We start from the raw sequence: 115343 nt of genomic DNA, 5'->3' as shown, positions 1-115343 counted from the left end.
AGTAGGCAGGGTTCTATGATATAATGCATTACAGAGACTGAATGGTATTCGAACTAAAGTAGTCCGTCAACATCTGAGAATCTTATGAAATTAGTGATAGAAAGCAGGTTTCCATTTTAATGACGTCAAATGAAAGTCAACGTTTTCGTTACAGCGAAGCTCCAGTCTGGGATTGGCAGAGAGCTTATTATGAACAAAAGGGGCTAGAGGCTTGGACAGAGAATCAGGTCCCTCAATATATTACCAGTAATCCGATGATTGCCACGGCGTATGCAGAGATGATTTTTGGCTTTCTTCAGGACCTCGCGAATAAGGGACAGATCACCGAGACCGTGACTATTCTGGAACTTGGGGCGGGTGTAGGGCGTTTGGCACACCAAATCCTGCTTAAACTGATTGAATTAAAGGATTTTGCAGGAATAGATTTACCTCCTTTCAGATATGTATTGACAGATCTCGTAGCGGAGAATGTGCGGGGTTGGAGAGAGCATCCATCCATGCAATCCTTTATTCAACAAGGTATAGTGGATTTTGCGCGTTTTGACGCTGTAGCAGATACGGAGCTAAAACTGGTCGTTGCGGGTACAGTTATTCGGCCGGGTGATCTGAAACAACCGTTGTTGTTGATTGCCAATTACTTTTTTGACAGCATTCCGCAGGAATTAATCTATATTGGGGATGGCGAGATCTACGAGTGCGATCTGCTTGTCCAGTCTCCGGATCGTCGTCATGATCTTGAACCCGCTGAGATGCTGAAGAACATGACGCTGAGTTATGAGTATCGCCGAGCGCCGGAATACAGTGCAGATAACTATCCGTATTCGGAACTGATCACATTGTACAAGGCGGAGCTGGAGGATTCACACATCCTTTTTCCCGCAATTGGCTTGTCCTGTCTCGAACGGTTGAACAGGCTGTCTCAGTCAGGTTATGTGTTGATTACCGCTGATAAAGGGGATCATCGACTGGATAACTGGAAGTTCGCAGAGCCACCTGAATTCGTTCTGCACGGGAGTTTTTCTTTAACAGCCAACTACCATGCCATTCAGTATGTCTTGGAACAACAAGGTGCCCATACACGATTCACAACACATCATTATAAAGATCTGAATGTTGGGTGCATGTTAATGGTGGACGAACCGATCAGTTATGTGAATACACGTCTCGCCTACCATCGATTTGTTGAACGTTTTGGACCGGATGACTTTTTCAGCATGAAACAATGGGTAGACTCTCGAATAGAGAGTATGGAGTTGAAGCATATTTTACCGTTTTGGCGTCTGGGTGGATATGATGCAGAGTTCTTGATTCACAGTGCGACGCACATTTCCAGTCTTCTTCCCGATGCAAGTGATGAGGAAATGCTTGATATTCAGTCTGGTATTCATACGATGTGGTCGTCCTATTATGTGATGGAGCAGCAAGGAGGTCTCGCATTTCTGGCAGGGCAGCTATTATATGAGATGTATATGTATGAGGATGCAAAACGTTTTCTGGAGATATCATTGGTTGCAGATCCGAGTAACCATAATCCGGCAGTCTTGTATGACTTGGCTGTGTGCTGTTATGAACTTGAACTGGAAGAAGAAACCCTGTCATATACCCATAAAGTATTGGCTCTGGAACCTGATCATGAAGAGGCAGCAGCGTTGCTGCAGAGTTTCGAGTTGATCTGAACGAACAATTTTAGTTTGTCTCCTGTATGTAGGATGTAATTGGTAATATTTATATAGAAATTGAAACCTTTAATTGGACTTCATCGTATTAATGGGATATTCAACCAATTATTTCTATAGTACATAAAGGAGACAGAGCTATGAAGAAAATGTTATCCGTTGCATTATATCCATTTGCTTGGGTGTTGGGGGCACTGAGTATTTTATCTGGAAATGCAAACAGTGTCCTATTGGTGAAAGATATCGCTACAGATCGAAGCTATGATGGACAGGCTATCTATGATAGTATTGAACGTAGAAATGCCTAACTACATATCATTCAACTGTAAAGGTAATTGTTTCACCTAGCAATAACATGAGAACCAATTACTCTTGAAGCGAAGTACGGTGAGCAGGAGTTCTGTCCGTACAATCTTTAAGCCGGTTTCGTACCTTATTCAGGTATGAACCGGCTTTTATTTATGAATGGGGGATGCCAGATGAAGATTATCATTGGACAACCGAGGCTGGAACAGCATTTGCTGCAGCTTGAAGCCGAACTCAAGCAACACCCTGATGCAGATATATTGTTCTTTCCTGAAGGTTATCTGAACCAGAATGTTGAGGAAGCTTGCCGCTTGGCGGCAGAATATGGGACCATGATTGTATCAGGTCATCGCAGATTGGACGAACGTCCAAAGGACCGATCGATTATCTTCAGTAAGGCTGGAGAGATTGTATTGGAGAAAGCTAAATATACACCTGCTGAGACGGCTCAGGAACAGGGTTGGGTAATAAGCACTCTATTGTGTGATGAGCTGGTCCTGCAAGGATTTGGCAATGAGAATATAGGGAATGTGGACATTGTGATGCATTCCATTGGTGTGGGCATGTTCAGTGAAGAGCAGTACAGTGAGTGGGTCGAAGCGGCTCGGCAGATCGCCATCCAGCATCAATGTATTGTCATGGGGACAAGCCATGCGGATGGTTCGTACCGTGATAGCGAGATCTCCATTCCAATCGCCTATTGTATAACACCTGATGGAGAGGTTGTTCTGGCATCCCGTAGTGATACACGTACTCGTACAATCCTTCTGGATAGAGAAAATGCAGACCCATCACCTCAGGAGTCACAAGAAAAACAACTGAAAATCTCCATCGAACCATCCGGTTAAATCACCGGGTATGAATCCTTGATGAATGGGCTGATGAACTTGCCGATTCGCCCGGTCACTTGCGCGGAATACGCATATGTTATGGCATACCTTGAAATTCAAAGGAGGCCAATCAAATGAGTCAAGTTGGATACGGTTGTTGTAATGCTGGTGGCGGATGGACTTCCACAAGTGCAATTCTTGTGCTTTTCATCCTGCTGGTGATCATCACAAAATCTTTCTGGCTGTAAGTCACGTATAGAAACGTGCAAACAGTGGCTCCGCTGAGACTTCAGCGGGGCTTTTCCTATTTATAAGAAGCAACATAGCCATCCATGATATTTGACAACTGAAAACAATGTGCTTAAAATCACATAAGAGACTATTAACAGAGATTGAAGGGATAGCAATGCCGTTTATTCGCTTTAAAGGATTCACAGGTCCTCAGCTAGAGGAAGTTGTACCCCAAATTACAGAGCAGATGGCCCTAATTACTCATATTCCAAGGGAGAGAATGAAGGCAGAGCGTCATGATGTACAAGCGCTAACACCTTCTCCGGCTTCTATAGAGATTCTGATGTTTCAACGTGACCAGGAGATTCATAATCGGATTGCATCGTCGGTGCAAGCTATTTTGGAAGAAGCATACATGCCGGATGTGCATATTTTCTTCAATATATTGTCACCTACTTTGTATTATAAACAAGGCAAGCCGCTGACAGATTATCGATTGGATTGAGATTATGAGGGACGAGCAGAATGTTGCTCGTCTCTTTTGATTTACATATTTTTCGTACGTTTAGCAATGGGATGGTTCCTGTTAACCCTGCTCAACGATAATGAGCATAACGCAGACACAATAAACAAGGCTCCACCGATAAGGTATACCCATCGAACACCGAGTTGATCGGCGACTAGACCAAAGATGACTATGGATACACTCATAACCGTGGATATCAGGACGCCATGTGCGGCGTATACCTTGGTTAGGGATTCGACAGGTACACTGTTCTGAAGCGCTGTCCGCTGAGCCACGTCACGAATCTGATGAACTGGACCCATGAGTATGCATAACACCAGAGCGAGCCATGGCAGGTTGTTTAGACCATAAACGACGGTCAGCAGGCTGAAGAGAAGAGATCCCATGGTCATACTAGCGATTAGATGTTTCTGAATACGTTTGGCCAGTGCAAGAGCCAGAATACCTCCAAGCATGGTTCCAGCAGCATAACTCGAGTTCATGAGTCCCCACCAACCTTCTCCTCGTCCCAGAGCTTCTTTTGCAAAGGCTAGCGTAACAGCTCCGATCCAGATGGAACCCGCAAGCGCTTGGGCAATGTCCATAAGCGTAATCAGTCGTAATGATGGATTGTTCCAAAGTATACTCCAACCTTCCCTCAATACATTCCACGATACAGCAGATTTCTGGGGTTGTTCTACATTCCGTGTGAGCGAGCCCATGGCAATCATGAAGATCAGAACGGCCCAGGACAGGCTTGTAGCTGCCCAGAAGGTCTGTGACGCCCCCCAGTTCATCACGGCGAATCCCGTCATGGCGTAACCGACAATGGTTACAGTCTGACTGGAGAAAGATAGTAGGCTATTTGCTTTTATAAGGTCTTCACCTTGAACCAATCGTGGCGTTAAAGTCTTCAGTAACGGAGTTTCCCATCCGTCCAAGAAGGATAGTAGGACCACTCCGAGCAATAGAAGCGGCAGTTGTGAAGTCAAGTGATTCAACGAGATGGCTATACAGGTCATGATTAATGTTTTGGCTATGGAAATGCTGATCAATAGTCTGGAGAATAGGAAACGGTTCACAAGTAATGGCAAAGTGAGATCTGCTATCTTGCGTGCAATGATTTGAATAAGTGGAAACATTGCAGCAGAGAGTACCGATCCAGTGAGACCGTATATATACGTAGTAATGACCATGATATATATGACATTAATAAGCGAGAGCAGCGTTTTGGCGGCCCAGTACGGATAAAATGCGATGTTCATGCCAATGATGTCCTTTCCGAAACGATATATCTATATTACGGGCATTGTCATCATTGCACCACAAACAAAGTTATCATTTTCCCGTCATTTCACCACAAAAAAACTGCCCAACAGGGCAGTCATCTTCTAATGCCTATAGTTCATGCCATAGCGAGTGTGAAGGCGATAAGCAACATCAGCAGGCTGGTCGTTCTGACCATAGTCATATAAGGCCTGCTGGGTTCGGCTTCACCCCGGGAAATCCAGCCATAACGCAGATACCAGCCGAATTTTGGGAAACAGAGATTGATGATACAGAGTACCATGAATATAAAAAAGAGGGTTCTCATACCCATCTTCCTTTCTCACTTACATAACGGATCTCATCTTAACGTTTGCGTCTGGTAAAAAAGACTACAATCAAAATGATAATGATGATAATTAACAGAAATTTCATGTATGTTCCTCCTGATGAGTAGTTAGGTTATTGTGTAATGTTAGTTATCAACTATTACCCAAGAACCACATGACTTGAATAACTGTGTTACAATTAAAATATATTGATTTAATATCAACACATTCCGTTTGGTTAGTTTTCTCTCCTTATAATGTACGATTGCAGAATATATAAACATTAACGTGTGTGAGATGAAGGAGGAAGGCATGAGCCAACATAATCAACTCTCATTACAATGGGAATTTATCATCTCGAAAGTGAAATCCTCCGTGACCGTGGTCGATGCTACCTTGCCTGAGCTTCCGCTCATGTATGTAAACGAACACTTTACCCAACTGACAGGATATACGTATGAAGAGTCTGTCGGACACAATTGCCGATTTTTGCAAGGGCAGGATACAGACCCGGAAACGATAATGCAGATTCGTGATGCGTTAAAGAAACAACAGTCCATTAAGATTGATATTTTAAATTATACAAAAAGTGGTCAGAAGTTCTGGAACGAACTGAATATTGATCCGATCTTTAATGAATCCGGAGAGTGTTTATATTTTGTAGGCATTCAATACGATATTTCAGAACGGAAGTATGCTGAACAGCAGTTGAAGTTTGCAACTTCCATGGCTGAGATGAACAGCAGAGGGCAATTGGAATTCATCGGCAAGCTGAATCACGAGCTACGTACCCCGCTTAACGGTATTATGGGCATGATCGAACTTGCCAGTATGGGTGAAACTACGGATGAGCAGAAAGAATATCTGGAGCTTGCACGTCAATCAGGTGAGGCGCTGCTGAACATCATTAACAATAGCCTCGATATGGCGAAACTGGGCAGAGGCAAAATGGATGTTGAACACATTGAGTTTCAACCTCTGAAGCTGATTCAACAGATTGTGAAGACACATGAGCCTGCGGCACAGAATAAACACATACGTTTGCTCTGTCATGCTGATCTGAATGTTCCTGATGTGCTTATCGGTGATCCGCTAAGACTCCGGCAGGTTCTGGATAATTTGCTGAGTAATGCAATCAAGTTTACGGAACAGGGTAAAGTGCAGTTACAGGTGGATGTGAGGCAACAACTGACGGATACCGTTGTATTGGTATTCTCTGTGCGTGATACGGGAATTGGCATTCCTCAGCATCAGATCGAACAATTGTTTGATGCATTTACCCAGACCGACATCTCCCATGCGCGTCGATTTGGTGGAAGCGGTCTTGGTCTGACCATCTGCAAAGAACTGCTGGAACTAATGAATGGTCAGATTTCGGTGGAGAGTACAGAAGGGAAAGGCACACAGTTTGAGGTGACACTGCCCTTGCTGCGCCAAGAGGCCATTCCCAATGTAGGATAATCAATCAAGCAGGACAGCCGGGCGGTCTCGGCTGTTTTTTTATTTTATTGGATTGTTTTACGAACGGGCGTTCTGTTATAATGCAAGTGTTGAATGGGGGAGACACAGCATGAGTAAGAGACGCACAAGAAGAAAGCGTAAAGGTAAGCAAGGTTTCAAAAAGCAGGTACTGACGCTGGTAGCGATGCTGCTGGTAGCCCTCTACGCCTGGGCTGGGGGAGAATGGCCGGAGGAGATACCTAATCCATTCGGTGGGACTAATAAGAGTGTAGACCATACCATTATGTTCCCTTCAGAGCGTTATCCCGAAACAGCCAAACATATTAAAGCTGCTATCAAGGCAGGGCATTCGGATGTATGCACCATTGATCGTAATGGAGCCGAAGGCAATCGGGATTTATCACTTAAGGGTGTTCCGGTCAAAAAAGGTAAGGATCGTGACGAGTGGCCCATGGCGATGTGTGCTGAGGGAGGAACAGGTGCAGATATCCAGTACATTACCCCGAAGGATAATCGTGGTGCGGGTTCATGGGTAGGGAATCAGTTAACTACATATCCGGATGGAACACGAGTGAAGTTTGTAGTGAAGTAACAACAGGATATGGGTGGACAGAAACAAGAGTAGTAAGGCCTTTGTTGTGAGGCTAGTGGCAGCGTGGTACAGCATAAGTAGAAGAGAAAAACCAGACGTGCATGCGTCTGGTTTTTTGGTATGATGTGCTGGCATAAATAGATCCAGTTAACGTATCTATACGGGAACTGAGTTTCTAGGATTACAGATCCGACTATACGAGTTGCATTCCGCTTAAATGATGAGACCGGATGCTTAACAGACGCGTAACATGTTCAACCTCATCAAACGGTATCCACAGACTGCCGTGAACCGTACGTAAGGAAAGAATGGATGTATCAGCGGTACGCTCGGGAAATCCAGTTACCGTCTGACCGCTTGTATTACGAACCATGATCTGTTGTTTGCGCCGGATGGCAATTTCTACCTCTTTTTTCATAAGTCATTGCTCCTGATTATGAGATGTTAAATCCATATGTCAATGTTTTCAATGGTTAATTTGTCTTCTTTATCTAGTCTATCAGAACTAGGTATAGATTTCCAGAAGAGAAATCAACATTCTTCTAGGTGATTTGTCTTAGCTGTGGATGATCCGTTTTTGAATGGGCATTACGGGGTTATATTAGGGTAAAAGGAGGGGAACGGAATGACACAATTGATTATTGGGCTGGCCCGTACCGAAAACGAGGCTATATTGATGCTGAATCAGGTGAAAGAGGAAGGCATCAAGGATAAATATTTGGGAGCGGTGGCGAAGGAGCAGCTTAATCTGGAGCTGGTGAGCGAAAAGACGGGGCTGCCCAAACCTTTGAAGGGTGCCGGAACGGATGGTGCCTTTGGCGCTCTAAAAGGCATATTGGCTGGTCTGGGGAAGCGAATGGATCAGACGATGTCGATCGGAAATGCAGTGCGTAGACTCGCTGGTAATGAGATTGGGAGTGAGACCGATGATTTGGTACTCACACTGACTGAAGCGGGGATCTCGGAGGAGGATGCGCGGTATTACGAAGATTGGCTGTTAAAGGACCATATCTTGGTTATCGTGGAGTGCAGTGAGGAAGAAGCGGCTCGTGTTCGACCTATTTTACTTTTTTAGTTTAATTTAAGGCTGATTTTAGGTTTCTTTAATGTTGGGGAGGTATTCTTATCTCACACCTCCCTTAATATAGATTGGTTTACCGGAAGTCCGGGACCGCAACTCGGACTTTCTAGGCACTGTGAGCTGACGCTTACAGTGCCTGTTTCATTTTTTTATTATTTTTTATAAAAAGTGTTGCAAAGTTAATTAGTTCATGGTAAGATATTTCTTGTCGCCAAGAAATACATAATCCTGCCGGGGTGGCGGAATTGGCAGACGCACAGGACTTAAAATCCTGCGGTAGGTGACTACCGTACCGGTTCGATCCCGGTCCTCGGCATCAGTAGAACAAGGGTTTCAACTCGTTAGAGTTGGAACCCTTGTTTCTTTTTAAGATGGTTTGCTAACGTACTTTTTTTGTACGCTCGGAATGATGCTTGAACCGGCTTCACGGTGAACGATTCTATCTTATTCCTTTAATTCAAGGATTCTGTCACGCTCCATTATCAGTCGCAGGAGTTCTGCTCTAATGACTTCTTTATGACAGGTAAATTTGAGTTTTCGTTGTGGGTGAACGGAACTGTTGTGGACCATCTTCGTAAGTGCTTCTCGAGATTTCTCTGTATCTGATTTCTTCTCCGTTTCCCGTACTCGTCCTTAGGTTCAACAATGATGTACCAGTATTTATTGCGTTTGCATAAGCTGCCTTTCAAGTGCTTGGACCTTCTATGATTTAATTGGATATGAAAAAGACAGGAGTGTGGTTGCCTCTGTCTATTGTGAATCAAGTGAATTGATATTTCCTAACTGACTAGAATTTTGTTCATCGACAAATTAAAAATAATATAGGAAATAATATGGGAATGTGATATATTTCTGGTGTGAATTCATATTTTCATTTAATTTTGGATGGTTTATGAATACTGTGGAGGATGAGATAACATTAGAATATCTTTTTTGTCTTTTTGATGAGATATATACCGATGGTATATTCTGTGTTGATGAATTTGGGGATTTTAAAATGTTCACAGTAGGGAAAATGACTCCTCTGCGTCATTGTATTTTGATTCCGGTTGAGAACATAAATGTATTAGGCAAGCAAGGGGAGATATTAGATACATATTACAAATTTTATGCTTTATAAACAAGAAAACGTATCCTTGAATACGCATTGATCAGAAAATTCCCACGATCAACGATCATGATAAAATTGGCCGGCGGTTTTTTTGCATTCTGAGGGGAAGTTAGGTGCTCAAAGCAAGAGTGTAGAAAACTTTTGCAGATTTCAAGTTCCTGAAATAAGACTCTTTAAGCGAAGGACAATCATTCAAAGAGACTATAGAGATGTTAAATATCTATGATGATCACAGAGTTACATAATGAATCTTTTAAGGGGAACGTAAAAACATGAAAAATATTATCGCTTCTTTGGTGTGGGAAATATCGTTTTTTTTAAGAACAGCGTTTAAAAGACATATTAGAAGTGTTTTATTTAATGGAATTATATTAACAGTTATAGCGAGTTTTATTTATTTATCTAGAAGATTCAGCTTGAGTATTTTAGATAACATGAAATTATTAGATCAGATAACTTTAACTATTTATATACTTACCTTGTACGGGATATTTTTTGCTTTTTTGCAATTCATCCTTACTATTGTTAATAATAGCAAGAATGAATTTTGGGGTGTCAATAAATTAGCTTTTTCATTTTTTAAAAGACGTGTATACTTAGTGACAAATAGTTTTTTGACTAAGTTAATAATTATTATACTTGTTATTCTTCCTATAATGGGTGTTTTAGTTGAAAAGATCGCAATACAACTGAAATTTTATTTTCAATTTGAGGTATACTTACATAATTTATGGCAATTTTGCGTATGTTATTTAATTATTCTTTTTGGATTTTTACTAATTCAATCAATAAGCATGATGTTCATAATTTTTGATATAAGTCTAAATTATGATTATAGAATCAAATATAAAATCAAAGTGGAATTTTTTAGGAAATCGATTTATTATATTAAGAGAGATTCATTTTGGGAATATTTTAAATATAAAGCAAAATTAGTAGAATCAGATCAACTTTTTGATTTCACAAAATCTATTTTTGAAAAAGTACTTTCAATCCTTACTAAGGATATAAGCAAATGTCGATATAATTCAAAAAAAATGGATAAACGTATTGGATATTTTGTGAGATTTATGAATAATAAATGGAGAAATTTAAATCATTTAACCGTTATCGAAAAACTTAAGCTTCTAGATAATGAAGTTAATATTATTAATACATTTAAAAGATCTTGTATTGAAAACGAAGAAAGATTTAACCAAAGCTTAAAATGGGTTAAAGACGTACTTAGACCTTTTTATGATTTAGCAGCACAAATTGAATCAAGTGACGAAATTAGTGAATTTATGAGAATTTTAAATAAAACTCAATATTTCAATAATATTGATAATACAAGTAATAACTCTTTTAATGACAAGATTTCTTTAAATCAAGTTATATGTTCAATGATGGACTCTATTCACAAAAATATTGAGAACTTTAATAAAGATGAAATACAAAATATGAAGTTTGTTTATTACAATGGCATAGATAAATACCAAAAAGAAATATTTAAATATTCATATAATCATACCTTAGAAAATAACAACAAAAATAAAGAATTTTTAAAGTTTATATTTTCGTTGCTTAATACCAAATATCTTTATTCTTTTATATGTTACAAAATTTTACATACAGGGTCTGGATATGAAATAGAAATGCAAGAAGAAATATTATTTTTTAAAGAATTGACCCGAAATAGTCCTAGTATATTTGAAAATGATAACTCACTATCTGAAATAGGTGAGATTGTAGAATCAACCAATATTGGGCATAGAGTTAAGGCTGATTTGATTTATTGGATTTTGAAAAATATAAAAAATAACCTTACGAGTGACTTGGTTGCAGAAATTGACAAGTTTAATTATTTGAGCTACGTTAAATTTATCAAACTTAAATTTATATTATCAGAATGCTCCTTGAATGATGACTATTTTAAGAATGTGCAAACTTGTGACCGGTATCTAGAGATATTAATTAAACCGTACTTAGGATATGTCTCTTCAAAGTTATATCTACTTGAGAATCAGTTCTTTTACTATCATCACGAAATATTTATGGAAAAATTCAAAAATTTATTCATTCAGTTTATCGAAAAGGACTTCTTGTTAAATTATAAATATAGATTCAGAAATATTATTCTATATTTATTAAAAGACGTATCTGATGTGAAAAATTATTTCCTGGAAAAAAAGTACATAAAAACATTTGGTGAGTCCACTTGGATCGAAGATCATATTATTGATTTTATTATTCTTGTTTTTGACGAATATGAGTATCGTGCAGTTTTATCAAAAGACTCATTGGTTATAAGTTCTCTAAAAGCCAAGATTGATAGATTGCACAAAAAAAATGAGCTAAATAAATATTTTGAAAATTTACTCAACCCTATTAATCAGTGTTATAGATTAAATAGGTATTCTGAGTCAAAAAAATATCCTGAGTATGTGTCATATTTTTTGGAAAACTTCCAATCGATATTGTCGAACAGTAATCCTGAGGAAAGTTTTGTATTTCCCCAGTTTTCCCCATTTGTTTAGTAATCCGGTATGGTTACATTTACACAAAAAAAGAAGCAGAAGTATATTTCTTCTGAATTGCCATATACTTCCTGAAAGTAGCGTACTTGGAACATAAAGAAGAGTCTATAACCCATATGGTTAAAGAATTTTTGACCGAGTGTCCTACAATGTAGACGCACAGGACTTAAAATCCTGCGGTAGGTGACTACCGTACCGGTTCGATCCCGGTCCTCGGCATCTTAAAAAGAAAGATCGTATGACGCTTGTTAACCAAGCTGCATGCGATCTTTTTTTGTGTTCTTTAATATAAATGTCACTTCATTGCAGACCACATCACCATGCAGTTCATAAACATAAACGCTTCATAATACATATCAGAAGGTACATTTATCTGACTTTTATGAAGAGACGGAACAATGGTGTATACTATCCGTAGGCATATATTACCTTTACCTTGCTGAACGATATAGGTTCAACTACACATTTACACGATAACGGAGAGGACAGATGTTGTTCTGTCATCGGAGTGCCCGTGTAAATAACCATATTTGAACTTATGTAGAGTCACAAAACCAATAAAACAATCTCATGGACGGAGGACTCAAGTTTATGTTGAAACAGCTTAAGCCATACAAGGTGTTACAAGAGCGCAGAATCGAAGAATTGAAGTCGGATGCGTATCTGTTGGAACATCAGAAATCCGGAGCCAAAATTGTACTTTTGTCCAATCAGGACGACAACAAAGTATTCAGTATCGGTTTCCGTACACCTCCGGAAGATGATACAGGGGTAGCCCATATTCTCGAACACTCCGTGCTCTGTGGGTCCAAGAAATTTCCGGCCAAGGATTCTTTTGTTGAGTTGCTGAAAGGTTCATTGAATACATTCCTTAACGCCATGACGTATCCCGATAAGACGATCTACCCGATCGCGAGTCGTAATGATCATGACTTCCATAACCTGATGGATATTTACCTGGATGCAGTATTGAATACAAATATTTATGAGAATGAAAAGATATTTTTGCAAGAAGGCTGGAACTACAACCTGACCTCTGCTGACGATGAGTTAACTTACAACGGAGTTGTATATAACGAGATGAAGGGGGCCTTTTCTTCACCAGAACGAATGGTGCGCAGAGAAGTGCTGAACTCCCTTTTCCCGGATACCACATACTCCTCTGAGTCTGGCGGGTTCCCGGAAGCTATCCTGGATCTAACGTATCAGGGGCTGCTGGATTTCCACACGAGATACTACCATCCTTCCAACAGTTACATCTATCTCTACGGGGATATGGATATGGAAGAGAAGCTACAATGGCTGGATGAGAACTATCTGGGTGCATATGATCGCATCGATATTGATTCGGCCATTCAACTTCAACCTGCTTTTGCAGAACGGGTAGACACAGTTAAGACTTACTCTGCGGGAAGTACGGAATCGGAAGTGGATAACAGCTTTTTGACCTATAACGCGGTGATCGGCACAAGTCTGGACAAGGAACTGAACATTTCGTTCCAAATTCTGTTATACGCCCTTCTGAACGCTCCGGGAGCGGTATTGAAACAGGCTTTGCTGGATAAAGGAATCGCGAAGGACGTCTACGGTTCGTATGATGACAGCCTGTACCAGCCTGTGTTCACGGTGGGACTGAAGAAGAGCAATCTGGCGAGCAAAGAGGATTTCCTGGGAACGGTCAAAGAAGTGCTTGAGCGTGTGGTAAAAGAAGGTTTTGATCCTAAAGCGCTGCTTGCTGGAATTAACTCGTATGAGTTCAATCATAGAGAAGCGGACTATGGCAGAATGCCGAAGGGCCTGATCTACGGATTCTCTTCCCTGCAAAGCTGGTTGTACGATGAAGATGCACCTTTCACCCATTTGGAGGCCAATGACGTATTTGCTGAGCTGCGGACAAAAATGAACGAGGGTTACTTCGAACAATTGATCGAGAAGTATTTATTACAAAACACACATACTTCTTTTGTGGCGCTTACCCCGGATAAGGGGCTGAACTCACGCAAGGAGGAAGCGTTGAAAGAACGTCTGAAAACCATTCAGGCTGGTCTTAGCGAGGAAGAAGTTCAGACGTTGATTCAGAAAACGGAAGCACTCGCTGAGTATCAGAATACACCTTCAACCAAAGAGCAGCAGCAGGTCATTCCGACGTTATCGATTGAAGATATTGAACCAAAAGCCTCTACGTTGCATCAAACGGTGAACCAGGTCGACGGCACAACCATTCTCCATCATAACCTCTATACCAACGGAATTGGTTATCTTAGACTGCTGTTTGATATCAAAGAAGTGCCACGTCATCTCCTGCCGTATGCAGGGTTGCTCAAGAATGTGCTGGGTTACGTGGATACTCAAAACTACTCGTTCAATGAACTGTCCAATGAAATTCATATTCATTCAGGCGGTATTCATAGCGGGATAGGATCTTATGCCAATGCGCATAAACACAATGAATTCAAGGCTACCTATGAGTTCAACGCAAAAGTGTTATATGACAAGCTTGGATTTGCCTTTGATATGATCAAAGAAATTGTGTTCACATCCCGATTCGATAATTCGAAGCGGTTGTATGAGATCATCTCCCAGATGAAAGGTAATCTGCAACGTAATCTGATCAATAGCGGACACTCTGCGGGAATTGGCCGGTCTTCGTCCAAACATTCAGCAGTTGCGGATTTCAGAGAAGTTGTAAGTGGTATCGCCTTTTACCAGTGGTTAGAGGATCTTCAGGCGAATTTTGAGGCTAGAAAAGAAGAGTTATCTTCCAGTCTGCAAGAGTTGACGGGGTATATTTTCAGACCGGAGAACTTGCTTGTTAGTTACACTGCGGATGAGCAGGGATATGAAGGACTGGAGCAACAGGTATCCGATCTGAAAGCGAAGCTGTTCACACATGATGTTGCCAAGGAAGAGTTTACGTTCACACCGGCTACTCATAAGGAAGGATTCCGTTCCCCGTCAGAGGTGCAGTACGTGGTGCAAACGGGCAATTATATCGACAAAGGATATCAATACACCGGTTCACTACGGGTCTTGCAGGGAATCCTGTCTCTGGATTACTTGTGGACCAATATCCGCGCTAAAGGCGGAGCTTATGGTTGTATGTCAGGCTTCAGACGGAACGGTGACAGCTACGTTGCATCGTATCGTGATCCTAACCTGGATAAAACGTACAAAGTATATGAAGAGATACCGCAATATTTGACCGATTTCCGGGCAGACGAGCGGGAGATGACACGTTATATCATTGGTGCGATTCAGGATCTCGATACGCCGAGAACACCTTATGGCGAAGGAGCATTCTCGCTGGAGTGTTATCTGTCGAATGTGACTGAAGCGGATCTGCAACAGGAACGTGACGAAGTGTTAAGCACGAAGGAAAGCGACATTATCGGTTTTGCTGAGCTTTTATCGGCCATACTTGAACAGCAACAGCGCTGCGTGATCGGTAATGAGAACAAGATTGAGGAACAGAAACAAATGTTTGACGAGACGCTGGATTTAATTAAAAACTAAGTGTTAGTCTCGTTTATTCCACGATCCAATAAGCATCAAAGCGAAAGGCACTTTTATGAGCTGGTTTCAACAGCTTATAGAAGTGCCTCTTCTAATGGGGAGGGACTGTCTCCATCCCATATGAGAATGTGTGACACGCCGCGTTGTTCAGGTGACAGCAAGCATGTTGTATATTTTCAGGGTCCGCAGATCTTCTTTTGAGATTTTTAATTCATTATATAACTCCTGATTCTCGGGCAGCGGGGTTCTGGAGAATAACATTTTGAGCGCGATAGGCATGAAAGGTCTGAAGGAGACACCAGCCATCAGTCCCCACTTTTTCTCCGATTCCTGAAAAGACGCCAAAATATTAATATATAGGTTCTCCAGTGGCGTGGCCTGATTTTTCAAAATCAGCGTGGTGAGTGTATCATAATGCTCGGTGTGGCCCCAATACATATTCTCGCATTCTTGGTAGTTCTCAAAATCCTTCACATTCATATACATCACGGTGCGATAACGGTTGGCATCCGACTGGGCCATCATGTCAATGACACAACGAATGAGACTGTTGTTACGCCCATCATAGAAGTAAGAATAGAAACGAGTGGAGTTCTTGAAAAAGCTGGACGGCACCGCATTCATCAGCGGAGAAGCGTGTCTAGGTTCTTGATACAAGAGTTGCTCCACCTGAATGTTGAGTGCGTTCGCAATATGATGTAACGTCACCAGATCGAGTGTAATATCTCCGCTTTCATATTTGGACAGCGTACCCTTGCTTTTGAAGATCTGATCCGCAAGCTGTTGAATGGTCAGTCCCCGCCACTTCCGAAAGTTTCGTATTTTCTTGCCAACTTCCTGATTGATATTGTTCATAACCGGTTCTCCTTATGTAATGTTTCTTGAGAGTACGTGAAAATGATGAAAGTCATTCATAAAAATGATGTTGTATGAGAAATATATCACTTTTTCATCGAAATACCTATTTTGGAGAAACAATAAACTTCATTTGTTTCGTCAGAATAGATTGTATTACATTTGATGCAATTTCTACGTCATGGAATAATAGAGTTAATACGAAATGAAACGACAATGAAAAAGTAAAGCAGATAGAGGAGCAGAAGCTATGAAATATAACTTTGATGAGATTATAGACCGCACAGGAACAAATGCGATGAATACGGATGGTTTCCGTCAATATATTTTTAACGCCACAGAGGACATGACTTTTCCATTCAAAGATGAAGAATTCATTCGCATGTGGATTGCAGATATGGAATTTGCCACACCTCCCGAGATTCTGGATGCAGTTAAGGAACGTCTGGAACGTAGAATCATGGGTTACTCTCAGGTATTTGATCCGGCATACTATGAAGCTGTCTCGAATTGGATGAAGAGACACTATGATTGGTCCTTCCCGAAGGAGCATTTGGAGACCTCAAACGGGATCATCCCCGCTTTATATGAACTGGTGGAATATATCTGTCAATCGGATGAGAAAGTACTGATCGTGACCCCGTCTTATGGTTTCTTCAAGTCAGCTGCGGAGCATAACAATCTTGAACTGGTGTGTTCAGATATGATCAACGAGCAGGGGCGTTACTCGATTGATTTTGAGGATTATGAAGCCAAGGCCAAGGATGAGAAGGTAAGGGTATGTATTTTCTGTAACCCGCATAATCCATCTGGGCGCGTCTGGACAGCGGAAGAGTTACACCGTGTGGGTGAGATCTGTCTGAGGAATAATGTATGGATTATTTCGGATGAAATTCACTGTGATCTGCTGCGGACAGGCAAAAGACATACGCCACTTGCAAAGCTGTTCCCGGATACGGATCGAATTATTACATGCATGTCTCCGAGCAAAACATTCAACATGGCTGGTCTGATGTTCTCCAATGTCATCATTCCGAATAAGGCACTTCGAGACATCTGGCAGACACGCCATTATGGTTTCAAAAACCCACTGAGCATTGCTGCCACGCAAGCTGCTTACGAAACGGGTGATGAGTGGCTTAAACAATTAAAAGGTTATTTAGACGCCAATTTCGACTGCGTAGAACTGTATTTGAAACAGCATCTGCCACGGGCTGTTTTTCACATCCCGGAAGCCACATATCTGGCCTGGATTGATATCTCGGCATATGCTCCCCAACATGTAAGTTTACCGTTATTCTTCGCTGAGCAAGCGGGTGTGTTGCTCGAAGATGGTCATATGTTTGTAGCGAATGGCGAGGGTTGTATTCGGTTGAATCTGGCTTGTCCCCGTGCTGTCCTTCAGGAAGGATTACGGAGAATCAGCAGTGTGCTTGTGAAAGAAGTCGAAGAGGTGCCCGTCCAAGTGTAAATTCATCAAGTCATCACGCAACAGCGAGGTGACTGTTTTGTATGAGTATACTGAGTGTAGCAAGAATACGATTTTTTTTGAGGTGGACTTATACCTGATGCGCAATTCTGGTCTGCTGTCCCCGGTTATGTTAAAATGGTGGATAGTCTATGAGTTGCATGACATGCGGCTCTCAGAAGGTAGAGCCCAGTAGTTGGGCTGAGCGAAACTGCATTCATCAGGGGAAAGGAGCCTATACATATGTTTGGAAACGATTGGGACAAGGTGCTTCAGGAAGAGACGGAAGCCGAATATTTTAACAAGATTCGTTACACTCTCGCCGCTGAGTACAAAACGCAGACGGTCTTTCCGCCCAAAGAAGACCTGTTCTCTGCACTGAAGCTGACGCCATATCATCAGGTTAAGGCTGTTATTATTGGTCAGGACCCTTATCACGGAGCGGGTCAGGCTCATGGATTAAGTTTTTCGGTTAGACCGGGGGTACGTGTACCGCCTTCTCTGAAAAATATATATAAGGAACTTCAGGCTGATCTGGACCTGCCCATTCCGAATCATGGATCTCTCGTTCATTGGGCACAGCAGGGAGTCCTGCTATTAAATGCTGTTCTGACGGTTCGTGAAGGTCAGCCGAACTCCCATCAGGCACTGGGCTGGCAGACGTTTACGGATGCTGTCATTCGTGCGCTGAATGAACGTTCGGAGCCGATGGTATATATGCTATGGGGCAGTCATGCCCAGAAGAAAGGTGCTTTTATTAACAGGGACAAGCACCTGGTACTGGAGTCTACACATCCCAGTCCGCTGGCTGCACATCGCGGATTCCTCGGCAGTCGTCCCTTTTCCAAAGCCAATGACTTCTTGACCTCCAAAGGTATTGAACCGATCGATTGGAAGATACCTGAAAACTAGACAGATGGAGGTGAGAACATTGCGACATTGGATAGGACGAAAAGTAGCGGTATATCGTGCAACAGGCATACGGGAGCCATTAAAGGGAACGCTGGTCGAGTGGGATGAAGAAGCGGAATGTGTACGGATCGGACCGAAACGGATTAAGGTGTCGTTTGACAATATCGCAATGATAAGACCTCTTCCCGAAGAGAGTCTTCCCTTAAAGAAAGCACGTTCTGAAGTGCACAAGGTTGGATATGTGATGAAAAAGGCGATTCAGTTCGAAAATGCGATCTATTTCAAGTCACAGGTGATGATCTGGCGCCGGGCCAAAATTGTAGCATTATCCACGACGATTCTGCGTCATGACGAGGATCAGGTTGAACTTGCAGATGGTCGGGTTCTTCGTAAAGACAAGCATATGTTTGTCGTACGTTCACGCCGTGGCATACGTTAGATATACGAAGATTTAATATTCATTTCATGCAAAAATCATACGGATTTAATGTTTGGTCTGTATATTAGGTAGTAACAACCCCTTCTAAATTGATGTGTATTGCAATGGGAGCCCGACCGGCTGCAAACGGTCGGGTTTTTTTGTCCATTGGTTCTGTTAACCTGTTGTACATACCCATAACATTCATGTTATATATTATTAAAATAGATAAATTGAACTAAACATTTACACGAGAACGTAGAGGGCAGAAATAACCTGAAGAAGTGGAGCGTTCGCCTTTATCAACAGATTTTCACCTTTGTAGAATTGAATTAAAAAATCTGGGGATAACAGCGATCGGAAGGTTGTTCTGTCATCGAAGTGGCAAGTGTAAATATTCTTTAGTTCAATCTAAAAAGATCATGAGAAGGAGTGAAACCCAATGAAACGTATAGCTGTTTTTGCAGGCTCCAATCCGGGAAATCACCCCGATTATACAGAGAAGGCTGTTCAACTGGGCAAACAGATTGCTGATAGTGGTTATGCACTGGTCTATGGTGGTTCTTGCATGGGCTTAATGGGTGCAGTAGCCGATGCTGCTCTTGAGCAAGGGGGAGAGGTAATCGGGGTTATGCCTACCGGATTGTTCCGGGGCGAGGTTGTTCATGGAGGGCTCACACAACTGATTGAAGTGGGAACCATGCATGAACGGAAGGCTACGATGGCTGAATTATCCGATGGATTCATTGCACTTCCCGGCGGCATGGGTACATTTGAAGAACTATTCGAGGTACTGTGCTGGGCACAGATCGGTATTCATCGTAAGCCTGTTGGCTTATTGAATGTCAACGGATATTATGGACCGCTGATGAAGATGGTAGAACACAGCGTACAGGAAGGATTCTCCAACACCTCCCATCTCAGCCTGTGGAGTCTGGAAGCTGATCCGGCTGAACTGATCAAACAAATGTCATCCTATATTCCTGCAGAGCTGACTCAGAAGTGGTCACAACTCAACGGGAAATGAGTGCATAAGAATATGGGCCTGAACCTACTCGTTCCTCAGGAGAATTTTCGATCTGCCCAAGCAAGTTGCGCTATCGGACATAGTCTATAGTGTACTTCGATGAAGAGGGGAGTGTCACTGATGAGCGAACTCAAAGGTACAGGTTACGGATATTGCGGAGGCTTCGGTGGTGGAGCATGGACATCAACAGGTGCAATTCTGGTATTGTTCATTCTGTTGGTTATTATCTCTCGAACATTCATTCTGTAATTCGGTCAGTATCCCGGGACGGGGATCACGCTGCAGAGGCAGCGCCCGAATAAAAAATGACCTTTCCAAAGAGACGTCGGTATATGCCGGCGTTTCAGGGGAACGGTTTTTTGACGTTTCCAGCATACGTAAATAATTGAAAAAGCAAAAACCTGCCCCTGAATAAGGTCAGAAGCAGGAGAGAGCCTCCTGAGCCATTAGCTGCGTAACAAGCAGCTTACACCACAACAGCAGTTTGATCCGGATTACTTAACGATTTCCAGGCGATATATAGCCCGATGGCGGCTGCAATTAAGGAGAGTATTGCTGCAACAATAGCCAGCTGATCCAGTGTGTTGGGTGAACTGGAGTTAAGAGAACGCTGATTAGCCGTCTTGCCGGATTTGTTTTTGATATGGACAGATGATCTGGAAAGCCTGGAAGCCGACTGTAACTGGGATGTGTGAGGACGCGTAGGTATCGATTTTTTCTTTGAGGGATTCAATAGTCAACCTCCTTATAACGGAGTTCAGTGCTTCCATCGTTCATACTATGTTATGTCGATTTTCAGATTGAGTTCGCAAAAATGAGTGAATCCCCAGCCCGTTAGATGTTGGGCCCGGTCGCTAGTATCAGCGAAGCAGGTAACCCATTATACGCTCTGTTAATACAGGTCTAACAAACGGTGTTTATAGTAAGGATCATAGAGTGAAGCTTGAACACAGGAGGCGCTGGAATGAGGAACATGGAGGTTATTGCCCACCGTGGTGCATCTGCCGTATGCCCGGAGAATACGATGAGCGCTTTTGAACGGAGTCTGGAGCTTGGAGCGACAGGCATTGAAACCGATGTGCAGATGACGAGTGATGGCAGACTGGTACTGATTCATGATGAGACGTTAAGCCGAACTGGCGGCACAGAAGGCTGGGTTAAAGATACGACTTACGATGAATTGCGCACAAGGGATGCAGGGGTCTGGTTCCATGCTGATTTTGCCGGCGAACGTATTCCTTCTCTGGAGGAGTTATTTAAGCTGGTACAGGGGAAAGGAACCCTGCTTAATCTGGAATTGAAAAATGGTATTGTGAGTTATAAGGGGATGGAAGAGAAGGTTATACAGGCAATCCGGGACTGGAATCTGGAGCAACAGGTTGTGCTGTCCAGCTTCAATCATGCTTCGCTCGTGAGATGTAAACGTCTTGCCCCGGAGATTCGTACAGCACTTCTATATATGGAAAAGTTGTATCGTCCCTATGATTATGCCGCCAAACTCGAGGCTACCGGCCTTCATCCCTACAAGCTGGCGGTGACACAAGAAGATGTTGCTGCTGCACTGGCACATGGCGTTGTTACCTATCCATTTACGGTGAATGATCCTGCTGAGATGCAGGCCATGATTGACATGGGTGTGCAAGGGATCATTACTGATGTTCCGGATGTCCTGGCATCCTTACTTACGGTACATGCTCGTTAAACGAGTCTGTATTTTACATGTTCTACATATGCAATGATAAGGCTGTGTTCGAGCTATTTGGCTCTTGCGCAGCCTTTTTGCGTGTAAAATTGTGTGCAAATCTTCATATATGCAATAAACATGTCCTATTTGTCCATTGCCAGAGCCGGTGGATTCACTTACAATGGTCTATGGGAATGAGAATCAATATCATTAAAGTTTGGTATTTATAGAGAGGTGATTGTTATGTACATAGGTTTGAGCCACTCCACTCATAACGAGGGTGGGCGCGTATGAGTTCACAAGCTTCACCAGAAAAACATAATCCGGATTCACCCACAGCGAAGATACATACTCGTCCGTGGGCAGCCACACTTATTCTTACAGGGGGAGTTTTGTTACTCGCTCTGGGTATGGCGTTGTCCATTTCATTTGGTGCTGCTGATATTAAGCTTAGTGTAGTCTGGAAGGCCATCTTTGATTTCAATCCTGAGTTGACTCCACATCAGATCATATGGGAGATTCGGTTACCACGTATTCTTGGAGGAGCAATGGTAGGTGCATGCTTCGCTGTAGCTGGGGCGATCATGCAGGGCATGACTCGTAACCCGCTGGCCGATTCAGGTCTGCTTGGGTTAAATGCGGGAGCTGGATTTGCACTTGCAGTTTGTTTTGCCTTCTTCCCTGGATTGCCATTTATGTATATCATCATGTATTCCTTCCTTGGGGCAGGGCTTGGTGTCCTGTTGGTGTATGGTTTTGGTGCAGCTTCCAAATCAGGTCTTACACCACTACGCCTTGTGCTTGCAGGTGCGGCTGTATCTGCGATGTTGTCGGCACTCAGTGAAGGGATTGCATTGTACTTCAGAATTGGACAAGATCTGGCTTTCTGGACGGCCGGTGGTGTAGCCGGAACGAAGTGGTCTCAACTTGAGGTCATGTTCCCCTGGGTACTCGCTGCACTGATCGCAGGTCTTCTCATCTCCCGTTCCATTACTCTGCTTAGTCTCGGAGAAGATATTGCGGTAGGCTTGGGGCAACGTACTGGGCTGATCAAGCTCATAGGCCTGATTGTTGTACTGATTCTCGCGGGTACCGCTGTGTCCGTGGTGGGTGCGGTCGGTTTTGTTGGACTCATCATTCCCCATCTTACGCGGAAGCTGGTTGGGGTCGATTATCGCTGGATTATTCCATGTTCCGCTGTGATGGGCAGTCTGTTGCTCGTATTTGCGGATCTGGCTGCACGTATGATTAACCCGCCGTACGAGACGCCAATTGGCGCATTGGTTGCCCTCATCGGGGTACCATTCTTCCTGTATCTGGCGCGTAAAGAAAGGAGGACTCTGTAACGATGGAATCCTCAACAATAGTTGGAGCAGAGCGCAAGAAGAGAACCAAGAGTACGATTGTCCTCATTGTGCTTGCCCTATTAATTATTACGGCTTTTGTGGTGAGCATGAACACAGGTTTTACCAAGCTTTCGCCGCTTGAGGTGTTGCGAACCCTGTTTGGTGGAGGCACGGCGAAACAGGAATTGATCCTGTTTGAATTCCGTCTGCCACGTATTGTGATTTCGGTGCTGGTCGGAGCTGGACTAGCATTGTCTGGTTGTATTTTGCAGGGGGTATCTCGAAATGCGCTGGCAGATCCAGGGATCCTCGGGATTAATGCAGGTGCTGGTCTGGTCGTCATGTTATTTGTTTCCTTTTTCCCGACAACGACAGCAGCGCCAGTATTTCTTTTGCCAATTTTGGCCCTGATCGGTTCCGGTTTTGCTGCATTTCTGATCTACATTCTCTCTTACAAAAAAGGAGAGGGCATCCTGCCTACGCGTATGTTACTTACGGGGATCGGGGTAGCGGCGGGAATCAGTTCTGCCATGATCGTGCTTACATTACGGCTTAGTCCGGAAAAATATCAATTTGTGGCTACTTGGATGGCAGGTAGCATCTGGGGTTCGAACTGGAAATTTGTAACGGCATTGCTTCCGTTTCTAATCATTCTTGTACCGCTTGTTCTGTACAAGGCGCGGGTACTGAACGTACTGAATCTGGGTGACCAGACTGCGAGCGGACTCGGGACTCCGGTTGAGCGTGAGCGACTGATTTTGCTTGCTGCTGCGGTAGGCCTTGCCGGTTCATGTGTATCTGTGAGTGGGGGGATCGGTTTTGTTGGTCTGATCGGACCGCATTTGGCGCGTCGTCTGGTGGGGCCAAAACATCAATTCCTGTTACCTGCATCTGCCTTGATTGGTTCATTGCTCGTACTGGTTGCAGATACGCTGGGTCGTGTCATCCTGCAGCCTTCGGAGATTCCTGCGGGGATCCTGGTTGCCATTATTGGTGCGCCATACTTCCTGTATCTCTTAAGCAAGACGAAATAGAACGTAATCATTATTGTGTGATTGCATAAGGAGGACTTCAGTCCATGCTTCGCCGTTTCTTTGCCTACTACAGGCCTTACAAAAAACTCTTTATTCTTGACTTCAGCTGTGCGATTCTGGTTGCGCTGCTGGAACTGGCTTTTCCACTGGCGGTCAACCGGGTAGTCGATGATCTGCTGCCAGGCGGCCGCTGGGACTGGATTCTATGGGCGTGTCTGGCATTGCTCGGCATCTATTTCCTGAATTCATTCCTGAACTTTGTGGTTACCTATTGGGGACACAAGCTGGGGATTAACATTGAGACGGATATGCGTAAAAGTCTGTTTAATCATGTGCAGAAGTTATCGTTCCGTTTCTTCGATAATACAAAAACAGGACATCTCGTGTCCCGCATGACTAACGACCTGATGGATATCGGTGAGATTGCCCATCATGGTCCAGAGGATGTATTTATTGCGGTGATGACACTGATTGGTGCATTCAGCATCATGATGAGCATTAACGGAAATCTGGCGGTGTTAACCTTTATCATCGTACCGCTGATTATTTATCTCTCGCTCTACTTTGGTAGCAAAATGTCCAAGGCATTCAGCCGAATGTTCGGAGATATTGCGGACTTCAATGCTCGCGTTGAGAACAATATCACAGGTATCCGTGTTGTTCAGGCTTTTGCTAATGAAGAGCATGAAAAAGCACAATTCGCTGTGAACAACGGTCGTTTCCGTCAGACCAAACTGATTGCATACAAAATCATGGCCTGGAACTCCTCTGTCAGTTATATGCTGATGAAGCTGGTATCCCTCTTTGTCCTGGTATGCGGAACATGGTTTGTCATTAATGGCAGTATGACCTACGGTCAGTTCATTGCATTTATTATGTTGTCCAATGTGTTCCTGACACCGATCCAGAAGATCAACTCGGTTATTGAGACGTATCCGAAAGGGATTGCAGGCTTCAAACGTTATACGGAGCTGCTTGATATGGAACCGGATGTGGAAGATCGTCCAGGTGCCGTTGCGGTATCCCATTTGCGTGGAGATATTCGTTATGAGCAAGTGACCTTTGGTTATTCGGATCAGGAGCCTGTGCTCAAAGGTATTGATCTAAATGTACATGCAGGTGAAACGGTAGCCCTTGTCGGTCCATCGGGGGCAGGTAAAACAACGCTATGCAGTCTGCTGCCACGGTTCTATGATGTGCTGGAAGGTCGCATCACGATTGATGGGCAGGAGATACAGGATATGACACTGGACTCCTTGCGTAGTCAGATCGGTATTGTACAACAGGATGTATTCCTCTTCGATGGAACCATTCGCGAGAATATTGCCTACGGCAAGCTGGATGCATCTGAAGAAGAAATCTGGATGGCCGCCAGACGTGCACAGATGGAACCTTTGATTCAATCGATGCCGGAAGGATTGGATACGTTAATTGGTGAACGCGGTGTGAAGCTGTCCGGTGGACAGAAACAGCGTTTGTCTATTGCCCGTATGTTCCTGAAAAACCCGCCAATTCTGATCCTGGACGAAGCCACATCCGCTCTGGATACAGAAACGGAAGCGGCAATTCAGCAATCCCTTGCGGAATTGTCCGAGGGCCGAACCACACTGGTTATCGCTCACCGATTGGCTACGATCAAAAATGCAGACCGCATTATTGTCGTTGCCGAACAAGGCATTACGGAGCAGGGACGTCATGAAGAATTACTCGCAGCAGGTGGGGTGTACAGCCGCCTTCACTATGCGCAGTTTGGTGCGTAACGTATCCGATGTGAGATGTAACAATGTAAATATGAGAAGTAACGCCATCGTTCTTGACTTGGAAGGAGTCAGGACGGTGGCGTTTTTTTCTATTTCATGATTAGGTGTGGGTCAGGGATACTGTGTTCTTATCTGCCTGTGATCATGTTCATGGATATGGATACGGGTAATATAGTAAAGAGAACGCTTAACGTGTAAGATATGTTCATCATCTTGCAAGATATAGGAGGTGCACGATATGCAGTTGAACGATATGGTGAAAATTCTTATAACCTGTCTATTATTTATTCTGATTTGGTGGCTTCTGATTCAAGGGATTCGCAAACTTTCCAGTACTCGTGCGGGGTTTGGTTTCCAACGCTGGGGTGGATGGCTCATTGGACTTTTCATAGTTGGCGCTGTACCACTCGGTTTTTCACTGTACACGGAGATCTTTGATGAGCGCCTGGATGCCAACATCGGTTTGGGGCTTGCCATGCTGTTTGTATGGGCCTATTGTGTGATCTTGTTGTGCGCGGCGTTGGTGGTATGGGGCAGGTATGTGTATAAAAGGAATATAAAGAAGTGAATATATGGGTTGGTCGTGCTGGGCCCATGAGTATGTTAAAGGTGAGCTAACAGCTGTATTTGTAACAATAACCTGATATGAAACGTTAAGCTTAGAAAGAGGTGTTAGTAAAGGGGGATTTACATATGTCCTATCTTCGTCAAATCTTTATGTTGCTCTCAACCCTAATCGTATGCCTTACGGGATGTTCAGGATCAAACGAATGCAACTCTGTGCAGACTCAAGCGAATGCACCAAGTGAAGATGGATTCACTGGTTATGTGGTTGAACGCAAAGACAATTCCATTCTTGTGGTTGATCCTGCATATGAGGATTTCAGTGAGAACGGAGGAGTAAATCGGTATTATCCGGCAAAATGGTTCTCCAATGCACCTGATCCGCAGATCGGCTCCTATGTTGAAGTCTGGACGGATGGAGGCCCGGAAAATCAGCCCTATCCTGGGCAGGCCAGAGCAGAAAAGATAGCAGTATCTTGTCCAGTGGCACCGGATGGTGCGCATCTAAGTGAGGCGGACGCAATTCGTTGTGGACTATATTCCCAGATGGAGAAGGAGTACGTGTTCCTGTGATTGAAGATGTACAATTTTATCAGGATGCAGGAACGTGGACGATTCGCATGAGAGATGCGATGTCAACGACGAAGAATCAAGATGAGATTGAGATCAGAGTAGAGGATGTAGCGCCAGTCGAGTAACACAGGGAGTTTATGATTTTTGCACATTGAGATGAGGAAGGAAGTTTAAATGGATATTAGGGAGTGCCTTCCCCGCGATAAATTTGATTATGAAGCGGTGCGTAAGTTAAGTGAGTTCAGTGATGTCGAATTAAAAGTTATCATCCCAGAGCTTATGGAGTGGTTGCAAGACGGGAATTGGCCTATCTCTAAACCGGTAGAGGATCTACTATTGAGATTGGGGGAGGATTTAATTCCTCATCTCAAGGATGTATTACAAACCCAAGATCCACAGTGGGAATATTTCATTTTGGTCGGATTAATTGATCGATTACCTATATCTCATCTAAGTATGCTACAGACGGATTTGGTAAGGATACTGGAATCTCCTACACCAGATGAGGTACTTGAGGAGTTGGATGGGGTTATCGTGGAGCTTTTGGAAAAGAAGGAGGAGACCAACGAGAGATAGGCGGAGATATTAGGCTACAATCTATATGATAAACAAGCAAAACGCCATTATGATTCTATAAAAAAGGGAAAGGACTCCTCTGCCCATGGAACTATCAAGGTCTCAGCAATTAGCTCAAGAGCATGTAACCAAATATGCAAGAAGCCGCAAAAATGAGGCGGAGCAAACCATTAAGGAAATCCTTCGTATGTTCAACATCGAGCTGAAGACATTTGAAAAAGCTATCAATAAACTAAAATCTCATGCAAGTATCGCGCTACACTTTCACCCAGATCGATTAGATCCGAATATGAAAAGCGTGGCTGAGGCACTACTTGAGCAGGGGGTTTATAAAAGTCAGTTTGAAACTTTCTTATCGAATGGAAGTGTATCCGCATTTTCAGGCGGTGAACGTGACGTTTGGGAGAATAAAATGTTTGGCGGAGCGTACCAAATAAATGGCTCAACCAATAGCGAACGTCCCAAGTATGGGGCACTCAATGTCATGTTACATCCCGATGGACCTGCTCCACGTTTTGGATCATGTTACTTCCTTTTATCCACTGAGGTCTCTCAACGTTGCACGTATACATATTTGGATTCTCACCAAGACCCCGAGGAAAAGGGAACGTATGAGGAATTTGACCTTGTTTTGGCTGCTCTCATGAGGGATGTATTCTATAGTGATTTTGCCATTGGTGAAAGAAATCTAACGGTTCAAAAGTTAATCGACCATATGCTCGTCAATCTTGAGAAACCATTCCAAAATCCATCAAACCAAGAGCCAAACCGAAATCTGGACCATTATATCGAAGCTCAGGTCCATGGTGACATTTCACTTAAAGAAGACGTCAAGATGCTTGTTGCCGACCCATCATTTAAAGGCACACAAACAGGACGAATCTTAGAGCAGATTTGTTTAAAGTATTCCATTGATCTCCACTGGCACATGGGCTTTACACTATTAGTTGATGACGTTCCTATGGATTTTCGAGGTCCTTCGCTGCCTTCACTAGCCAAAAGAATTGCAAAAAGTGATTTGATTGATGCAAATATCATTGGTTCTGCAGCTATGGAATTGAAACAAAATCCAAGCCATTGGAGTGATAGAGGAACCTACAAAGAAGTTCTACAAGAGTTAAAATTACTCTGGCATGTCTTGGTGAGATATGGAAAGTCAATGGAAAAGTGAAAACGGTTTTCGAGATAAATATATTGAATACGTAGTGATGAAAATGCTAAAATACCAAATTCTTCTTCGTACTTGTTTGCGTGTCTCCTGAATCTTAATGGTTACTCAATAATAGTACTCTAACAACCTTGAGCGCCTAGCCGTTCAAGGTTGTTTTTTATCATTCAAACGGATTACACACTATAAATTTATCTATGAATCTGCTGTCACAAAAACGAACGTATGTTTTACAATTAAATTGACTTTTTGTGTCAACAACAACTATACTATTATTGTTGGCACAAAAAGTGAGGTGAAGCAATGTCCGCCAAGAAGATGGGACGTCCGTTGTCTGACAATCCCAAAAGCGAAACGATCAAAATCCGTGTTGATCAGGACATTATGAACAAGCTCGATATTTCGGCTGAGAAGCTGAATACGAATCGATCAGACATCGTTCGCAAAGGGATTGAGAAGATTTACGACGAACTCCAAAAATAAAAAAAGGAAGCAGCGTAAGTCCGACGAAGAACACCGCTGCTTCCTATCCCGCAATCACTTGTTGAATGAGCGACTGCATAAATATCCTACCATGTGTAGAACGTTCATTCAAGTGAGGTGCGAATTGATATACAGGAGGATGCACATGAATTCGATATTAGAAGCATTATATAATGGACGACTTCGACCGGATGAGATGATGATGCCGACACATCCTGAATACCAAGCGTTAGGGCGGCAGATTGCAGCTCTGACAGAGCAATGGAAGAATCGATTGAGCGATGAAGAATTCCGTGAGCTTGAACAGTTATTTGACTTGTGTGGCAGATGTGAGGGCATGCATACGGAAGCAGCGTTTGCACAAGGTTTTCGTCTGGGTGCCAACATGCTAATTGAAGTCATGAGTCAGCGTGAGGAATCGATGTTGGAATTTAACTAAGTTTAACGATGTGAGTAGAGATCAGATTTACTTTTACAGCTAAATTCTCAGGAAATGACGTGCATATAACATACTCATTTTTTATCATAAAATTGTATCAGAAGTTGATTATAACAAAGCCCTCAAATCCTCTCTGCATTCAGCAGCAGGGTTCGAGGGCTTCACTTAAACATAGAGTTAACAATTTATATCTAGGGAAAGAACCTGTTAAACAAATTGTTCCTTAATCCGCAATATTCCCCGCCATCTTCAGACGACGCGCAATTTCCTTAAAGTCTTCTTGCGAGATGCCCGGTGCGAATTCTTCCTCGACCGCAGGAGCTTCTGGAATCGGGAATCCTTCAGGTATCCCTTGGATGACTTCAAGAGGTTGTCCATCTTCGGGGTGAGTACCTTTCCAGATCTGGCCAATCGTGTTGAAATCTTTATCACTATAGGTGTACAGCTTGGTGTGTACCCCTTTTTCTTCATATTTGCGAGCCTCGTTGAAGGCTTTGTTGTTCAGTGAAGGAATAGGAACCAGCTTGGTCACATTTACGCCAGTTGCAATCTCAAGCGCCTTTGCATAAGCAACCACATGCACACCACCGCGAACAAGCAGGTAACCAACCACTTCCCGGGCGGCCGGATGATCCGTCATTTCATACACTTTCATTTTATGGGTACGGGCGCCACATTCTAGGAAGAAGTTATGCAGCAGGTCCTCGACCAAGTTGCCACTGTTGAAGACGTTTGCTCCCGTCCAGGGATTACCCATAGAGTCAAAAGGCATTGCGCCTTGTGCACCTGCCAGATAGTGATACGACAGACGAGCATCTTTCACGGAACCAAGCGGTGTATCGTCGGGTTCTCTGTACTCGGTTGAACCTCTGAGGCACTTGTTAATGCCATGAGACACGAGCTCAACATGACCCAATTCTTCGGCCGTAATACTCATGACCAGGTCATAAAAGGGCTTCAACTTTTCTTTGGATCGAAAATTAAACGATTGATAGAGGTAGTTGTTCAACGTTGACATTTCTCCGAATTTGCCGCCGAGTAATTCTTGTATGGCTGCCGCAGCATTCGGATCTGGCTTCTCGACATTGGGAATCTCAATTAGGATTTCATCCAAGCGTTTGAACATTCGGGTGTAACCTCCTCAAATTGGTATTGCAGATCGTGTAGGGTTTCAAATCGTGAAGTCACTCTGTCATGGCCTATTACACGTCTGTTGGGTTTTTTAAACAAAAAATCAACCAAATGGGACTTAAGCATCGCATAACGGATGCCCCAACTCTTCTCCCATTTGTTATTTCCAATACGGTCAAATTTATGTATAATCAAACATTCAAACGAGTCTTCACGTACAAGAGAAGAGAGTCATGAATCGATAAAGGAGTAAGAGATGAACAAGCGTTGGATACAAAAAGTTGGGATTGTAATGTTTCTAATGATTCAGATGTACATAAGCAGCGAGCCTGCCACAGCATATGTCGTTACAAACGAAGTTCAGGTGGATGAAGAAACACGGCAGTTACTTGAAAAGAAATACGGATTGGATCGTCCTCAGGAACCACAGACTCAACAACACGTTCTCTCGGGTGACTGGGGAATGAGTTTCCGGGCGGAGCCTCCTGATTCGTTTGACCGACTTGTTCATGTAGTTCCTTTTTCCCTACGGCCACTGGCCTGGATCTTTCGTTTATTCGTGTAAAATGAAACCCGGACGGGCAATATAACAGAAACATATTGTCCCAAGGAGTGAGTAAAATGAGAATGCTCATCGTTACCGTCATGTCGGTAGTTCTGAGTTTAGCCGGAATTACATCAGGCACAGGCGCCGCCATCCCTGATTATGCGAAGTGGGGAATTATTGCGGTCAAAGAAACACAGACCAAGTATAATGTGGATATTTTGGACTATAAGCATATCGGTCGTACTTCTCTAACAGCGGATCAATCACGGGAACAGTTCAAGCTATGGGTTCGTGCGAAAGACGGCAAACAATTTGCAGTTTATGTGAATGTCGATTTTAATCCATCTACACAGCAATTAAAGAAAGTACAATTTTCGGAATCGGATCGACACTGATCCGCTACTGAACTAGGTCATTACAAGTCACGTAGTTATATGAGCAGCATTATTAGAGAAACCAGACTGCCTTAATCATTAAGGTGAAAGTCTGGTTTTTTTATTTTACAAAATCCTTTTTTTACTATTGAATAAAGAACTTATGTTCGCATATAATATGAAATACAAACAAACGTTCTTATCGGAGGGATGATTATGCTAGGGAAATATATTGGCCAGATGGTGGAGCTTGTCTACATGGATCGTGCAGGGCAGATAACGCAGCGACAGATTCGAATTAACAGTGTACGTGGCGGGATGATTAGAGCATCAGCGGGAAAAGAAGGCTCACCCCGAACCTTTCTGGAGCAAGGTATTCTGGCATGGCGTCCTGTTAAGGACCTGAATGGGGAGGTAAAGTATGCTGAACGACTTTGAACGCAAGATTTTACGTATTATGGTGAACTATGCAGGACAACGGCGCAGGCTGCCGCGTATGGATGAACTGGAGACCAAGACGGGACGAAGCAAAGCTTACATTCATGAGTCATTGCTGGAGCTTGAACGCACCGGGCACATCGCGTGGGAGAACCGATCTAGTCTTGAAGGGATACAGATTTTGCAGGCATGGGAACAGGCACAACAGCCGATTCGCAAAAGCCAACCTTCCGGTGATTCCGTAAAATATTTTACGGACTATTAATTCTAATAAGAAAACGCCAACCCGGATATCCGGATCGGCGCTTACTGTGTCACACATACGACATGTGCATCTATTTTAGAAATGGGGAAGTTGGTCCAGGTTGTTGGTTGGGTCACCGTCGGCATCGCCGCGAATGTACATTTCGCCATCCTTGCCTTTAAATACATTCACACCGGCAATAGCGCCAGCCTTTACTTCTGCAAGTGCCTGCTGATAATCCAGTACACGTCCTGCTGAAGTCTGAAAAGCTGTCAGGTCACCGTCACCATTTTTCTGTACGGCTGTGAAACTCTCGCGTGTTGTTTGATCCATGATGTCACACTCTCCTTATATGACGAGATAGGAATCTGTATACCTGATTAGCCTATCCGATTTCCTCGGAAGTATGCATCATATGCTGATAAAGACCTGCCAACGCCGAGGGTTTACAGGCTCTTTCTCATACGAACATGCAGAATATCTGCATCATAAAAAGGTTCTTCTGAAATCACTTCATAGCCCAGTTTTTCATAGAATTTCTGTGCCTGACATTGCGCATCCAGTACAGAATAGGTTAGGCCGAGTTCACGTGCCAGCTCCTCCATCGCGAGCAGAAGCACTCGTCCATAACCAAATGAACGATGAGATTCAAGCACTGCGATCCGCTGCATTTTGGCCGTATCCTTGCTGTAATAGATCAGACGTCCTGTGGCTACAGCTTGGCCATCCGTACTTAACAATACATGATGCACATCCGGACTGATGACATCATATTGATCAATCTCAATCTCGGCAGGCACCTGTTGCTCGATCACAAAAACGTGATGGCGAATTTCCAGGGCTTGCTTCAGTTGTTCTTCTGTCGATACATAACTAATCTCAGCTGCCAATTCCATTCCTTCTTTCTGCTCTTGCGCGACATATCAGACTGAATTATACAAAAAAATGTTTTTCCTGTATAGTGAAGTCTGGAACATATTGGGAGAGGAGGCGGTAGTGATGGGCATGACAGGCATCATGGTAATTACATTGCTAATGTCGGCGGGAATGATTACTCTGTTGTATTACGTTACGAAGAAAGCATACTCACGCAAGTGGGATGAAGATGAGTAATTCACCTGTTAACCTTCACGGCAAGACTTCACTGCTTCCTCGCGGAGAATACACATCTTGAATTACAGATTTGGAGTATACGTCCAGCCAGACCGGCAGAGATTCACCATTTTCATTGGGCTGTTGTAATTGTTGGAATTGAACCGTATGTTCATCCCTCTCCAAGCTGCAACCAGTAACGTTTGTACTGAGAATCACAAGCCCAGCAAAGAGAAAGAAGCATTTGGTAAATGTATATTTATTGGGTTTTGACCGTTTTGTTAAGTTTCTCATAGGGAATTCACCTCGTGTTGAAATGGTAATCTTTCCTTTATTGTGCACCATTTCGGGTGAATTATAACCAAATAAATCATTGACAATGAACACGGTTACTTGATATGATACTGTTACTTGATTGGGAAACAATTATATATTATGGTCTGTTAGCTCAGCTAAGTTTAGTAGTATGGACTCGATGGATACATCTTAATTATTACAGGGCGATAGCTCAGCGGGAGAGCATTATCTTGACAGGGTAAGGGTCGTGGGTTCGATCCCCACTCGTCCTATATGTAAAATTAAAGGCAACTTCTTTTGAGAATTATATCTCAAGAGGAGTTGTTTTTTTATATAATAATATGGCTACCTCCCATAATATGTGTAGGTGGTTTTTGTTAAATATACTTAATGGTACAATTTGGATGAAATTAAGCAGTGAAGAAATAAAAATTGTCTTAAGAACTCCTTCATAAGAAGAAGACATCTATAGAAGACTTGTATTACGCTGTAGCCGATGATAATTACAATGAAGTAGTCCATTTGTAGGATCAAGGAGCCGTTCCTGCCAATTCTTCATCAATAATAGCGGCTACTCGTAATAAAAACGCTGCTTTGATAAGTCTCTTAATTCAGTCCGGTGCTGATCCAGATTACTTTTTCAGAGAAGAACCCCCATTGTTCATACTTGTTCAGGATGATGAAGTAGGGAACCTCTTTATCATCACCGCTCCAAATTGCAGTAGAATTAGGCTTAATTAACAAGATCAAGCTATTGCTAAAACACGGTGCTGACAGTAACAGGTTTGTCGAAGGAGAGAAGAGTCTACTTAAGATTGCTGAGGAATTAGGAGATACGGAAATCTATCGAATGCTCAAAGAACAGGAACATTGTTTAAGAAGGACGTTACAAAATCTGCCTTCATACAATAAATAGAATGTATCTGAGAATGAATCATTTTATTGTTATAAGCGGATTAAAAAATTGTAATTATGGCTTTTTGCAGGATTTGTTTAGGTCTATCGGGGAGAACAGAGTATCTACTAAAACTTACTACCAATGTGGTGCTAAAACTCAATTTTTCTTTAAACATTGGTATCATATGTACTTATTCATAGGATCATAACGAAGTGAACGTGGGTAATGTCTTCAATTGACCATGATTATTTATTATTGAACCGATTAAATTAATTAGAGCGGATACTAAGTTGAGTAGAGTAGTAATGGAAACAGCGGAGCGGATGAAAGGTTCCTTTCCGCTGTTTGTTTTTTTAGAACTTGCCGCTAGGCCGGATATTCCAAAAAGGCTCATTATTAAATTTATGTTTCAAGGATAACAGCGAAGCCATCATCTTAAACTATTAAAGTATAGGATTACTATTGTTCGTAAAAGAAGTTGCATTGGATTTAATTTAAATTAAAGATTACTAATCGACCACTATTAACTTCTGCAATGATGTTCACGATAGTTTTGATATACCGCAGAAGTAAATACTTCATTGCATCTTTTGCATTTGTATGATTCTACCATATCATTTGCACCACAACGTTGACCAACGCAAAAATCTCTGTCGCATAAACAATTGACACCTTTACTATGAACTTTAACATCATCATTTTGTTTGCATTTAGGACAATTATCCATTAATTTCACTCCATTATTTTCTTTTTATATTTATATACTTTACAAATTAAATTTTGTGTACTTAATATGGATCTCGATCTATAGTAGGCTTGGTTCACATGCTGTGATTTTATAACGTCATTGCGTTAATCAACATTTCATTAAATTGTACGAAAAACACTGATTCAGGCAGAAAGCTTCTTTTTAGAGATTCGACTTACCTCAACTGCGTCATTTTAATTACTGTTTATTCTCTTCAACTACAGCAATCATTTTTTCTACCCAAAAAGTTTTGAGGTATTCTTCTTTCATCGGAGCCTCCCACTCACTTAAGGCTTGATTTAACTCAGGCCAACCTTGTCTTTGGTAAGTGGGTAATAACGTTTCAATGGAATGATCAATCGGATTATCGAGGTTAAGAGCGAAAGCACCCTTTATTACATTTATAAATCTTTCTGGTAGTTCTTCTAAAGACTTTTCTCTTAAATATTCATAAGCTGAGAAAGATTTAGATGAACCTTTTTCATAGTCATTTGGCATCTCTGCTTCAAATGTATGTTGAAATACATATTTTCTGTTACCTCTTGCAAGTGCCAATTGCTCAAGTTTGTGATTAATTGTTATAACGGTCTTTAACGCAGAAGGGCTTCTTCTTTGTCCTTTTGAGTTTAATTCAGTAATGTCTAAATCATGTACGACTGAGTAATCAATACCGAAATTATTTAAAATATTGAGAACAATATACATTGTTGCTTTACCTGCACAATTTACCACAGAAGTTCTATTAAACATCTCTTGTGTTAGGATTCCGTTTTCAACTAACTTCTCACCAATGAGTTTAAATGCTACGACTTCTGTGTCACCTTCAACCAAGATTGCTCGATCTGCGAAAAAAACTTCGTTGATGTATGGATTGAACTTCAATAAGGCCTGAAAACGTTGAACATCATCTGCACCCATGTTGTAAATATCAGAACTCACTTGTGCAACATTAACCATCTTATAGCTATCTAACGACAATTTTGCTAACGTCCTATTTGGTTTTGACAAATCTATAAAGTTTGGTGAGTGGGAGGTTGCAATTACTTGGAATAAATTATCATCTGCGAGTGAATACAAGGTATCTTTGAAAATTTTCGCAATTTGCGGGTGAAGGTACAATTCAGGTTCTTCAATTGCAATAATAAGTGATCTTTTATATTGAGACTCCTCTTTTTTGTCAGTTGAGTATTTATTTTTAAACTTTCTAAAACCTTTAAGTATTGACACTATGAAGGTGCGTTGGACACCATTACCTTGAAATTCAATACCGGTTTCTATACCATTATAATTAAAAAAAGGACTGACACTAGTACTAACAATTTCGTCTATAGGTTTAACATTAACTTTAAAGTTTATCTTTGTTGAGGTTACATCATTTAGAAAACTCTGAACTTCAGACTCAAAATATTTTATCTTTTGGTCATCATGTTGATTGATTTTATTTTGAAGTAGTCTAGTTTTTTCTTCTGCTTCTGTATACTCCTCAAGGGAATGAACAATCTCTTTATAAAGTGTCGTTAGAGTCTTCATATTATCAGAATTCGTTTTAAGTTCATCACTTGCATTTTTAACAGCTGGGATATAAATCACCTCTGGAAAGACATTCAGGAAATGGGATGCATTGTTACCTCCTCCCATCTTTCCATCCCAGCCAGTTTCTTCGAGATCGTGTTCAAGAGATCCGCTAGTCTTAGAAGATCTTTTTACGTCTTGTCCATAACTATAGATTGCACGAACAATAAAACTGTTAGACTCTGAATGTATGGATGCTCTTATACCATGTAAATCAGCTTCCTCGATTGAGATATCTGAAAAAGTTGCATGAAATGAGATCGGCTCTGATGTATTATGTCTGAAATAAAAATCAGAATCTATTTTTTTGTTCGTGGAACCAAACAATTTTAACGCTTGTAATATAGTGCTTCACTACAATTGTTGGGTCCAATTACAACGGTAATATTCTCTACGTCAATACTTAATTCTTTGATGCCTTTAAAGTTTCGGATTGTAAACTTTGTTAACTTCAAATTTATCCTCTCCTCAATAATATTCTCTATTACAGTCTTCGATAATGTAGTACTAAATACCTCTTTTTGTAACAAGTTCCATAAAAAAAATAGTTCTCAAGTCATTTAATTTGTAAATTATAATTTTTCATAAGAATTTTATGGTAACACCATGGTCACGAACTCGAAAAAACAACAGGAAACGACGGTTCATCTCGATGATAAAATGAGCCGAAAGCCTCTGATATACTGATATACAAGAACTTTCTGCTACATAAGGAAACAGCCAATCTTACCTAAGTCAAACTTGACAGGGTAGGGGTAGTGGTTTGAGCCCACTAAAGATCATACATGAGAAGCCTTACATTGTAAGGCTTCTTTTCTTTTTTTACATACAAACATGAATGCGATTTGCGATAGTTTCAGTTTCTCTTCCTCTTTTTAAACAAAACTTAAATAAAACATAAATTCAGCGTAAGGTTCGTCTTCTATACTTGGTCATGAGGTCAACATAGAACAGGAGAAGGAGAGAACTTATGAATTATTCAAACCCATTTACATCAAAGTTAGCCAGAGTAGGGATCGCGGGTACACTGGCTTTAATACTGGCAACAAGCCCACTTGCCAACATGGGGGTTGTTGCCGCGGAAGCAGGCCCAGCACCTGTATCTACGAAGATATATAACACACCGAAAGACTCTTTAGAGCAGGCCCCGATTCAATACCAGATCCAGGCTCGATTAAATGAGAAGGACATGACAATCCAGGGGAGCGAGAAGGTAACGTATCACAACACAAGCAAGGATACCCTCCAGCAGCTGGTCCTGCATACATATGCTGATGCGAACCTCTCCAAGTCTACACAGGCGAGCATGTACCAACAGCATAATGAAAAGATTAGTGAAGATCACCCGGAGAAGACAGCGGAGGACTTTCTGGGTGGCATCGATATTCAGGCTGTAACCGCAGATAGTCAATCGCTGGATTTCCATAAGGAAAACCAAGCGTTGACCGTGCAGTTGAAAGAGCCCGTTCAACCAGGCGAATCGGTATCATTCCAACTGGAGTTTCAGTTGAATATACCCTATGGCTCACAGCGAGTTTCCTACTACATGGACATGATCAATTGTGCGCACTGGTTCCCGGTGATGTCTGTATACGACGAGGTTAAACATCAATGGAACAAGGCACCGTATAGTCAAACATTCGAGAGTGATTATTACACCTCGTCGGACTTTGAAGTTCAATTCAATGTTCCTGATGAGTATCAGGTAGCCATGCCGGGCACGATCACCACTCAAGACAGTACAGAACATGGTCGTAAGATTGTGTCTGCTGTAGCCGAGAATACGAGGGAGTTTGTTTTCTTTGCAAGTCCTAATCTTCAAGTGGAACGCGTTACCCGTAACGGTCTGACGGTGGAGTATTATTATTTCAACGATGACCCATCCAAGAAAAAGATAGTTGACCGGTACATTAATCAGGCATTCAAGGTCATCGATTTCTATAGTGAGAAATATGGCAAGTATCCCTATCCAGAGTTCCGAATTGTCGAGACGTATGTACAAGGCGTTGCCGTGGAGTATGCGAGGCTCATTCAGATGGGACAGATTCAAAATGGTGCTGTTCCAGAAGAAGACACAACATTTGTTCATGAAATAGCGCATCAGTGGTTCCATGCATTGATCGGTAATAACTCGGAGACAGAATCCTTCCTGGATGAAGGCTTTGCCGATTTCTCTATGGTCTATTTTGCCGAGAAACAGGGAGACAAGCTAAATGGGTTCAGATCCATACAGTTTGATACTGCGCCCGTAGATATGGCGATTGCGTCAACAAACGATGAAGCTGGGGATTTGGCAGGTTTGGTGTATTATCAGAAGGGAAGACAAGCGATCTATCAGCTTTACCGTTCCGTAGGCGAAGAGAAATTTGACGAGTTGATGAGAACATATTTCAAACGCTACGTGCATCAAAATGCAACAATAGAGGGGCTACTTCACACCATTGAAGATGTGCTTGGTAAAGAAGTACGTTCAGAAATGCAGATGGCCCTATATCAGCCTAACTTTGTCTTAAAGCCGGAATACCAATTATCACAGGAAGAGACCGCCTCCTATGTACATGACATGTTACAACAACAGTATCAGGCTGTCATGGGTATGATCCCCAATCTGCCTTATGAAGTGATGAATCGATTGATGGACAAAGTCCTTCAAGGCGAGAAATTAACCATTGTGCTCAGCGATCAGGTGAGTAAGCTTGCAACTAAACAGCAGGAAGATATGGTTAATCAGTTGACCGGATTCCTTGATATGACAGGTGTGAAGTACGACATTATAAGGGATCGCAAGGAACTGAAGCAAAAGATGAAAAAAGAGATCGGCAACAGCAACCTTATTGTCATTGGTAATGCCAAGTCAAACGGATTGGTGCAGGCTTTAAAATTCAACATTATCGATCGGACGAAACGGACGGGTTTCGCTTGGAAGAATACCATGAATCAACCTCTCGCCGCGGGTGCATATGTTATCCAACATCCATATAACCAGAATCGATTGATGCTTCATTATTTCTGGAATGAGGATCATCTGAGTGATGCGGCATTTGAAGCTTTTAAGCTGAAAATACAGGAGTCTATCGGATTCACTAACGACTTTTACCAGTACTATGTATTGGATAACCAAGGCAAGGAGAAATCCAATAAAAAAGTTGCGAATCCCATATCTTCACTTTTTGCGGAGTAATAAGTAATTGGTTTTGCAGTTTCTTTGTTCAAACAGGTTAGCCAATTCGTATTGGTTAGCCTGTTTATGTTTTATATGAAAACCAGACTTAGAATAATAGGCTGCAAGATGGGCATAATGCTTTAACAGAAAGGCAACTTCATGAATATACTTATCGGGAGAAAACAATAGGAGGGATTAATATGAAGGATCAACATTATCCGGGGGTACCAATGAAAGGGACAGTTGCTGATTACAACTGTAAAGGAAATAAAGGAATGAACAAAATGAAAGCGTATTCATATAATGCTAGAATTTGTCCTATCATTTGTATTACTCAGGAGCCAACTGCGAATGAGGGTAATGTTGTTGATTTTTCAATCCTATTAAAGGACACTTCGGATGTTCTATATTCGCGACCGGTAAATGGTAATACCCTGCTCACGAAGGAGTTGAGTTCCCATGTCTATGACTGAAAATATTGCCCAGGCAGCACTCGACGCAGCGATGAAGGCAAACAGGGCCGTTGCGCCTTATGATTATTGCGATGCAGAATCCAGACGGATGTACACGCCTCAATTTGATAAAAAAATGGACAATCCTATGTATACCGCTGCAATGGCGGGCCTTCAATCGATCTATTGGTTTCGGGCGATCAAGGTGAAGGGGCTTATCCCTGATGCAAAAGCAGATTATTATGCTACGTATTCTACCAACCATAATCACATCGGAGGAATTGGACTAGCCTACTCCAACAGCCCGGCAGGACCATGGACCAAACACGGACAGGTGTATCTCGATACTGTGGTTGGGAATTCGACGGAAACGCCATTTGTGATCTGGAACGATGAAGAACAATTGTTCTTTATGTATTATCAACAAAACGGACTGGGGATCAATCAATCAACGGCACTTGCAACCTCTGTAGACATGATTAACTGGACAAGAGTAGGTTTGATTTTGGACAAACCTCCCGGGTTCCCAGGTGATGGTCATACCGGTTACTTCTCGTGCTTCAGAAATGGCGGCAAATGGATCGGTTTTTCGGTGATGGGCGGTGGTGACTTTGGTCGTAAATGTATCTGGCATTCTCATGACGGACGTAGCTGGTTAGCTGATCCAAGACCATTAATGGGTGGTAATGATGCCACTTTAAGTGCAGGAGAAAACATTTCGAGACCCAATGCTGGTGTATTTATGTACAAAGGGAGCATGTGGTGGCTGGGTATGTTATCGGCTTATGCTTCCGGTGGAGTTACGACTGTAGCTCGGCCTGCCATTGCCAAGATCAGCGCAGACTTCCGTCAACTGTTGGACAAACCTTCAGATATATATTTTCCGGCATTGAATTGGGAAACGACCAACATGCAATCCTTGATGGTGTCCGTTATGGACGGTGTAGTGTACGTGTATTACAATACCGATCATAATATCGGTGTAGCCTATTCGGTGGGGGTGTAGAGATGATTATACGTGATGCAGCGGGTCAGATTGTGCCCTTTGGAAAGGTCCACAAACAGCTTGTGGCCGATTTTCTATACGGAACGTTACCGGATTGGGTGGAGGTTGTGGGCACCCCTACGTTTGAGCCTTTGCCCGACAGAGGGACCATAACAGTTACAACACCGGCCACGGCAGGAGCGACGGCAGAGTTGAAAATGAAACATCTGATTGACAGCTCGAAAGTAACAGCAATTGCAATTACTTTGGAAGCGCTACAATTCAACGGGAATATTGGAATATCAGTTCAGGTTGGCATTAAATCCAAGGATAGCAAGGCCGGCATCACCTTTTTTCATAACGTTAATCAGAAGTATGGTATGGTCCGAGCCTATAAAGCAGATGGAACGTACACGGATTTTAAGCAAAACATGGTTTTCTTCACCACCCAAGGTGTGGCGGGAGATGAGGCCCAGAATCGAAAAAACCTGACGGTGCTGCTCTGCACCGGGTTACAGTTCTCGGCGGGGTTTGAAAGACCTTCCGTGTGGCTTGGTGCGGATGATCAGTATGGCGGTGTTGCTGCTGACCTTAGCGGTGGGTTGTTCCAACATGGAGAACTGCAATGTCTGTTGAAACTGACAACAAGCAAGGCAGAGGCCAAGTATTTCAAATGTGCACAGATGAAAGTGGATATCTGGAGTAATTAATCAAACTGGGGAGACGCCGGAAGATGAATAAGGTGCATGATTTGAATTGGAATGACGAACAGAATAAATAGATAATCTGCATGGATCGGTAAAAAGACATACGTGCAGTAATTTGGTACCTCAACACGGACGCTTTGAAAAAGAAGTGCAGTGTTTGGGTACCTTTTTTATTTAGAGAAGCTTCATGATTGTACCGCCTGCTGCACCAGCAACGACAACAATCCACGGTGGTACTTTCCAAAAAACGAGCATTAGAAACAAAATGCATACCAGTGCAAAATCAACAGGAGTTAGGATCGCAGTTGTCCAAAGCGGATCGTACAACGACGCCAACAAAATACCTACTACGGCTGCATTAATTCCCATAAATGCTCCTTGAATTTTCGAGCTTTTACATAAAGAATTCCAGAAGGGTAATGCTCCTACGATCAGAAGGAACGCTGGCAAAAAGATAGCAATCGTTGCAACCAAAGCACCTGGGACTCCACGCATCATCGCACCTAAATAACTGGCAAAGGTGAACAATGGTCCAGGTACAGCTTGTGTTGCCCCATATCCCGCCAAAAAGTCGGACTTGTTCATCAGACCTGTTGGGACGAATTCACGTTCCAGTAACGGAAGGACAACATGCCCTCCACCAAATACAAGTGATCCTGAACGGTAGAAGCTATCAAAGAATAACAGCCATCCCGAACGATCAAAGGGTGTGAGTAACGGGAGCAGAATCAGGATTCCAAAGAACGTAACCAAACAGACGATTGCCAACTTACGACTCACAGGGACAGACAAGTCTACTGTATTAACCCCTGTCATTTTTCTAAAATGGATCATACCTATCATGCCTGCAATAACAATAAAAAGGATTGGGGTGAACGCAGTTGGCCACACAAGAGTTGCTGCTGCAGTAAAGATAGCGATGGTTGCCCTGTAACGGTCAGGAGTTAGTTTTTGCCCCATACCCAATATCGCCTGAGCGACAATAGCTACAGCAACAATTTTCAGACCGTGAATCCAGCCAGTACTGCTGATATCAAATCCTTGCATAAGGAAAGCAAACAAAACTAAAGCAATGACAGAAGGAAGTGTGAAACCAAGCCAAGCCATCAGTCCCCCCAGCAAACCGCCGCGGATGATGCCGATTCCAATCCCGACTTGACTGCTGGCAGGCCCGGGCAAAAATTGACATAACGCAACTAAATCTGCATAGCTTCGTTCATCCATCCAATTTCTACGGCGAACATATTCTTCATGAAAGTAACCAAGATGAGCGATTGGTCCTCCAAATGAAGTCAAGCCGAGTTTGGTTGATACAGCCAACACCTCAGAAAGTGCTCTGACTTTATGTTTGAGCTTGTCTGGGGTTAGAAATGAATTATTCTCCAAACGTGTTATTCCTCCTTAACGGTTCGAGTTAGGTCATCCGATGGATGAAAGTTAAGGAAGGATACATTTCCTCTACCGATAACTACATTATAATCCTCCTCATCGCTATTCATTTAAACGCAGCATTAAACTATATTATTTTTTTATATTATCTATTTACATACGCAATTTAATTGTGTACAATGTAATTGTTAGCGATACAACAGAAGTCAAAATGTAGTCAAAATAAATCTAATCAACTAAAGGAGTTTTCACAAATGAAAACATTATATGAAACAACAGTCATCAATACAGGCGGACGTCAAGGAATCGTACAATCCCCAGATAACGTGTTTATGTTGGATGTTGCTGCACCGCCTGAACTTGGAGGACAAGTGACGACAGCTACAAATCCGGAGCAGTTGTTTGCAGCAGGGTATAGTGCTTGTTTTAACTCCGCACTGGAGTTTCAATTGAAGAAACACAAAGTTGAAATTGAAAGAAGTACCGTAGCTGCTACTGTAATGTTGGTGACGGACTCTGAGGACAACGGTGTGAAGCTTCAAGTCGATTTGGAAGTTAAGATTCTCGGTCTGGATGAGGAAACAGCACAGAAGTTTGTGAAACTTGCCCATGACTACTGCCCATATTCCAAAGGAATTAAAGGGAACGTGAATGTTAACGTGGAACTGGCGTAATCATTGAAACTATTTGTTGTTAAAAGAAGCCTCCGAGAAATCGGAGGTTTTTTTGTATTATTTTGCTCCGTTGTAAGATACGTCTGCCCGGAAAAAGCAATAATAATGATTGCAATATACCTATAGGGGGTATAATGAATAATACAAATAGAATTAAAGGAGTGCAAAACATGAAAAAATATTTACTGACCCTATCGACTATATTGATTACAGGCAGTTTGATTTTGAGTGGATGTGGCAAGGAGACTCGGCAAACTATTGAAAGCAACGATGACAGTCATACAGCTGCCGCAGGTGAGATGCACCATTCTGAATCGGGAGAGCTACCGGAAGGACTGCGGGAAAAAAACAACCCCACCTTCCCAGTAGGAAGCCAGGCGCTGATGAGTGCCGACCACATGTCAGGCATGAAGGGTGCGAGAGCACAGATCGTTGGAGCATATGAAACTACGGTATATGCAGTTACGTATACACCAACAACAGGCGGAGATCCCGTGCAAAATCATAAATGGGTTATCCATGAGGAAATACAGGACCATAAGGAACAACCGTATGCGGCAGGTTCTGAGGTAGTGTTGAGCGCTGATCACATGAAAGGGATGAAGGGTGCGAAGGCCACAATTGATACTGCTGAAGAGACAACGGTATATATGGTTGATTATACCCCGACAACAGGGGGAGATTTGGTTAAGAATCACAAATGGGTCACAGAAGAAGAATTAACTGCTATCCAATAGAACCATTTGTATGAAACAGCCCTTTTTATACAGAAAAATCAATTTAATACTCAATTATGGGTTATAATGGTATTAAGATTATACAAAACTGCTGAAAGGGGAATGTACTTATGATGGATTTTAGCAAACCACCCCATGGCTCTGAGACCGATACCCACCGTCAGCGTCATCAGGAGAATGAACAGAAATACCTGTCCGGAGGCAAGAGCATTTGGTATGAAATCAGCAACTGGCTCATTCTCGGAGGTATCCTCCTTGTCATATTTTTATTATTTAAATACGTTTTCTAAATAGACACACAACCGGGCGAATCCCCATATGATGCATTACATCAGTAAGCACTTGGGGAAATGGGGAATCCGGGATGGCAAAAGCAAAAGGAAAGAAAGCTCCCGCATTAAAGAGTGACAAAATTCGTGTATCCATGAAGTTGGTCACTTCGGATGTATGTGAAAAATGCAAGACACCATGTACACGTGGCATGGATTACGCTGCACGGATGCGAATCGAAGGGGCTATAGGCAAAGGTGTTCCCTGTATCCTGACTCGCCATACTTCTTCATAACTCTTCGTATAATGCTGCATATATAACAATTATAGATCAGGGGCATCCTTTAATGAGGATCGCCTCTTTTTGTTCATTCCAAGGGGTGGAAAAAATTCTGGATAAAAAATGAAAAATGATGAAAAACAGCGCAACTTTGTGGATGAATCTGCAGTATAAATGTACAACAGCTAGCAGCAGGGGAGGGAATATTGACGGGATGAAATGGAAACGAATATTGCTTTGTGTCACGGTATTCTCCTTGCTCGGCGGGTCTTTATTGTTTGCAGATTCGGTGAACGAGAAGATTCGTGTTCTCATTAACGGCAAGGAAGCAGCGGATGGAGGTTATCTCATTGATGGAACGACCTATGTACCTGTAAGGGAAGCCGGAGGCGTCGTCAAATGGGACAGCAGTAACAAGAGAGTAACGGTGATCAAACCGAATGTACATATTTTTCTCTTCAAGGGAGACACTGTATTTGGCAACGTTAACGTAGGTAAGCTGAAATTCAATGTATTTTCACAAGTGGACAGTCTGACAGCAGATGTAGCTGCGGTGAAAGTAACGATTACCAATCCAAGCGGTCAGGTGAAGGATATCCAGTCACAGGAGCTTACGACACAGAAGGATAACTTCTGGTTCCGCACATACGATTTTACGTACGATTTCAGTCGTGCCGGCAAGTATCAAGTCGGCTTTCATATTAAAGAAAATGCAAACAGCAGCTACGTCCTGGTAGCGGAGAAAATCATTACAGCGCTGAACGATTGAAGCGAAAATTACCCTGTGAGTTAAATTGACCTGGGTCATTGAACATGTTACGATATGCAAGGTTACACAATTTCTATTTATAAAGCGAGGTATTTCAATGAGCGATCACACACATGAACACGGCGATGGCTGCGGATGCGGGCAAGACCACGACCACGACCACGAGCATGAAGAAGTCCTTCTCACATTAACAGACGAGAACGGCCAAGACGTGGAGATGGTTTTGGTGGAGACGTTTGACGTGGAGAAGCATGTTTATGCGCTCCTGCTGGAACGTAACAATCCTGAAGCTGACGGCATCATCCTGCGTATGGAAGAAGAAGACGAGGAAATGGTGCTCTACAATATTGAAGACGAAGAAGAGTGGAACCGCGTTGAAGCGGCTTACAACGAACTCGTTGCATCACAAGAATAGTCATTCTTTTGGAACATAACATGAAGGCTCCTTGATCTCAGGGGGCCTTTTGTTTGTTTTTTAAGAGTATACGAGCATTTACACCACCGATTTGAACGACAAAATAGACGGGAAAATGCAAACTCGCTTGTCCCATAAAATAAAAAAGGACCAAGCTTAAGGCTTGGTCCTTTAAGTTCATCCCATTTACAGCGCAAATGGGGTTGTTCTAGAAAATGGCATCGGCTTCCACGATCACTTTAACGTTGGTTACGCTGCGATCTTCGGGTCCTTTGACAGGCAATCCAACCTCGACATGATCGATGATGTAGTCGATGTTTTCCTGGGTGATAACCTCACCCGGTAACAGGATCGGAATTCCTGGCGGATAGACATAGATGAATTCCGAGATAATACGTCCTGCGGATTCCTTAAACGGAATCACTTCGGTATCACCGTAGAATGCATCACGTGGAGTCAGCATCAACTGTGGAATATCAGGAACTTTTACCACCAGTTCATGGGCCGGGTTAACTTGATAATAGGTACGGGATAGATCCTGCAAAGCGTTTAGCAAGATATCCACGCTATCATCTGTATCTCCTGGCGTGATGAGACACAGAATATTGTACATATCACTAAGTTCAACCTCGATGTTGTAATGTTCACGCAGCCAGTTCTCTGTCTCATACCCTGTAATACCCAGATGGCGAACATGGATCGTTACTTTGGTTGGATCATAGTTGAAGGTCGCTTCTGTGCCCAGCAACTCTCTACCGAAGCAATACAGGCCATCCATATCGTTGATCGAACGTCTGGCAAACTCAGCTAGTTCAATCGCCTTCTGTGCAATCTCACGACCGTGGAGTGCCAGGTTACGTCTTGATGTATCGAGTGAAGCAAGCAAAATGTATGAAGTTGATGTAGAGGTGAGCAGACTCAGGATCGTCTGTACACGCTGTGGATTCACGAACCCATTCTTTGTGTTCAGGTTGAGTACGGAACTCTGTGTCATGGAGCCACCAAGCTTGTGAACACTGGTTGCAGCCATATCGGCACCTGCTGCCATCGCAGACAACGGCAGATCCTCATGGAAATGAATGAGTACGCCATGTGCTTCATCAACGAGGACAGGGACTTGATAGCTGTGTGCCAGCTCAACTATTTCTTTAAGATCTGTAACCACGCCGTAATAGGTCGGGTTAATTACAAGCAATGCCTTGGCATCAGGATGACGCTCAAGTGCGCGACGGATAGACTGTGTAGTCACTCCATGGTCAATGCCCAGATTGGCATCTTGTGAAGGAGACACAAATACGGGTTTGGCGCCTGAGAAAATAATGGCGGACAGAACCGATTTATGCACATTACGGGGCACAATAATTTTGTCACCCGGTGAACATACAGACAGAATCATGGTCATAATGGCACTGCTTGTGCCTTGTACACTAAAATAGGTATAATCGGCTCCGAAGGCATCTGCTGCCAAAATCTGTGCTTCCTGAATGACACCGGTTGGCTGATGCAGGTCATCCAACGGTGCGATGTTAATCAAATCTATGGAGAAGGCATTATCGCCAATAAATTCACGGAATTCGGTATCCGCTCCCAATCCTTTTTTATGGCCCGGAATATGAAACTGTACCGGATTGAGTGCCGCATGATTTTTTAAAGCGGTAAACAGCGGCGTACGGTGGTGATTCATCAGTGCTGTCACAACCCTTCCTAATAAAATTGGTAAACAAAGATGAGTATAGCAAATTAAGAACCGAATGCAACAGTATAATCGACAATTTTTTGAATTGCCGAGATTTGGACACATTCCCCACGGTTACACTAAGGATAGGGAATAGGCAATTGAACGGCGAAAGGGGAAAAAGAATGCAAACCGATACAAAACCAGCCAAAATTTTGCGATCACCATTTTTTATCGCGATGTGGCTGACACTTTTTCTAGTTGAAATTATCAAAGGGGCCCTGTTGGTAGCTGTTTTGCCCGTCTATATGGACAATATACTGGGTCTGTCTGCAGGCGTCATTGGTGTGGCATTTGCTCTTCAATATCTGGGAGATAATCTGTTCCGGGCGCCTTCCGGCTGGGCAGCAGAACGGATCGGGTTCCGCGCAACGATGGTTACAGCACTAATCTGTACCTTAATCGCTGTTATTATGATCCTTTTTCTCAAAAGTGCCTTTGGACTGGCCATGGCCTGTCTCATTCTTGGCATTGGTACGTCACCGCTCTGGCCTTGCGCCATGACAGGGGTGACGGCGATGTCTGGCCCACAGAACAAGAATGGTACAGCAATGGGGGCGCTGGAGATGGCCGCTCTGGGCGGTACAGGCCTTGGACCAATCGGCATGAACTGGTTGCTGGAGCGCACGCATCATGATTATCGAACTATATTCCTCGTGTTGATGGGTTGTGCCATTCTCGTTATTCTGGTGGCCATGATTCTTCCTGGACGTGTCATTGTTGAAGGAGAGCATGCCGAGCAAGCAGCGAAGAATAGTGATGTGAAATATCCAGCCAAACCGAATCTGCTCACGCCGTTCATCCGGTTGCAAAAGAGTGTGAAGGGTACACTACAACGGGTACGCAGCACACTTAATGTTAATCCACTTGTGTATCCTGCCTTGTTTATGCAGTCGTTTGTCATTGGTTTGCTTAGTCCAGTAATCACGCTATATACACGCACAGATCTGCACATCTCACCGAACCTTTACAGTTTGTTGCTGATTGCGGGAGGTGGAATAACCGTTATTGCCTTACTGCCTGTAGGTAAAATGGTAGACAGGTTTGGCACGAAACCGTTCCTGAACGTTGGTTTTTTGATGGCGGCGGCGAGTCTGTTCGCATTCTCCTCCATAACATCCATTCCGGTGGTGTTTGGTGTTGTCATGTTGGTGGGCATCAGTTATGCCATGATTCTGCCCGCCTGGAATGCTTTTGTAGCCACACTGATTCCCAAAGGGGAGCGGGGAGCAATCTGGGGATTCTTCCTTACATTGCAAGGATCAGGCATGGTTGTAGGCCCCATTGTTTCCGGACTGCTGTGGGACCACGTTAGCCATCCGGCTCCATTCATTGGCAGTGCCATCGTCATGGCAGGACTTGCCGTTGTGCACTTTGTGTTATCCCGCAATCCGTTTCGCACCGCTCCAGCCAAATAAGTGAAAGAAAAGGGAGTTCCGTTAACCATCATGGTTGTGGAACTCCCTTTTTGGCGTCCGTTATATCATGATAATCGGGGGCTTGCCCCTGTGCGTCTGCGGAAAGCTGCAATCCGGCGGTCCTTTCGGTGAAAAATAGTCAAATAACCAAGTACCCTTACATAAAATGAAGTATAAAATAGGGTAAGCCGATTGAGTAGAAGCGATTGAAGACGAGGGCCGGAGTTGATCCGGTACAGATGGAGGGAGTGCCGTGAATAAGAGTTATGAAGTTGAATATTGCAATCTGGAGCTGCGGTTCAACCGTCGGCATATCCAAAATTTGATCAGAGACCTTATTCGTGAGGGATATTCACTATATTGGAGCGAGGACGAATCCTTTTTTATCCTGTCAGTCCGGACCGGCCGCAAGCTGGTAAAGCTCCGCTTTCAACAGACACGCACAGGGAACTACAAGATGACTGGGGATTATATCATTAAGGATGCAAAACTTGCAGAGTGGCTGGAAAAGCTGATTGGAGATACACGCGGGCATGCAGTTGTGAAGCGGTTCAAGGATCAGCAGATGACCGTGGAGAATATTTTATTCGGTGAAGTTATTCGGCTCGTGGAAGTGTCCGGGTTCAAGCAGCGTGTCATTTTTCAAAAGGAACCTGCGCCGACGGCGGAAGAGATGGAAGAAATGTTCCTCTCGCGTGAAGGTGAGGAGAGGCTCATGTTGTTGCGCATGGAAGTGGACGATGAACTGGAGCGCCTGTATACGGCTGTTCAGCTGAATAATACGGAAAAGGCAAATGCCTGCCGCGAAGCATTGAAACAGTTGTCTGGACATCTGTTAATGCTGGAAGGTTGATGAATATTTCTTTTGAAAGTCATCTATACCAAAGCCCCGGCGGAAGCCAGGGCTCTATTTTTGTGCCTGACGGGCATCACGGACGACAGGGGTTGATGATGGAATATTGCGAGCTTTCAATCCAGGCATCAAATTCATCCAATCCTTTGGTGAGCAATAGGTTGGCTTCAAAAGAAGTGATGGGTACTGCCCACAGTAATGCTATCGTTTCATGACCCACTTGAATCTGTTCAAGGGATTCTTTTTCTCCCCGCAATTCATCAATGAGAAAGGCAGTCGCATTCCATCGGGCTGGTGCTAATTCGCTTGATTCCATCACACGGGGAACCGTTGAATCCGGCACATTTTCGATGTGATGGGAGATCAGATCGACCAGGTAGGTGTTGACACGCCCCACCTCTTCACCGCCAAGATCCGGTTGCAGCGCAAGCATCCATTCAGCAGCTACAAGCTCTCCTGAGGGCCGCATTGCCTGAGACAACCCAACCGTCACGAATCTTGCGATGCCAGATTGAATTGTGGCAGGAAAATAATAGATTTCTACATGAATGTTTCTTTCTGGCTTCGAAAGAATGATCCTGAGTTCTGGCACCCCCCATTCATTCATATACGCCCCCAGAAGAAATGTTCTTCGAATATCCAGGGAAAACCGTTCCTCTTTTGAGAGCTGCTCTAAGGCCATTATGTACACTCCTCCTTTTTGTTCGAATTTCATTGGATATAATTATAACATTGTACAATACAATATTGGTTTAATTGGATTACTCTGGCATGATGTATTATCTTCACGGTTCTATTTATGAAAATACGATGAACACCTCAGCAGATTGAAGTGTTTTCTCGTTGCGTAGCTGTGCCACGGGGTTCACTTCTATACATAAAACCGTTAAAATGGGAGTATTGTTGAGAATTTATTTCAATAAAATTAATTGGAGCAAAGGATGGAGGACCAGATGACAAAACAACAAATTGGCGTAATTGGCCTGGCTGTCATGGGCAAAAATTTGGCCCTTAACATTGAAAGCAAAGGTTTCTCAGTATCGGTATATAACCGTTCCCCGGAGAAAACCAATGATCTTCTGAAAGAAGCTGAAGGTAAAAGCCTGACAGGCTCATTCTCCATTGAAGAGTTCGTAGCATCCCTGGAATCCCCGCGCAAAATTTTGATCATGGTACAAGCCGGCAAAGCGACCGACGCTACCATTGAACAACTGCTTCCTCACCTGGATGAGGGCGACATCATCATTGATGGAGGGAACGCATACTTCCCTGACACGCAACGTCGCAGCAAAGAGTTGGAAGACAAAGGCATTCGCTTCATCGGTACAGGTGTATCCGGTGGTGAAGAAGGTGCACTGAAAGGCCCTTCCATCATGCCAGGTGGACAGGAAAGTGCTTATAAACTGGTTGAACCGATCCTGACGGCGATCTCGGCCAAAGTCGGTGACGATCCATGTTGTACATATATTGGACCTGACGGTGCCGGACACTATGTGAAAATGGTGCATAACGGTATCGAGTACGGAGATATGCAGTTGATTGGTGAAGCTTATCACTTGCTCAAATCCGTATTGAACGTTTCCGTTGAAGAGTTGCATGAAATCTTCACCGAGTGGAATCAAGGAGAGCTGGATAGCTACCTGATCGAAATCACAGCAGATATCTTCTCCAAATATGATCCAGAAACAGGAAAACCAATGGTTGACGTTATTCTGGATGCGGCTGGACAAAAAGGAACAGGTAAATGGACAAGCCAAAGTGCGCTGGATCTCGGCGTACCATTGTCCATGATTACGGAATCCGTATTCTCTCGTTTCCTGTCTGCCATGAAGGACGAGCGTGTAGCAGCTAGCAAAATCCTGAATGGACCAGCGACTGAAGCGTTCTCCGGCGACAAAAAAGCATTTATCGAGAGCGTGCGTAAAGCCCTCTTTGCAAGCAAAATCGTATCCTACGCACAAGGATTTGCACAAATGCGTGCAGCTTCCGACGAGTATGGCTGGGATCTGAAATACGGCAACATTGCCATGATCTTCCGCGGTGGCTGCATCATCCGTTCGCAGTTCCTGCAAAACATCAAGGAAGCTTATGATAAAGACGCAGCTCTGAAAAACTTGCTCTTGGATCCTTACTTCCAAAACATCGTTGAATCTTATCAAGGCGCATGGCGTGAAGTTGTAGCGGCTGCTGTAAAACAAGGTGTTCCGGTACCTGGCTTCTCCAGCGCACTGTCTTACTACGACAGCTACCGTACAGAGCGTTTGCCAGCAAACTTGCTGCAAGCTCAACGTGACTACTTCGGTGCTCACACGTTCAAACGTGTGGACAAAGAAGGCAGCTTCCACCACAACTGGATGGAGTAGTACCACATATACAAGTCTATTAGATTTGGTCAAAGTGCCCTTAAGCAGGAGGTTTGGCCTGCTAATAGGTTCAAAAGAGGTTTGGCGTTCCGGTGATTGCCGGTTAACGCCAGGCCTCTTTTTTTACTTGTTATACAGTAATAGTGTTGATGTAGAAGATATGTAGCTGATTCTAGACCTAATGAACATGAGACACGCTATTTTGGCAAAATGAGTCGGTTCTATTTTTTAACGAACTCAGAAGGCCCTATTTCGATAATTTGCAGCGAAATTTCGGTGTTTTGACGGTGATTTTTTGAAATAAGCTTACTGAGATTCGTTAGAAGTTTAACTGCGCCTATTTTACTTAAATAAGCTCATTGGAGTTCGTTAGGTTGTTGGTTGGTTACTGATTGAGACGTATGGGGGCTCAAAACTGCTTGAGGGTGATCTGACGTAGGATTAGATGCCGGGAGTTACTTAATCTGTCTTGGAAGGTTGCGGATGGTCGAAAGGAAGTCGGTGAAGGAGATGGTCTTTCCCAGTCCGCAGGGCTGTGTTATGATAGGACAAAAGTGCTCACGAATTGCTTTAATTAAAGGAGTGTACACCTTGAGCAAGTCTAACAATATTATTCTCATTGGTATGATGGGAACCGGCAAATCAACCGTCGCTGACATGCTTGCACGCGAGCTTGGTTATCGATTGATTGATGTGGACACCGCGGTGGAAAAAGAGGAAGGCTGTACGATTCCGGAACTGTTCACTGGCAAGGGAGAGACGTATTTCCGTGATGCCGAGAGCCGCATGTTATGCTCGGTGCTGGAGAAAAAGTCACAGGTCATAGCGACCGGAGGTGGCGTGGTGCTGCGTTCGGATAATTGTGACGTAATGTCGAAGAATGGTTGGGTTGTTGCCCTGACTGCTGACCCGGCAGTGATTGTAGAACGTGTTAGCGGCTGTGACAATCGTCCGCTTCTTGCAGGCAATGCAGAGGAACGCATCAAGACGATTATGGAAGAACGGAAAGACGCATATCGGTTCGCACATTATACGGTGGATACAACCGAGTTATCCGCCGCTGAAGTGACTCGTATAATTTTAGCGCATTACCGCGTCTAAGCTTGTTATCATGGAAGTTTAATAGTTGATAGGTGGTGGCAGATATAACAAAACGGGCCATATAGGCCCGTTTCTAGGAGTGGAGCAGAGCAGAAGTCACAAGGTTACAAATGCTTCGCTTCTCTCCGGGTTTCTCTAGTCTTCCTGTTGCCACTGAAGCATACCGCCGACCATGTTTGTACAGCCTTCATATCCCAGTTGCTGCAGATATTCACATGCACGCTCACTGCGGTAACCGCTACGACAGATGATCACGATCTCGCCTGATTTCTCAATCTCAGACAGTCGGTCCGGAATCTGTCCAAGCGGAATATGCTTGGCTCCTTCGATCATGCCTTGCGCGACTTCATCGTCCTCGCGGACGTCTATCATCTGCAGCTTCTCTCCCGCCTGTAAACGGCGGCGCAGCTCAGACGTTTCAATTTCAGCTATTTGTGTCATATTCAGGTCCTCTTTTCTGTATGGACTTAACGCTATAATGATACCCAAGCGATGCACGGAATGTCAATTTGGCCACAATATAATCAATGAAGGAGAATTTCATCCATGGACGTTATTGTTAAACCAACCCCCACGCTGAACGGGGAAATCGGGGCTCTGTCCTCTAAAAACTACACTACCCGCTATTTGCTGGCTGCTGCGCTGGCAGAAGGCACAAGTACCATTCATTTCCCGGCACACAGTGAAGACAGTGACGCCATGCGCAGATGTATTCGCGATCTGGGTGCAGTACTTGAAGAAGACGACAGCAAGATTGTGATCAAGGGCTTTGGCAGTCATCCCCGTGATGTGCGTGAATTGAATGTTGGGAATGCGGGTGCTGTACTTCGTTTCCTGATGGGCGTTACAGCGCTCTGCCCCGAAGTTACATTTGTGAATACGTACCCGGATTCTTTGGGCAAACGTCCGCATGATGACCTGATCGATGCGCTTGGTCAATTGGGCGTAGAAGTACAGCACGAACAAGGACGCTTGCCGATTACAATCAAAGGTGGCAATGCCAAGGGTGGACACATTCGTGTATCCGGCTCCGTCAGCTCCCAATATCTGAGTGCATTGTTGTTTGTAACACCGTTGCTTGCAGAAGACAGCACCATTGAAGTGCTGAATGACCTGAAGTCCAAGGTCGTTATCGGACAGACGCTGGAAGTGTTGGAGCAAGCAGGCATCGTTATCCATGCGAGTGATGATTACATGTCCTTCCGTGTACCAGGTGGACAGGCTTACAAGCCAACGACCTACACGGTTCAAGGAGACTACCCGGGCTCGGCAGCCGTTCTTGCCGCAGCAGCGGTTACACAGTCTGATGTGAAAATTCTGCGCCTGATGGAGCAGAGCAAACAGGGTGAACGTGCCATCGTTGACGTGCTGCGCATGATGGAAGTGCCATTGACACATGAGAACGATGTTGTACACGTTCAAGGTAATGGCAGACTGAAAGCGATCGAATTCGACGGGGATGCCGCGACGGACGCCGTTTTGGCTATGGTAGCCGCAGCTGTGTTTGCGGAAGGGACGTCACGGTTCTATAATGTAGAGAACCTGCGTTACAAGGAATGTGACCGAATCACCGATTACTTGAACGAACTGCGGAAGGCAGGAGCAAACGTTGAAGAGCGTCAAGCAGAGATTATCGTACATGGACGTCCGGAAGGCGTTGAAGGCGGCGTTGAGATTAACGCTCACTACGATCATCGCGTAATTATGGCGCTCACTGTTGTTGGTCTGCGTTCCAAGGAGCCGCTTCGTATTCGGGATGCACACCATGTAGCCAAGTCTTATCCGCAATATTTCGATCATTTGCAGGCGCTTGGCGCCTCGGTTCAATGGGTAAAAGAGTAAATAACTGAAAACCTGTTTTTTTGAACACGCACTTTAATCAGAAAAGGATGGTGCTTGAACATGGAATTTAACAACCCTACTCGTGAAGAAATTGGACAACTTTTGCGCAAGGCAGGCAACATCGCAGTCGTCGGCTTATCAGACAAATCAGATCGCACTTCCTATATGGTGGCAGAAGCCATGCAGAGCAGAGGTTATCGCATCATCCCGGTTAATCCACAGGTGCAAGGTGAAATCCTGGGAGAGACGGTATATGCTACACTGGCGGATATTCCAGAGCCAGTAGACATTGTCAATGTGTTTCGTCGCGAAGAGTTTTGCGCGGATGTCGCTCGTGACGCCGCTGCCATCAAAGCAAATGTGCTGTGGCTGCAACTTGGCATCCATAGTGATGAAGCGGTCCAGATTGCTGCAGAGAACGGCATGACAGCGGTAACGAATCGTTGTATCAAGGTAGAGGATTCCATCGTTCTGCGCGGCGCTGGACGCGGCTGAGAGGCTCGTTCACCTGTGATCGAATGATCTCCTGATCTGAACCAATTGAATGATTATAGGCTGAATCCCGTTAACTTGAAGTTGACGGGATTTTTTCTGTTCTATTTTTGCCGTTATTAATTACCAATTGGTTACTGTTTTGCTTTGACAAAACGTTGCGTAAAGCTTACCATCTAGGATAGAAAGGAGAGGTCGCCATGAATTGGCTCGGATCCTTGCAGCAGCTCGGACGAGCGGTAATGCTGCCTACAATGGTCCTGCCCGCCGCCGCAATTTTGCTCAGTGTTGGCAGTCTGCCTTGGGACGCCTGGGGATTGGATATTGTCGGTGAAGTGTCTACCGTGGCCGGACACGGTATTTTTTATTTCTTACCGTATCTGTTCGCTGTCGGTGTAGCACTGGGACTCTCCAACCAGGCCGGACAAGCGGGACTTGCTGCTCTGGCTGGTATCGTGATATATGATCAGGTGACTCGGAACTTCGGGGATGGCACCGTCCAGCCCGCTTCCTTAATCGGAATCATACTCGGCGCGCTTGCCGGTGGGATGCATAATCGGTTTAAAAGCATTAAACTGCCTGAAATTTTACAGTTTTTTGGAGGTTCAAGGTTTGTTTTGCTCATCGTCGGACTCTGTTCGGCATTGTTCTCCTGTTTTATGTTATGGCTCGCTCCGATCCTACAGCATGGATTGAACGGCATTGCTACCTGGGAATACAGTCTCGGGGGGTTTGGACTTTTCATCTACGGAGTGTTATACAGGGTGCTGGTTGCTTTTGGGCTTCATCACCTGCTTAACAATGTGTTTTGGTTCCAGTTAGGGACGTTTGAAACGCCTGATGGTAACATTGTGCAAGGGGATTTGCCCCGATTTTTTGCAGGTGATCCAACAGCAGGATTCTTTATGGCAGGTTTGTTTCCCATCATGATGTTTGCCATTCCAGCAATAGCTTTTGCTATTATTCAGGAAGCCAGGGAAGATCTGAAACCAAAAATCAAGAAAACTTTTCTGACATCGGCACTCGTTTGTTTTCTAACCGGGGTATCGGAACAGATTGAGTTTGCTTTTTTGTTCGCAGCACCTTATCTGTTCATCGTTCATGCAGTGATGTCCGGCGTTGCCATGTGGATTAGTTACTGGCTTGATATCCGGCATGGATTTTCTTACTCCGCTGGTATTATTGATTACATACTCAATTTCCATCTATCGGAGAATGCTTGGAAGCTCATTCCGATTGGCATACTATATGGGCTGGTTTACTACTTCCTGTTCCGATGGGCGATTCGTACGTTCAAGATTCCAACACCAGGACGTGAAGAGGGCTCTATGCTGGAAGATTGGGTAGGTAACATTCCTTATCAGGCACCTTTAATCCTCGAAGCATTGGGTGGGAAGAGTAACATTGTACAGGTTGAAGCTTGTATTACACGTCTTCGCCTGACTGTGCATGATGACCGCCTGATCGACACGGGGGCCATGAAGAGTATGGGGTCCGCTGGACTGATCAAGCTGGGTGGCGGTAACGTACAGGTGGTATTCGGGACCTACTCGGAATTGATTCGGGAAGAAATCGCGAAGCTGCTGGAAAGAGATCTGCAACAGGTGCTGTTCTGTGCCCCCGTTCAGGGCAAAATGCTCCCGATTGAAGAGGTGCCGGATCAGATCTTTGCAGCCAAACTTGTCGGTGATGGTGTAGCCTTTGTTCCAGAAAAGGGAGAGCTGGTCTCACCCGTGTACGGAACGATTATGCACTTGTACCCGACTATGCATGCCTTGGGTATTTCTACCCGTGAGGGGCTTGAAGTGTTACTGCATATCGGCATCGATACCTCTCAGTTGAAAGGCCATTTTGAAGCTTTTGTTCAGGAGGGCGATACGGTGGAGCCAGGGCAGTTGTTGATCAAGTTTGATCTGGCAGTACTCCGCGAGCAAGCGGCGTCACTAACAACACCAATGGTAATTACGAATCCGGATCGTGTAAAATCATGGAGTTTTGCTCCATTTAAGCAAGTTAAGAAAGGTCAGGCATCCGTTATGTCCGTGGTGCTCTATGACAGGAACGTTGGAGGGGTAGAATGAAGATACAAGGCATCAACGGAGCTGCAGGCATAGCCATCGGCAAAGCATTTGTCCTGCCCAGTTGGGAATGGGATCTGCCGGATCAGAAGATGGATTCGGTGGATCTTGCCCAAGAGTTCGAACGGCTGTATGAGGGCATACGGACATCAAAGGATGAGATCGAATATATCAAAAATGAGTTCAAGGAAGTTGTTGGTCCAGAGGAGTCCAGTATCTTTGATGCACATCTGGCAATCCTGGAAGATCCGGTATTCATGAACGAAATTCGCGGTATTATTGAGCGTCAATATAAGGCAGCAGAAGTGGCGGTCAAAGAAGCCATAGACCATTTTGTCACGATGTTTGACTTGCTGGAAGACGAGTATATGAAGGAGCGGGCTATTGACATCAAGGATGTGGGTAACCGTCTGCTCAAGCATTTGCTCGGTGCACCGGAGATTACACTTCCTTCCGATACCCAGCCGTATGTACTCGTCGCCAAAGAACTGTCGCCATCTCAACTGGCGCATCTGAATCCCACCCATGTACTGGGCATTGTAACCTTGATTGGCGGGAAAACATCACATTCTGCGATTATGGCTCGTGCCCTTGGCATTCCTCTCGTTTCCGGTCTGGAAGCGAGTCTTGGCATGCCGGTAGAGACAGGGGATATGCTTGTGGTGGATGGTGACAATGGCTTGGTATTTACGGACCCGGATCGCAAGACGATTGAACGGTATACCATGCTTCGCAGCAAACAACTGAAGAAAAAGGAACAACTTCAAGTCCTTGCTACCGTGGATGCTGTAACCAAAGATGGGGCCGTTCTGCACTTGGCTTCCAATATCAGTTCGGTGAAGGAATTGGACCTTGCTTTGAAACAAGGAGCCAAAGGTGTGGGCTTGTTCCGAACAGAGTTTTTGTATATGGACCGTGCTACGTTCCCTGGTGAGCAAGAACAGTATGAGGTGTACCGTCTTGTGGCAGAGAAAACAGCAGGACAATCCGTTGTTATTCGTACACTGGATATCGGTGGTGACAAGCAACTCGATTACTTTGAATTGCCGGAGGAAGACAATCCGTTTCTGGGGTATCGTGCTATTCGGATTAGTCTGGACCGCAAGGATCTGTTCAAAACACAGCTTACAGCCATCTTGCGTGCCAGTGCGGCCGGAAATGTCAAAATTATGTACCCGATGATCTCTTCGGTGGAAGAACTTCAGCAGGCCAATGAGATTCTCCGTGAGGCGATGTCTGATCTGGACGAGCGGGGATTATCATACGACCCTCACATTCAGGTGGGAATTATGATCGAAGTTCCTGCAGCGGTGATGATTGCTGATCTGCTCGCAGAGGAAGCTGATTTCTTCAGTATTGGTACGAACGACCTGGTTCAATATGTACTGGCAGTAGATCGAATGAATGAGCAGATCGCTCATATGTATCACCCCTATCATCCAGCTGTTCTGAGGATGCTTCGTGCAACAGCAGATGCGGCTCATACGGCTGGAATTGATGTCAGTGTGTGCGGAGAGATGGCAGGGGACGAACGTGCCATTCCGCTTTGGTTGGAGCTTGGCATTCGCCACTTGAGCATGTCTCCACAATCCCTGTTACGTGTGAAGCACAGAGTGCTGAACACAACAGCATCGACCGCCAAAGAAGAAGCACGAAAGTGCTTCGCCTTACGGACCAGCGGAGATATTGAGGAGCGACTGCAAGTTTTTAATGACTCCACGGGAAGTCCGGATGAACAAAGTGGTTCGAACGCATCGTGATTAGGGAAACTGGATATAAATACCTTTAAGTTAATATATTTACATTTGTGATAATTATTGATTGAAAAACTTGTTATATAAAATAACCCCACTGTGCATGAGAGCACAATGGGGTTATTTTTACATGTCAGCGAGTGCATCACAGAATGCCTTGCCATAAGGTGGAAGGTCAGGCGGACGACGTGCTGAGATGATATGTCCATCAACAACAACGGCTTCATCTTTCCAGATGGCACCTGCATTTTCCATGTCATCCCGAATGCCTGGTGTAGAGGTAACTGTAACCCCGTCCAGAATTTTGGCAGAAATCAGCACCCAGCCCGCATGACAGATCTGTCCAATCGGTTTCCGGTCTGCATTCATTTCCTTCACAAGCTCCAGTACTTTGGGATAACGACGCAGCTTGTCTGGCGCCCAGCCGCCTGGCACAAGAATGCCATCGTAATCTGAACTGTCGAGTTCATCGAAACTGTATTCGGCTTCAGCAGGCACACCGTATTTGCCAATATAGGTTTTTCCTTTTTTCTCTCCAGCAAGATGCACTTCTGCACCTTCTTCACGAACCCGATGTACAGGGTACCACAATTCTAAATCCTCGAATTCTTCATCGACCAGAGCGATGACTTTTTTACCGGTTAATCTCATGTCCATCTCTCCTTTTTGCGGTGATTAGGTCTGTTGCGTCTTTAATTGTAACAGATTCTCCAAGGGACTTCATGGAAGTGCATATTCAGTTTGGAGGAAGCGATTACAAGTGAGTAACTGCCTGCATTCGACAACCTTCATCTGGAGGGAGTGGTAATTTGTGCAACCTTTCGTTTATAGCAGGATTTGAGCCGAAATAGGTCGAATGGTACTTATATAGAGTATAGAACGAATGAGGTGATGGTTGTGCGCAAGTCGTGCAGATGTGGACATGTAATGGAGTTGGAATTAAGAACAGTGGTATACGCCAAAAAAGTGGAGATTCGAAACGTACCCGTATTTGCGTGTACAGACTGTGTATCATACGAAGTGCTTCCGCCGGTCAAGCCGGACTTAACAGAATGCATAAGCACATTGGGTGAACAACCCGTGAAGCAAGACGTATCTTTTGGTGAACGTAATGAACTGGCAGACCTGTTTCATGAGCTACTGCTGGCCTGGCCGGATGCGACCGATCGGGAGATGGAATATCGAATGCAGCAAGCAGTGGAGGAACGTATCAATCTGCTGCTGGACATTATGGGTTACGCAACGAAGTCTGGTGATACAGCGTGGATTGAGACCACGGAGCGCAGATTAAGTCAATTATCCGGATTTGTGTGGCAGGAATACTTCTCAAATGCTGTCTAATTTTGACGTGTAAAATGCTTGTTTTCATGAAAATTGGCTTTTTCGCGCACTTTTTGTTAAGATATCGAAGAGTGAAAACGCTCAACATAGCGGTATTCCTGGTAAAGGGGGATGTATATCTAATGGCTGACATGACTAAAATGACAAGTATTGAACAGCTAAACTCCGCATTGGAGGCTACCAAGGATCAACCCTTGCTTCTGTTTAAGCATAGCACGCGCTGTCCGATCAGCTCGAACGCTTATCAGGAGATGAACGATTATTTGCTTAACAATGCCAATGAACAAGTGAAATATGGCATCATCTATGTTGTGGAAGATCGCCCGGTATCCAATGAAGTAGCAGATAAGCTGGGTGTTAAGCACGAATCTCCACAGGCGATCCTGATCAAAAAGGGAATTCCTGTATGGCATACTTCCCATTCAGATATTACTAGAACCACACTTACGAATGTTTTGAGTGAGTCCTAAAGCCTATTTTAATTGATTAATGCAAAAATTTGTCGTAATATAAATCTTAATGAAAATGGTATGAAAATTTACTGGTAATGGAGAGAAGTACTGTGACGGTAACCATTTATGATGTGGCACGTGAAGCTGGAGTGTCTATGGCAACGGTATCACGGGTAGTTAATAATAACCCTAATGTGAAACCGCAAACGCGGAAAAAAGTATATGAAGCCATCGAACGGTTGGGATATCGTCCGAACGCGGTAGCAAGAGGTCTGGCAAGCAAGAAGACAACCACGGTCGGGGTCGTTATTCCAGATATTTCGAACTCAACCTTCGCGGAGATTGCCCGCGGAATTGAAGATATTGCGAATATGTATCACTATAATATTATTTTGTGTAATGCAGACAAGAAGAAAGAAAAAGAAATTCGTGTTATTAACACGTTGCTCGAAAAGCAAGTAGACGGACTGCTCTTCATGGGCGGAACAGTAACGGACGAGCACATTCAGGCGTTCCAGTCTGCGGCTGTGCCGATCGTACTTTGTGCAACGAGTGATGAGAAGGGTACATTCCCTTCGGTGGATATTGACCATGAGGCGGCTGCGTTTGACGCGGTAAACACCCTGATTCGTCATGGACACAAGGAAATTGCAATGATCAGTGGTACATTGCAAGATCCTGCAAATGGATATGCACGTTTCCAAGGTTACAAGAAAGCACTGGAAGCAGCAGGCATGGAATACCAGGAGGATCTGGTACGTATCGGTAACTATCGTTATGAATCCGGTGTGGAAGCGATGAAATATTTCCTCGGACTGAAGAAGAAACCGTCGGCGATCTTTGCTGCAACAGATGAAATGGCGATTGGTGCCATTCACAGTATTCAGGATGAAGGTCTGAAAGTACCGGATGATTTCTCCATTATTAGTGTGGATAACATCCGTATGGCTTCCATGGTGCGTCCTCAGTTGACAACAGTGGCTCAGCCAATGTACGACCTTGGCGCAGTAGCGATGCGTTTGCTGACCAAGTTGATGAAAAAGGAAAATGTGGAGAACCCACGGGTTATTTTGCCGCATGAAACGATTCTTCGTCTGTCTGTAAGTCACGCGGATGTAGTTTAATCGGGATTTTATACAGGAAAGGGAGAAGCCATTCTCTCTACATAGTGGATATGCGAAAGCTCCGGAGACGGAGCTTTTGTGCTGAATGAGGTTAAAAGTGAAAATAGGAGGTAGCAGAAGATGCGTGAAACGATTGGGATTATCGGAGCGATGGATGAGGAAGTCGAGCTTTTGCTGGCGGGTATGAAGCAGCTTGAGACGGTCAAACAAACCGGGATTACATACGTTGCAGGCGAGTGGCTGGGCAAGCAAATTGTCGTGTGCAAATCCGGCGTAGGTAAAGTAAATGCAGCGGTTACGACGCAGATCTTGATTGATCGTTTTCAGGTTGATCGCATTATCTTCACAGGTGTTGCGGGTGCAGTTAACCCGGATCTGAACATTGGAGATATGGTTATATCGTCTGTATGTATTCAGCACGACATGGATGTAACGCCACTGGGGTTCGAACGCGGGGTTATTCCTTACCAAGAGACATCTGCATTCCCTGCCGAGGCTTCGCTTATTACATTGGCTGAAGAAGCGTGTAAAGCTCAGGGAGCCAATTACCTGATCGGTAAAGTGTTATCTGGAGACCAATTTATTGCGAATAAAGATACAGTTAACATGTTATATACGGAAATGGACGGTGCATGTGCCGAGATGGAAGGGGCAGCAGTTGCTCAGGTCTGTTACATGAATCGAGTACCATTTGTTGTCCTGCGTGGGATGTCTGATAAAGCGGATGGTTCGGCGCATGTTAACTTTGCTGAATTTACCGTGCAATCTTCGCAGCGTTCACATCGCATTGTGGAGCATATGTTAGAAAATATGTAAATGGCATAAGCTTCAGTTGCAAAATCCATCCAAAATCAATGAAAAACCGCCTTTCGATTAGCTGTTCCATGAAGTATGGAGCAACGCTGCGAGAGGCGGTTTTTGTTATGTATATCGTTTTCGAAATAGATCATCGAATTAGTACATGAACCGATAGCGAAAGCGTACACGATCAAACTGTTCTTCCGATGTGATGGGCACCTGACTTCCGATACGTACCATCAAACAGTTCGCAGGATGTGAACAGATTTCGGGGTCGTCTGTTGCATACCAGGTCATGTCGATCGTTTCCATCAGCCTCTCCATCATTTTGCGATAATCCCATACGTTTAGACCGCTGCCCTTCAGATCCCAATGCCAATAATATTCTGTGGTGAAAATAATGTAGTTCTCCATGTATTTATCTTCCAAAGCGGTAAGCAACATCTCACGTCCAATGCCAAGCGAGCGATAGTCGTCCGCAACCTCGATTGCCCCAAGCTCAATCAGATCAGTCATATTACCCTCGGACCAGCGTTCACAATCATCCGCATAGTGAAAAGTTACATAACCAATAATCGTCTCATTTTCATGTGCAATGATAATTCGCCCTTCAGGTAATGCTGCGATCTCTTCGAGAGCTTCCTGCTGCTCCGTTGGGCGCCGAAAGGCATCCAGATCCGGATGGAAGGCAAGACGGGTTATCTCCTCGGCCTGCACGGGGCCTTCAACAGTAATCCGGTGTCCGGACTTGAAGATGGAACGCATATGATGTTCTTTGATATGTTCCATGGTTCATGCTCCTCTCTCTCCTACTTATAGAGGTTGTTCAAAAAGTCCGCTATAGCAAAAATCCAAAAAATTGAAAAGCCATAGACGACAATTGAAAAGATTTGCTATAATTGCGTAGACAAAAAATGTTCACAATTCAATACAGTATAGTTAACATCTGTTTGGCCGAGCAAGTACATGATGAGAAGTTCTCTCTACTAATGTAAGCGCTAACTGGAAGTTCAGTCAACACAAAGGCAATGAGAAATGACCCCTAACGGGAATCGAAATGTCGAGTTGAAGGAGGCTGGCAAGCATGAGTCAAGCACATGGTGAGATGCTGCAAACGGTTGTGTCTGAATCTAATCTGGGCGATTACACGGAGGCGAGAAGCCGGTTCGATTGGGAATCGGTGGAAAGGCACTTTACGTGGCACGCCAGCGGAAAAGTAAACATGGCGCATGAAGCGATTGATCGTCATGTACTGGAAGGAAGGGGCGGGAAAACCGCTTTATTGTATAGCGATGCTTCACGTGAAGAGGCCTATACTTTCGCTGATCTGAGTGAACAGTCGAGTCGGTTCGGGAACGTTCTCCGTAAATATGGCATAGCCAAAGGGGAACGGGTGTTTATTTTTATGCCTCGAAGTCCTGAGCTGTATTTTAGTCTCCTGGGCATATTGAAAGCTGGAGCCATCGCGGGCCCTTTGTTCGAAGCTTTTATGGAAACAGCAGTGAAGGATCGGCTGGAGGATAGCGGAGCAGTAGCACTCGTCACAACTCCAGAATTACTGAAACGGATCAAACGTTCCGAGTTGCCCGAACTCAAACATATATTTATTGTGGGTGGGGGCGTGCAGACTGAAGAAGGACTCATCGATTTTGATGCAGAGATGTCTGCTGCTTCGGATGAAATGGAAGTAGAGTGGTTGAATCGTGAAGATGGTTTGCTTATTCATTATACCTCAGGCTCTACGGGTAAACCCAAAGGGGTGTACCATGTTCAAAATGCCATGATTCAGCACTATTATACAGGTAAGGTTGTTCTGGATTTACGTGAGGATGATGTATACTGGTGCACTGCGGACCCTGGTTGGGTGACAGGGACTTCTTACGGTATCTTTGCTCCATGGCTCAACGGAGTGACTAATGTGATACGTGGCGGTCGTTTCAGTCCTCAAGATTGGTACAGCACCATTCAGAAGAACAAAGTCACGATCTGGTACAGTGCACCAACGGCCTTCCGTATGCTGATGGGAGCGGGAGAAGAGACCATCTCCCAGTTTGATCTGAGCAGTCTGCGTCATGTCATGTCTGTCGGTGAACCGCTCAATCCAGAGGTTGTTCGTTGGGGATGGAAAGCCTATGGTCAGCGAATTCATGATACATGGTGGATGACGGAAACAGGCGCACAGCTGATCTGTAACTATCCCGGAATGCCGATCAAACCAGGCTCCATGGGACGTCCGTTGCCTGGCATCGAAGCAGCCATTATTGATGATCGCGGGCAGGTATTGCCGCCGTACAGTATGGGTAATCTGGCCATACGGGCACCTTGGCCATCCATGATGGCGAAGATCTGGAATAACCCTGTGAAATACGAGGAGTATTTCAGGCTTACGGGCTGGTATGTATCCGGTGACTCCGCTTATATGGATGAAGAAGGATATTTCTGGTTCCAGGGACGTATTGATGATGTGATTAATTCGTCAGGCGAGCGTATCGGTCCCTTTGAGGTGGAGAGCAAGCTTGTGGAGCATCCTGCGGTAGCAGAGGCGGGTGTAATCGGTAAGCCGGATGTGACACGTGGGGAGATCATCAAGGCCTTTGTGGCGCTTCGTGAAGGATATGAGGCGACACCGGAGCTGAAAGAAGAGATCTATCGTTTTGTCAAAGAGGGCCTGTCTGCCCACGCTGCTCCGCGTGAGATTGAGTTTAAGGATAAACTGCCTAAGACACGTTCCGGCAAGATCATGCGGCGTGTCCTGAAAGCCTGGGAGCTTGATCTGCCAACAGGAGATCTATCCACCATTGAAGACTAACGTGACAGTGCTAGGATCATTAATGTGGCGCTATCGATACCGATACATTGAGTCGTGGGAAGAAGTTAATATTCTACGATTCCAAATACAGTGACTCTACCCATTAAAATCGGTTGTAAAAGCCTGCTTTATGCCAATGGCATGAAGCAGGCTTTTTGGCTGCTGTAAATACAAATAAAAAGCCGCACCCTCAGATACAGTCTGAGGATGCGGCTTTTTTTGGAACGCTATGCCTGAATCAGGGTTGAAAATGTATGGCTGTAGAAGGTTCGGATTCACCCGCACTGTTACTGGCAGATACCTTGAACCATCCACTGGTAGATGCGGGTACTCCATAATCCATGGTATTTCCTGCTGTTGTTCCAATTTTGGTGTAAGGAGCTGAGCCTGTTTCACTGTAATATACAGCATAACTATCTGCGTTTGGACTGGACGCCCATTGAATACGCAGTCCTTGAGAGAGAGCAGTTACGCTGACTTGACCAGGTGTGCCTGGGGCTGTCGTTGTTGTATTGTCGGTCTGCGTTTCTCCTGGCGTAATGACTGTACCTGGAACTTCAATCGGCTCATTAATCTCTTCTTTCACAGGAGGAGCTACACCAGCACTATTTACTGTAGCGCTAGGAGCAGACTCTCTGCCTGCAACATCCACTGCCGTTACATAGAAGGCGAAGTTACCGCCTTGCGCTGCATATGCAGAGAATGATCTGGATTCACCAGTCAGGACAACTTGACCCTGGTTCTGGAATCCTCCACCGTTTACAGAACGGTACAGACGATAACCGACGACATCATTTTCAGGTGTGGCATTAAATGTAATGACTGCTCTGTCACCTGAGGTTGAGATGCGTACGTTGCCTGGTGCATCAGGAGCTTTGCCGTTATCTGTCCTTGGATCAATCTGTGTCGGCATGTCTGCATCAGCATCTTCAGGAAGATAATAAGCAAGTGACTCATGTCGACTCATACGTGAGAATGCATTTTGCAATTCTTTGATCAGATCCGAGATTGGTTTTTTACGCTTGATTACTGTTTTTTCCTTCAACATGTCCGAAGGTGTTCCGTCACGCGGAATATAGTTTACACCATTGTAAGTAATGTACCTGGCTTTGGCTACACCGTCATCGCTATCCTTCGGAACAAACTTGCTGTTGAAAATATCTGTAACAAATTTGTCAGTCATGGATGTTGGCAACTTGCCGCTGTATGCCGACACCGTGCGCGTTTCGATGCCAGATGGTTTTTTGAACGAATCCGTGACGAACAGATCTTTTTGCGTATCGATCACTTCGTTCAGGATTTTCGACCACAGTTGCTGCGCACGTTTTCTCTGTGATTTACTTTCCAGCGTATTCACCGGCTGTTTGTATCCAACCCACACGCCAAGTGTGACATCTGGTGTATAACCTTCAAACCAGACATCTGCGTAGTTTTGAGTGGATCCCGTTTTACCTACGATTGGCACACTCTTGGAATATTTGTAATTTTCACGTACTTTATCTGCCGTTCCTTCTGTAATAACGGTCCGCAGCATATCGGTCATCAGGTATGCTGTTTGCTCCGAGAAGGCTTGGACAGGTTCAGTATCGTGTTTATAAACGATGTTGCCTTTGGAATCTACAATTTTGCTAATCATGTAAGAATCGTTATATACACCATTGTTGGCGATCGCACCATAGGCACTGGTTAATTCTTCAACGGTTACACCGTATTGGAGACCTCCGAGAACACCTGTCTGAGCCTGATAATCTTCCTTCTGAATGGTGGTAATCCCCAGTTTCTTGGCGAAGGTCCAAGCCTTCTCGATCCCTACTTCTTCATTAAACAACTTCAGAGCCGGTATATTAAGAGAATAATTCAGTGCTCTGCGGGCAGTGACTAGTCCCTGATACCGGTTGTTGGCATTCTTGGCAATGTGGTAGCCGCTCGGACCATTCTTGAGAATGATCGGTGAGTCATCAATAATAGAAGCAGGTTGGACAAGACCCTCATCCAGAGCTGGCAGATAAGCTGCAATAGGTTTCATCGTTGAACCTGGTTGACGTACCATCTGTGTTGCATAGTTCATCTGTTCGTCCTGGAAATCCCGACCCTCAATCATACCTAGAATAGCACCGGTTTTGTGATTAATCAGCATAGCAGCAGTTTGTTCTTTTCCTTTGACAGGATCATCTGCTGAGAAATTGCTGTCATCTTCCGCAATGGTACGCATCGTTTTGTAGATACTTTTGTTGATGGTCGTGTATATACGATATCCACCTGTCCGCAGTTGCGTCTGAGCTTCCTCTAATAATGCACTGCTTTCCTTCTGAGGTGTGTCTGCATCCGTAGCTTTGTCTGTAGATTCAGCTGTGTCGGAATTCAACTGTTTCATCAAAATCTGTGCAGCTTGTCGTTCCGTTTCCATCATAAGATATGGATAAGTGTTGTAAGCCTTGATGGTCTTCGGAGCGAGCGAGCTTTTGATATCAAAAGCAAGAGCTTCGTCATACTCGGACTGATTGATTTTGCCCAGTTCAAGCATACGGCGCAGTACCAGATGCTGACGGTTGATTGCGCGGTCAAAATTCTCCTCTACAAAATCACCTTTACCGTTAAAAGCGGAGTAAGAGGAGGGGAGTTGTGGCAATCCAGCAAGATAAGCAGCTTGAGCGATGTTGATTTTTTCCAGATCGTTGATATTGAACAATCCTTTGGCGGCCGCTTTGATTCCGTAAACGTTGTATCCGCTGGAACCATTACCAAAAGGAACTTTGTTCAGATAGGCAGTCATGATCTCGTCTTTGGTCAGGAAACGTTCGAGTCGGAGTGAGAGCAAAATTTCTTTCACTTTCCGATCTTCCGTGCGATCCAGATTCAAAAACACACGACGTGCCAATTGCTGAGTCAGTGTACTACCGCCGGTTTGTACTGATTCTTTCAGCACTTTCTGTTTCACGGCACGTAGTGTTCCGCTCATGTCTACACCTTTATGTTCGTAAAAATGATTGTCTTCAATCGAAATGACAGCATCAATGACCTTCTGTGGGATCTGGTCCGTAGTGACCGGACGCCTGTCTTCTTCCGTACGTAATTGACCGATCGGACTGCCGTCGGCAAAGTAAGCAAAGCCTGTGATGGAGTTTTCGCTGACTTTTTGTTCAATCAGGGCCCTTGAACGGACAGGCTCGTCTTTCACAATGGAACTGACGTATCCCATCAAAGCACCGCCTACAAATAGTGCCCCCATAAATCCAAGGACAACCATCCATTTGACGAAACTTCCCAGTCTGCGGGCAAAGCTGCGTTTGCGTACAGGCTGTTCATCGGGCTTTTTCTTATTAACATCAACCATTCAGTGTCTTCCTCCTTTTAACAGCACTTATTATAGCATAAAAAGGCGGGTTTGCATGCCTGAGAAATACAAGTAATGGTCGAAATTTGCCATTCTGCCATGCATTATGCTATATATCATGCGATATTGAAGCACATTTCATGAGTTGTAAGCCAAAATAAGCAGGCCACCTCCATGCTGAGGTGCATAGGGTGGCCTTAATGATTTGTCGTATTGGAGGTCTTTTACATTAGGTTTTGAAGCGTTGAATCAGTTCCAATAGTTCCTGGGTAAGATTAGCGAGAGAGGCAGATGCCGCGGTAATTTCTTCCATGGATGCGAGTTGTTCTTCAGAGGCAGAGGCAACACGAGTTGCATGATCTGCTGTCTCATGACCAATGGTTTTGAGTTGCGCTAGTGTGGCATCAACCTGCTGTGATCCAGCTGACATCTGCTGCGCAATGGCTGAGACATGCTCAATCTGCTCATTCACATCTGTAATCTGTGATGAAATGGAGAGGAAGAGTTCACCACTTTCATTAATCACTTCCGCTATATGACTCACCTCGGCATTCCCCTGTTCCATATTTTCAACGAGAGAAAGGACCTCTTGCTGAACGCTATGAATCAACGCTGCAATCTGCGCTGCTGATGTTCTGGATTGTTCAGCCAGATTACGGATCTCGGAAGCAACAACACCAAAGCCACGCCCGTGTTCACCTGCTCGTGATGCTTCAATGGAAGCATTAAGGGCAAGAAGATTAGTTTGACGGCTAACTTCCGTGATCATGCCTGTAATATGGCCAATCTCTTCCGAACGTTGACGGAAATTCTCCAGTGCGGTCATGGACGTCTGCACAGAAGAGGTGGCACTATCGACCATACGCATGGCGGACTGAATCTTATCGGTTCCAACCGTTGTTCGCTCAGCCACAGCTCGGGATGAATCCGATACATCGGAGGCGGCCTTTGCAATTCTTCCGATCCCTTCAGATATTTCATTCATGGAACGGGAGGACTCTTGCAGCTCCTGCACCTGTTTACCTGCTTTATCTGCAACTTCTACTCCTGTTAATGCAATCAGTTCGGCTGCTTTACCTGTTTCTTCGGCACCTGCGGTCAATTGTTGAGAAGTGGAGCCGACAGATAAAGCATGTTCGGATATAACTGATATGGTATGTCGCAGTGTATCCATCATCTGATTCATATGACCCGCCATGACGCCAAATTCATCTTTGGATCGTACAGGTAACTTTTGTGTCAAATCTCCGCCAGCTAGCTGTCCAGCGACGATATTAACTTGATTCAGCTGCCTTACAATGGAGACGATAGTGTAGGTAACCACACCTGCAAGCAGAAGTACTGCCAGTCCGGCAATCAGTATGGACCAGTTCAAGCTGTCATAGAACGGTTGAAGGATGTGGCTCTTTGGCAGCGCCGATACAAGGTACCAGTTTGAATCCGTTCCTTGTAACCTGGCGGGCTCGGCAATAAACAGTTCTTCCCCTACTTCAGGGTCTGTAGCGTAAAACTGAGACTCACCAGATTGTATACGCTGAATGATCGTCTTCATTTCAGATGGAATTACGGCTCCTTCATTAGCCAGTTCCGGTTTGGAGCCGTGTGCAGCGATCTGTCCTTCGCTAGTAATAAGCATGGCATAACCCTGATCCGGATTAAGTGATGCTATATTTTGCTGAAAACGATCAATGGTAAAGTCGGCCCCAACAATGCCCAGAAAAGTATTGTTTTCATCTAATAGGGGGAGGACAATCGAAACGAGCAGTGTTTCTTTTCCACCAACCGTATAGGTAACAGGTTCGGACCAATAGATGGATTTGGTTTTCTTAGGTTGCTGATAGTAAGTACTAGTTTCACCGCTTCCCTCATAAGTAGGCATTGGCTCAAAATGCAGGGAGTTGCCTTCGCGTATAACGTATGGAACGAATCGACCCGTAGCATCATCATATTCTTTTTTGTTGATGTGCTCCGCATCGTTTCCATCAAAGGCATCAGGTTCCCAACCCGTATAAAAGCCAAAAACTTTCTCGTCCTTTTTCAGATATTGTTCAAGAAGTCTGACGATTTCTTCACGGTTGAGTGATCCGTTCTGAGCAGCATCCAATAACGTGGTACTCATGGTGTCCAACGTGTTTTTAACCTGATTAATGTCAGTCATAAACTCATTCGTAGCCCGGTTTGCTGCCTGTCCAGCAACGGTTTCGCCGTACTGGAGGCTTTTGTCGTAAATGGATTTGGTATTAAATGCAATCAGGGCTCCAATACAACAGAGTAATACGATACCGAGTAAAAGTCCAAGCTTAACAGCGAGCTTGCGATTGCGAAAAAAATGCATGTTTTAATCCCCCTCGATGTCATTCTTGTGATGTATATATGGATGTGTGCTTCTCCTGAAGGGAGTCTATATTTTATATCGTTATTTACGTTCCTATAATGAAGATAATTAAAAAAAAGCATAGAAAAACAGCCGCCGAGAAAATCTCGACAGCTGTTTGGATTGAAACTTTAATGTGATTGCAACGATTAACGGTTGTAGAACTCGACGATTTGTTTTTCATCGATGTCTTGGGACAATTCAGCACGCTCAGGCAAGCGGATGAATTTACCTTCTACAGCTGCTTCGTTGTATTCAACGTATGCTGGAAGATGCGAACGGCCTTCCAAAGCTTCTTTAACGGAAGAAAGAGCGCGGCTCTTCTCACGCAAGCCGATTACATCGCCAGTGCTTACTTGGTAAGAAGCGATATCGACTTTTTTGCCGTTTACAGTTACGTGACCGTGTGCTACCAACTGACGCGCTCCAGCGCGGGAGTTAGCAAACCCAAGGCGGTAAACGAGGTTGTCAAGGCGGCACTCAAGCAAGAACATGAAGTTCTCACCGGCAATACCTTGCATTTTTTGAGCTTTAGAGAACAGTGTGCGGAATTGCTTCTCGCCCAAACCGTACATGTGGCGCAATTTTTGTTTTTCTTGCAATTGCATACCGTAGTTGCTCATTTTTCTGCGTTGGTTAGCTCCGTGCTGACCTGGAGGGAAAGGACGTTTCAATTCTTTGCCTGTTCCGCTAAGGGAAATGCCGAGGCGACGGCTCAATTTAAATTTAGGACCAGTGTAACGTGCCATGTTTAAAGTAGCTCCTTTTTAGTTAAAGTTCATATTAGGGCTCTGTTTGCGCTCCAATTTGTTGATGCGGGCTTGGCCTCGCATAGAACGATCAGGAAAGTTCAGCCGCTGTCCTGAAAGCAACAAAAAGAATGAGGGTGACACAACCGGTAATGCCCAAATTTAAAGACCCATTAGTAGTCTTCATCAACAATTTATATTACAGTTTAAGATAAACAAAGTCAAGCGTAGAATAAAAGCAAAAAAACGTCTAAATTTGTCGATAGGTCATTGGGCCTAAAATAATGGGACAATTTTCTGAAATATGGATGCAAAAAAGCTTTAAACAGAGTAAAATAGATTGTATCTTAACTTTAAATCATCTTTATGTAACAAGGTTATCGCAACGAAATTGCAGGTTTGCGATAACGTCTGCAGATTAATGCATCCTGGTGGATGCAAAAACGGTGCAAAGGAGCGCCTGACATGTTAGAACATCTAAGAAGTTTACCTGCCAGCTTGAATTCACGAAGTTCGGGCGATTCCGCATCTTTTGCCGCTCCTCGTTCTCATGAAGAGCATGTGTTGTGGATGCAAAAAATGGATATCACACCTTTTGATTTTTCATATTTGGGCAGCTTGCTAGAGCAGGCATACAGTGACTGGAACTCCAGAGTGGGTTCAAGGCTGGCCAGAACATCAACCTTTTACAGCGTGTGGAACACGGAAGGCGATTGCATAGGATACGATAGCGATCATGAAGCTAATCCGGGCGTAAATGCACGCAGGCTGGTATTGGAATGTTTGGATAAGAAACAGGTCCTGTCTCTTAAAGGGACAAGCGAACACGGAGAATATCTTATAATAACACATCCCTTATTTTCCAGAACAAACAAGGATATGTTTGCCGTATTCACTGCTGTGATCTATGATTCCAATCGATATGAAACGTCTGAAGCTGTGGTTCAATCTGAGGCATTGCATTATCGCACCTGCTTTTACCGAAGATTTGAATACATATTTATGACGGACCTGTTACATGCTCATGAACAAACAGCCCGTGAGGAACACCGGAGGTCCATCCTCTTTCAGATTGTTCAGCGAATGCATGACAAAATGGATGTCGAGGCCATATTGGATGAGGTATTTGACAGTATGGACTACTTGTACCCGGCCACTTATATCAAATTGTATATGTCTCAGGATCAGAGCAACTCTGATCCACGGATTAAACCGTTGCTTGTCCACGAGCGAGGAGAAGATATTTGTGTGCGTTCATTTATGGAAGGTAAGCTGATCGTTGCTCGCTCAGATGATGCAGAGAACCGCATTGTAGATGTAGGGATTCCGCTGAAAGGCAAACAAGGCATTTACGGCGTATTCCATATCGAAATGAATGAAGAGATCATGGAAGAATCCGACTTGCAATTGATTACGATGATGGTAGACACTGCAGGAACGGCCTTTGAGAACGCCAAGTTGCATGAACAATCCAATATGTTAATTCAGGAACTTCGTTTAATTAATGATCTTACACAGCGGTTGAACAAGAGCCTGCATCTTTCAGAGATATATCAATTGTCCGAGCAAGAGTTAAAGGAAATATTCCAGGCTGAAACGTGTTGCATTCTTCAACTCAATGACAGTACCAATGACTTCGAAGTCATGTCATCTAACGTGAAAGATGTTTTTCACCAATCCTTTTCTGTAGACTACGGCATCGCAGGCTTGGTGTACCGAACAGAGGAACCGCTTATTATAGTCAATTATGCGCAATATGATAAAGTGTCCTCCTTTTTCATGGAAGATACGGGATCCATGTCACTGATTGCATCACCGATCAGAGTCAATGGTGAAGTGAAGGGTGCCATTTTGCTGGGACACAGTAGAGAGCACTACTTTTCATATGATAACTATAGGCTCTTGCAAATGTTATCCATTCATATCGGGCTTGCCCTGTCAAATGCCACGCTGCATGCCGAGGTTCGGCGCTTGGCTAATCTGGATATGTTGACAGGTCTTTACGTGAGGCATTATCTGGATAGTGTGATTCACGAGCGACAGGCTCATGAATTCTGTGGCTCCCTCATTGTGGTGGATATTGATCAGTTTAAACAGGTGAATGATACATTCGGACACCAGACGGGGGATCAAGTATTGAAGCAAGTGAGTGAGATCGTCACCAGCTCTGTTCGCTCAGAGGATGTCTGCGCCAGATGGGGTGGAGAAGAACTGGCGATCTATATGCCACAGGTGAGTGTAAGGCAAGCGCTAGATTATGCGGAAGTGATTCGAAAGAGAGTCGCAGAAGAGACCAGACCGCTCGTCACGGTATCCAGTGGCATCGCAGAGTGGAATTGGATGGATGAAAAGGTCAGTGTAGAGTCCTTGTTTTATCGGGCTGATATGGCTTTGTACAGCGCCAAGAATGGTGGTCGGAACAGAATCGTTGTAGAGGAACAGGATGTAACACGTTAAGAGAGAACAATTCCAAATGCGGAGTCGTTCTCTTTTTTTGTGCATCGGAGAATCAGGTTGTGTATAGAAGGAAGTATAAGCGTATACGGGCGGGGCAATCTATGGAGAAAGTTCACGGAAGGGTGAAGATAGACATGTTTAACCGCCATTCGGTACGTACATTATGGTTATTTGTGAGCATCGTGATTATTGGTGTTCCGGGTTGTGGATTAATCCAGCGAGATCGAACACCTGAAGAGGTTTTTTCTCTGGCTTTATCGGGGATAGCGGGAAAAGAAACGTTGAGTTTTGAAGGAGAGGCAGGACTTCGACGGGAGAACAGTGGGCTGTTCGAGAATCAGTTCAAATTCGAAGGCAAGCTGGAGAATCATGATCGTCTGACCCTTCAGACCCGATTGCCTGGAGAAGTGACCGCTGTGGGCACAGGCATTCAAACGACTGCCGTAAAAAATAATGGACAGCCCAGTGGGTTTAGCGCCTCTTTCGAGCGGAAACAAGGGCAATGGACGGCATTGACAGCGCAACATGAGCCGCTGCGTGGTTCTCTTTCCCGCTTTAATCCAATTGCCCAAATGGAAAATATTGATAAGATGAACAAAACCATTCAATCCGAGTATGGGGCCGGTCGTCGAACCAGAACATTACGGATTGAACTTGCAGCGGAAGACGCCAAAACATGGGCTGTAGCTCAGCTGAACGACGAAATGAACGCCATTCGGGCAGAATATATGCATAAGGCAGCTGCGGTAAAAGGAGCGCGTAAAGAGAAGCTTGAGAAGGATCTGGACAAAGTTTGGAAACAGGGTGAAATAACGATGCAACAGATGATGAAACAAGCGAGCGTGCAGACGGTATATCATCTCACCGTAGATCGGAAGAGCAGTCTGCCTCTTCGCTTATCCTCTGAAAGTCAGGTGAGTTACACGGACAACAACCGTAAAAGTAACAAAGAAGCCCTTGTCACCGATGTAAACTTCAAATCATATCAATAAACGAAGTGAGGGACTGCCTGCTGACGGGATGACTGTTCGCGTGCTACAATAGTATCGTAATTTACCGTTGTTCAATTCAAGCGTGGCAGAAGACAGGAGGATTTTACCAAGATGAAAGACCCAAGAATTCAAAAGCTTGCAGCAAACCTGGTGGGCTATTCAGTAGATGTACAGCCTGGTGAAAATGTATTGGTTGAGATGATTGGATCGGAACGTGATCTGATTAACGCCATTATTGAAGAGGTAGGCAAAAAAGGTGGTAACGTCTTTGTACAGTTGACCGATAAAACCGTACAGCGTGCTATGCTGAAAAATGCGACAGAAGAAATGATGAAAACATGGGCAGAGATTGATCTGAACCGTATGAAGCAGATGGATTGTTATATCGGTATTCGTGCGGGAGAAAATGTGAATGATCTGTCCGATGTGCCGGAAGAAAAAATGAAAATGTACAATTCATTGTACTCCCACCCGGTACATAGTGAACAACGTGTCAAACATACGAAATGGGTTGTGCTTCGTTACCCTAACGCAAGTATGGCGCAACTCGCCAATACGAGTACAGAAGCGTTTGAAGATTTCTACTTCGACGTATGTAACCTGGATTACGCCAAAATGGACAAAGCGCAGGACTCGCTCGCTAACCTGATGAAGCGTACGGATAAAGTTCGCATCACCGGACCGGAAACAGATCTGAGCTTCTCCATTAAAGATATCGGTGCAGAGAAATGTTCTGGGCAAAAAAATATTCCGGATGGCGAAGTGTACAGTGCCCCTGTGCGTAATTCCGTGAACGGAACGATTAGTTATAATACGCCAACGCTGTATAACGGAGTGACATTTGAAAATATCAAGTTCACGTTCGAGAATGGAAAAATCATTGAAGCGACAAGTAACGATACTGAGCGTTTGAATGAAATCCTGAATTCGGATGAGGGTGCTCGTCATATCGGTGAATTCGCGATTGGATTTAACCCGCATATTCTGCATCCGATGAAAGATATTCTCTTCGATGAGAAAATCGCAGGCAGCTTGCACTTTACACCAGGTCAGGCTTACGAAGAAACAGACAATGGCAATCGCTCGTCCATCCACTGGGATCTGGTGTTGATCCAGCGTCCGGATTATGGCGGCGGGGAGATTTATTTTGACGATGTGCTGATTCGTAAAGACGGTATCTTTGTTATTCCTGAGCTGGAATGCCTGAATCCGGACCGTTTGAAGTAGGAGCAGGATTTTGCTGTTGCTAGGAAAGCGGATTCACGGTATCATGTAGTGGTAATTAATAGATGATACCAATAGTAAAAAGACGGAGGGATTCCTATGTCGAGTAATAATGCGGCTGTAGTGGAAATTGCTCAAACAGCAGGCAAGTTTACTTCTTCAATCGTGCTTCATTCGGAGAACAAGTATATCGATGTGAAAAGTATTCTCGGATTGTTTACAACGCTGATCAGCACGCACAGCTATGAACTGCATGTTCATGGTCCAGATGCAGTTGAAGCAAAAGCAGCCATGTCAGAAGTATTTGCCAAGCATGGACTGAATGTAAGCATCGCATCTGAGTAATAACTCTCAAGAAGCACCTTTGCCTTTTTAGGCAGGGGTGTTTTTTTGCATAGAATGCCCTGAATGCACATCTGGAGGTGACTGGAACAGGTGGATTAAGCTTCAACAGAAGGCTTAACTTTGCGGGCTTATTTTGGTCAGGTTCTTGTATTAGCTCTTCATTTCGTCTAATATTAGAGGTAGAACGTCTTTACGCGATTTTTGGGACATAGGGGGGAAAAATGCATGACTTCATCTGATCTGCAGGACCAGCTGAATTTGAAAGCGATCAGTCTTCTTCAAGAAGATGCAGATAAAATACAGAAGCTTATTGAAGTACAGATGGAGAATCTGGCTACCCGCTACTGCCCTCTCTATGAGGAAGTATTGGATACACAGATGTATGGGTTCTCCAAGGAAGTTGATTTTGCTGTTCGTGCAGGGCTCCTTCCAGAAGGTGCAGGTAAGCAGCTGGTTAGCGCGCTTGAGCGGAATTTGGCAATTCTATATGAAGCCTTGAACAAGAAGAATGAGCAATAGCCTGCAAATGCGCGGGTCAGAATAGAAGGCATGCAGGCGTTTATGCATGCTTTTTTTGTGCGTCTGAACGGGATGGGATGCAAGCCAGATCGAAGGCGTATACAAGCAAAGAGACAGCTCCAAATGTATATTTGGGCTGCCTCTTGTGGCTTGTTTATTTTAATGATGGCTACGTGAGGGCCTGGTTACACCAGGAAGAAGGATACACCGAGTATGATATATACCACGAGCAGGAGTAAACCTTCGTACCAATTCGTTGAACCATCTTGGGTAATGGACTTTGCAATAAATACGGATACGCCGATGGCGACCAGTTCAATCGTTGTAAATACGATATCCATGGTTCTGCCTGTGAAGTAGCTGACAAAAATCAGTACAGGAGCGACAAAGAGCGCAATCTGCAAGCTGCTGCCGACCGCAATTTCGACGGCGGCTCCAATTTTATTTTTCATGGCAAGCATGATGGCTGCACTGTGTTCGGCCGCATTACCGATGATGGCCACAAGGAATGCACCGACAAACAGTTCGCTAAGTCCAAATTCCGAAGTGAAGACTTCGAGCGTGCCCACCAGCCATTCACTGACAAAGGCAACCATGACCGTTGCGAGCACCAGGTAGAGAATAGATTTTTTCTTGGACCACGCCGGAGCATGCTCATGAGGTAGTTCTTCATCGCTATCCTCAGTGACGTCTGCAAGGTAGTTCTTATGAGTCACCATGGAGAATAGCAACCACGCAATGTACGCGAGAATGAGCAATCCGGCCACGATGAGGCTAAGTGTATTGGTGTCTTTCTGTGTAATGGAATGTGTATTGAGAAAGACTGCCGGTATAAACAGGGCAATGATGGCAACAATCATCAAGGAACCATTCAGACCTGCAAGTGAGACATTATAATTCTGAATTTTGAACTTGAGTCCTCCGGCAAAAATACTTAACCCGAGCACTAACAGCAGATTTCCAATGATGGAACCTGTCAGACTTGCTTTGACCATGTCGAACAGCCCCTCTTTGACGAGGAAAATGGCGATGATCAATTCGGCGGCATTGCCGAAGGTGGCATTCAAGAATCCACCCAGCCGCTGTCCGGCGTAGTGGGCAACATTTTCGGTGGCTTTGCCTAAAAAACCGGCCACAAAAATAACCGAAATGGCTGATATCACGAACTGTAGAATCGAATCCCATTTCAAGTAGTGGGCGATGGCACTGAGTGCAAAGAATGCAATCAGCAAAATGGATGAAATCCGGTTTCTCACAACAAACACCTCGGTTATAAATTATTTTGTTTTGAATTGCATGGTAAATCGCTTATGAGATTATTTTCATATTTCAATATAACCAAATGGTGGTAGGTTGTAAACGCATCTTTTTGAGTTTAATTTGCTTTTTGGGGTGGAAAGGATTTAAAATACGAGTAACGAAGTGAAGGAGGATGTGGCATGGCAGAACAACTTCAACTGGAGAGCGGAAACATCCGGATTGCCGATGACGTGGTTGCAAAAATTGCCGGAATGGCTGCAATGGAAACGCCCGGAATTGCCGCAATGTCTGGAGGATTGTCAGAGGGCTGGGCGAAGCGACTCAGCGGTAAAAACGTACAGAAAGGCGTGAGCGTTGAGGTCGGCCAGCTGGAAGCAGCCATTGACCTGCGCATCATCGTCCTGTACGAAACCCCGATTCATGAAGTTTCCCGTATGCTTCAGCAGAATGTAAGAGAAGCGGTAGAGACCATGACCGGATTACGCGTGGTTGAAGTCAATGTTAAGGTAGAAGGCGTATCTTTCAAAGGCGACGATCTGTAGAAATCGCAATCCGCAATGGAGGACAGAGATACATTGACCTGTTCTTCATCTTGATAGACAGAATTGTAAAACGAGTACACAGAAAAAGGCTGCGCATCCATTGGGTGCACAGCCTTTTTTGTGTTGTTTTTTATCGAATCCGACGGATGGATTCCCGTGAACGAAGAGCAGGAGAGGTACGAGTCTGTGTCTGTACAGTCACGGACTTGGTTTTCTCTTCCTTGATCACGTCCAGATTGTTGGTACGTGAGATACTGAGCAGAATGCCCATGGCAACCATCATCACAAAGAGTGAGGTACCCCCATAACTGATAAATGGAAGCGTAACCCCCGTCACTGGAATGGTCTGGGTTACACCACCGATGTTGATAAATGCCTGAATCGCGATCAGTCCCATGATGCCTATGCCGACCAATGTTCCGAATGGATCGGGACAGCGAAGAGAGACAATAATTCCTCGCCAGATGAAGTACAGGTAAACGAGCAAAAATAATGTACTTCCGATGAACCCAAGTTCTTCACCAATTACGGAGAAAATAAAGTCATTATACGCATTGGGCAAATAGTGCAGCTTCATCGTACCTTGTCCAATCCCGGAACCTGTCAAGCCGCCATCACCAATGGCAACAAGGGAACGGTATAGGTTAAGACTTCCGCCATTAATATCGGATAATGGATCAAGAAAAGCCTGAATACGTCCGATCTTGTAGTTCTGCTCCGCAGTCACTGCTGTTGTAGCGGTTGTTGTGTCGGAGGGAGACATGGAAGAAAACAGTGAATTCGCTCCGAACGCCAGTGCTCCACCGAGTACAACCAAGAGAATCGAACCCAGGATATGTTTCATACTGGCTCCCCCGGCATAGATCAAGAGACCACAGGTGGACACCAGAATGAAGGTGGTACCGAAGTCTGGTTGCAGCATGATCAGTCCTGCGATGAATCCAACGATGAACAAGACGGGAAAATAGCCTGTCTTGAATACCCTGAATTTCTCACCTTTTTTGGTTATGAGAGCAGAGAGATAGAGAATGATCGCAATTTTGGCGAATTCCGCAGGCTGAAGACTGAAACCGAAAATGCGAATCCAGCTTCGTGCACCGTTCAATACTGCACCTGTGACCAACACAATCACCAGCAGTACCGTAGTGAACAGGAAAAAGGGAGCATAGAGCTTTTTGTACTTGTTGAAACGGATGTTCATGGCAAAAAACATGCCAAATAGACCGATAATCGCCCACATAAGTTGTTTTTTCGTGAAGTAAAGGGCATCATTGTTAAATCTTTCGCTTGCGATTGCAATGCTGGAACTGGAGCTGAATACCATCACCAGTCCGAAGCCCACCAACAATAAAGTGAGGATTAGCAGTTGAAAATCCGGCGTGCCTCTCTTCGTTTTCGTTTGGGCCGTTTGTTGTTTCATCGTTTGGCCCAGCCTATGCTTCCAGCAGTTCTTTAAGCTGCTGTAATTTTTGGGCTGCCAGCTTCACGACTGGTTGCGGAACGGAAGAGTCATAATCCAGGCCGTGAGGGAAGGTGGCTTTGCCAAGGTACACTGCTTCAACAGCAAGAACGGTATCCGGTTTTTCCAATTTGCCTTCCACTGCGCGGGTATTAATGCGTACAAAGTATTCTGATTTGGTTTGTTCATCTTCAATTTTGTAGTCATATGTAGCACGGTAATATTCCCATTGCCACCGGACAAATCCGACTTTCTCGGCGCTCTCATCCAGGTATGCCAAGTCGCTCTTCAAGCCATCCAAGCCTGTATTCTCAAAAATCATAAGCGTTTGATCCTCCTCATAAGCTTCCGAGTATAATTTCTCGAGTATTTCTCTAGTTCATGATAGTATGTTTCCCCTTCCCGTGCAAGCTTTCCAAGGGTGTTTCGTATCGGTTTTCTTCCAATTCTGCTACAATATACAGCAATAGGTTTGAAGAGGCAGGTTCGGGCCTGATATAAGTCCCGTTCAAGATTGAAAGGGTGGAGAGACATGACTAATAATATATGGTGGGAAGATCTGCAGATCCACATGGTGGAATGGCGGCGTCACCTTCATCGCAATCCAGAGGTTTCCTTTCATGAGGAGAAGACATCCTCTTTTGTAGCGGATATGTTGGAGAGCTTTGGCGTTGAAGTGAGGCGTCATGTTGGTGGTCACGGGGTCATTGGTACAATCCGTGGGGACAAGCCGGGTCCTGTCGTCATGCTGCGAGCCGATATGGACGCTCTGCCAATTCAGGATGAGAAGAATATCGAGTATGCTTCACAACAAGCAGGAGCGATGCATGCATGCGGACATGATGGTCATATCTCCATCTTGCTCGGTACGGCATTGTATTTCAGCCGTCACAAGCAGGAGATTCGAGGCGAGATTCGCTTTTTGTTCCAACCAGCAGAAGAATTGCTTCCGGGCGGTGCAGTCCAGGTCATTGCGGATGGTGCGCTTGAAGGCGTGGATGTTATATACGGAATTCATCTGTGGACCCCGCTGCCTGTAGGTGTTGTTGCCAGTAAAGCAGGACCGATGATGGCGGCGGCGGACGATTTTTACATTGAGATCAAAGGTAAAGGTGGACATGGCGGGATGCCGCAATCCACGATAGATAGTCTTGTCGCGGGTTCTGCGCTTGTGATGCAGCTTCAGACCGTTGTCAGTCGTTCGGTGGATCCATTGCAACCCGCGGTGCTGACCATTGGTACAATGCAGGCGGGCTCGGCTCAGAATGTAATTGCAGAGCAATGCAAAATGAGCGGTACGGTAAGAACGTTTGATGAAGAGACCCGAAACGGGATGAAAGAGCGCGTGCTTACCATGGTAGCCCAGACAGGGGCGGCTTATGGGGCAGAGACGCAAGTGAAATATATTATGGGATATCCGCCTGTGGTGAATGATGAACAGGAGACAGCACGTTTCTTCAGAGAAGCTACAGAATTATTTGGGTCAGAACGAGTGCAATCTTCCCCCATGCTGATGCCAGCGGAAGATTTTGCGTATTATCTGCAGAAGGTCCCAGGGTGCTTTATGTTTGTTGGAGCAGGCAACCCGGATAAAAATGCGATCTATCCGCATCATCATCCGATGTTTGATTTTGATGAAGACGCGATGCAGACGGCCGTGAAATTATTTATCGCCATGGCCAAGGGTTACACAGCCGAATGACTTTAGATGCAGTTGGGCATCCTGTTCATACCAAGGTATGGGCAGGATGTTTTTTTTGTGGATTTTATTAGAGGTTGTTCAAAAAATCCACTTTTGGGTACTGAAAATCAGACTTTTTGAACTCGAAATTGTAGCGGTTCATTTTCGGAAGCTGCCGGAACTGGACTTTTTTGTGATAGGAGGAAGGCTCGAATGGAAGGAACAGAACGTATGGTAAGGACGGATGCTTGTATCGTTCAGCGAGATTTTACAGTTTTGCTGGAAGTTGGCCACCCCGGATTCGAAAGAGCAAGAGAGCAGCTTGGGATGTATTCAGAACTGGTTAAGACACCGGCAGCGTTTCATACCTACCGAATCACTCCGTTATCGCTCTGGAATGCGGCTGCGCTGGGATGGAATGCAGATCAGGTCATCGCAAGTCTGGAGCTGGTATCCCGCTGGAACGTGCCTGCTGCACTCATACAGGATGTTCGGAGAATCATGGATCAGTATGGCAAATTAAAGCTGCATTCCGAAGCAGATCACACCAGAATGCGCCTTTACAGCGAGGATGAGCGGTTGCTGGATGAATTAAGTGGATTGAAAACGATAGCTGCCTTTCGCATGGAACGCAAGGACGCTCATGAACTTCTGCTCCCAGGAGAACAGCGAGGGTTATTAAAAAGGGAATTAACACGATTGGGTTACCCCGTACTTGATTACGTGGGGTATCGGAAGGGAACCGAGCTTTCATTTGAATGGCGAACCAATGACCCAGGGGATCACTCTGAGCGATTTGCGCTGCGTTCTTACCAGAGAGAGGCCGTAGATGCATTTGAAGGCAGTGAGGGCATGGGAGGTAGCGGTCTACTCGTACTTCCTTGCGGGGCAGGCAAAACGGTCATTGGCATGGCCGTGCTGGAGCGGCTTCAATGTGAATGCCTTATTTTGACGTCCAATACAACGTCTGTGCGACAGTGGATTCAGGAAATTCAAGACAAAACCACGATTACCAGTGAACAGATTGGTGAGTATTCAGGTCAGAAAAAGCAGGTAAAACCTGTGACTGTAGCTACATATCAGATTCTTACACATCGGAAATCAAAGGATGCTGATTTTAACCACATTAAACTGCTCAGTGAGCGGCAATGGGGGCTGATCATATATGATGAAGTACATTTGCTGCCAGCACCGGTGTTTCGTGCAACTGCGGATATTCAAGCTACGCGAAGACTGGGATTAACGGCTACATTGGTTCGAGAGGATGGCTGTGAACAGGATGTTTTCTCGCTGATTGGTCCGAAGCTCTATGATATGCCGTGGAAACAACTGGAGCAGCAAGGGTGGATTGCTGATGTACAATGCCAAGAGATACGTATCCCATTCTCCCCGGAACTAAGATCGAATTATCTGCAAGCCGAGGTTAAGCACCAATTTCGATTGGCTGCCGAGAATCCGGCAAAGGTACGTGTGGTGAAGCGTTTGCTGGAACGTCATCGGGATTTACCTGCACTAGTAATAGGACAATATCTGGACCAACTGGAGTTGATTGCCCGGGAAATTGAAGCACCTCTGATCTCGGGAACCATGTCACAGCAGGAACGAATCAAATGGTTTTCCGCTTTTCGATGTGGAGAGATTAAAACGATTGTTGTATCCAAGGTTGCCAATTTTGCTGTGGATCTGCCCGATGCTGCTGTTGCGCTTGAGATATCCGGGAGTTTCGGGTCAAGGCAGGAAGAGGCACAGCGGTTGGGGAGAATTCTGAGACCAAAAGCTGGAGAAAACAAAGCCTATTTCTATGCGCTGGTATCAGAGGATAGTAAGGAACAGGAGTTTGCATTAAACCGTCAGATGTTCTTGGTGGAGCAGGGATATGAATATGCCATCGTTCATGAGAACGAATAGTCCATTTATACTCGCGCAAACAGGAGGGATTGGATATGTCTTTATTTGAACCAATAGATGAGCCTGTGGTACTGAACCTTGATTCATGGTCAAAGCTTACTTTGGTGGAACAAAAAGTGCTTGGTGCAATTTTTCACAAACATGCCGGTCAGCCTTTTTCCTCCCTCCTGCCGCGAGAACAGTGGGCCATCGAAGGACTAAGTGTGGCAGAAGCCAAATCTTCATTCGCCAACCTTAGGCAGCAAAGATGGATTGAATCTGTATATAAGAGTTGGGGGGAGCGATTATTCTATATACCTGCTTCGCTGATGGAGACATTGACGATTGCTTACGCACAAAGAGTGGGTATAACCGTTGAAAAGATGGCACAGCATGCTCATGTACTACAGGAAGGAAAGCCGGATCTCGCTGCAGAGTTGATTCATCTGATCGCTTGGATCGGAAGAGAAGGACTTCCTTTGACAGGTAAAGGTACGATACATAAGAGAATGGTTCAAAAATTAAGTGCAATAACAGTACTATCCGCTACAGATTTTGATGGTTTGGGCATCCAATATGAACATTCGGATTTGTATCCGATCCACGTAGCTATCCTTCTCGATCTACTGCTCAGTTTGAATCTGGTTCAGAAGTCAGATGGCCGAATTCAGATTGTAGATCATCGATTACAAAAATGGTTGAAGCTCTCGTGGAGACATATGCATCGGGAAATATATCAAGCGTGTATGGAAAGATACGGAGAAGCTGAACCCGTGTTGCAGCATTTCCGTTATCAATTGGCAGTGTTTGCTCCCGAAAAGAATATATGGTGCCATACAGAGAATTCGGAATTGATACCACGGGTCAGGGGCTGGCTCTACGCACTGGCTGGCTGGGGTTATGGTGAAGTAGGAGAAGATCAGTCCGGAGAGCTGGCATTCCGCTGGTTGATCGAACCACAGAGCCTGTTAAATCGGGAACATGAGATGGTAAGTGAGACGGAGCCGTGTGGATTCTATATCCAGCCTGATTTTGAAATGTTGGTGCCACCGGACGCAGGGCCTGATGTGATCTGGATGCTGGAGCAATGCGCAGAACGGGTGACGCGTGATCGAATGTCCATCTACCGTTTGACAAGAGAACGATTCATTTCGGCCTTAGCCAGAGGGTATGCATTACATGAAGTGATAGAGCTTCTGGATCAATATGCGCTGACAGGCATACCAGAGAATGTACGTATTGCGTTAGCAGATTGGGGCAAGGAGACGGATGCTGCACCGTTGACTGTAAATCGGAGTATGAAGGTAATGGAGGCAAGTACAGGCTCCGCAGATGATCCGAAGTTATTAGAAAAAGATATGTTGAGCGGTGTATATTCTTCTTTCTACACACCCGATAATCAAGGTCTGGTTGATGTCCCTGCTTCTCTGCATGGGTTGGAGCGTGACCATTCTGTCATTGAGAAAAAGTTCTCTCTGTTGGGATTTGAGGAGATACCGGAAACCTGGTACAAGGAGTGGCGTCGATATCATAGTTCAACCGCCCGACAGATTGCTGCCAAAGCCATTGAGTGGCAGACCAAGCTGGGGATACAACAGGAAAATCGTACGCAATACCTCATTCCACATCAGGTAGAGGGTCATGAACAATGGACTTTAAGCGGTTGGTGCATGTTGGATTCAAGTGAAAATACATCAGAGACGGAATGGCGTACATTCTCCCCGTCAGAGTGGAATACAATGCGTCTTATCCTGCCAGATGATGTCATAACCTGACTATTTCACGTGAATATCAGGTTGAAAGGCGAATTTTCGAGTTCCTCCTATTTCTAATTGCAGGAAAAACTCTTCTTAACTATTCATGGATATGCTATGATGAGGTAGTCTACGTTAAGTAGAACTTTATATATAGATAGGATGAATATTTCATGAGCGTAGCGGAAATGAACACGGTCGATATGGCCCAAGTGTTAACGGGCGCATATGAACTGGGCGACATGATTAACCAATCTGCCGAAGTATCGGATTATTTATATTGGAAGCAGCAAGTCGAGACTACCCCTGAGATTCAGATGGGGATTCGGAAGCTGAATGCCAAGAAGGAATTGTTTGAAGAAACACAGCGTTTCGGTCATTTTCACCCGGATTATCATGCAGCAAAAGACCAGGTGAAGGCTCTGGAACAGGAGTTGGAAAATTTCGAGGCGGTAATCCGCTTCAAACAGGCAGAGAAGTCCCTGGATGATATGTTATTCCAGATGTCAGAGACCATTGCATTTGCAGTGTCAACGACCATTAAGGTACCGAGCAATGATCCGAATCCGAAGGGCGGCTGCGGTAGTGGCGGCAAGTGTGGTTGCAGTTAAGTAATCATTATAGAAGGGCGGGGAACGATGATGTTTGCGGAAAGGACAGGATTCATTATTTGGGTCAGTGATTTGAAAGCTGCCCGTAATCTCGAAAAATATGGCACCGTGCATTATATCTCCCGCCGTATGCATTATGTAGTCATGTATGTTAATGCAGAACGGGCAGATGATACGATGAAAAATGTGAAGCGACTTTCCTATGTGCGCAAGATCGAACGCTCGTATCGTAATGAGATCAAAACCGAGTATGCCAGCAAAACGATGGACAAAACGAGCTTTTACGGAATATAGAAGAGAAACTGGAGGGACCCTTTGGGGTCGCTCTTTTCTTGAATTATACACAAATTGGCTATTGTGAAAAAAAGTTAAACTTACGCCTTGAGGTTGCGGGACTAATGTTGTAATATATTTGGTAATAAATAGATAGAAAGTCCTATCTGGTGGAGAGTGATTCCCATGCGTGATAAGGTGATGCAACGTTGGAGCACCTACGAGCCGTTTTTCGTGGCTCTTGGAGACAAGAAAGTGGCCGACATCGTCATTACCCATCATGCCAAGATGCGGTATGCAGACCGTATTGAGCCTGCACGTAGTGATGATGACCATATTGCGGCGTGGTTATGGGAGTGTCTGAAGCAGGACCGTATAACACCATACTACCGTAATGAACAGGACGTCTACCTGATTGATGAGGATCTGGTGGTGGTCGCCGAATTTTCCGAACTTGAAGGAGAATATGATATTGCGGGCAACCCGCTGCACAAAATGATTGTAGTTACGTTTCTGGGACGTATGTCGGAGACCATTGAATTAAGGGACCTGAAGTCATATTATTCATGGTTAAGACATTCAAGAAGAATGACGCTGGTCAAAAATAGCCGCAAGCATAAGTAAGCCTGAGTAGATTCAATATGTTGAAATCATAGATTCAAGGATTATCGCATGCAGACAAGCTGCATGCTTTTTTTGTTGCCAAGCGGGAAATCGGCTACAATGTAGAGAGTGTAATCGAAGAGGGGCGAAGATATGAATTTTCACCAATTGCATATTTTTTATACGGTAGCAGAGAAGGGGAGTTTCTCGGCGGCTGCACAAGCATTACATATGACTCAACCGGCAGTAACGATGCAGATTCAATCATTGGAGGACTATTTTGGCACCAAGTTATTGCATCGTTCCACCAAAAAAATAGAATTATCCGAGGCTGGCCGAACTTTATTACCTCATGCGAAACGGAGTGTAGAGTTGGTCAGACAGACGGACGAAGCGATGTCGGCGTTTACTCAGATGTTACAGGGCAGACTCCAGCTGGGAGCCAGCTTAACGATCGGGGAATATGTGCTTCCACGCATGCTCGGACCATTTGCACTTCAATATCCGGATATTTCAATTGTCATGAAAGTGATGAATACAACGCAAATTATGGATGATATATTAAAGCACCAGCTTAATTTTGGTCTGATTGAAGCGCCAGTGCACCACCCGGACATGATTGTGGAGCCTGTCATGCAGGACGAGCTGAAACTGATTGTACCTGCCGGACATGATTTGGCTAAGCGTAGCAAAGTGAATATTGAGGATGTAATGAATTATCCTTTTGTGCTGCGTGAGAAGGGCTCGGGTACTCGTCAGGTGATGGAAGACCAATTGCAAAAGAAAAAGATTGATCCACAAGATATGAATGTAGTGATGGAACTTGGCAGTACAGGAGCGGTAAAATCGGCCGTGGAGGCAGGGGTAGGTATTACGATGTTATCTCCTTCTTCGGTGCAGCATGAATTGGCTCTGGGACTCGTTCATATTGTGGATATCCGCGGACTCGAATTCAAAAGGCAGTTCTATGCCATCCATCTAAAATCGTCCTTGTTGCCCCTGTCAGCAGTCGCTTTCCTGAATTATCTGCGTCAGCAGGAGCAGCCTAAGTCGGTACATAAAACGGGGAAGGCATAATAGTTGGCAACATCAATGGTAGATAAGATTAAATCATAATCAATTTACACAAAGGAGCTGTTGATCATGGATCAGCGCCAAGGACGCTGTGATCTTCATACGCATAGTCAGGCTTCCGATGGAATGCAGCCACCTGCTGATAATGTGAAGCTTGCCAAACAAAAAGGGCTATCTGCGGTTGCCCTGACGGACCATGATACAGTAGCTGGTGTAGCGGAAGCACAGCAAGCGGGAAAAGAGTACGATATTGATGTTGTTGCCGGAGTGGAGATCAGCACCCGGGCTGGCGGCAAAGATATTCATGTACTGGGCTATTACGTTAATACGGAGGATGAGATATTCCTGCAACGGTTGGGCGGATTACGAGAAGCGCGAGATGAGCGGAATCATCTGATTATCGCCAAGCTGCAAGAACTCGGGCTTGATATAAGCTGGCAGGAGGTACTGGATGAGCTTGGACGACCGTTAGAGCCGGATGAGAGTATTGGCAGACCTCATATGGCCGATGTGCTGGTGAAAAAAGGCTACGCTGTTGACATGCGGGATGCATTTGATCAGTATCTTGCTGAAGGCAAGCCGGGCTTTATATCTGTACCCCGCGTTGCACCAGAGGATGCGTGTGAGTGGATCAGAGCCGCAGGTGGAGCCGCTGTGATTGCCCATCCGGGTCTCTATAACGATGATGAATTGGTGCGACGTATCATCGAAGACTCTCGTCCAGATGGCATTGAGGTGTTTCATTCGGACCATGGCCCGGAAGAGGAACGCAGGTATGGTAAGCTGGCCAAGGAATACGACCTCATTGAAACAGGTGGATCTGATTATCATGGTAAACGGCAAGGTGTTGTTTTCCACGGGGATCTTGGTAGCAAGACCGTAACGGTTGATGTGTTGGAAAGGCTGAAGGCAGCTGCTTCACAGCAAAGGGGAGAGTAAGCGAGACGTTGCAACGCTCTATCTGACTATAATAAATTCTGTATTACTGGATACATTTTAAGATCGAAGGAGTAAGAGACATGCAAGCATGATAGGGCTGAACGTTCATGTTTGCATGTCCCTTTTTTTTGTTCTGAAAATAGTCTATGTAATGGAATAGTTTACCCAAGCGCCACGTGTAGCCCCGAGACGTTCGAATAATTGCTGTGCCCGCTCATTGGTCACTGCTGTGATCCAAGACATATATGCACATCCATGGTCACGCGTATATTGCTGACAGTGTGCAAATAATTTGGCTTCTGCTTCGCCTTCTCTGAATGTTTCCGTAACAAATAGGTCATTCATGATGGCGACACGCTCTGCTTTCATCGTGCTGTATGTAAAGAACAGGGTAGAAAATCCGATAAGCTTCCCGTCCTCTTCTGCCACGAATTGAGCACCGATCTGCTGATTAAGCAGGTTGTTGATCAGAAGCTGGATGGATTGATCACCAGGCCAGGGGTTGTTGTAGAATCCCACCACATAGTCATGCATTAATGCCATCAGGGGTTTCAGATCATCAGGTTGAGTTTCTCTGATATGTATGGTCACGGTACACTTCCTTATCAGTAGTTTTATTCATTACAATTGAATTATTATACGTATAAATGAATTAATATTCAATAAAATGATAAATAAGCTTAGCTTCACATATTATTGAAACAAGTAATGTAATAACAAAAATCCCCTGAACCGTTAATGGTCAGGGGATTTTTCTATTGTTACTGTTACATCTATATAAGTTAAAATAATCATTTATACGATAACGGAGAGGACAGAAAAAACCTGAAAAAGCGGAGCTAAAAGCTTTCTGCAAGAAAGCTACTTCGGAAGCATAAGCTTCGCTTTTATCCCCGGATTTACCCTTGGAAAAGAGGATCAGAAAAATCTGGGGATAACAGCGATTGGAAGGTTGTCCTGTCATCGTAGTGTCAGTGTAAATAATCTTTAGTTCAACTTATATAGCCTTATCCATTTTTAATCGTGGATGGCAGACTTTTGATCAATTCATCATTTGGCGTGACAAACAAGGTCTTCTGATGATCATAGATCACAAAACCAGGCTTCGCACCACTTGGTTTGCGCACATGACGGATAAACGTGTAATCCACAGGCACACTGCTGGACTCCTTGGCCTGGCTGAAATAGGCAGCAAGCTGTGCTGCTTCTTCCAATGTAGCTTCACCAAAGTCCGTACTGCGAATAACGACATGTGAGCCTGGAATGTCTTTGGTATGCAGCCAGGTGTCGTTGGAAGAAGCGAGACGGTTGGTCACGTACTCATTCTGCAGGTTGTTTTTACCCACAAGAATATCAATTCCCTCCGAGGAGGTAAACTGGTGTACGGTCGGACGGTCGCTTTTCTTCTTCTTTTTACCCTTTTTGTTACGGTCACGCAGATATCCTTGCTGCACAAGCTCATCCCGTATTTCCTCAATATCGTTCATGGATGCAATGGATAGCTGCTGTAACAGGTTATCGAGATAGTCAATCTCGTCTTTGGTTTTGCCAAGCTGTTCATGAATGACAGCCAGACTGTTCTTGTATTTGTTATACCGCTTAAAATAGCGTTGTGCGTTGTCAGACGGCGTAAGCAGCGGATCAAGCTGAATGGTTATGTTGGCTTGGTCTTCATCGTAGAAGTTCACAAGCTCCACGCTCTTATCCCCTTTGTGGACCTGATGCAGGGAGGCAAACAGCAACTCACCCCATAGTCTGAACTTGTCAGCATCGTCCGCTTCCAGCAGATCCTTGTTCAGGTTGTCCAGCTTTTTGATGTTTTTGCTTCGCTCATTCTGCAGAAAACGGAGCAGATCACTTACTCTTTGTTTTACCGTGTCCCGTTCAGCCTTGTCTCCGTAGTAATCTTCCATGCACTTGCTCATCGTGTCATAGGTTTTCTCCAAGTCCTGAATGCTCTGAAGATGAACGGCCGAAAAAATCATTTTGCCTTTGGCGTTCAATCCGGTTACAGGCGTGTAGATATGATCTCTGACAGGTCCCATCACGGCTTCAAAAGCGTTCCAGAGTGCACCAGCCTCTACTCGGCTCTCACCCTCCGCCACAGCCTGAGTGCTCGCTGTGCCTTCAGCAGCAATCCCACGGGCTGCAATCTCTCCCGCGATCAGCGGACTAAGACCGCTAAAGGAGTTCACAAGCCAGCGTGATGCCTCTTCTTCAGCGGCATGATAGCTGTCCTCGAATGCTGCAAGGCTCACTTCGAGCGGATTACTTTTATGTTGTTCGGGTGGGGCAGTATACGAGAATCCGGGCATAATTACCCGGTAGCTGCTGATGGACGGAGTTACATGATGAATACCATCCAGAATTGTTCCTGTTACAGGATCAAGCAAAATAATATTACTGTGACGCCCCATCAATTCAATGATGATCCGTTTAACCGAAACATCCCCCAGTTCGTCGCGCTGGCGCACATTGATGTGGATAATACGCTCCATGCCAATCTGACGGATCTCCTCAATGATTGCACCTTCACAGTGCTTGCGGAGCAGCATGCAGAACATGGGTGCTTCCGTAGGGTTAAGGAATGTCTTTTCCGTAAAATGCACACGGGGATAGGTTGGGCTTGCCGAAACAAGCAATTTACTATTTCCGCGCTGAGCACGCAGTGTGAGAACTACGTCATGGCCATTCGGCTGATGGATTTTGCTGATACGTCCACCAATGCAGCCTTGCAGTTCATGAACAATGGCCCGTGTTACGATGCCGTCCAATGCCATTTTTTCCACTTCCTCTCTCTATCGAGCATCTGCATTTATCATGGCAAATGCTTCATCTATATAACTTAAACGTGCAACCAGGTATGTAAAAAAAACAAGGACTGGCTGCAGATTCTTCGTTGCTTTCCTGTTGAACGCTGGAATTGGTACTGCGCAGAACATCGCAGACTTTTATTTTAGCCTATTCTGTCCATCAGGGAAAGGATTCACCTTCCGGGTGCTAATCACAGACCTGTCCGAATACATATAGAGCAGGTAGTTTGTCCGGCATAGTGTACAGCCTGTCGACCAGCACGCCGGTGAGTCATGTGAGCTTATTTAGCAGATGAAATACAGACTGGGAGGGAAACTTGAAGCATGGAACATACCAAGTGGCATCAACTTAGTGATGAAGAGCTTCGTAACACTCTTGGCGTCAGCCCGCAGGAAGGATTGACGGATGAAGCTGTAGCAGAGAAGAGGAAAGTGGTCGGTTCGAATGAGCTGAGCGAGGGGAAACGCATTTCTCCAATTACATTGCTCTTGAATCAGTTCAAGGATTTTATGGTGCTGGTGTTGATGGGAGCAACGTTGGTATCCGGATTGCTGGGTGAGTACCTGGATGCGGTAACGATTGTAGCTATTATCGTACTGAATGCGATTCTGGGGTTTGTACAGGAATTCCGGGCTGAACGATCTCTTCGTGCATTGAAACAGTTGTCTGCACCTCTTGCCAAAGTGCTTCGTTCAGGCCAGGAAGTACACCTTGCCGCCAAACAACTTGTCCCCGGGGATATTGTCATGGTGGAGAGTGGGGACCGCATACCCGCTGATGTGCGCTGGCTGCAAACGAACAGTCTGGATGTGGAGGAGTCAGCCCTTACCGGGGAATCGGTTCCCGTAAGCAAACATTGCCTTCCGATTGCCGATGAGGACGTCCCGCTTGGTGATCAGAAGAATATTGGTTTTATGGGTACCATGGTCACTCGTGGTACCGCCAAAGGTGTGGTTATCCGTACGGGGATGGAGACGGAAATGGGCAAAATCGCCGATCTGATCCAGAATACGGAGGAGCAGGAAACACCGTTACAGCACAGGCTGGAACAACTGGGCAAAATTCTGATTTTTGTCGCATTGGGATTAACCATTATGGTTGTCGTCGCCGGGATATTGCACGGACAACCAGCCGTTGGCATGTTTCTGGCAGGGGTCAGCCTCGCGGTGGCTGCCATACCGGAGGGTCTGCCGGCCATTGTAACCATTGCACTCGCACTAGGCGTGCAGCGTATGATCAAACGTAAAGCCATTGTACGCAAACTGCCTTCAGTCGAAACCCTTGGCTGTGCATCCGTAATCTGTTCGGATAAGACAGGCACGCTCACTCAAAACAAGATGACGGTAACGGATGTGTGGCTGGAGGGACGCAGCATCAAGGTTACCGGAGATGGTTATGCACCTGAAGGGCAGATGCTGGAGAACGGTCGAACGGTGGAATTGAAGAGTGATCAATCCCTACGCAGAATGCTCCAGATCAGCGCGCTTTGCAACAATGCGAGTATTGTGGAAAGTGCTGCAAGCGAGGTGGGGAACAAGAAAAAGGGCAAGGATAACAAAAAGGACGGAAAGAAAAACACGAAAAAAGGTGACCCCCAAGAAGAAACCGTTCAACGAGATAATGTATTCTGGGAGCTGAAGGGCGATCCGACGGAAGGGGCACTCGTCACACTGGCCTCCAAAATGGGGCTTACTCCTGCCGGACTCAAAGAGTTGTATGCCCGCCAGCAGGAATTCCCGTTTGATTCGGAGCGTAAACGCATGTCGGTCCTGGTTCATCATCAGGGTGGCCGAATGATCTACACCAAAGGTGCACCGGATGTGTTAATCGGACACTGCAGTTATATTTTGTGGGAAGGCAAGGTTGTACCTTTCACTGGAACGCTGCGGCAGAAAGTGATGGCAGCTAACGAGAGCATGGCTGGAGCAGCACTGCGTGTCCTCGGAATGGCCTATCGTGAAGTGCGGCCGGAAGAAAAAGTGGCTGACGAACACGCCGCCGAAAGTCAACTTGTCTTCGTAGGGCTTGCAGGTATGATAGATCCACCGCGTCGTGAAGTGCGAGATGCGATTGCCACATGCCGCAAAGCAGGCATTCGTACCGTCATGATCACAGGTGATCATGGAACAACGGCAGAAGCCATTGCTCATCAACTCGGGATTCTTCCACGTGGAGGTGCCTCGCTAAGTGGTCAACAACTGGCAGGCATGACAGACGAGCAACTGGATAAACAGGTAGAGGGCATATACGTATTCTCAAGAGTGTCTCCTGAACACAAGCTTCGCATCGTAAAATCGTTACAGCGCAAAGGGCATGTCGTTGCGATGACGGGGGATGGAGTGAACGACGCTCCGGCGATTAAAGCAGCTGACATTGGGATCGCGATGGGCATTACAGGCACAGATGTGACGAAGGAGGCTTCGGCGCTCATTCTGAGTGATGATAACTTCTCAACCATTGTGGCTGCCATTGAAGAAGGTCGTAATATTTATGAGAACATTCGAAAGTTTATCCGTTATTTGCTGGCATCAAACGTGGGTGAGATTTTGACGATGTTCTTTGCAATGATGATGGGCCTGCCACTGCCGCTTGTACCTATTCAGATTCTGTGGGTTAACCTGGTGACGGATGGTTTGCCTGCAATGGCGCTCGGGGTAGATCAGCCGGAAAAAGATTTGATGGAACACAAACCCCGTGGAGCCAAGGAAAACATTTTTGCCCGCAGACTCGGTTGGAAAATCGTCAGCCGGGGTGTATTAATTGGATTATGCACACTCGGAGCGTTCTGGCTCACCCTTCAGGCTGCACCGGATAATCCGGGTCAACTGATCAAGGCACAGTCTGTGGCTTTTGCTACACTCGTATTGGCGCAGCTTATTCATGTCTTTGACTGCCGTAGTTCGAGGTCGATCTTCCATCGGAATCCACTACAGAACAAATATCTGGTTCTTGCCGTGATTTCATCGGTTGTACTGATGCTGGTTGTGATGTACGTTGAACCGTTGCAGCCGATCTTCAAAACCGTACCGCTTGGTTTGCGTGAATGGGCGCTCTGTATCGTTGCTGCAGGCATTCCAACGTTCCTTATGGGCGCAGGCAGCGTCTGGGGTGGTCGTCGTAACCGCCGCCGTATGGGTGGTTCTGGCCGCTTCGTACCGAAAAGTACAAAGTTTTCGGCATAAAATCAATACCTTTTCCTTACCCATTTCGGTATGCTATCCTCAAAATGATTCGAAGCGGAAGCTTTGGCATTTTGCAGGATAGCTTTTTTGTGTAAATGTTGAATATGAATTTCTATGGTAATCCTGTAGAAGAGCAAGAATATAGCTTTGGCAGCAGACTGCCAAAAGGAGTGGGCAAGATTATGGAATTTACGAAAATGCACGGACTTGGTAACGATTTTATCGTTGTATTTGGTGAAAAGGAGCTTCCGGCAGATGCAGCAGAATTGGCTGTGAAATGGTGCAACCGTTTCTTTGGCATCGGAGCGGACGGCCTGGTTTATATACTGCCTTCAGAGAAGGCGGACTTTCAGATGCGTATCATGAATTCGGACGGTTCGGAAGCAGAACAGTGCGGTAATGCCATTCGCTGTGTATCCAAATATGTATACGATCATGGTCACGTGAACCAGGAGCAGATCACCATTGAAACGATTGGTGCAGGGGTACAACCTGTGAGTCTCAACATTCGTGATGGTAAAGTGGAAACGGTTCGTGTCGATATGGGTGAGCCGATTCTGAACGGTCTTCAAGTGCCTACAACGGTGGATGCCAATCCAGTGGTTGATCACTACATTGAAGCGAATGGACATGCGTTCAAATTCACTGCCGTATCCATGGGTAACCCGCATGCGGTTATCTATGTTGATGATGCTGTTAATTTTGATCTCACGACTTGGGGCCCGCTTCTTGAAGTACATCCCATGTTCCCGAAAAAAATCAATGTTGAATTCGCCACAGTTCGTGACCGTGGATATGTGGACATGCGTGTATGGGAACGCGGAGCTGGTCCAACGCTTGCTTGTGGAACCGGAGCTTGTGCGACACTTGTATCCTCTGTCCTGAATGGACATACAGATCGTACAGCTGTCATCAGCCTCAAGGGTGGAGATCTCCACATAGAGTGGAATGAAGCTGACAATCATGTGTACATGACTGGACCTGCTGAAGTTGTTTTTAAGGGAATCACTTCATAAATCAAGTGAACGGTGTAACACAAGAGGCCTGCGGGCCTCTTTTTTTGTCAAAAAGGACAGGTCGTGTCTCCTGTACAGAGACATATTGGGGGCTGTATGGCAAGAAAGTCCATATGAGCTGGATACTCATCAAAAACCTGTGTTTTTCTTCGTTTTTTAGCGTTTTTTGTGTTACATTAGTATGTAAATGATCACAGCTAGGCGGGGGGAAATGGGATGAAGGCGGATTTGCGCAAAGTTATGCAGGAACGGGTTCTCGTTGGAGATGGGGCCATGGGAACATTTCTGTACCAAATGGGGTTCCCGGTAGGGATTTCATATGAAGAATTAAACTTGATTTCACCTGAAGTGGTGGCGGATGTACATCGCCGTTATCGGGATGCAGGTACAGAAATATTTGAAACCAATACGTATTCTGCCAATTACGACAAGTTGTCCAAGTTCGGTCTGGAGTCCAAGGTGGAGGACGTGAACCGTGCCGGCGTACGCATTGCCAAAGAGGTAGCTGGAGATACCGGTTATGTGCTTGGTGCGGTTGGTTCCATTCGAGGTGGCAAGCGGACGAATGTATCAACGAGTGAACTGAAACGTTTTTATCAACAACAGATCTCTGCACTGCTTGATGAAGGCGTGGATGGCATTTTGCTTGAGACCTTCTATGATATCGAGGAAATGGATATTGCCCTTTTGCAAGCGCGCAAGCTAAGTGATCTGCCCGTGATTGGACAGTTCGCGGTAGAGGATGTAGGACACACACTGGACGGATATACAATGCCTGAAGCCTTCCGTATTATGCGGGAGCAGGGTGCGGACGTCATTGGTTTTAACTGTCGCTCAGGTCCAAACGGGATTATGCGTGCCATGGAAACCGTCTCCGGACGTATTGGTATTCCAATGTCCGTCTACCCGAACGCGGGTGCCGCAGATTATGTGGATGGTCAGTTCCGTTATGGTGCGACTCCGGAGTACTTTGGTCAGACGGCAGTGCAATTTGCTGAACTGGGTGCTCGTATTATCGGTGGTTGCTGTGGTACGACACCTGATCATATTACCGCTATGAAAGAGGCGCTTGCTGACTATGTGCCTTCGCCCATTCTGGAGCCTGATCCGTCAGAATCCAAACCACGTATCGTGTTGCATGAAAATGTGGATGAGCGTTCCGGACGTGGAGGACAGCCTACAATCGTTGATCTGGTCAAGCAGCGTCACACGGTCATTGTTGAACTTGACCCGCCACGTGACTTGGACATTGCCAAGTTCATGAAGGGTGCCGAGACACTGAAAGCAGCAGGAGCCGATGCCCTGACACTGGCCGATAACTCACTCGCGGTAACACGGATGAGCAACATGGCGCTGGGTCACCTCGTTCAGGATCGCACGGGCCTTCGTCCACTTGTGCATATTGCCTGCCGTGACCGGAATCTGATTGGAACACAGTCACACATGATGGGTTTTGATGCTCTGGGCATTAATCATGTACTGGCTGTAACAGGAGATCCTGCAAGATTTGGTGATTTGCCGGGTTCAAGCTCGGTATACGATCTGACTTCTTTTGAAATCATACGCATGATCAAACAGTTGAATGATGGAGTGGCTTTCTCAGGTAAACCGCTGAAGCAAAGAGCTGGTTTTGTAATTGGAGCGGCATTTAATCCTAATGTGAAATATTTGGAGAAAGCTGTACAACGTCTGGAGAAGAAAATTGCCTCTGGCGCTGATTACATCATGACACAACCGATCTATGATCCTGAGTTGATTGTAGCAATGCACGAAGCGACCAAACATCTGGATGTGCCCATTTTCGTAGGTGTAATGCCGCTGGCGAGTGGACGGAATGCAGAGTATCTGCACAACGAGGTTCCCGGAATTCAGCTCTCGGATGAAGTGCGTTCCCGTATGGCAGGTCTGGAAGGCGAAGAAGGCCGTGCGATGGGGGTAAAAATTGCCAAGGAATTGCTGGACGTAGCAACAGCGCATTTCAAAGGCATCTATCTTATGACACCGTTTATGTTCTACGGCATGACGGCCGAACTGACTCAATACGTATGGGAGAAGTCGGAGCATCAATGTCCTACTTGTTTCAACCCTAATAATCAATTACAATAGTAAAACGGATGTGATGCCGATGTCATTCAGTATGACCGGATACGGTCAATCCGCCTTTCATTTTGGCGGCTATAAGGTACAATTAGAGATCAAATCTGTTAATCATCGTTACTGCGAAGTGATGATGCGTCTGCCAAGAGAGTGGACGTATTATGAAGACGGTTTGAGGAAGATCGTACAGAGTCGTTTGAAACGTGGGCGGATTGATGTTTATGTAATGAAAGAAAAAGAGGAAGACCAGGCTCTTCCCGCTGTTCTGAATGAACAGACGGTCAGGGCCTATCTGCAGGCTGCAGAGCAACTGGAGACCCAATATGGAATGCAGGGCAAACCAAGTATTGTGGATATGCTTGGGCTGCCGGACGTCATGGTTCATTCGGATGGGACAAGTTCCATTCCCGAAGAGCAGAAGGACGAATGGGAGCGAGTTTTGCAGGAAGGATTGAAAGAGGCTCTGTCCAGCCTTGAACAGATGCGCGCTCGCGAGGGTCTTCATCTGGCCAGTGATCTGGAACGGAGGATTACCCGTCTGGAGTCACTGCATACCGAGATGCTTGATCTTGCACCGACTGTGGTAAGTGATTACCGCAACAAGCTAAGACAGAGGCTTACGGAAATGCAGGAAGAAGGCTCTTTCCCTTTTGATGAGCATAAATTGGGTATGGAAATTGCAATGTTTGCCGATCGTTCTAACATAGAAGAGGAGCTTACGCGTCTACAGAGTCACTTTGGACAGAGCAAGGAACTGCTGAAGAGTGATGAGCCCGTAGGTCGTAAGTTGGACTTTCTAATTCAAGAGATGAATCGGGAAGTCAATACGATTGGATCAAAAGCCAACCATTTGGCTCTGGTGAATCGTGTTGTCGAGATGAAGGCGGAGCTGGAGAAGATTCGTGAGCAAGCTGCGAATATCGAATGATCGGCCACATTTCGGCAAAAGAGTCGCATGTATAGGGGGAAGAACCTGATTATGGCAATCAAACTCATTAACATTGGATTCGGTAACATCGTATCGGCGAACCGGATTATATCCATCGTGAGTCCGGAATCGGCGCCGATCAAGAGAATTATACAAGAGGCAAGAGATCGTCACATGCTGATTGATGCAACGTACGGAAGACGTACTCGTGCCGTAATTATTACGGATAGCGATCATGTCATTCTGTCTGCGGTTCAGCCTGAGACGGTCGCCCATCGTCTTTCTTCGAAAGATGATGATAACGACGAATAAAATGGAGTGTAATATGTCTAAGGGATTACTGGTAGTGTTGTCCGGCCCATCTGGGGTCGGGAAGGGTACTGTATGCAGCGCTTTGCGCAAACGGGTGCCGGAATTGATCTATTCCGTATCGGCGACAACCCGTCAGCCTCGTCTTGGTGAAGAACATGGTGTGAACTATTTCTTCAGAAGTCATGAAGAGTTCCAAAACATGATTGCTGAAGATCAATTGTTGGAACATGCGGAGTATGTTGGTAATTATTACGGAACACCGCGTGATTTTGTAGAGAAAACGATTAACGAAGGCCGCGACATCATTCTGGAGATTGAGGTTCAAGGCGCGTTAAAAGTGAAAGAGAAATTCCCGGAAGGCATCTTTGTTTTCCTGCTTCCTCCTTCATTGGACGAGCTGAAAGATCGCATTCAGGGCCGTGGTACCGAAAGCCAAGCGACCATTGATCACCGGATGTCCGTGGCGGTTGATGAAATCAGTCTGCTGGAGCAGTATGATTATGCTGTTGTTAATGATGAAATTGATTTGGCGTGCAAGAGAATAGAAAGCATCATAATCGCCGAACATTGTAAGATCAATAAATAATCCCTTTTGCCGCTGCAGAATGCGATATAAGTGGGGCAGTTGTCATATCATATACTGAAGCACTCCTTCTCGGAATGCCCGGGTGTGAAGACATGCCACATCAGTTCTGTCAGGCGGCAACTTGTGATTATACTAATGCGAAGAGGTGTTTGTTAATATGCTGTATCCTTCTATTGATGAAATGATGAACAAAGTCGACAGCAAGTATTCCCTTGTTGTTGCTGCTTCCCGCCGGGCTAGACAGCTACGTGAAGGTGAAAAATCGGATTTAAGAGGTGCGAGATCCCATAAACAAGTTGGCGTTGCACTGGAAGAAATCTATGGAGACCTGCTCGTTGTCATCAAAGGACAGGACGAAGAAGAAGAGTAAGCCGCCTGCGGCTGCTCTTCAACTGCATACGGCGTAAGCCGGATTAATTGACAACCGCGAGGTTGTTATTTTTTTACGAATAAGCATATTTTAACGGAATCTTACTTAGACGTCGTATAAATATCGGGGGAAATAAACATGTTGAACGGTAAAAAAATCGTGCTTGGTGTGACTGGCGGCATAGCCGCTTACAAAGCGGCAACATTATGCAGCAGACTGGTACAAAAGGGAGCGGATGTTCATGTGATCATGACAGCTTCCGCTACACAGTTTATTACCGAATTGACGCTGCAAACGTTGACCCGAAACACCGTATATACCGATACATTTGATGAACGTGAGCCAGCAGTTGTATCTCATATTCATCTGGCCGATCTGGCGGATCTTGTTCTGGTTGCTCCGGCAACAGCCAATGTGATCGCCAAGATGGCGCATGGCATGGCAGATGATATGCTCTCAACAACTCTTCTTGCGACGACAGCCCCTGTCATGATTGCTCCAGCGATGAATGTACATATGTATGATCATCCAGCTGTAAAGCATAATATGAGCCTGCTTGTTGAACGGGGCGCCATGATGATTGAACCAGGTGAAGGTCTGCTTGCGTGTGGATATGTGGGCAAGGGACGTCTGGAAGAACCGGAGAGCATTGTGGATGTGGTGGAACGTTTCTTTGAACAGCGCGAGTCTGCAGACATTAGCTGGCAGGGACAAGCTCCATTGTTACAAGGCAAGAAGGTTGTTGTTACGGCTGGCGGTACGATTGAGCGCATTGACCCAGTACGATACATTACGAACGATTCATCTGGCAAAATGGGATTTGCCATCGCCGCAGCTGCGCGTGATCTGGGGGCAGATGTGAAATTGGTTATGGGCAGTACCCAAGCCAAGCCACCGGAGAACGTTGAGCTGATCCCTGTACAGTCTGCACAGGATATGTATGAAGCCGTAACACGCGAGTGGGACGATGCTGATATCGTGGTTAAGGCGGCGGCAGTTGCCGATTACCGTCCAAAGGAAGTTTATACCGAGAAGATCAAGAAGAAAGGCGACACGCTGTCGCTCGAACTTGTTAAAAATATAGATATTCTTGAAACGCTGGGCAAACAGAAGACCCATCAGTTTTTGATAGGTTTTGCTGCGGAGACTCAGTCGGTTGAGATGTATGCACGTGAGAAATTGGAACGGAAAAACTGTGATCTGATCGTAGCCAATGATGTAACCCGCACGGGTGCAGGATTTGGAACAGACACCAACGCGGTACATATCTATGACCGGGAAGGTTTGGTGGAGGAGCTTCCAGTGTTGGCCAAGGACGATGTGGCTCATCGGTTGCTCCGGATTGCGGCGGAGCGCATTGCCGGGAGGAATTAGGATATGGAGATTGCCAAGGTCATAGTCGATGTTCCCGTGAAGGAAACAGACCGGCCGTTTGATTACCTGGTACCTGAATCGATGAAGGAATGGATCGAGATTGGCAGCCGGGTGGGTGTACCTTTTGGGCATCGGACGGTGCAGGGATTCGTGATTGATCTTGTGCCGCGTACCGGAGAGGAATCATTCAAGCTTAAGCAGATTCAGGAGTTGCTGGACATTGTTCCCCCGTTGTCAAAGGATTTGGTTGATTTGGCTGAATGGATGAGTGGACGTTACGCCAGTAACCGGATTTTGTCATTGCAGGTCATGGTGCCGACGGCATTGAAAGGGAAAGCAGAGCGATACATCTCGCTGGGAGATGCACTTGATGGACAGATGGCGGGTGCACAACCGGATGATGAGGTGTTATTTGTTTGGGGAGAAGAGTCTACTACCGAGAAAGTACAGCAGGATATCATCCGTTTTGTCAAAAGTCGGGGTCAGGTACCGCTGCAACAACTGAGTCGAAAATATCCCAATCATGCTGCACTAATCAAGAAATTATTGCTTGGTGGTGTACTGCTGGAGAGTCAGGCCATCAAGGACAAGTTAAATAAAAAAACGATGAAGTCCGTTGATCTGGCTGTAGATATTGCTGCTGCGCAGGAAGCACTTGCTTCATTCCCGGCGAAAGCACAGCGGCAGAAGGAGATTCTGGCTTTTTTGCTGGAAATGAAAGAACTGCTGCCCATGCCGATGAAAGAAGTGTTATCTACACTGCAGGTATCAGCCGCAACGATTAAGGGTCTTGAGGAAAAGGGATTGATCGTCACCGAGGATGTTGAGGTCTTCCGTGACCCTTATCAGGGCAGGACGTTCAAAGCGACTGAACCGCTGGTTCTGACCGATGAGCAAAAACTTGTCTACGACAATATCAATGGCCGATTACAGGAACAACGCCATGGGGTGTTTTTGCTACATGGTGTTACGGGAAGTGGCAAGACGGAAGTCTATCTTCAAACCATTCAACAATGCATCGAACAGGATCGGCAGGCCATCGTACTGGTGCCCGAGATTGCACTGACACCACAGATGGTAGAGCGCTTCAAAGGGCGCTTCGGTGACCAGGTCGCTGTTATGCACAGTCGTCTGTCTGGCGGTGAACGTTATGATGAATGGCGCAAGATTCGTGAGGGTCAGGTGAAGGTTGCGATTGGGGCGCGTTCAGCCGTATTTGCTCCATTCAGTCGGCTTGGATTGATCATTATGGATGAAGAACACGAGACTTCCTACAAACAGGAGGAAACTCCGAAATATCATGCTCGTGATGTAGCGGTAAAAAGAGCACAGCAGCATCAGGCCGTGGTTGTTCTGGGTTCAGCGACACCTTCGCTGGAAAGTTATTATGCAGCACGCTCGCAAAGTAATGATGATTTTGCACCACTCTTACTGGAGATGCCAACACGGGCACTGGGGAACAAGCTGCCTGAAGTGCGAATCGTTGACATGCGTGAAGAGTTGAAGGACGGCAACCGCTCCATGTTCAGCAGGGCTTTGCACAAAGGGTTGGAGGAGCGCTTGGAGCGTGGTGAACAGACGGTGCTTCTGCTGAATCGCCGTGGGTATTCGACCTTTGTCATGTGCCGAAGTTGTGGATATGTGGCAGGTTGTCCCGAATGTGATATTTCATTGACGTACCATCAGCGCTCCAATAATCTCCGTTGTCATTACTGCGGGTATGCGGAAGCAGCTCCGGAAGTGTGCCCGGATTGTGGAAGTGAGCATATTCGATACTTTGGTACAGGTACACAACGGGTTGAGGAAGAGCTTGCGAAGTTATTTCCGGGTATTCGGGTCATACGGATGGATGTGGATACAACAACGGAAAAAGGGGCTCACGAGAAGCTGCTGAAACAGTTTCGTGAGAAAAAGGCTGACGTATTGCTGGGCACCCAGATGGTTGCGAAGGGACTTGATTTCCCTGATGTGACTCTGGTTGGCGTGATAACAGCGGATTCAGCATTGAATTTGCCTGATTTTCGTGCTGCCGAAAAAACGTTTCAGTTACTAACTCAGGTAGCAGGCCGAGCGGGTCGGCACCAATTGCCTGGTGAGGTGTTTGTCCAGTCTTATACGCCGGAGCACTACTCTATCGGGCATGCGAGTCAGCATGACTATGTGTCGTTTGTACGTGAAGAACTGCTGCACCGTCGCAATCTACAATATCCGCCATACTGTCGCTTGATTCTGGTGACCTTTTCGCATGAGCAGCTTCCGGTATTGATTCGTCTTGCCGAGAACTATACGCGAATACTGAAAGAGAAGGCTAATGCGGCCGGATGGCTTGGCAGTCTGGATCGTTTCAGCAATGATGCCTTTGATGTACTAGGGCCGGTAGCATCCCCGATTCCTCGGATCAAGAATAGATACAGATTCCAATGTATGATAAAATGGCGGGGGGATGTAGACGCCATAGGACTAGCTCTGGCTACGGCCCGGCGCATGGACGATGATGTTCAGGCGCAGAAATTGCTTATTAGTCTGGATGTAGACCCGCAAATGTTAATGTAAGCATTTTGCAGCAATGCGGATGTAAACAAGCGGTATAAACATAGATTAAAATGAATACCCCAAAAATACAGATATCGTCCTGAAATTATGATGAGGATTAGGAAGGTGCTTACAACATGTCGATTCGCATTATCGTGCAAGAACCAGATGAGGTGCTCCACAAGAGAGCCAAAGAAGTAACTAAAATTACACCGAACGTACAAAAATTGCTGGATGATATGGCTGATACCATGTACGATGCGGAAGGTGTAGGTCTTGCTGCGCCACAGGTTGGAATTTTGAAACGTCTGATTGTTATCGACGCAGGTGATGAGCAAGGGCTGATCAAGATGATTAACCCGGAGATCATTGCAAGTGAGGGAGAACAATTTGGACCGGAAGGTTGTCTGAGTATCCCTGGAATTAATGGTGATGTTCGCCGTTTCGAGACCGTTACGGTTAAAGGTCTGGATCGTGAAGGCAAAGAGTTGATTATTACGGGTAGTGGCTTGCTGTCCCGTGCATTCCAGCATGAGATTGATCATCTGGATGGCGTACTCTTTACGGATGTCGCCGAGAAAGTGTACGAAATTGCAGCCGATCAAACGGGACCGCGTCGTAATTAAGGAGTGATCGATTTGAATATTGTTTTTATGGGAACACCTGAATTTGCAGTTCCTTCTCTCGATATGCTGATGGCAGAGGGATACAATGTGGTGGGTGTGGTGACTCAGCCTGATAAACCACAGGGACGCAAAAAAGTACTTACGCCAACACCGGTTAAGGCCGCGGCAGAACGCCACGGTCTGCCGGTGTTTCAACCTGTTAAATTGCGTGATCCGGAAGCCGTAGCCCGCTTGGCTGAATGGAAGCCGGATCTGATCGTGACCGCGGCCTTTGGACAGATTCTGCCCAAAGCCGTGCTGGATATGCCTGTTCGCGGTTGTGTGAACGTGCATGGCTCACTTTTGCCAAAATATCGCGGTGGAGCCCCGATCCAACGTTCCATTATTAACGGTGAATCCGTGACAGGAGTCACATTGATGTATATGGCCGAAGGCTTGGACACCGGAGATATGATCTCTCGTGTGGAACTGCCAATTACGGATGAAGATACATCAGGATCGATGTTTGATAAATTAAGTGAGGCTGGTTCCAAACTGCTTCAGGCAGAAATGCCACGATTGATAGCAGGCGAGACAACGGCGGTCCCTCAGGATGATGCCGAGGCTTCGTATGCTCGCAATCTGACTCGGGATGACGAGAAAATGGACTGGAGTCGTACTTCACGTGAACTGTTCAATCAGATCCGCGGCCTTGTACCGTTCTCCGGTGCATTTACGATGTGGGAAGATCAGGTCTTCAAAGTCTGGGCTGCGGCTAACCCCAATCAGGTGGATCAGGCAACTTCTTCGGAAGCTGGACAAGCAGAGCCGGGAACCGTGCTTCAATTGGGCAAGGCAGGGATTGAAGTTCGCACAGGCGATGGGTCCCTCTGGTTGACTGAAGTGCAACCTGCAGGCAAAAAGGTGATGCAAGCTGCTGACTTTGCTCGCGGTGGTACACTGAAACCTGGAACGGTGCTGCGATGAGCGGTAACATACCAGGTCGTTCGTCAGGAAAAGGCCAGAAAGCTACTGGAAATTCATCCGGGCGTGAAGGAAACCGTCGTCCGAATTCGGGTAAATCGGATGGTGCATCTCGCTCCCAGAAACCCAAAACATCTGCTCGTGCATTGGCAGTCAAAGTTCTGAGTGCTGTTGAGCAAGATGGAGCATACAGTAATCTGGAGTTGAACCGTCGTCTGAAAGAGGCAGATTTAAGCCCCGCAGATGCTGGACTCGCTACCGAATTGGTGTATGGAACAATCGCCAGATTGAATACACTTGATTATTTTCTGGAACGTTACGTGGCCAAAGGAGTATCCAAACTGCAACCATGGGTTCGTAGCCTGCTGCGAATCAGCGTATACCAGATGATATACCTGGATCGTATTCCGGAACATGCCGTGGTGAGCGAAGCGGTTAATCTGGCGAAGAAACTGGGCCATCAGGGAATCTCGGGCATGGTGAATGGTGTACTTCGCAATATGATCCGTAATCGGGATGAACTTCGTATTCCAGAACATCTGCCCGTTGCCGAACGTATTTCACTGGAGCATTCCCACCCGTTATGGATGGTTAAACGTTGGATTGCCCAGTACGGCGAAGAGACGGCGGAAGCGATCTGTCGTGCGAATAACGAGCCGCCAGCGGTGAGTGTTCGGGTCAACACCACAATGACCACACGGGAGAAACTGATGCATGAGATGGCCAGCACAGGTGCAGTCGTTGAAGCTTCTCGCCTGAGTTCCGATGGTATTCTTGTACGTAGTGGCGGAAATATGGCTCTAACGTCCTGGTATCGGGATGGCCTGTTCTCTGTACAGGATGAAAGTTCCATGCTTGTCGCTGAAGCCGTTGCGCCGGAAGAAGACCAACTTGTATTGGATTGCTGCGCAGCTCCAGGTGGTAAAACAGCTCACATGGCGGAGAAAATGCAGGATCGCGGTCGTATTGTCGCGAATGATGTACATGCTCACAAGCGCCAGCTGATCCTGGATCAGGCGGAGCGTCTCGGTCTGAGCTGCATCGATGCTGTAACTGGAGATGCTCTTGATCTGAACGAACGGTATCCGGAAGCGTCGTTTGACCGCATTTTGCTGGATGCACCATGTTCAGGTCTGGGTGTTATTCGACGCAAGCCAGATGTGAAATGGACCAAAACCGTAGAAGATATCGAAGATATCGCAGGCTTGCAGCGTGAATTGCTTGATCGGGTTGCACCGTTGTTAAAACCAGGGGGTATTCTGGTGTATAGCACGTGTACCATTGAGCCTGCTGAGAATGAGGATATGGTGGCAGACTTCTTGAATCGACATCCGGAATATAATCCAGCAGAAGCATCCGTCTGGTCTGAATCGGAGACAGCGAACTTGAAGGTTGTGAACGGTGGTATTCAGATTTTGCCACAATACGCTCACAGCGACGGATTTTTCATCGCACGGTTGACAAAAACAGCGAAATAACAGTTTAATAGAGCACGGAAGTATGACCGCCGAGGGGAACTTCGGCGGATTTCTTTGTGATGGGACTTCGATATAATTGTCAGAGAATGTGATGACAGGGTGCGATGGCGGCATTGAGATGTTATAATGCATGAAGTACAGATATCAAGGGTATACATGGATGTAACGTGGTCTTTGTGATAGAATAGGACGAATGGAACGAAAAGAAGGAAGCCAACGAAAAGAAAAGAAGGAATAGGTGTTGACAACAAAATGAAACCTTTTATATATGATTATTCTCTGGAACAACTGCAGCAATGGGCTGTGGAGAATGGGGAGCCGGCGTTTCGCGGTGGCCAAATCTTTGACTGGATTTATGTAAAACGTGTGAATGATTTCAGTGAAATGACCAATCTGTCCAAGCCATTGCGTGAAAAGCTGACAGAGCAATTTGAATTTGTAACGCTTAAGGAAATTACCAAGTTTGAATCCAAAGATGGCACGGTTAAATTCCTCTTTGGTCTTCATGATGATCATGCCATTGAGACAGTAATTATGAAGCATAATTACGGGAACAGCATCTGTGTAACCACACAGGTTGGTTGTCGTATTGGTTGTACGTTCTGTGCATCCACATTGGGTGGACTCAAGCGTAACCTTACGGCTGGTGAGATTGTTGCCCAGGTTGTGCAGGCTCAGAAAATTTTGGATGAACGCAACGAGCGTGTCAGCAGCATCGTGATCATGGGTTCGGGTGAACCTTTCGAAAACTATGAAGCTACGATGACTTTCCTGCGCATTATGATTCATGAAAAAGGGCTGAACATCGGTCAGCGCCACATCACGGTATCCACGAGCGGAATCGTTCCGAACATCTACAAGTTTGCAGATGAAGATACACAGATTAACCTCGCCATTTCGATCCATGCACCAAATGATGCACTGCGTTCGAAATTGATGCCGGTTAACCGGCGTTTTCCTTTTGAAGACGTGATGGAGTCCCTTCGTTATTATCTGGCCAAAACAGGTCGCAGAATTACGTTTGAGTATGCACTTATTGGTGGGGTAAACGATCAGCCAGAGCATGCAGCAGAACTGGCAAGTGTGCTTAAGAACATGTTGTGCCACGTGAATCTGATTCCGGTTAACCATGTACCTGAACGCAAATACGTAAGAACATCGAGAAGTGACATTTTCAATTTTCAAAAGATTCTCTCGGAACAGGGTGTTAATGTAACCATTCGTCGTGAACAGGGACATGATATTGCTGCCGCTTGCGGTCAGCTTCGTGCAAAGCATATGGAGTTGAGGTGAGAACGTTTTGATCAAAACAGTTCATGTGAGCCATATCGGACGAGTGCGTTCGGTGAATGAAGATTCAGCCTGGATTCGTAATCTCGATACAGGATATATTCTGGGTATTGTTGCCGATGGCATGGGTGGACACCTTGCAGGGGATACGGCAAGCCGCTTGGCAGTAGAGACGTTGGTGAAAGATCTGGGAACATTGGAACCAGGTCTGTCACATGCGTCTCTGTCTGCAGCTCTCAGCGATGCTATTTTGCATGCCAACGAAGTTATCTTCCGCACGGCATCCACAGATGACAAGTACCATAACATGGGAACAACGGTGGTTGCGGCATTATTGAACGATACGGAAGGTGTTATTGGACACATCGGTGATAGCAGAGCCTACAAAATTGCGAACAAAGCTGTGATCCAGCTAACCGAGGACCATACACTGGTGAATGAATTGTTCAAAAATGGTCAGATTAGCAAAGAAGATGTGTCCCATCATCCACGTCGCAACGTACTAACTCGTGCGCTTGGAACAGATGCCGAGGTGAAGGTAGATCTGGATACTGTCAAGCTGGAGGAAGGCGAAGTTCTTCTCCTGTGCAGTGATGGTCTCAGTAACCTGGTCAGCAATGAGCAGATTATTCAGGTTGCCGGCAATCTGGAACTGGCATTGGAGGATCGTGCAGACCGACTGCTTCAGTTGGCTTTACTTGCTGGGGGAGACGACAACATCACGGTTGCTTTGTTCGAGTTGCAGAGGGAAGGTTCCGTGGATACGGAAACGGGGTGTGAGTCATGATTGGGCACCAGCTAGGCGGACGCTATGAAGTGATTGAGCGTGTCGGCGGTGGCGGCATGGCTCTTGTGTACAAAGCCCAGGATCTTCTGTTAAACCGGAATGTAGCGATCAAAGTCCTTAGACAACAGTTTGTGCATGACGAAGAGTTTATTCGCCGTTTCCGCAGGGAAGCACAGTCGGCAGCATCGCTGTCTCATCCGAATGTAGTTAGTATTTATGACGTGGGGCAGGAAGATGACGTTCATTATATTGTCATGGAGTACGTGGAAGGCAAAAACCTGAATGAAATTATTAAAGAACGCGCCCCTCTGCAGGTGGACGAATCGGTGCGAATCGCTTCCCAGATTGCAGATGCTCTTGATCATGCACATCATAATCAAATCATTCATCGGGATATCAAACCCCACAATATATTAATTGGCCGGAATGGCCGCGTGAAAGTAACGGATTTCGGGATTGCCCGTGCGGTTACATCTACAACGATTACGCAGACGGGTTCCGTAGTTGGTTCTGTACATTACTTCTCACCGGAGCATGCCAAAGGCATCGTTACTGGTGAAAAATCGGACTTATATTCTCTTGGGATCGTACTTTACCAAATGCTTACCGGGCAACTTCCGTTTCTGGGTGAAAGTCCAATCAGTGTGGCATTGAAACATTTGCAGGAAGAATTCGATGAACCACGCAAATTCAATCCGTTGATTCCGCAAAGTGTGGAAAATGTCATCTTAAAATCCATGCGTAAAAATCCTCAGGAACGTTATCAGTCGGCCAAAGAAATGCAGACCGATCTGGAAACTTGCCTGATGCCGGAGAGACGTAATGAAACGAAGATTGATTTTCCGGATGAGGATGATATAGATCAGACTCGCGTTATGCCAGCCATCAAGCCTGAACCTCGCGGAGTTACATCGACGGGTGCAGTGCCTGTGATGGAGTCTGACGAAGAAACGGGAAAGGGTAAGGCAAAATCGAAGAGCTGGAAGAAGCCAGCTCTACTCATTTCATTAACCGTTCTTATTCTAATCGCCATGGTGGGCGTTGTATGGTATGTCAAGGGTATGCTCGTTGTACCTGAAGTAACCGTACCTAACGTGATTACCCAGACGGAAGAAAAGGCTCGTGAAATGCTTGAGGAGAAAGGACTCGTCGTCAGTGATGAGGTCATCCGTATGTACCAGGAAGGTGTTGAACCGGGTATCGTCTATGACCAGAGCAGAAAAGAAGGCGATGTTGTCAAAGAAGGTTCGGAGGTCCAGATCAGTGTTGGTGCAGAAAAAGAACTGGTGAAGATGATTGATGTCAAGCAAGACCCTTATGATGAGGCTGTCAAGAAGTTGACTGCGCTTGGCATTAAGGAAGATCAGATTCAGCGGAAAGATGACTTCTCCAATGATGTGGCTTCAGGTTCTGTTATTTCCCAGACACCGGGTGTGAATGAGGAATTTGATCCTGCGATAGTTCAGATTGAGTTAACCGTAAGTAAAGGCACTGAAACGGTCAAAATGCCTGAACTGAAAAATCTTACCCGCAGTGAAGCTGAAGAAAAGCTTAAATCTGCTGGACTGGAACTTGCTCAGGTGCAGGAAGAACCAAGCTATACGATAGAAAAGGGAAAAGTGACGCAGCAATGGCCTGTGGAAGCGGGCACAGAGGTGAGTCCTGGTGATAAGATTACGATCTTTATCAGTACAGGGTATCCGCCTGAAGCGCTGCAATATCCTTTTAATATCAATGTGTCACCCAAAGAAGAGGGCAAAAACAGTAAAATTCGTATCACATATGAAGATGCACGCGGCAAGAATCAGGAATGGGGAACACGCACTGTGAACTCAACCCAGACCTTGACCATTCCACTTGTGCTCGCTCCAAATGAAAATGGGGCTGTGTCCGTATATCGTGATGGACAGTTCCTGGATACGTATCTTGTCTCCTACAGTGACGCCAAAAACGGAACAGTAAATGTACCTTCCATTGACCCGGAACAAAGCACTGAGACGCCGCCAGAAAACGAGCCTGATCCAGGTGAAGGTAGCGTTGATGAAGGCAGTGTTGATCCCAATCAGGAAGGTGAACCTGAGTCCACACCGGCAGACGGTGAAGGTGACAGTGTAGATGAGGACACTTCTGCCATGAATAATGGTAAGGGGCACGGCAAGGAAAAAGAGAAGAAAAAGGAAGTCGTTAACGCATCAAGCCGTCCATAAGGGCGGCTTATGCTGGCGTCTGGAGTGAATGTACCACCATCTAAAGGAGGGCGACGGAGCTATGCCAGAAGGTATCATCGTTAAAGCGCTAAGCGGTTACTATTATGTCATGCCAGTGGAAGACAACGGGGTTCCTTCGGTTGAAGGTTCCGCCGTTCAATGTCGAGCCAGAGGTATCTTCAGAAAACGGGGAACGTCACCGCTTGTAGGTGATCGCGTCAGCTACATGTTGACTGAGAACGGAGAAGGAACGGTTGATGAAATTCGGAAGCGTGAGACGGAACTTATCCGTCCTCCTGTAGCCAATGTAAGTTTGGCTGTTCTCGTGTTCTCTGTGAAGGAACCGGATATGAACCTGAACCTGTTGGACAAGTTCCTTGTTCACATCGAGCAGGCGGGGCTGGATGCACTCATTGTGTTGACCAAACTGGATTTGGCTGATCCAGCCAAAGACACTGTTGCTGAAGTGAAAGCATTGTATGAACAGGTTGGTTATGAAGTGATCTCCACAAGTTCACGTACCGGTGAAGGCAGTGAATTGCTCAGAGACCGTCTGGCTGGTAAGATCAGCGTATTCTCCGGACAATCCGGTGTAGGCAAGTCTTCGATGTTAAATGCATTGATGCCGGGCCTGACGCTGGAGACAAATGCGATTAGCATGCGTCTAGGACGAGGGAAACACACCACCAGGCACGTGGAGCTTATTCCGTTGGATAATGGTGGATTTGTTGCGGATACGCCAGGATTCAGCCAACTGGACTTTCTGGAGATCGGTGTGGAGGAACTCTCCACTTGTTTCCGGGAATTCGCCCAGTTTGCAGATCAGTGCAAATTCCGAGGTTGTACCCATACACATGAACCAGGTTGTCGTGTGCTTGCGGCCAAGGAGGAAGGTCTGATCTCCGAAAGCCGATATCAGCACTATGTGCTGTTCCTGACCGAAATGAAAGATAAGAAGCGGAGGTATTAACATGATTAAAATTGCCCCATCGATATTATCAGCTGATTTTGCCCGCCTTGGTGCGGAAGTTGCAGAAGCTCAAGCTGCAGGAGGAGACTGGATTCATGTTGACGTTATGGACGGTCATTTCGTCCCTAATATTACGCTTGGACCTGCGATTGTGAAGGCGATCGCTCCACATACAAGCTTGCCGCTCGATGTGCATTTGATGATTGAGAATCCGGAGCGTTATGTTGAGGAATTTGCCAAAGCGGGTGCAGCGGTAATTACCGTTCATGCTGAGGCTTGTGTGCATCTGCACCGAGTTATTCACCTGATCAAGGAGCAAGGAGTGAAGGCAGGAGTTGCCCTTAATCCGGGAACGCCAGCGTCTGCCATTCTCGAAGTGCTGGATGATGTGGACATGGTTCTTGTTATGACGGTCAATCCTGGCTTTGGCGGACAGGCATTTATCTCGGGTACGATGAACAAAATCAAGCAGATTCGTACCTGGTTGAACGAAAAGGGACGCCATGATGTACATATCGAAGTAGATGGCGGAATTGCAGCCGATACAGCCCCGCTTGTAGTGGAAGCTGGAGCAGATGTGCTCGTTGCTGGGAGTGCCGTATTTGGACGTGAGGATCGTGCTGCCGCGATTACTGAAATTCGCCGTAGCTACGGAGGCTGATCTATGA

The 115343-nt window shown here is 45.3% G+C and carries 110 protein-coding genes and 2 tRNA genes (1 of these 112 only partly in view); 88 read left to right on the top strand and 24 right to left on the bottom strand.

Features of this window, described 5'->3' with window-relative positions; translation table 11 throughout:
- The first annotated feature begins 119 nt into the window (after nt 1-119).
- The 5 genes from MKY87_RS06145 to MKY87_RS06125 all read left to right on the top strand — a co-directional run bounded on the left by MKY87_RS06145 (nt 120) and on the right by MKY87_RS06125 (nt 3548).
- Nucleotides 120-1676 (top strand): tetratricopeptide repeat protein, encoded by a 1557-nt coding sequence (locus tag MKY87_RS06145; protein ID WP_340963384.1) that lies wholly within the window; start codon nt 120-122, stop codon nt 1674-1676.
- Nucleotides 1677-1816: 140 nt separating this feature from the next.
- A complete protein-coding gene (locus MKY87_RS06140) occupies nt 1817-1984 on the top strand; it encodes a hypothetical protein (protein ID WP_338587935.1) in 168 nt (55 codons plus the stop codon).
- Nucleotides 1985-2155: 171 nt separating this feature from the next.
- Nucleotides 2156-2830, top strand: a complete 675-nt coding sequence (locus MKY87_RS06135; protein WP_340963381.1) for a hypothetical protein — start codon at nt 2156-2158, stop codon at nt 2828-2830.
- A 116-nt stretch (nt 2831-2946) separates the two neighbouring features.
- Nucleotides 2947-3060 (top strand): YjcZ family sporulation protein, encoded by a 114-nt coding sequence (locus MKY87_RS06130; RefSeq protein WP_082219140.1) that lies wholly within the window; start codon nt 2947-2949, stop codon nt 3058-3060.
- 158 nt (nt 3061-3218) lie between these two features.
- A complete protein-coding gene (locus MKY87_RS06125) occupies nt 3219-3548 on the top strand; it encodes a DUF1904 family protein (RefSeq protein ID WP_133385522.1) in 330 nt (109 codons plus the stop codon).
- A gap of 41 nt (nt 3549-3589) precedes the next feature.
- Here MKY87_RS06125 and MKY87_RS06120 read toward each other — a convergent pair whose 3' ends face one another.
- A complete protein-coding gene (locus MKY87_RS06120) occupies nt 3590-4813 on the bottom strand; it encodes an MFS transporter (protein ID WP_340963379.1) in 1224 nt (407 codons plus the stop codon).
- A 140-nt stretch (nt 4814-4953) separates the two neighbouring features.
- Nucleotides 4954-5142: a DUF6199 family natural product biosynthesis protein gene (locus MKY87_RS06115; RefSeq protein WP_051447369.1), complete on the bottom strand. Its 189-nt coding sequence runs from the start codon at nt 5140-5142 to the stop codon at nt 4954-4956.
- Nucleotides 5143-5455: 313 nt separating this feature from the next.
- Between MKY87_RS06115 and MKY87_RS06110 the strand changes: the two genes are divergently transcribed.
- Complete coding sequence (locus MKY87_RS06110) at nt 5456-6604, top strand: sensor histidine kinase (protein ID WP_340963377.1); 1149 nt, start codon at nt 5456-5458, stop codon at nt 6602-6604.
- Between the two features lie 109 nt (nt 6605-6713).
- Nucleotides 6714-7196 carry a NucA/NucB deoxyribonuclease domain-containing protein gene (locus tag MKY87_RS06105; protein ID WP_340963375.1) on the top strand — a complete coding sequence of 161 codons (483 nt, stop codon included), beginning with the start codon at nt 6714-6716 and terminating at the stop codon, nt 7194-7196.
- A 193-nt stretch (nt 7197-7389) separates the two neighbouring features.
- On the opposite strand, the gene MKY87_RS06100 is transcribed toward MKY87_RS06105, so the two are convergent.
- The gene (locus MKY87_RS06100; protein ID WP_017687353.1) at nt 7390-7614 is read right to left on the bottom strand and encodes a hypothetical protein; all 225 of its coding nucleotides are present in this window, start codon (nt 7612-7614) and stop codon (nt 7390-7392) included.
- Nucleotides 7615-7821: 207 nt separating this feature from the next.
- Here MKY87_RS06100 and MKY87_RS06095 point away from each other — a divergent pair, with 207 nt between their 5' ends.
- The 5 genes from MKY87_RS06095 to MKY87_RS06075 all read left to right on the top strand — a co-directional run bounded on the left by MKY87_RS06095 (nt 7822) and on the right by MKY87_RS06075 (nt 15417).
- Complete coding sequence (locus MKY87_RS06095; RefSeq protein WP_124116048.1) at nt 7822-8271, top strand: general stress protein; 450 nt, start codon at nt 7822-7824, stop codon at nt 8269-8271.
- Between the two features lie 236 nt (nt 8272-8507).
- A tRNA-Leu gene (locus tag MKY87_RS06090) sits at nt 8508-8593 on the top strand.
- 576 nt (nt 8594-9169) lie between these two features.
- Nucleotides 9170-9397: a hypothetical protein gene (locus MKY87_RS06085; RefSeq protein ID WP_339790281.1), complete on the top strand. Its 228-nt coding sequence runs from the start codon at nt 9170-9172 to the stop codon at nt 9395-9397.
- A gap of 263 nt (nt 9398-9660) precedes the next feature.
- Complete coding sequence (locus MKY87_RS06080) at nt 9661-11904, top strand: hypothetical protein (RefSeq protein WP_340963373.1); 2244 nt, start codon at nt 9661-9663, stop codon at nt 11902-11904.
- Nucleotides 11905-12495: 591 nt separating this feature from the next.
- Entirely contained in the window at nt 12496-15417 is a 2922-nt protein-coding gene (locus tag MKY87_RS06075; protein WP_340963371.1) for an insulinase family protein, read from the top strand.
- A gap of 147 nt (nt 15418-15564) precedes the next feature.
- On the opposite strand, the gene MKY87_RS06070 is transcribed toward MKY87_RS06075, so the two are convergent.
- A complete protein-coding gene (locus tag MKY87_RS06070; protein WP_017687366.1) occupies nt 15565-16272 on the bottom strand; it encodes a helix-turn-helix domain-containing protein in 708 nt (235 codons plus the stop codon).
- 250 nt (nt 16273-16522) lie between these two features.
- Between MKY87_RS06070 and MKY87_RS06065 the strand changes: the two genes are divergently transcribed.
- The 5 genes from MKY87_RS06065 to MKY87_RS06045 all read left to right on the top strand — a co-directional run bounded on the left by MKY87_RS06065 (nt 16523) and on the right by MKY87_RS06045 (nt 20346).
- The gene (locus MKY87_RS06065) at nt 16523-17743 is read left to right on the top strand and encodes a MalY/PatB family protein (RefSeq protein WP_340963369.1); all 1221 of its coding nucleotides are present in this window, start codon (nt 16523-16525) and stop codon (nt 17741-17743) included.
- 240 nt (nt 17744-17983) lie between these two features.
- Nucleotides 17984-18652: a uracil-DNA glycosylase gene (ung, locus tag MKY87_RS06060; protein ID WP_047843722.1), complete on the top strand. Its 669-nt coding sequence runs from the start codon at nt 17984-17986 to the stop codon at nt 18650-18652.
- Between the two features lie 19 nt (nt 18653-18671).
- The gene (locus tag MKY87_RS06055) at nt 18672-19091 is read left to right on the top strand and encodes a hypothetical protein (RefSeq protein WP_017687369.1); all 420 of its coding nucleotides are present in this window, start codon (nt 18672-18674) and stop codon (nt 19089-19091) included.
- Nucleotides 19092-19512: 421 nt separating this feature from the next.
- Nucleotides 19513-20097, top strand: a complete 585-nt coding sequence (locus MKY87_RS06050) for an LOG family protein (RefSeq protein WP_017687370.1) — start codon at nt 19513-19515, stop codon at nt 20095-20097.
- A 120-nt stretch (nt 20098-20217) separates the two neighbouring features.
- On the top strand, nt 20218-20346 hold the full coding sequence (locus MKY87_RS06045; protein ID WP_255319930.1) for a hypothetical protein: 129 nt from the start codon (nt 20218-20220) through the stop codon (nt 20344-20346).
- Nucleotides 20347-20563: 217 nt separating this feature from the next.
- Here MKY87_RS06045 and MKY87_RS06040 read toward each other — a convergent pair whose 3' ends face one another.
- The gene (locus MKY87_RS06040) at nt 20564-20830 is read right to left on the bottom strand and encodes a hypothetical protein (protein WP_036614763.1); all 267 of its coding nucleotides are present in this window, start codon (nt 20828-20830) and stop codon (nt 20564-20566) included.
- A 231-nt stretch (nt 20831-21061) separates the two neighbouring features.
- On the opposite strand from MKY87_RS06040, the gene MKY87_RS06035 reads away from it, so the two are divergent.
- The 11 genes from MKY87_RS06035 (at nt 21062) to MKY87_RS05985 (ending at nt 29724) form a co-directional block, all read left to right on the top strand.
- Nucleotides 21062-21799 (top strand): glycerophosphodiester phosphodiesterase, encoded by a 738-nt coding sequence (locus MKY87_RS06035; protein ID WP_340963367.1) that lies wholly within the window; start codon nt 21062-21064, stop codon nt 21797-21799.
- 272 nt (nt 21800-22071) lie between these two features.
- A complete protein-coding gene (locus MKY87_RS06030) occupies nt 22072-23127 on the top strand; it encodes a FecCD family ABC transporter permease (protein WP_036614761.1) in 1056 nt (351 codons plus the stop codon).
- A gap of 2 nt (nt 23128-23129) precedes the next feature.
- Nucleotides 23130-24161 (top strand): FecCD family ABC transporter permease, encoded by a 1032-nt coding sequence (locus MKY87_RS06025; protein WP_237174416.1) that lies wholly within the window; start codon nt 23130-23132, stop codon nt 24159-24161.
- A 44-nt stretch (nt 24162-24205) separates the two neighbouring features.
- On the top strand, nt 24206-25921 hold the full coding sequence (locus MKY87_RS06020) for an ABC transporter ATP-binding protein (protein ID WP_091028558.1): 1716 nt from the start codon (nt 24206-24208) through the stop codon (nt 25919-25921).
- A gap of 238 nt (nt 25922-26159) precedes the next feature.
- On the top strand, nt 26160-26489 hold the full coding sequence (locus tag MKY87_RS06015) for a hypothetical protein (RefSeq protein WP_340963365.1): 330 nt from the start codon (nt 26160-26162) through the stop codon (nt 26487-26489).
- A gap of 125 nt (nt 26490-26614) precedes the next feature.
- Entirely contained in the window at nt 26615-27058 is a 444-nt protein-coding gene (locus MKY87_RS06010) for a DUF3221 domain-containing protein (RefSeq protein ID WP_340963362.1), read from the top strand.
- Entirely contained in the window at nt 27055-27183 is a 129-nt protein-coding gene (locus MKY87_RS06005) for a hypothetical protein (protein ID WP_340963360.1), read from the top strand. Before MKY87_RS06010 ends, MKY87_RS06005 begins: the two co-directional genes overlap by 4 nt.
- Before the next feature lie 49 nt (nt 27184-27232).
- Entirely contained in the window at nt 27233-27634 is a 402-nt protein-coding gene (locus MKY87_RS06000; protein WP_340963358.1) for a DUF5071 domain-containing protein, read from the top strand.
- 85 nt (nt 27635-27719) lie between these two features.
- Nucleotides 27720-28805, top strand: a complete 1086-nt coding sequence (locus tag MKY87_RS05995; RefSeq protein WP_340963355.1) for a DUF3626 domain-containing protein — start codon at nt 27720-27722, stop codon at nt 28803-28805.
- Nucleotides 28806-29105: 300 nt separating this feature from the next.
- Nucleotides 29106-29285 carry a ribbon-helix-helix protein, CopG family gene (locus MKY87_RS05990; protein WP_340963354.1) on the top strand — a complete coding sequence of 60 codons (180 nt, stop codon included), beginning with the start codon at nt 29106-29108 and terminating at the stop codon, nt 29283-29285.
- Nucleotides 29286-29430: 145 nt separating this feature from the next.
- The gene (locus MKY87_RS05985) at nt 29431-29724 is read left to right on the top strand and encodes a DUF6809 family protein (protein WP_340963351.1); all 294 of its coding nucleotides are present in this window, start codon (nt 29431-29433) and stop codon (nt 29722-29724) included.
- A gap of 223 nt (nt 29725-29947) precedes the next feature.
- On the opposite strand, the gene MKY87_RS05980 is transcribed toward MKY87_RS05985, so the two are convergent.
- Nucleotides 29948-30850, bottom strand: a complete 903-nt coding sequence (locus MKY87_RS05980) for a manganese catalase family protein (RefSeq protein ID WP_340963349.1) — start codon at nt 30848-30850, stop codon at nt 29948-29950.
- 261 nt (nt 30851-31111) lie between these two features.
- Between MKY87_RS05980 and MKY87_RS05975 the strand changes: the two genes are divergently transcribed.
- From MKY87_RS05975 to MKY87_RS05960, 4 genes are all read left to right on the top strand, one after another.
- Entirely contained in the window at nt 31112-31420 is a 309-nt protein-coding gene (locus MKY87_RS05975; protein ID WP_340963347.1) for a hypothetical protein, read from the top strand.
- A gap of 56 nt (nt 31421-31476) precedes the next feature.
- Entirely contained in the window at nt 31477-31797 is a 321-nt protein-coding gene (locus MKY87_RS05970) for a DUF3889 domain-containing protein (RefSeq protein ID WP_036614744.1), read from the top strand.
- Nucleotides 31798-31992: 195 nt separating this feature from the next.
- Nucleotides 31993-32214, top strand: coding sequence for a hypothetical protein (locus MKY87_RS05965; protein WP_076328059.1), 222 nt, complete (start codon nt 31993-31995; stop codon nt 32212-32214).
- Entirely contained in the window at nt 32198-32479 is a 282-nt protein-coding gene (locus MKY87_RS05960; RefSeq protein ID WP_076328058.1) for a hypothetical protein, read from the top strand. The genes MKY87_RS05965 and MKY87_RS05960 overlap by 17 nt, the downstream gene beginning before the upstream one ends.
- A gap of 75 nt (nt 32480-32554) precedes the next feature.
- On the opposite strand, the gene MKY87_RS05955 is transcribed toward MKY87_RS05960, so the two are convergent.
- The 3 genes from MKY87_RS05955 to MKY87_RS05945 all read right to left on the bottom strand — a co-directional run bounded on the left by MKY87_RS05955 (nt 32555) and on the right by MKY87_RS05945 (nt 33844).
- Nucleotides 32555-32791 (bottom strand): DUF3892 domain-containing protein, encoded by a 237-nt coding sequence (locus tag MKY87_RS05955; protein WP_017687389.1) that lies wholly within the window; start codon nt 32789-32791, stop codon nt 32555-32557.
- A gap of 113 nt (nt 32792-32904) precedes the next feature.
- Nucleotides 32905-33348, bottom strand: coding sequence for a GNAT family N-acetyltransferase (locus MKY87_RS05950; RefSeq protein ID WP_338595004.1), 444 nt, complete (start codon nt 33346-33348; stop codon nt 32905-32907).
- A 238-nt stretch (nt 33349-33586) separates the two neighbouring features.
- Nucleotides 33587-33844, bottom strand: coding sequence for a hypothetical protein (locus MKY87_RS05945; RefSeq protein ID WP_340963344.1), 258 nt, complete (start codon nt 33842-33844; stop codon nt 33587-33589).
- Nucleotides 33845-34047: 203 nt separating this feature from the next.
- On the opposite strand from MKY87_RS05945, the gene MKY87_RS05940 reads away from it, so the two are divergent.
- Nucleotides 34048-34119, top strand: a tRNA-Val gene (locus MKY87_RS05940).
- A gap of 1572 nt (nt 34120-35691) precedes the next feature.
- Here MKY87_RS05940 and MKY87_RS05935 read toward each other — a convergent pair.
- Nucleotides 35692-37392, bottom strand: a complete 1701-nt coding sequence (locus MKY87_RS05935) for an ATP-dependent nuclease (protein ID WP_340963341.1) — start codon at nt 37390-37392, stop codon at nt 35692-35694.
- A 643-nt stretch (nt 37393-38035) separates the two neighbouring features.
- On the opposite strand from MKY87_RS05935, the gene MKY87_RS05930 reads away from it, so the two are divergent.
- The 4 genes from MKY87_RS05930 (at nt 38036) to MKY87_RS05915 (ending at nt 42375) form a co-directional block, all read left to right on the top strand.
- Complete coding sequence (locus tag MKY87_RS05930; RefSeq protein ID WP_340963339.1) at nt 38036-40246, top strand: M1 family metallopeptidase; 2211 nt, start codon at nt 38036-38038, stop codon at nt 40244-40246.
- A gap of 182 nt (nt 40247-40428) precedes the next feature.
- Nucleotides 40429-40701: a hypothetical protein gene (locus tag MKY87_RS05925; protein WP_338587901.1), complete on the top strand. Its 273-nt coding sequence runs from the start codon at nt 40429-40431 to the stop codon at nt 40699-40701.
- Complete coding sequence (locus MKY87_RS05920; protein ID WP_340963338.1) at nt 40688-41686, top strand: hypothetical protein; 999 nt, start codon at nt 40688-40690, stop codon at nt 41684-41686. The genes MKY87_RS05925 and MKY87_RS05920 overlap by 14 nt, the downstream gene beginning before the upstream one ends.
- Before the next feature lie 2 nt (nt 41687-41688).
- Nucleotides 41689-42375: a hypothetical protein gene (locus tag MKY87_RS05915; RefSeq protein ID WP_253439166.1), complete on the top strand. Its 687-nt coding sequence runs from the start codon at nt 41689-41691 to the stop codon at nt 42373-42375.
- A 171-nt stretch (nt 42376-42546) separates the two neighbouring features.
- Here the strand turns inward: MKY87_RS05915 and MKY87_RS05910 are convergent, their stop codons facing one another.
- Nucleotides 42547-43758 (bottom strand): chromate transporter, encoded by a 1212-nt coding sequence (locus MKY87_RS05910; protein ID WP_340963335.1) that lies wholly within the window; start codon nt 43756-43758, stop codon nt 42547-42549.
- A gap of 257 nt (nt 43759-44015) precedes the next feature.
- Between MKY87_RS05910 and MKY87_RS05905 the strand changes: the two genes are divergently transcribed.
- The 6 genes from MKY87_RS05905 (at nt 44016) to MKY87_RS05880 (ending at nt 46906) form a co-directional block, all read left to right on the top strand.
- On the top strand, nt 44016-44435 hold the full coding sequence (locus MKY87_RS05905; RefSeq protein WP_017687397.1) for an organic hydroperoxide resistance protein: 420 nt from the start codon (nt 44016-44018) through the stop codon (nt 44433-44435).
- 170 nt (nt 44436-44605) lie between these two features.
- A complete protein-coding gene (locus MKY87_RS05900; protein ID WP_339790341.1) occupies nt 44606-45172 on the top strand; it encodes a YdhK family protein in 567 nt (188 codons plus the stop codon).
- Between the two features lie 110 nt (nt 45173-45282).
- Nucleotides 45283-45462: a hypothetical protein gene (locus MKY87_RS05895; protein ID WP_017687398.1), complete on the top strand. Its 180-nt coding sequence runs from the start codon at nt 45283-45285 to the stop codon at nt 45460-45462.
- 74 nt (nt 45463-45536) lie between these two features.
- Nucleotides 45537-45737, top strand: coding sequence for a hypothetical protein (locus MKY87_RS05890; protein ID WP_338587893.1), 201 nt, complete (start codon nt 45537-45539; stop codon nt 45735-45737).
- 199 nt (nt 45738-45936) lie between these two features.
- Nucleotides 45937-46491 carry a copper amine oxidase gene (locus tag MKY87_RS05885; RefSeq protein WP_036614723.1) on the top strand — a complete coding sequence of 185 codons (555 nt, stop codon included), beginning with the start codon at nt 45937-45939 and terminating at the stop codon, nt 46489-46491.
- A gap of 97 nt (nt 46492-46588) precedes the next feature.
- Entirely contained in the window at nt 46589-46906 is a 318-nt protein-coding gene (locus MKY87_RS05880) for a DUF1292 domain-containing protein (RefSeq protein WP_036614722.1), read from the top strand.
- A gap of 208 nt (nt 46907-47114) precedes the next feature.
- On the opposite strand, the gene MKY87_RS05875 is transcribed toward MKY87_RS05880, so the two are convergent.
- A complete protein-coding gene (locus MKY87_RS05875) occupies nt 47115-48590 on the bottom strand; it encodes an aminotransferase class I/II-fold pyridoxal phosphate-dependent enzyme (protein ID WP_047844430.1) in 1476 nt (491 codons plus the stop codon).
- A gap of 176 nt (nt 48591-48766) precedes the next feature.
- Between MKY87_RS05875 and MKY87_RS05870 the strand changes: the two genes are divergently transcribed.
- Both MKY87_RS05870 and MKY87_RS05865 read left to right on the top strand, forming a co-directional pair.
- Nucleotides 48767-50059 (top strand): MFS transporter, encoded by a 1293-nt coding sequence (locus MKY87_RS05870; RefSeq protein WP_133385500.1) that lies wholly within the window; start codon nt 48767-48769, stop codon nt 50057-50059.
- Nucleotides 50060-50312: 253 nt separating this feature from the next.
- Nucleotides 50313-50912, top strand: a complete 600-nt coding sequence (locus MKY87_RS05865; RefSeq protein ID WP_091028595.1) for a hypothetical protein — start codon at nt 50313-50315, stop codon at nt 50910-50912.
- Between the two features lie 76 nt (nt 50913-50988).
- Here the strand turns inward: MKY87_RS05865 and MKY87_RS05860 are convergent, their stop codons facing one another.
- Nucleotides 50989-51594 (bottom strand): suppressor of fused domain protein, encoded by a 606-nt coding sequence (locus tag MKY87_RS05860; protein WP_340963332.1) that lies wholly within the window; start codon nt 51592-51594, stop codon nt 50989-50991.
- A 271-nt stretch (nt 51595-51865) separates the two neighbouring features.
- Between MKY87_RS05860 and gndA the strand changes: the two genes are divergently transcribed.
- Both gndA and MKY87_RS05850 read left to right on the top strand, forming a co-directional pair.
- Complete coding sequence (gene gndA, locus MKY87_RS05855; protein ID WP_340963329.1) at nt 51866-53275, top strand: NADP-dependent phosphogluconate dehydrogenase; 1410 nt, start codon at nt 51866-51868, stop codon at nt 53273-53275.
- A gap of 591 nt (nt 53276-53866) precedes the next feature.
- Nucleotides 53867-54376, top strand: a complete 510-nt coding sequence (locus MKY87_RS05850) for a shikimate kinase (protein WP_340963327.1) — start codon at nt 53867-53869, stop codon at nt 54374-54376.
- Between the two features lie 135 nt (nt 54377-54511).
- Here the strand turns inward: MKY87_RS05850 and MKY87_RS05845 are convergent, their stop codons facing one another.
- On the bottom strand, nt 54512-54817 hold the full coding sequence (locus MKY87_RS05845) for a rhodanese-like domain-containing protein (RefSeq protein WP_017687407.1): 306 nt from the start codon (nt 54815-54817) through the stop codon (nt 54512-54514).
- 105 nt (nt 54818-54922) lie between these two features.
- Here MKY87_RS05845 and aroA point away from each other — a divergent pair, with 105 nt between their 5' ends.
- From aroA to ptsP, 4 genes are all read left to right on the top strand, one after another.
- Nucleotides 54923-56218 carry a 3-phosphoshikimate 1-carboxyvinyltransferase gene (gene aroA / locus MKY87_RS05840; protein WP_340963325.1) on the top strand — a complete coding sequence of 432 codons (1296 nt, stop codon included), beginning with the start codon at nt 54923-54925 and terminating at the stop codon, nt 56216-56218.
- Between the two features lie 60 nt (nt 56219-56278).
- Nucleotides 56279-56713: a CoA-binding protein gene (locus tag MKY87_RS05835; RefSeq protein WP_017687409.1), complete on the top strand. Its 435-nt coding sequence runs from the start codon at nt 56279-56281 to the stop codon at nt 56711-56713.
- A 197-nt stretch (nt 56714-56910) separates the two neighbouring features.
- Complete coding sequence (locus MKY87_RS05830; RefSeq protein WP_036674872.1) at nt 56911-58791, top strand: glucose PTS transporter subunit IIA; 1881 nt, start codon at nt 56911-56913, stop codon at nt 58789-58791.
- Complete coding sequence (gene ptsP, locus MKY87_RS05825) at nt 58788-60548, top strand: phosphoenolpyruvate--protein phosphotransferase (RefSeq protein WP_036674873.1); 1761 nt, start codon at nt 58788-58790, stop codon at nt 60546-60548. Before MKY87_RS05830 ends, ptsP begins: the two co-directional genes overlap by 4 nt.
- Before the next feature lie 120 nt (nt 60549-60668).
- Here the strand turns inward: ptsP and MKY87_RS05820 are convergent, their stop codons facing one another.
- Nucleotides 60669-61193, bottom strand: coding sequence for a type 1 glutamine amidotransferase domain-containing protein (locus MKY87_RS05820; RefSeq protein ID WP_339782732.1), 525 nt, complete (start codon nt 61191-61193; stop codon nt 60669-60671).
- Between the two features lie 276 nt (nt 61194-61469).
- On the opposite strand from MKY87_RS05820, the gene MKY87_RS05815 reads away from it, so the two are divergent.
- The 4 genes from MKY87_RS05815 (at nt 61470) to MKY87_RS05800 (ending at nt 64275) form a co-directional block, all read left to right on the top strand.
- Nucleotides 61470-61883 carry a hypothetical protein gene (locus MKY87_RS05815; RefSeq protein WP_338587884.1) on the top strand — a complete coding sequence of 138 codons (414 nt, stop codon included), beginning with the start codon at nt 61470-61472 and terminating at the stop codon, nt 61881-61883.
- A 122-nt stretch (nt 61884-62005) separates the two neighbouring features.
- The gene (gene ytxJ / locus MKY87_RS05810; RefSeq protein WP_076211424.1) at nt 62006-62353 is read left to right on the top strand and encodes a bacillithiol system redox-active protein YtxJ; all 348 of its coding nucleotides are present in this window, start codon (nt 62006-62008) and stop codon (nt 62351-62353) included.
- 92 nt (nt 62354-62445) lie between these two features.
- A complete protein-coding gene (gene ccpA / locus MKY87_RS05805) occupies nt 62446-63459 on the top strand; it encodes a catabolite control protein A (protein WP_062835383.1) in 1014 nt (337 codons plus the stop codon).
- A gap of 120 nt (nt 63460-63579) precedes the next feature.
- Nucleotides 63580-64275, top strand: coding sequence for a 5'-methylthioadenosine/adenosylhomocysteine nucleosidase (locus MKY87_RS05800; RefSeq protein WP_340914005.1), 696 nt, complete (start codon nt 63580-63582; stop codon nt 64273-64275).
- Nucleotides 64276-64413: 138 nt separating this feature from the next.
- Here the strand turns inward: MKY87_RS05800 and MKY87_RS05795 are convergent, their stop codons facing one another.
- The gene (locus MKY87_RS05795; protein WP_340963322.1) at nt 64414-65046 is read right to left on the bottom strand and encodes a GNAT family N-acetyltransferase; all 633 of its coding nucleotides are present in this window, start codon (nt 65044-65046) and stop codon (nt 64414-64416) included.
- A 295-nt stretch (nt 65047-65341) separates the two neighbouring features.
- Here MKY87_RS05795 and acsA point away from each other — a divergent pair, with 295 nt between their 5' ends.
- A complete protein-coding gene (gene acsA / locus MKY87_RS05790) occupies nt 65342-67066 on the top strand; it encodes an acetate--CoA ligase (RefSeq protein WP_339782737.1) in 1725 nt (574 codons plus the stop codon).
- 238 nt (nt 67067-67304) lie between these two features.
- Here acsA and MKY87_RS05785 read toward each other — a convergent pair whose 3' ends face one another.
- The 3 genes from MKY87_RS05785 to rpsD form a co-directional block, all read right to left on the bottom strand.
- Complete coding sequence (locus MKY87_RS05785; protein WP_340963319.1) at nt 67305-70400, bottom strand: transglycosylase domain-containing protein; 3096 nt, start codon at nt 70398-70400, stop codon at nt 67305-67307.
- Between the two features lie 229 nt (nt 70401-70629).
- Nucleotides 70630-72735 carry a methyl-accepting chemotaxis protein gene (locus tag MKY87_RS05780; protein ID WP_340963316.1) on the bottom strand — a complete coding sequence of 702 codons (2106 nt, stop codon included), beginning with the start codon at nt 72733-72735 and terminating at the stop codon, nt 70630-70632.
- A gap of 188 nt (nt 72736-72923) precedes the next feature.
- Nucleotides 72924-73523 (bottom strand): 30S ribosomal protein S4, encoded by a 600-nt coding sequence (rpsD, locus tag MKY87_RS05775; protein ID WP_062835377.1) that lies wholly within the window; start codon nt 73521-73523, stop codon nt 72924-72926.
- Nucleotides 73524-73988: 465 nt separating this feature from the next.
- On the opposite strand from rpsD, the gene MKY87_RS05770 reads away from it, so the two are divergent.
- From MKY87_RS05770 to MKY87_RS05750, 5 genes are all read left to right on the top strand, one after another.
- Nucleotides 73989-75980: a sensor domain-containing diguanylate cyclase gene (locus MKY87_RS05770; protein WP_340963313.1), complete on the top strand. Its 1992-nt coding sequence runs from the start codon at nt 73989-73991 to the stop codon at nt 75978-75980.
- Between the two features lie 134 nt (nt 75981-76114).
- Entirely contained in the window at nt 76115-76972 is an 858-nt protein-coding gene (locus tag MKY87_RS05765) for a hypothetical protein (protein ID WP_340963310.1), read from the top strand.
- 111 nt (nt 76973-77083) lie between these two features.
- Nucleotides 77084-78199, top strand: a complete 1116-nt coding sequence (locus MKY87_RS05760) for an aminopeptidase (RefSeq protein ID WP_340963307.1) — start codon at nt 77084-77086, stop codon at nt 78197-78199.
- 96 nt (nt 78200-78295) lie between these two features.
- A complete protein-coding gene (locus MKY87_RS05755) occupies nt 78296-78541 on the top strand; it encodes an HPr family phosphocarrier protein (RefSeq protein ID WP_036614658.1) in 246 nt (81 codons plus the stop codon).
- A gap of 225 nt (nt 78542-78766) precedes the next feature.
- Nucleotides 78767-79060, top strand: coding sequence for a YlaN family protein (locus MKY87_RS05750; RefSeq protein ID WP_017687426.1), 294 nt, complete (start codon nt 78767-78769; stop codon nt 79058-79060).
- A 185-nt stretch (nt 79061-79245) separates the two neighbouring features.
- Here the strand turns inward: MKY87_RS05750 and cax are convergent, their stop codons facing one another.
- Nucleotides 79246-80316, bottom strand: coding sequence for a calcium/proton exchanger (cax, locus tag MKY87_RS05745; RefSeq protein WP_062835373.1), 1071 nt, complete (start codon nt 80314-80316; stop codon nt 79246-79248).
- Between the two features lie 183 nt (nt 80317-80499).
- On the opposite strand from cax, the gene MKY87_RS05740 reads away from it, so the two are divergent.
- Nucleotides 80500-80862 (top strand): Asp23/Gls24 family envelope stress response protein, encoded by a 363-nt coding sequence (locus MKY87_RS05740; RefSeq protein WP_017687428.1) that lies wholly within the window; start codon nt 80500-80502, stop codon nt 80860-80862.
- Between the two features lie 130 nt (nt 80863-80992).
- On the opposite strand, the gene ftsW is transcribed toward MKY87_RS05740, so the two are convergent.
- Together ftsW and MKY87_RS05730 are read right to left on the bottom strand one after the other, a co-directional pair.
- Nucleotides 80993-82282, bottom strand: a complete 1290-nt coding sequence (gene ftsW / locus MKY87_RS05735; protein ID WP_340963304.1) for a putative lipid II flippase FtsW — start codon at nt 82280-82282, stop codon at nt 80993-80995.
- 13 nt (nt 82283-82295) lie between these two features.
- A complete protein-coding gene (locus tag MKY87_RS05730; protein ID WP_105410384.1) occupies nt 82296-82643 on the bottom strand; it encodes a YugN family protein in 348 nt (115 codons plus the stop codon).
- Between the two features lie 210 nt (nt 82644-82853).
- On the opposite strand from MKY87_RS05730, the gene MKY87_RS05725 reads away from it, so the two are divergent.
- From MKY87_RS05725 to MKY87_RS05690, 8 genes are all read left to right on the top strand, one after another.
- Nucleotides 82854-84023, top strand: coding sequence for a M20 family metallopeptidase (locus tag MKY87_RS05725; protein WP_340963297.1), 1170 nt, complete (start codon nt 82854-82856; stop codon nt 84021-84023).
- A gap of 192 nt (nt 84024-84215) precedes the next feature.
- A complete protein-coding gene (locus tag MKY87_RS05720) occupies nt 84216-85910 on the top strand; it encodes a DNA repair helicase XPB (RefSeq protein ID WP_340963294.1) in 1695 nt (564 codons plus the stop codon).
- A 35-nt stretch (nt 85911-85945) separates the two neighbouring features.
- Entirely contained in the window at nt 85946-87664 is a 1719-nt protein-coding gene (locus MKY87_RS05715; protein WP_340963291.1) for a helicase-associated domain-containing protein, read from the top strand.
- Nucleotides 87665-87816: 152 nt separating this feature from the next.
- Entirely contained in the window at nt 87817-88254 is a 438-nt protein-coding gene (locus MKY87_RS05710) for a YlbF family regulator (protein WP_036614642.1), read from the top strand.
- Nucleotides 88255-88284: 30 nt separating this feature from the next.
- Nucleotides 88285-88548 carry a YlbG family protein gene (locus tag MKY87_RS05705; RefSeq protein WP_026080981.1) on the top strand — a complete coding sequence of 88 codons (264 nt, stop codon included), beginning with the start codon at nt 88285-88287 and terminating at the stop codon, nt 88546-88548.
- Between the two features lie 165 nt (nt 88549-88713).
- Nucleotides 88714-89151 (top strand): hypothetical protein, encoded by a 438-nt coding sequence (locus MKY87_RS05700; RefSeq protein WP_017687436.1) that lies wholly within the window; start codon nt 88714-88716, stop codon nt 89149-89151.
- A 132-nt stretch (nt 89152-89283) separates the two neighbouring features.
- Complete coding sequence (locus MKY87_RS05695; protein ID WP_036614641.1) at nt 89284-90207, top strand: selenium metabolism-associated LysR family transcriptional regulator; 924 nt, start codon at nt 89284-89286, stop codon at nt 90205-90207.
- A 66-nt stretch (nt 90208-90273) separates the two neighbouring features.
- Complete coding sequence (locus tag MKY87_RS05690) at nt 90274-91143, top strand: PHP domain-containing protein (protein WP_339782750.1); 870 nt, start codon at nt 90274-90276, stop codon at nt 91141-91143.
- 144 nt (nt 91144-91287) lie between these two features.
- On the opposite strand, the gene MKY87_RS05685 is transcribed toward MKY87_RS05690, so the two are convergent.
- Together MKY87_RS05685 and MKY87_RS05680 are read right to left on the bottom strand one after the other, a co-directional pair.
- Nucleotides 91288-91734 carry a GNAT family N-acetyltransferase gene (locus MKY87_RS05685; RefSeq protein ID WP_101313589.1) on the bottom strand — a complete coding sequence of 149 codons (447 nt, stop codon included), beginning with the start codon at nt 91732-91734 and terminating at the stop codon, nt 91288-91290.
- A gap of 416 nt (nt 91735-92150) precedes the next feature.
- Entirely contained in the window at nt 92151-93923 is a 1773-nt protein-coding gene (locus MKY87_RS05680) for an Rqc2 family fibronectin-binding protein (protein ID WP_339782752.1), read from the bottom strand.
- A 357-nt stretch (nt 93924-94280) separates the two neighbouring features.
- Here MKY87_RS05680 and MKY87_RS05675 point away from each other — a divergent pair, with 357 nt between their 5' ends.
- The 18 genes from MKY87_RS05675 to MKY87_RS05590 form a co-directional block, all read left to right on the top strand.
- Nucleotides 94281-97139 (top strand): cation-translocating P-type ATPase, encoded by a 2859-nt coding sequence (locus MKY87_RS05675; RefSeq protein WP_339782754.1) that lies wholly within the window; start codon nt 94281-94283, stop codon nt 97137-97139.
- A 182-nt stretch (nt 97140-97321) separates the two neighbouring features.
- Nucleotides 97322-98155, top strand: coding sequence for a diaminopimelate epimerase (gene dapF, locus MKY87_RS05670; RefSeq protein ID WP_036614947.1), 834 nt, complete (start codon nt 97322-97324; stop codon nt 98153-98155).
- 216 nt (nt 98156-98371) lie between these two features.
- Nucleotides 98372-100261: a bifunctional homocysteine S-methyltransferase/methylenetetrahydrofolate reductase gene (locus MKY87_RS05665; RefSeq protein ID WP_017687443.1), complete on the top strand. Its 1890-nt coding sequence runs from the start codon at nt 98372-98374 to the stop codon at nt 100259-100261.
- A 19-nt stretch (nt 100262-100280) separates the two neighbouring features.
- Nucleotides 100281-101180 carry a YicC/YloC family endoribonuclease gene (locus tag MKY87_RS05660; protein WP_340963285.1) on the top strand — a complete coding sequence of 300 codons (900 nt, stop codon included), beginning with the start codon at nt 100281-100283 and terminating at the stop codon, nt 101178-101180.
- 51 nt (nt 101181-101231) lie between these two features.
- Entirely contained in the window at nt 101232-101492 is a 261-nt protein-coding gene (gene remA, locus MKY87_RS05655) for an extracellular matrix/biofilm regulator RemA (protein ID WP_006209218.1), read from the top strand.
- Nucleotides 101493-101505: 13 nt separating this feature from the next.
- Entirely contained in the window at nt 101506-102078 is a 573-nt protein-coding gene (gene gmk, locus MKY87_RS05650; RefSeq protein WP_017687445.1) for a guanylate kinase, read from the top strand.
- A 157-nt stretch (nt 102079-102235) separates the two neighbouring features.
- Entirely contained in the window at nt 102236-102448 is a 213-nt protein-coding gene (rpoZ, locus tag MKY87_RS05645) for a DNA-directed RNA polymerase subunit omega (RefSeq protein ID WP_091028645.1), read from the top strand.
- A gap of 138 nt (nt 102449-102586) precedes the next feature.
- On the top strand, nt 102587-103822 hold the full coding sequence (gene coaBC / locus MKY87_RS05640) for a bifunctional phosphopantothenoylcysteine decarboxylase/phosphopantothenate--cysteine ligase CoaBC (RefSeq protein ID WP_340963282.1): 1236 nt from the start codon (nt 102587-102589) through the stop codon (nt 103820-103822).
- 3 nt (nt 103823-103825) lie between these two features.
- The gene (gene priA, locus MKY87_RS05635; protein WP_339782759.1) at nt 103826-106375 is read left to right on the top strand and encodes a primosomal protein N'; all 2550 of its coding nucleotides are present in this window, start codon (nt 103826-103828) and stop codon (nt 106373-106375) included.
- A gap of 116 nt (nt 106376-106491) precedes the next feature.
- The gene (gene def / locus MKY87_RS05630; RefSeq protein WP_017687449.1) at nt 106492-106980 is read left to right on the top strand and encodes a peptide deformylase; all 489 of its coding nucleotides are present in this window, start codon (nt 106492-106494) and stop codon (nt 106978-106980) included.
- Between the two features lie 12 nt (nt 106981-106992).
- Nucleotides 106993-107946, top strand: coding sequence for a methionyl-tRNA formyltransferase (gene fmt, locus MKY87_RS05625; RefSeq protein WP_340963279.1), 954 nt, complete (start codon nt 106993-106995; stop codon nt 107944-107946).
- Nucleotides 107943-109421, top strand: a complete 1479-nt coding sequence (gene rsmB, locus MKY87_RS05620; protein ID WP_340963276.1) for a 16S rRNA (cytosine(967)-C(5))-methyltransferase RsmB — start codon at nt 107943-107945, stop codon at nt 109419-109421. Before fmt ends, rsmB begins: the two co-directional genes overlap by 4 nt.
- 252 nt (nt 109422-109673) lie before the next feature.
- Nucleotides 109674-110714, top strand: a complete 1041-nt coding sequence (rlmN, locus tag MKY87_RS05615; RefSeq protein ID WP_017687452.1) for a 23S rRNA (adenine(2503)-C(2))-methyltransferase RlmN — start codon at nt 109674-109676, stop codon at nt 110712-110714.
- A gap of 7 nt (nt 110715-110721) precedes the next feature.
- Nucleotides 110722-111498, top strand: a complete 777-nt coding sequence (locus tag MKY87_RS05610) for a Stp1/IreP family PP2C-type Ser/Thr phosphatase (RefSeq protein WP_036614606.1) — start codon at nt 110722-110724, stop codon at nt 111496-111498.
- Nucleotides 111495-113705, top strand: a complete 2211-nt coding sequence (gene pknB / locus MKY87_RS05605; RefSeq protein WP_339782774.1) for a Stk1 family PASTA domain-containing Ser/Thr kinase — start codon at nt 111495-111497, stop codon at nt 113703-113705. The genes MKY87_RS05610 and pknB overlap by 4 nt, the downstream gene beginning before the upstream one ends.
- A gap of 61 nt (nt 113706-113766) precedes the next feature.
- Nucleotides 113767-114675, top strand: coding sequence for a ribosome small subunit-dependent GTPase A (rsgA, locus tag MKY87_RS05600; RefSeq protein WP_017687455.1), 909 nt, complete (start codon nt 113767-113769; stop codon nt 114673-114675).
- A gap of 1 nt (nt 114676) precedes the next feature.
- The gene (gene rpe / locus MKY87_RS05595; RefSeq protein ID WP_017687456.1) at nt 114677-115336 is read left to right on the top strand and encodes a ribulose-phosphate 3-epimerase; all 660 of its coding nucleotides are present in this window, start codon (nt 114677-114679) and stop codon (nt 115334-115336) included.
- Between the two features lie 3 nt (nt 115337-115339).
- Nucleotides 115340-115343 carry the beginning of a hypothetical protein gene (locus tag MKY87_RS05590; protein ID WP_091014322.1) on the top strand. The gene runs 248 nt beyond the window's last position, so 4 of the gene's 252 nt are visible here — the first part of the coding sequence; its start codon is at nt 115340-115342; the stop codon falls past the right edge of the window.

Source organism: Paenibacillus sp. FSL R7-0198, from assembly GCF_038000415.1.
Taxonomy (GTDB): domain Bacteria; phylum Bacillota; class Bacilli; order Paenibacillales; family Paenibacillaceae; genus Paenibacillus.
This window is presented reverse-complemented; position numbering and strand designations above follow the sequence as displayed.

What these genes read in the sequence shown, in the direction of transcription:
- MKY87_RS06145 (WP_340963384.1), top strand. Translation starts at nt 120, where the DNA reads ATGACGTCAAATGAAAGTCAACGTTTTCGTTACAGCGAAGCTCCAGTC.
- MKY87_RS06140 (WP_338587935.1), top strand. Translation starts at nt 1,817, where the DNA reads ATGAAGAAAATGTTATCCGTTGCATTATATCCATTTGCTTGGGTGTTG.
- MKY87_RS06135 (WP_340963381.1), top strand. Translation starts at nt 2,156, where the DNA reads ATGAAGATTATCATTGGACAACCGAGGCTGGAACAGCATTTGCTGCAG.
- MKY87_RS06130 (WP_082219140.1), top strand. Translation starts at nt 2,947, where the DNA reads ATGAGTCAAGTTGGATACGGTTGTTGTAATGCTGGTGGCGGATGGACT.
- MKY87_RS06125 (WP_133385522.1), top strand. Translation starts at nt 3,219, where the DNA reads ATGCCGTTTATTCGCTTTAAAGGATTCACAGGTCCTCAGCTAGAGGAA.
- MKY87_RS06120 (WP_340963379.1), bottom strand. Translation starts at nt 4,813, where the DNA reads ATGAACATCGCATTTTATCCGTACTGGGCCGCCAAAACGCTGCTCTCG.
- MKY87_RS06115 (WP_051447369.1), bottom strand. Translation starts at nt 5,142, where the DNA reads ATGAGAACCCTCTTTTTTATATTCATGGTACTCTGTATCATCAATCTC.
- MKY87_RS06110 (WP_340963377.1), top strand. Translation starts at nt 5,456, where the DNA reads ATGAGCCAACATAATCAACTCTCATTACAATGGGAATTTATCATCTCG.
- MKY87_RS06105 (WP_340963375.1), top strand. Translation starts at nt 6,714, where the DNA reads ATGAGTAAGAGACGCACAAGAAGAAAGCGTAAAGGTAAGCAAGGTTTC.
- MKY87_RS06100 (WP_017687353.1), bottom strand. Translation starts at nt 7,614, where the DNA reads ATGAAAAAAGAGGTAGAAATTGCCATCCGGCGCAAACAACAGATCATG.
- MKY87_RS06095 (WP_124116048.1), top strand. Translation starts at nt 7,822, where the DNA reads ATGACACAATTGATTATTGGGCTGGCCCGTACCGAAAACGAGGCTATA.
- MKY87_RS06085 (WP_339790281.1), top strand. Translation starts at nt 9,170, where the DNA reads ATGAATACTGTGGAGGATGAGATAACATTAGAATATCTTTTTTGTCTT.
- MKY87_RS06080 (WP_340963373.1), top strand. Translation starts at nt 9,661, where the DNA reads ATGAAAAATATTATCGCTTCTTTGGTGTGGGAAATATCGTTTTTTTTA.
- MKY87_RS06075 (WP_340963371.1), top strand. Translation starts at nt 12,496, where the DNA reads ATGTTGAAACAGCTTAAGCCATACAAGGTGTTACAAGAGCGCAGAATC.
- MKY87_RS06070 (WP_017687366.1), bottom strand. Translation starts at nt 16,272, where the DNA reads ATGAACAATATCAATCAGGAAGTTGGCAAGAAAATACGAAACTTTCGG.
- MKY87_RS06065 (WP_340963369.1), top strand. Translation starts at nt 16,523, where the DNA reads ATGAAATATAACTTTGATGAGATTATAGACCGCACAGGAACAAATGCG.
- ung (WP_047843722.1), top strand. Translation starts at nt 17,984, where the DNA reads ATGTTTGGAAACGATTGGGACAAGGTGCTTCAGGAAGAGACGGAAGCC.
- MKY87_RS06050 (WP_017687370.1), top strand. Translation starts at nt 19,513, where the DNA reads ATGAAACGTATAGCTGTTTTTGCAGGCTCCAATCCGGGAAATCACCCC.
- MKY87_RS06045 (WP_255319930.1), top strand. Translation starts at nt 20,218, where the DNA reads ATGAGCGAACTCAAAGGTACAGGTTACGGATATTGCGGAGGCTTCGGT.
- MKY87_RS06035 (WP_340963367.1), top strand. Translation starts at nt 21,062, where the DNA reads ATGAGGAACATGGAGGTTATTGCCCACCGTGGTGCATCTGCCGTATGC.
- MKY87_RS06030 (WP_036614761.1), top strand. Translation starts at nt 22,072, where the DNA reads ATGAGTTCACAAGCTTCACCAGAAAAACATAATCCGGATTCACCCACA.
- MKY87_RS06025 (WP_237174416.1), top strand. Translation starts at nt 23,130, where the DNA reads ATGGAATCCTCAACAATAGTTGGAGCAGAGCGCAAGAAGAGAACCAAG.
- MKY87_RS06020 (WP_091028558.1), top strand. Translation starts at nt 24,206, where the DNA reads ATGCTTCGCCGTTTCTTTGCCTACTACAGGCCTTACAAAAAACTCTTT.
- MKY87_RS06015 (WP_340963365.1), top strand. Translation starts at nt 26,160, where the DNA reads ATGCAGTTGAACGATATGGTGAAAATTCTTATAACCTGTCTATTATTT.
- MKY87_RS06010 (WP_340963362.1), top strand. Translation starts at nt 26,615, where the DNA reads ATGTCCTATCTTCGTCAAATCTTTATGTTGCTCTCAACCCTAATCGTA.
- MKY87_RS06000 (WP_340963358.1), top strand. Translation starts at nt 27,233, where the DNA reads ATGGATATTAGGGAGTGCCTTCCCCGCGATAAATTTGATTATGAAGCG.
- MKY87_RS05995 (WP_340963355.1), top strand. Translation starts at nt 27,720, where the DNA reads ATGGAACTATCAAGGTCTCAGCAATTAGCTCAAGAGCATGTAACCAAA.
- MKY87_RS05990 (WP_340963354.1), top strand. Translation starts at nt 29,106, where the DNA reads ATGTCCGCCAAGAAGATGGGACGTCCGTTGTCTGACAATCCCAAAAGC.
- MKY87_RS05985 (WP_340963351.1), top strand. Translation starts at nt 29,431, where the DNA reads ATGAATTCGATATTAGAAGCATTATATAATGGACGACTTCGACCGGAT.
- MKY87_RS05980 (WP_340963349.1), bottom strand. Translation starts at nt 30,850, where the DNA reads ATGTTCAAACGCTTGGATGAAATCCTAATTGAGATTCCCAATGTCGAG.
- MKY87_RS05975 (WP_340963347.1), top strand. Translation starts at nt 31,112, where the DNA reads ATGAACAAGCGTTGGATACAAAAAGTTGGGATTGTAATGTTTCTAATG.
- MKY87_RS05970 (WP_036614744.1), top strand. Translation starts at nt 31,477, where the DNA reads ATGAGAATGCTCATCGTTACCGTCATGTCGGTAGTTCTGAGTTTAGCC.
- MKY87_RS05965 (WP_076328059.1), top strand. Translation starts at nt 31,993, where the DNA reads ATGCTAGGGAAATATATTGGCCAGATGGTGGAGCTTGTCTACATGGAT.
- MKY87_RS05960 (WP_076328058.1), top strand. Translation starts at nt 32,198, where the DNA reads ATGCTGAACGACTTTGAACGCAAGATTTTACGTATTATGGTGAACTAT.
- MKY87_RS05955 (WP_017687389.1), bottom strand. Translation starts at nt 32,791, where the DNA reads ATGGATCAAACAACACGCGAGAGTTTCACAGCCGTACAGAAAAATGGT.
- MKY87_RS05945 (WP_340963344.1), bottom strand. Translation starts at nt 33,844, where the DNA reads ATGAGAAACTTAACAAAACGGTCAAAACCCAATAAATATACATTTACC.
- MKY87_RS05930 (WP_340963339.1), top strand. Translation starts at nt 38,036, where the DNA reads ATGAATTATTCAAACCCATTTACATCAAAGTTAGCCAGAGTAGGGATC.
- MKY87_RS05925 (WP_338587901.1), top strand. Translation starts at nt 40,429, where the DNA reads ATGAAGGATCAACATTATCCGGGGGTACCAATGAAAGGGACAGTTGCT.
- MKY87_RS05920 (WP_340963338.1), top strand. Translation starts at nt 40,688, where the DNA reads ATGTCTATGACTGAAAATATTGCCCAGGCAGCACTCGACGCAGCGATG.
- MKY87_RS05915 (WP_253439166.1), top strand. Translation starts at nt 41,689, where the DNA reads ATGATTATACGTGATGCAGCGGGTCAGATTGTGCCCTTTGGAAAGGTC.
- MKY87_RS05905 (WP_017687397.1), top strand. Translation starts at nt 44,016, where the DNA reads ATGAAAACATTATATGAAACAACAGTCATCAATACAGGCGGACGTCAA.
- MKY87_RS05900 (WP_339790341.1), top strand. Translation starts at nt 44,606, where the DNA reads ATGAAAAAATATTTACTGACCCTATCGACTATATTGATTACAGGCAGT.
- MKY87_RS05895 (WP_017687398.1), top strand. Translation starts at nt 45,283, where the DNA reads ATGATGGATTTTAGCAAACCACCCCATGGCTCTGAGACCGATACCCAC.
- MKY87_RS05890 (WP_338587893.1), top strand. Translation starts at nt 45,537, where the DNA reads ATGGCAAAAGCAAAAGGAAAGAAAGCTCCCGCATTAAAGAGTGACAAA.
- MKY87_RS05885 (WP_036614723.1), top strand. Translation starts at nt 45,937, where the DNA reads ATGAAATGGAAACGAATATTGCTTTGTGTCACGGTATTCTCCTTGCTC.
- MKY87_RS05880 (WP_036614722.1), top strand. Translation starts at nt 46,589, where the DNA reads ATGAGCGATCACACACATGAACACGGCGATGGCTGCGGATGCGGGCAA.
- MKY87_RS05875 (WP_047844430.1), bottom strand. Translation starts at nt 48,590, where the DNA reads ATGAATCACCACCGTACGCCGCTGTTTACCGCTTTAAAAAATCATGCG.
- MKY87_RS05870 (WP_133385500.1), top strand. Translation starts at nt 48,767, where the DNA reads ATGCAAACCGATACAAAACCAGCCAAAATTTTGCGATCACCATTTTTT.
- MKY87_RS05860 (WP_340963332.1), bottom strand. Translation starts at nt 51,594, where the DNA reads ATGGCCTTAGAGCAGCTCTCAAAAGAGGAACGGTTTTCCCTGGATATT.
- gndA (WP_340963329.1), top strand. Translation starts at nt 51,866, where the DNA reads ATGACAAAACAACAAATTGGCGTAATTGGCCTGGCTGTCATGGGCAAA.
- MKY87_RS05845 (WP_017687407.1), bottom strand. Translation starts at nt 54,817, where the DNA reads ATGACACAAATAGCTGAAATTGAAACGTCTGAGCTGCGCCGCCGTTTA.
- aroA (WP_340963325.1), top strand. Translation starts at nt 54,923, where the DNA reads ATGGACGTTATTGTTAAACCAACCCCCACGCTGAACGGGGAAATCGGG.
- MKY87_RS05835 (WP_017687409.1), top strand. Translation starts at nt 56,279, where the DNA reads ATGGAATTTAACAACCCTACTCGTGAAGAAATTGGACAACTTTTGCGC.
- MKY87_RS05830 (WP_036674872.1), top strand. Translation starts at nt 56,911, where the DNA reads ATGAATTGGCTCGGATCCTTGCAGCAGCTCGGACGAGCGGTAATGCTG.
- ptsP (WP_036674873.1), top strand. Translation starts at nt 58,788, where the DNA reads ATGAAGATACAAGGCATCAACGGAGCTGCAGGCATAGCCATCGGCAAA.
- MKY87_RS05820 (WP_339782732.1), bottom strand. Translation starts at nt 61,193, where the DNA reads ATGAGATTAACCGGTAAAAAAGTCATCGCTCTGGTCGATGAAGAATTC.
- MKY87_RS05815 (WP_338587884.1), top strand. Translation starts at nt 61,470, where the DNA reads ATGGAGTTGGAATTAAGAACAGTGGTATACGCCAAAAAAGTGGAGATT.
- ytxJ (WP_076211424.1), top strand. Translation starts at nt 62,006, where the DNA reads ATGGCTGACATGACTAAAATGACAAGTATTGAACAGCTAAACTCCGCA.
- MKY87_RS05800 (WP_340914005.1), top strand. Translation starts at nt 63,580, where the DNA reads ATGCGTGAAACGATTGGGATTATCGGAGCGATGGATGAGGAAGTCGAG.
- MKY87_RS05795 (WP_340963322.1), bottom strand. Translation starts at nt 65,046, where the DNA reads ATGGAACATATCAAAGAACATCATATGCGTTCCATCTTCAAGTCCGGA.
- acsA (WP_339782737.1), top strand. Translation starts at nt 65,342, where the DNA reads ATGAGTCAAGCACATGGTGAGATGCTGCAAACGGTTGTGTCTGAATCT.
- MKY87_RS05785 (WP_340963319.1), bottom strand. Translation starts at nt 70,400, where the DNA reads ATGGTTGATGTTAATAAGAAAAAGCCCGATGAACAGCCTGTACGCAAA.
- MKY87_RS05780 (WP_340963316.1), bottom strand. Translation starts at nt 72,735, where the DNA reads ATGCATTTTTTTCGCAATCGCAAGCTCGCTGTTAAGCTTGGACTTTTA.
- rpsD (WP_062835377.1), bottom strand. Translation starts at nt 73,523, where the DNA reads ATGGCACGTTACACTGGTCCTAAATTTAAATTGAGCCGTCGCCTCGGC.
- MKY87_RS05770 (WP_340963313.1), top strand. Translation starts at nt 73,989, where the DNA reads ATGTTAGAACATCTAAGAAGTTTACCTGCCAGCTTGAATTCACGAAGT.
- MKY87_RS05765 (WP_340963310.1), top strand. Translation starts at nt 76,115, where the DNA reads ATGTTTAACCGCCATTCGGTACGTACATTATGGTTATTTGTGAGCATC.
- MKY87_RS05760 (WP_340963307.1), top strand. Translation starts at nt 77,084, where the DNA reads ATGAAAGACCCAAGAATTCAAAAGCTTGCAGCAAACCTGGTGGGCTAT.
- MKY87_RS05755 (WP_036614658.1), top strand. Translation starts at nt 78,296, where the DNA reads ATGTCGAGTAATAATGCGGCTGTAGTGGAAATTGCTCAAACAGCAGGC.
- MKY87_RS05750 (WP_017687426.1), top strand. Translation starts at nt 78,767, where the DNA reads ATGACTTCATCTGATCTGCAGGACCAGCTGAATTTGAAAGCGATCAGT.
- MKY87_RS05740 (WP_017687428.1), top strand. Translation starts at nt 80,500, where the DNA reads ATGGCAGAACAACTTCAACTGGAGAGCGGAAACATCCGGATTGCCGAT.
- ftsW (WP_340963304.1), bottom strand. Translation starts at nt 82,282, where the DNA reads ATGAAACAACAAACGGCCCAAACGAAAACGAAGAGAGGCACGCCGGAT.
- MKY87_RS05730 (WP_105410384.1), bottom strand. Translation starts at nt 82,643, where the DNA reads ATGATTTTTGAGAATACAGGCTTGGATGGCTTGAAGAGCGACTTGGCA.
- MKY87_RS05725 (WP_340963297.1), top strand. Translation starts at nt 82,854, where the DNA reads ATGACTAATAATATATGGTGGGAAGATCTGCAGATCCACATGGTGGAA.
- MKY87_RS05720 (WP_340963294.1), top strand. Translation starts at nt 84,216, where the DNA reads ATGGAAGGAACAGAACGTATGGTAAGGACGGATGCTTGTATCGTTCAG.
- MKY87_RS05715 (WP_340963291.1), top strand. Translation starts at nt 85,946, where the DNA reads ATGTCTTTATTTGAACCAATAGATGAGCCTGTGGTACTGAACCTTGAT.
- MKY87_RS05710 (WP_036614642.1), top strand. Translation starts at nt 87,817, where the DNA reads ATGAGCGTAGCGGAAATGAACACGGTCGATATGGCCCAAGTGTTAACG.
- MKY87_RS05705 (WP_026080981.1), top strand. Translation starts at nt 88,285, where the DNA reads ATGTTTGCGGAAAGGACAGGATTCATTATTTGGGTCAGTGATTTGAAA.
- MKY87_RS05700 (WP_017687436.1), top strand. Translation starts at nt 88,714, where the DNA reads ATGCGTGATAAGGTGATGCAACGTTGGAGCACCTACGAGCCGTTTTTC.
- MKY87_RS05695 (WP_036614641.1), top strand. Translation starts at nt 89,284, where the DNA reads ATGAATTTTCACCAATTGCATATTTTTTATACGGTAGCAGAGAAGGGG.
- MKY87_RS05690 (WP_339782750.1), top strand. Translation starts at nt 90,274, where the DNA reads ATGGATCAGCGCCAAGGACGCTGTGATCTTCATACGCATAGTCAGGCT.
- MKY87_RS05680 (WP_339782752.1), bottom strand. Translation starts at nt 93,923, where the DNA reads ATGGCATTGGACGGCATCGTAACACGGGCCATTGTTCATGAACTGCAA.
- MKY87_RS05675 (WP_339782754.1), top strand. Translation starts at nt 94,281, where the DNA reads ATGGAACATACCAAGTGGCATCAACTTAGTGATGAAGAGCTTCGTAAC.
- dapF (WP_036614947.1), top strand. Translation starts at nt 97,322, where the DNA reads ATGGAATTTACGAAAATGCACGGACTTGGTAACGATTTTATCGTTGTA.
- MKY87_RS05665 (WP_017687443.1), top strand. Translation starts at nt 98,372, where the DNA reads ATGAAGGCGGATTTGCGCAAAGTTATGCAGGAACGGGTTCTCGTTGGA.
- MKY87_RS05660 (WP_340963285.1), top strand. Translation starts at nt 100,281, where the DNA reads ATGTCATTCAGTATGACCGGATACGGTCAATCCGCCTTTCATTTTGGC.
- remA (WP_006209218.1), top strand. Translation starts at nt 101,232, where the DNA reads ATGGCAATCAAACTCATTAACATTGGATTCGGTAACATCGTATCGGCG.
- gmk (WP_017687445.1), top strand. Translation starts at nt 101,506, where the DNA reads ATGTCTAAGGGATTACTGGTAGTGTTGTCCGGCCCATCTGGGGTCGGG.
- rpoZ (WP_091028645.1), top strand. Translation starts at nt 102,236, where the DNA reads ATGCTGTATCCTTCTATTGATGAAATGATGAACAAAGTCGACAGCAAG.
- coaBC (WP_340963282.1), top strand. Translation starts at nt 102,587, where the DNA reads ATGTTGAACGGTAAAAAAATCGTGCTTGGTGTGACTGGCGGCATAGCC.
- priA (WP_339782759.1), top strand. Translation starts at nt 103,826, where the DNA reads ATGGAGATTGCCAAGGTCATAGTCGATGTTCCCGTGAAGGAAACAGAC.
- def (WP_017687449.1), top strand. Translation starts at nt 106,492, where the DNA reads ATGTCGATTCGCATTATCGTGCAAGAACCAGATGAGGTGCTCCACAAG.
- rsmB (WP_340963276.1), top strand. Translation starts at nt 107,943, where the DNA reads ATGAGCGGTAACATACCAGGTCGTTCGTCAGGAAAAGGCCAGAAAGCT.
- rlmN (WP_017687452.1), top strand. Translation starts at nt 109,674, where the DNA reads ATGAAACCTTTTATATATGATTATTCTCTGGAACAACTGCAGCAATGG.
- pknB (WP_339782774.1), top strand. Translation starts at nt 111,495, where the DNA reads ATGATTGGGCACCAGCTAGGCGGACGCTATGAAGTGATTGAGCGTGTC.
- rsgA (WP_017687455.1), top strand. Translation starts at nt 113,767, where the DNA reads ATGCCAGAAGGTATCATCGTTAAAGCGCTAAGCGGTTACTATTATGTC.
- rpe (WP_017687456.1), top strand. Translation starts at nt 114,677, where the DNA reads ATGATTAAAATTGCCCCATCGATATTATCAGCTGATTTTGCCCGCCTT.